Source organism: Flavobacterium branchiicola (assembly GCF_018383905.1).
GTDB lineage: Bacteria > Bacteroidota > Bacteroidia > Flavobacteriales > Flavobacteriaceae > Flavobacterium > Flavobacterium branchiicola.
Map to the genome: position 1 here is coordinate 70,059 of NZ_JAGYWA010000007.1, position 115,343 is coordinate 185,401.

Below are 115,343 nucleotides of genomic sequence, written 5' to 3' on the forward strand. Positions count from 1 at the left end.
GGAGAAAGAGGGATTCGAACCCCCGGACCTGTTACAGTCAACAGTTTTCAAGACTGCCGCATTCGACCGCTCTGCCATTTCTCCAGTATGTCGCTATCGTTTTGTGATTGCGAGTGCAAATATAGTGCGTTTTTTTGATTGTGAAAATTTTTTTTCAATTATTTGCAAAGAAAATAATATGCTATAAAAAAGAAACCCTCAACAAAAGTTGAGGGTTTCACTTTCAGCGGAGAAAGAGGGATTCGAACCCCCGGACCTGTTACAGTCAACAGTTTTCAAGACTGCCGCATTCGACCGCTCTGCCATTTCTCCAGTATGTCGCTATCGTTTTGTGATTGCGAGTGCAAATATAGTGTGCTTTTCCGATTATAAAAACTTTTTTTGGAACTTTTTTAAATTAATTTTCAAGTGTCTAATTATCAGTATTTCCGGAAAAGTTTTTTTTTAATTTTTATTCCAGATTATCTAAAATCGGCATTGGTTTTTTGTTTTCGTCAACAGCAACAAACGAAAAAGTTCCTGAAACTACTGTTTCGCGAAGCTCTGAATACATTTGTTCCATGAAAATATCAACATGAATTTTACAACTTGTTCTTCCAACGCTCACAACTTTTGCTACTAACTCAATTAAAGTTCCGGCAGGAATTGCTTTTTTAAAGTCGATTTGACCTGTAGATATCGTAACCACTTTTTTTCGACTAAAACGTGTTGCGCAAATAAAGGCAACTTCATCCATTAGATGTAATGCAGTTCCTCCAAATAAAGTGTCATAATGATTGGTTGTACTAGGGAAAACGGCTTTAAAAATACGTGTTTCAGATTTCTGAATTCTTTCTTCTAATGTTCCCATAAATTAGTAGCTAACGTATTCAGTGATTTCAAGGCCATATCCAATCATTCCAACACGTTTTGTTTGTTCTGTGTTTGAAACCAATCTAATTTTAGAAATATCAATGTCATGAAGAATTTGAGCTCCAATTCCGTAATCCTTGCTATCAATAATAACTTTTGGGGCTTTTAAAGTTCCATTGGCCTGTAAAGTTTTAAGCTCCGAAATTCTGTTTAAAAGATTTACAGCTGTCATATCCTGATTGATGAAGATAACTGCACCTTTTCCGTTTTCATTTATTACTTTAAACATATCGTCTAATTGCTGTTCGGCATTATTAGTTAATGTGCCTAGCAAATCATTATTTACTTGTGAAGAATGGATTCTGGTTAAAATGGGTTCACCTAAATTCCATGTTCCTTTAGTTAAAGCAATATGAATTTGTTTATTTGTTGTTTGCTCGTAAGCCCTTAGTCTAAAAGTTCCAAAACGAGTTTCGATATCAAAATCTTCTTTTTTTACAATTAAGCTATCGTGCTGCATTCTGTAAGCAACGAGATCCTCAATTGAAACTAATTTTAAGTTGAATTTTTTAGCAACTTTTATAAGTTCCGGTAAACGAGACATTGTTCCGTCTTCGTTTAAGATTTCGCAGATTACACCTGCAGGTTTAAATCCAGCTAATCGGGCAAAATCAATTGCAGCTTCTGTATGTCCAGTTCTTCTTAAAACACCGCCTTGTTTTGCAATCAGTGGAAAAATATGTCCGGGACGAGCTAAATCATGTGGTTTTGTATTAGGATCTACTAAAGCTTCAACTGTTTTAGAACGATCTGCAGCAGATATTCCGGTAGTAACTCCATTACCTTTTAAATCTATAGAAACAGTAAAAGCAGTTTCCATATGATCGGTATTGTTGGTTACCATAGCGCGCAAATCAAGTTCTTTACAACGGCTTTCGGTAAGTGGAGTACAAATTAAACCACGACCGTGAGTGGCCATAAAATTGATCATTTCCGGAGTTACTTTTTCAGCTGCAGCTAAAAAATCGCCTTCATTTTCACGATCTTCATCATCGACTACAATGATTACTTTTCCTTGACGAATATCTTCTATAGCTTCTTCAATGGTATTCAGTTGTATTTTTGTTGTTGACATAATTATTGTTGCTTTTGAGCTGGAAAAAACCGCTCGGAAATTTTTTGAAATAGTTGTGAAATAGGTGTTGTAATGGCATCAAAATTTATTAACCCATTATCATTTGTAGCACGATAGGTTAGTAAAATTGCTAATGGAGACAAAATAAATGAAGACATCCATGATCCCATAAAAGGAGTCATACCGCCTTCCTGTGATAATCTTTTTCCAAAAGTATTGATGAAGTGAAAAGTAATAAAAATTAAAACTGCAAATACAATAGGCAAACCTAGTCCGCCTTTACGGATAATTGCACCAAGAGGAGCGCCAATAAAAAACATTAAAAAGCACGCAAAAGCAATTACAAACTTTTCATACAATGCAGTTAAATGTTTGTTGATTTCTCTTTGTTTATCTTTTAAATCTTTCTGAGTTGTTTCAATCGAATAAACATTGCTGGTAACATTACTGGCTGCCATTCTTAGAATATCAGCTTTTTGCTTGTGGGTGTATAGAGATAAAAGATTAGTCGGTAAAGGTTTTTTCTTTTTATCTGTTTTTAATTCAATTGGAGATCTTTTGATTCCAACGCGCTGATTTATATTTTCTGAAAATGATAAGATTTCATTGTCCAGATTTTTATTTAATGAATCTAAAGTATATCGTAATTCGTTAACATTCAGCATTCCATTTGTACTGCTAATGTTTTCCTTATCTTCGTCAACTTTGTTTAGTTCAGAAAGATCGATATTAATGATTTGCTTTTTGAAGGCTGCTTTTACAAATGGAAGTTTGGCGCGATCTTCATATTTTTTTGGTGTAACATCCTGATAATAATAACCATCATTCAAAACCAGTTTTAAGATGCTGGATTTTTCGTTACTTATTAGTTTACCATCTTTTGCTTTAATAACGGTTTTGTTTTCTCCAACGTTATTTGATTTCTCATGAATAGTAACGCCAGTTAAGATATTTCCGTTTTCTCCAGACTTTTTATTTACTTTAATGTTGTAAAAGCCGACATCATTAAACTGTCCTTCGGCAATTGCCATGGCTGGTTTTGCCTGCGCGATATTCTTTCGAAAGTTAACGAATTTGTATTCTGCATACGGAATTACATTGTTGGCAAACCAAAAGGCCACAATACTCAATACACATATGAAAACGATTAGAATACGCATAGCTCTTTGAAGCGATATTCCTGAAGATTTCATGGCTGCAAATTCATAATTCTCAGCTAAATTTCCAAATGTCATAATCGAAGCCAGTAAGACCGAAAGCGGTAAAACCAGTGGGATTATTCGGGGCATTGAGAATAACAGGAATTTTACAATCAATATCAAATCCAGATCTTTACCTGCAAGTTCTGAGATAAAGAGCCAGACTGTTTGTAGAATGAATATAAAAAAAAGGATTACAAATACCGTAGTAAATGTAATCAGAAATGTTTTTAGTAAGTATTTGTCTAAAATTTTCAACCTTGTAATTAGTCTAGTTTGTTGATGTAATATTTTGGGTATTTGCTAGCAACAAAGGTAAACTGATTTTTTGATAATGGCTGATTGGTTTTAAAAGAATTAACGGTTAAAGTTGTTTTTGTTCCGTTTTTTCCGGTTTCAATCAAATTATAGATGTGTTTAGTCTGAACGTCAATACCTAAAAGAATTTCTTTTCTTTGGTCTTTTCCACTTGTAGGAACTAATTTAATGTACTGAATTTTTCTTCCTTTTACATTCTGAACGATATCCATATTGTATTTATATCCAGAATTAAAGAAAGTAAGCATTTTTGAAGGCGTGATTGCGTTATCATCTTTTTCATTTACTTTAGAAACAGTAACTTCTTCATCTTCCGGTACGATCGTATATGTTTTTTGTCCGTCAAAAATTTTTGTTACGCCCATAAAGTTCAATACATATTGATTTCCTTTCATGGTTACATTTCCTTTACTGTCCTGATTGATGTTTTCTTTGGCGTTATTCAACGAATATTTAAAATCAATTACAATATTGTCATAACTTTTTATTTTGGAAGTAACTTCGTTCAATAAATCTTTGGCTTTTTTATCCTGTGCCTGAATAGAAGTGAAGCTCAAAAGCATTACGATTGCCATTTGAAAACACTTTTTAGTCATGTTAGTGATAGAATTGTTACTGATTTCCTGAATTTTCTTTTTCATGATGGGGTTAATTTTGTTCATTATTAAAAAATTGATCAAGAGCACTTAAGTCTAAAATGTTCACACTTCTTGCTTTACTGCCTTCAAAAGGACCTACAATTCCAGCTGCTTCCAATTGATCAATCAATCGGCCAGCTCTATTGTAACCTAATTTTAATTTTCTTTGCAATAATGAAGCAGAACCTTGCTGTGCATTAACAATTATCTCAGCAGCTTCTCTAAATAAGGTGTCTCTGTCGGAAATATCCATATCAAGATTGATGCCAGTTTCTTCTCCAACAAACTCAGGAAGTAAATAAGCCGTAGCATATGCTTTTTGTCCACCAATAAAATCTGTAATTTTTTCTACTTCCGGTGTGTCAATAAAGGCACATTGAACACGCGTTACATCATTTCCGTTTGTATATAATAAATCCCCTCGTCCAATTAATTGGTCTGCTCCTTGTGTATCAAGAATGGTTCTCGAGTCAATTTTTGAAGTTACTCTAAACGCAATTCTTGCAGGGAAATTGGCTTTAATTAAACCAGTAATAACGTTTACAGAAGGTCTTTGAGTTGCAATAATTAAGTGAATACCAATTGCACGGGCTAATTGAGCCAAACGGGCAATAGGAATTTCTACTTCTTTTCCGGCAGTCATAATCAAATCGGCGAACTCATCGACAACCAGGACGATATAGGGTAGAAATCGGTGGCCTGCTTCGGGATTTAATTTTCTTGCTTTGAATTTATCATTGTACTCTTTAATGTTACGAACCATCGCATCTTTTAATAAAGAATAACGATTATCCATCTCAACACAAAGAGAATTTAAAGTGTTAACCACTTTTGCATTGTCTGTAATAATTGCATCTTCCGTATCTGGAAGTTTTGCTAAATAATGTCTTTCAATTTTATTGAAAAGAGTAAGCTCTACTTTTTTAGGATCCACCAAAACAAATTTTACTTCGGCAGGATGTTTTTTGTATAAAAGTGAAGTTAAAACGGCATTTAATCCAACAGATTTTCCTTGTCCGGTTGCTCCGGCCATCAACAAGTGAGGCATCTTGGCTAAATCGACAACAAAAGTTTCATTGGATATGGTTTTTCCAAGAGCAATTGGTAGTTCCATTTCAGCTTCCTGAAATTTAGCTGATCCAATAACGCTTTTCATAGAAACCATAGTTGGGTTTTTGTTCGGAACCTCAATACCGATAGTTCCTTTTCCAGGAATTGGCGCAATAATACGAATTCCCAGGGCTGATAGAGACAAGGCAATATCATCTTCTAAACTCTTGATTTTAGAAATTCTGATTCCGGCTTCCGGAACGATTTCATACAAGGTTACAGATGGACCAACGGTCGCTTTAATCTGTGCGATTTCAATTTTGTAGTTACGAAGTGTGTCTACAATCTTGTTTTTATTTTCTTCTAATTCTTCCTGATTAATTGTAATTCCTCCTGTCGAGTATTCTTTCAATAAATCGATTGTAGGGAATTTGTAATTGGACAGATCTAATGTCGGATCAAACAATCCAAAATCGGCAACCAGACGTGAAGCTAAATTTTCTTCAATAATATCTTCTTCTTCTGCTTTTTCAATAACAAATTCTTCTGTATGAACAGCAGCGGTTTCTGTAACAGGATTTACATTCATTTGTACAGGTTTTAAAACCGGATTCAAATCAATCTCTGATGAATGTGAAATGGTTGGTTTTAAAGCTTCTTTATTGATTTCAAATTGAGAATCAACCGTCTTTAAATGAATGTTGTCTAATTCAGAATCCTGATCTTCTTCAATGGCAAACTCTTCCAGATTGTATGCACTTTCTGGTTCTTGTGGAGTTGGTTTAATGGAGTTTAATTCTGACTTGAACTCTTTTTTTGTTGAGTCAAAATATGACTGAATTTTTTCAGGAGATAGTTTAATCTTGAAGATGAGATAAATGATTAGCCCAAAAAGAAGGGTTAATAATGTCCCTGTTTTTCCGATATAATCCTGAAGGAAAAGATTTAGCTCGTAACCAATTGTTCCTCCTAATTCTGGTGCTGAAGTAGCAAAAAAGCCAAATAAAACAGAAACAATTATTACAGCAAATAAATCCCAAAACCAGGTGTTTTTTAATTTTTTGGTCGAAAGTTCTAATGCAAGAAATAATCCGGTTAAGAAAAATAAACGAACAAATATAAAAGAAGCAATCCCGAAACCTCTGTAAACAATAAGGTCGGCGAGGAAAGCGCCAAATTTACCAAGCCAGTTTTGTACTACTTCGGTACGATCACCAAGCTGACTTACTGCACTTTGGTCTGTTTGCCATTGCCCGTTAACATAAAACGAAATAAATGCAACTAATAATGCAATCGAAAAGAGTACTAAAAGGCATCCTAGAACAAATTTTTGTTGTTTGGATAATGTGAAGGACCTAACGCTCTCGATTTTTGATTCGGTTTTTTTGTCTACAGTTTCTTTTTTACTTTTTGCCATTCTTGCGTTTCTTGCCTATATAAATTTTGGGAGATAAATAATTAAGCCAATTGCTATTGCAGTCATTGCAGCAAAAAATACCGCTCCGGCAGCAATATCTTTAATAAATCCGATTCGTTTGCTGTAATCAGGATGAATAAAATCAGCAATTTTTTCGACCGCTGTATTTAATCCTTCAACCGCTAAAACTAAACCAATAGCTAATGTTTGGCAAAGCCATTCGGTTTGTGAAATGTGAAAATAAAATCCGGCAATAGTCATTAGGATACCCAATGAAAATTGAACCATGATGCTATGTTCTGTTGTAATCAATTTTACAGCACCGTTAAAAGCATAAGTCATGCTTTTTAAACGGCCTGTAACAAAAGTATTGTCTTTTTGAAATTCCATGTATGGGTATTATAGTGCTGCTAAAGCCGCTTCGTAATTTGGTTCGTTTGCAATTTCTGCAACTTGTTCTGTGTGAAGTACTTTTCCGTTAGCGTCAACCACAATGATTGCTCTTGAGTGTAAACCAGCTAATGGTCCGTCTACGATTTCTAAACCGTTTGCTTTACCGAAAGCACCAGTTTGAAAATCAGATAAGTTTACTACATTTTCTAAACCTTCAGCACCACAAAAACGTTTTTGAGCGAAAGGTAAATCTCTTGAAATACATAAAACAGTTGTGTTTTCTAATCCGCTTGCACTTGCGTTAAAAGTTCTAACAGATGTTGCACAAGTTCCTGTATCTACACTTGGAAAAATGTTTAAAACTAGTTTTTTACCAGCAAAATTACTTAATGAAGCAACTGATAAATCATTTTGAACTAATTTGAAGTCAGCTAATTGTGATCCAACTGCTGGTAATTCGCCTGATGTATGAACTGGATTTCCTCCTAATGTTATTGATGCCATGATTTTTGATTAAATTAATGAGGTTCAAAAGTAAGGATTAATATTTGAATCTAAAAGTATTTGTTGTGCGTTTAAGGATAGATTAAGGAGTACTTTTTGATCGTCACGAATTCACGAATTTGTGATTTATTTTTAATAATAATTTTTGTTTTTGGAGAATATTGTAAGATTAATTTATTCTCAATCTTGTCAGGCTGAGCGAAGTCGAAGCCCGCGCAGGTTGCTCTGTAATCTAGTTTTTCAATTGCCTCCGGCTTTAGCTGGAGGTTTTGTAGATAAGGGAAAGGGCTTTATCCAAAATTACGCATTTGGCTAAAGCCTTTTTTGATGCTTGTTTGAATATCTCCAGCTAAAGCTGGAGGCAATTGATTGTTTTATTTGTTTGAATATTCATGCATTAGCTTTGTCAGAGTTTGATCGTGGAGCTACTTGTGGAGATCCTTCCTTCGTCAGGATGACAAGGTCGTGTGAAAAAACTTTTGTAAATAATTATTATGACTTAAACCGAAAACTTCTTTTGAAAACTTTTACCTGCGAGAGGGATAGGAGCAATCCGCCGCAGCGGAGCGGATAGCCCGACAGCATCCCGATAAAAGGGCGAATAGGCGCAAAGTGAGTTGCCCTTTTATCGGGATGGTGGCTCGCCCAAATAATGTTAGATTTTTAGATTTCGGAGTGATGATTTTAGATTTAGTCTGTCAGGCTGAGCAGAGTCGAAGCCCGGGTAAGTAACCCGAGACTCTAGATACGCAATCTTTGTCGATTTGCTTTGCGTGGGCTTCGACTCCGCTCAGCCTGACAAAGATTGCTTGAAAACTGAGACTAAAAACTGACCACTAAAAAAAGCGTCTCTAATTAGAAACGCTTTTTTTGTCATGTTTTTTTGTTTTTTCTTTGAAAAAGAGGCTCGATTATTTATCGATTGAACCTAAAACACGTTTCATAAACGTATTTAAAGCTTCTTTTTTATCGGTTCCCTGTGCTACCAATTTTTGTACTTCAAGGGCGCCATACATATTTGAAATCAATTCGCCGATTACGTCTAATTCTTCATCTTTAAGAGAAGAAATTTCGGTCATGGCTTCAAGAACTTCGATCGTTTCTATGATATAATCCTGATCGTTTTCTTCGATGAATTGCGTTAAATGCTTAATTACTGGTAATTTCATAATTTAGACTTTCTTAGATTTTTAGACATTCTTAGATTTCTTAGACCTTTTTAAAGATTATAGACAACCTCTGAGAAGTCTAAAAATCTAAGCCAGTCTAACGGATCTAAATTTAAGCAATTGTGTTTACTAGATCGATTAAAACTTCTTGTTTGTTAGTTTGCGTTTCGCCAACTAATTGTCCGTTTACAAAAGTAGCAAAAGTAGGCAGGTTGCTTACGTTAGCTAATTTTCTTGATTCAGGAGAGTTTTCTGCATCAACCAAAACAAAAGTGATAGCTTCATTTTCTGTTGCTAATTTTTTGAATTTTGGTTTCATAATACGGCAATTTCCACACCATGAAGCTGAATATTGTACTACTACTTTTTCGTTTTTAGCAACTAAATCTGCTAACGTATCTTCGTTTAAGTCGATTAACATATCTTTATTTTTTAAGGTGCTAAGTCGCTGAGGTGCTAAGGTTCTAAGTTTTTTTAGCCTCTTAGTCCTTTAAAATGACTTAACGTTAAAATTATTTTTTGAGATCTTAAGTCATCGAGGTTCTAAGATCCTAAGTGCTAATCTTAGAACCTAATGACTGTATTGTAGAATTGTATTTTAAGTTTCAAAAGTTCAGTTAAAAAAGCTTAGCGCCTTAGTAGCTTAGAACCTCAGAACCTTAAAAAAATTAGTTTGCGCTTAAGTATTCAGCAGTACTGATTCTGTCAGCAGACATTGCTTCTTTACCAGCTTCCCAGTTTGCAGGACAAACTTCACCTTTAGTCTGGATGTGCGTGTAAGCGTCAACCATTCTTAAGTATTCGTTTACGTTACGTCCTAATGGCATATCGTTTACACTTTCGTGGAAGATTTTTCCAGTTTCGTCAATAAGGTAAGTAGCTCTGTAAGTTACGTTTGAACCTTCAACGATTACTGAATCAGTTTCTTCGCTATAGCTTGTAGATTCGATATCAAGAATACCTAAAATGTTAGCTAAGTTACGGTTTGTATCTGCTAAGATTGGGTAAGTAACACCTTCGATTCCACCATTGTTTTTTGCAGTATTTAACCACGCAAAGTGAACTTCGTTTGTATCACAAGAAGCACCAATTACGATAGTATTTCTTTTTTCGAATTCTGGTAATGCAGCTTGAAAGGCGTGTAATTCAGTTGGACATACAAAAGTAAAATCTTTTGGGTACCAAAATAAAAGTACTTTTTTATTGTTGTTTACTGCTTCTTCAAAAATGTTGATTTTTAAATTGTCACCCATTTCTGAGATAGCATCTACTGCAATACTTGGGAATTTTTTTCCTACTAAAGACATAATATTCGTTTTACGTTAAAAATTTATTTGATGCAAAAGTAGGGCATAAGTGCAGGTAGTTACAATAAGATGTGATTATAAAAACTTATAAGTTGATAAATTTTGACTATTTAACTTTTTAACTTACTGAATGTCAATATTTACTGGTAAAACACCATTGAAACTATTTTTTTCTAAAAATTGAATTCCTGCAGTTTTTTGAAATTCTTCAAAATCCTGATACGCCTGAATTAGCCCAAAAGCCTTTTTAAGATTCGGAATAATTGGTAAAACGTATGGATTTCCGAAAACGTAAATAATGCATTTTTTGGTTTGAAGTAAGTCTGAAAGTAATTCTAAAACTTCATTATTAACTTCAAAATTATTCATTGGTTTTGCTTTTGGAACAAATAATGAAATAATGAGTGTTTCGAAGTTTTCTAATTCTTTTTTGATAGCAGAAATATCTGAAACTTCTAAATTTTCAAAAGCAAATTCCGGTGAAGGTAATTCGGTATTTAAAGTTTTGAAGAATGTGTTTTCGGTATTTTTATATAAACTTAGTTTTGCTAAAGTGTTGTTTTTATGCGCTTCTTTAGCTAAATCTGAAATTCCGTTATCAATGATTTTTGTGATACAATTTTCAGCGATTTCACGATTTAGTTCAGAAGTTTTTTGGAAATTTAATTCACCTGAGATAAAATCGTCATTTGATAAGATTCCAACTTTTTCTTTCGCTTTTCTAATTCTTTCATAGCTTTCGAAAATACGATCTGGTGAAGCATTTTTATAAATGGCTTCAATTCCTTCGGGAACATTTTCGGTGAAACACAAAACGTCGTTTCCAGCGTTGAAAGCTTCCCATTCCAGTTGACCTTTTGTTTCATATAATTTAGAAACGCTGTGCATATTTAAAGCATCAGAAATAACTAAACCGTCGTAACCTAATTTATCACGTAAAAGATTCTGAATAACCGCTTTTGATAAAGTTGCCGAAGTATCTTTTCCGTCATTTAAATTTGGAACAGCCAAATGTCCAATCATAATCGAATCGACATTATTTTCAATTCCTTTAATGAAAGGATATAATTCGTTTTCCATTAATTCTTCCAGAGTTTCCTTTAAAACAGGTAATCCCAAATGCGAATCAACGTTAGTGTTTCCGTGTCCGGGAAAGTGTTTCAGGCATCCTAGAACGCCAACTTCTGACATTCCGTTTAAATATTCAATCGAAAAATTGGCTACTTTTTCTTTGTTTTCCCCAAAAGAACGATAACCAATTACAGGATTGTTCGGATTGTTGTTGATGTCTGCCAGAGGCGATAAATTATATTGAATTCCGGCCGCTTTTAAATCCAAACCAATTTGTTTTCCAACTTCGTAAACTAAACTTGATTTGTTTTCCGGTAAAGCACCAAGCGTAATGGCATAAGGATATTGCGGTGTTTTTTCGATGCGCATTGCCAAACCCCATTCGGCATCAATACTGATTAAAAGTGGAATAGAAGCGGCTTTTTGATAACGAATAATCAAAGCTTTGATTTTTTCGTAACTGTCATCGTTAAAAACAACTTTTTTCTTGCTTTCATAATTGGTCGCAGCGCTCGCACGACTATGAAAAAAGGTTAGTCCGCCAATATTGTGCTCTCTAATAAGGCGTTCTGTTTCCTGAATGTTTTCTTCGGTATCGTTGATGAAAACAGCTGGGAAGAAAAACTGTCCTATTTTTTGTCTTAATGCTTCGGCTGTGATTTTCATTATTATAAAGTCTTTTTCATGCAAACGCTATTATCCATTTCCTCGTAAGGCGGATAATTTGGAATGATGGTATAATTTAATTTTTGGTATAAGTTGATGGCTTCCGGCTGGTTTTTCCCGGTTTCAAGAATGGTATAAGTATAGCCTACTTCTTTTGCCCAGATTTCAAGTTCCTTTAAAACGGCCGATGCAATTCCTTTTTTTCGATGATCGGGATGAACATACATTCTTTTAATCTCTGTTTTGCCTGGTTCTTTTTCGCGAAAAGCGCCACAGCCAACAGGAATTCCGTTTTCGTAGTAAACAATTGTATGTTTTATTTTATCGGTTTTATTAAACTGATTATAAAACGCATGATCGTCGCCATCTCTAATTGCTAAATCCTTATCTAATAAAACAACTAGATTTATAAAATCAATGTCGTCTGAATTGGTGCGTTTTAAAGTAATCATGTCAATAAAAATTTAGTTATCTTATTTTTTACCATTAAGGCATTAAGTTCATAAAACTATGACTTAAATTGTTTAATCTATTTGTGGCAAAAGAAAATTAAGCTTAGGGGCACAGTTTTACTTTATTTTCTCCTTTTCAACAGAAAGTTCATAAAGCTTGGCTTAAATTACTTAATGTCTTAATGGTGAGAAAATTATTTCAACTTTGCTTTCTTTTGCTTCGCTAATTGTTTTTTGGTTTCGAGTGCTTTTTCTAATCGGTTTTTAAAACGGAAAAGTTTTGGCAAGCCTTCAATTCTGTCTACAAGAGTAATTTCTTCGTAAACAATAATGGCTTTTTCTAAAACGCGAATTTCATTCTCAATATCATTTTGGTTCTTATAGATTGTTGCCAGTCTATCGTAAGGATGATTTCCTTTAAAGCCTTCCTTGACATTTTCCTCATATAATTCAATTGCTTTTTCAGGATTTCCGGTTTTTTCGAACTCAGCTCCTTTCAGATTGCGTTCGGCTTGCAAATTTTCATTGATTTCCATAGGTAAAAGTTTGATTTGGGGTTTAAACTTCTTCTGATTTCTTCCCAAAATCTTTTGGGAAAGTTAAAAAACGTGATAAAATAAGACCTGGAATTGTAGCGATCAAAACCCAAACAAAGAAGTTTTGATAGCCTAAATATTGTTGAATAAAACCGCTCAGCATTCCCGGAAGCATCATTCCCATTGCCATAAAACCGGTTGCAAGAGAATAATGTGCGGTCTTTGATTCTCCTTCGGCAACATGAATTAAATACATCATAAAAGCAGTAAAACCAAAACCGTAACCAAATTGTTCTGCTATAACTACAATAGAAGTATAAAGATTAAGGTTAGAATCGAACTCGAAAAAATATAAGTTTAAATGGAAATGAAAAAATTCTACTGGTTGGAAATGCGCCAATCCCACAAATCCAATAATTGGAAGATGCATTGCTAAAAACATTGGAAACATGCATTTAGTAAGGCCATGTTTTGATATGGTAATTCCGGCTAGAATTCCACCAATAGTTAATGCTGTAATTCCTAATGTTCCATAAATAATCCCTACGTCTTCAGTTTTTAAAGCCATTCCGCCAACACTTTTCGGATCAACTAAAAATGGATTTAACATTTTTAGTAATTGAGATTCTCCTAAGCGAAAGACAAGAATGAAAGCTAAAATTAATCCGATTTGTTTCTTTTTAAAAAAAGTTGCAAAGACTTCAGTAAAACTTTTGTGCTCAATAGTATTTTTGTCTAATATGTTATTTTCTTCTGTTTTTGGAGTAGCAAAAAAATTATATACTGTAATGAAGGTCATTATCAAACCAACGAAAATCATTGTATAAGACCAAGCTTTGGCATTATCATGATATTTGTTCTCTAAATGGCCAGCAAAAAGTACCATAAGACCACTTCCGGTAAGTCCTGCTAGTTTGTAAAATGTACTTCTAATACCTAAGAAAAAAGATTGTTCTTCAGGTTTTAATGTTAATAAATAATATCCATCAGTTGCAACATCATTTGAAGCAGAAGCAAAAGCAGCAATTGTAAATAATGCAAGACTTAAGGTTAGAAAATTATTTAAAGGAATTGTAAATCCAATAACTAAAAAGATGAGAGAAATTATTATCTGCATCGATAAAAACCATTTTCTTTTGGTACCATGCGCATCGATAAATGGACTCCATAAAGGTTTAACTACCCACGGTAGATAAAAAAGACTTGTATAAAAGCCTACAGATTCATTATCAATTCCTAATTTCTTATACATCAAAACCGAAACAGAGATAATTATAGCATACGGTAATCCGGAAGCGAAATTAAGAAGCGGGATCCAAAACCATGGTTTATTATCTATTTTCATTTGGTTGGGCTGGTATATAGTTTTTGAATGGTTTTTTAAGATCTATTGCAGTTGGTGTACTCTCGTTTGCGTAGTAATCGATAAAAGTTACGGCACAGGCTTTAAATAAGTTTAATTTTCCTCCAGCAACTGAGAATGTAATTTTTCCGTCAACTTCTTTTACGGTTACTTTCTCCACAATTTTTGTAGCGTCGTTAATGTCAATTTTCGAAACATGATCACCTCCGTAAATAACCATATAACGAACATTTGTATTTAGCGGACTTTTAATTGTAAAGGTATATTTAATACTGTCTTTAGAGTATTCCAAAACTTGAGGCGTATCAATAATTACATGTTTTAAGTTTGGTACCGCTGCAGGAAGAGCAGGATATTTATATTGATTTTCTTCTAAATGACGAACTACATCTAAGTTTTTACCCATGAACCATTTTGAACTGAAATAAGCACTTCCGGAAACATTTTTAAAACTTCTGGCAAAATCAATCTGAGTTGGAATTTCATTCATAAAATTCCAGCTTTTATCACCATCACCTCTGATTTTGTATGATGCGTGACCAATATAAATAGCGGTGTTATTGGAGTTTTCGGACCACCATTTTACTAATTTTGAATAAGAAGCGCGAGGATTATTCATACTCCAATACAATTGAGGTAGGATATAATCGATCCATTTTTGATCCATCCATAAAACCGGATCAGCATATAAATCGTCATAATTTGATGTTGATTGTGTTTCTGAACCTCTTGGATCTACCGATTTATTACGCCAAACTCCAAAAGGGCTAATTCCGAACTGAACCCAAGGTTTACTGGCTTTAATAGTTGTCGAAATCGTGTGTACAAAATTGCTCACATTAGCGCGACGCCAGTCTGAAAGGCTTAAACCTGCTCCGTATTTTTTGAATGAAGCGGTATCGTTAAAACTTTTCCCGGGAACGGTATAAGGATAGAAATAATCATCAAAATGAATGGCATCGATGTCATATTTATCTACAACTTCTTTTACCACTTTTGTTAAATGTTCCTGAACTTCAGGTAAAGCAGGATCGTAATAATATTTTCCGCCATATTCGATCATCCATTCCGGATGTTTGAAAAGATCGTGTCCGGGACTTAAAATGTTTTTATTCAAATCGAAAGTAGCACGATAAGGATTTAGCCACGCATGAAACTCAAAACCTCTGGCGTGTGCCTGCTCGATCATCCAGGCTAATGCATCGTAATAAGGGTTTGGAGCCAGGCCTTCTTTTCCGGTTAAAAAACGGGACCATGGTGCCAAATCTGAAGGATAAATAGCGTCTCCGACACTTCTAACCTGAACAATTACGGCATTGTAATTTAATTTTTTATAAGCTTCTAAAATTTCCAAATAATCAGCTTTTTCTTTTTCTACATTATCAACACTTGTTTTTGGCCAGTCGATATTGACAACGGTGGCAATCCAGACCCCTCTAAATTCATTTTTTGGGTGCATTGTGTTTTCCTGCGCTTTGGCTAGTACAGGAAAGAAAAGAATATATAGGATTGAGAATATTAGATACTGACTTTTATGCATTTCAATGTTTTTTAACAGAAACCAAAAATAGTTTTTTTAGATGATTATAAGAAATTTAAATTTTACAATAATAATTATGGTTTTCCTTAAGAATTTAGACTTTAAAAATCATTTTCTTTTTATAAAAATACCACAGTACGCAACTCCATAATGCTATATAAATTATAGAATAGGTGAGGGATGAAAGCAGCTGATTTTCAAAAAGCGGACTAATCCAAAAATTGTAAGCATAATCCCTAACGTTGATTGTGTCTGATATATTTTGAGGATCCTGAATTTTAATCATCGTTAATGCACGTGGCAAAATTCCGGAAACAAAGAATACAATCATTGGGTTTACTCCCCAGGTAAGTAAAAAGGTTGTCCATTTTTTGTATCCTAAAACATCAATTATATAATATATTACAGAAAGCAATAATAAAGCCAAACCTGCTGTAAACAAAACATAAGAACTGGTCCAGATGGATTTATTTATAGGGAAAACTAAAGCCCATAATAAACCCAAAAGAATCAATATCAAACTTATGCCGGCCATTATTTTATTGATTTTTATTTTTGGTATTGGCTGAATTAATAGCTGACCAATTAATAAACCTATTAAACCGTTTCCTATTACGGGTAATGTACTTAGTAAACCTTCCGGATCCCAGGTTTTGGTTTCGATGTACATGTGGTTTTCAAGTAAAACACTGTCAAGCCATGATGCAAAATTGGTTCCAACTTCCAAATTTGGATGCCCTATACCAGGAACAGGAATCAGTGTCATTATTGCCCAATATCCCAATAAAATAGAAGCAGCTAAAATGGCCTGCGTTTTTATATTGGTTTTTAAATAGATAATCGAAACAAAAAAGTAAACAATACCAATTCTTTGTAGAACGCCTAACAATCTTATTTTGGCAAAATTTTCATATCCGCTGTAGGCTAAACCAATCAGAATTATAAAAATTGTAACGGCTAAAATGGTTTTTGTTTTGGGTTTAAAATCACCAATTAAGGCATAACCAACTAAAAAAGTGAAAAATAAGCGAATGCATAAAAGGAGAATTCCGGATTGTAAACCCATGAAATGAATCGAATAAAAATAGCTTAGAAATAATCCTAAGCAAAAGATACGCAACGATCGGGTAATAATTTTAGTAACGTTTTCGGCATTGTCTTTTTTAATTGGCATTGCCAAAGGAACGGCAATTCCGACAATGAAAATGAAAAACGGAAACACTAAATCGGCTAAAGTGCAACCATTCCATTTTGCGTGATCTAATATCGGATAGACATAGCTCCAGCTTCCGGGATTGTTTACTAATGTCATTAATAAGACGGTAAGTCCTCTTAATACATCGACTGAAATTATACGATCTTTCATTTTTGGGTTGGTTTTGTAATTAGATTTGGTTTGTTTGTAGTTTGTTTTATCAGTTGTGTGTAATTTCTTTAACACATAGTGACATAGATTTTGTAAGCTAAAATATAGGCGTTTCACTTGTTTAAATAAACATAGTTTAAGCTATGTGAAAGAAATATATTTCTTTTTTAGCACTCTTTTTTAAATAAAAATCTATGTTTCTATGTGTTTGTTTTTTGAGTGCACTAAAATGTAAAATTATATTACTAATCCGGCATGGAAATTTTTCCCATTGTAATGGATGGAATTTTTTGTGATCCGAAATTAAAATCTCCTCCGGCTACTGTTTCATTGGCTAAAATGGCAAATAACACGGCTTCTTTGGCATCACTTGAAATTCCTAAATCATCACTTTTATAAAACTGGTAAGGCAGTAATTCTTTCAGCCAGCTTACGATTAAAGGATTATTTGTGCCTCCGCCGGACATATAGATTTTAAAATCTTCAATTGAGGCTGAGGTATTTTTTACGGCATATTGAATGGCTTCTGCTATGGTTTCAGCTGTAAAACGGGATAATGTGGCTAATAAATCCGGAGCAGAAATGGTTTCAATTTTGCTTTTTTTCAAAGCAGCCTCTACATATTCGGCACCAAAAAGTTCCGGTCCGATTGTTTTTGGAAATTCCTGCTGAAAAAAAGAATTGTCTTTTAGATTGTTTAATAGAATCGGATTTACTGTTCCTTGTTTGGCAATTTCAGCATCTTTATCATAGCTTTTTTCGGGGAAATAATGCTTTACAAAAAGATCAATTAAAGTATTTCCGGTTCCGGTATCGGTTACAAAAGTTTCATCGGCATTTAATGAAGCGGGTAAAAAGGTAAAATTAGCAATCCCCCCCATATTAAGCATAATTCGGTTTTCGCCTTTTTTTCCGAATAAAAAATAATCGCCATAAACAGCCAATGGAGCCCCTTCGCCACCAGCTGCAATATGTTTTTGCCTGAAATCGGATAATGTTATAATTCCGGTTTTAACTGCAATATGATCACCATCGCCAATTTGTAAAGTAGCATTTGGAAATTTTTCCAGCTGATGCAAAAACTTCGGAGCGTGTAAAACCGTTTGTCCGTGTGATGCAATTAAATCGATTGAATCAGAAGTGATATTCCATTTTTTTAAACTCGTATTAATCATTTCGGCATGCAGCAAACCGATCCATTCGTTTAGGACAACCAGATGTTGGAAATCAATTTCTTTTTTGGCGAATACTTTACGAATTTCAGTTTTAATTTCTTCGGAATAATCAATGGTTTCAAACTGAATGATTTTTACTTCGGTATTTTCTCCGGATCCTGAAATTTCGCATAAAGCAATATCAAGTCCATCCAGAGATGTGCCAGACATTAATCCAATAATTCTTCGGGTTTCTTTTTGCGCAATTTGATAAAGTGCGGTGATATTCTTGTTCATGAAAAGTAGATTTATGAATTATTTCTAAATTCAAATACTATTATTTAACCTGTTGGGTGTAATTAAAAAAAACTCTTTTAACACATAGAAACATAGTTTTTTTATCTATAAAAAAGGCGTTTCACTTGCATTAAAAAACATAGCTATGTGTTAGAAACTAGTTTCTTTTTTAAATCTTTTTAGGGATATGAAAAATAATCTATGTTTCTATGTGTTAAAAATAATTACACCCAACGAGTTATTATTTAATAAAATGGGGACATAAAATACGCCCCCATTTTTATTATTTTATATTGCCGGATCTGGCGGAGTGTTTGTATTATTGTTTCTTTCAGAATCCGGATAAGGATACCAGTCACGGTTTCTTTCGGCTGTTGGTGTACTTGCACCCGGGCGCTCAAATCTTCTGCTGTCTTCCAGTTTTAAGCTTGACATGTACATTTCGATACAACGGTTTCTGTAAATTTCAGTCAGAATTGCTGGTTTTGTAATTGCTCCTGCGTAAGGCGCAAGATTAGCTCCAATTCCGTAAGTATCTCCTGCGGCAGTTTTAGTCAGAACTTTGTTTAATTCTATAACTGCTTGTGGTAAATTGTCTTTTCTTGCATATCCTTCCGCTTTAATCAATATCATTTCACCAGGTAAGTATAATGGTATTGGTTTTAAATTCGAATCAAAAAATCCGGTTGCAGTTGTTGGGTTAGAACCTGGTTTGATGTAAAAATTCAATCTTCCGTCAGAACTTATTGGTGCTAAATCTGCTGGTAATCCCAAAGTTAAATCAACAGGCTGAAATACATTGTTTGTTGTAATCGAAATATAAGCAATCGGGTTAGGGCTAATCTGATCAAAAGCAAATACTGATTTAGCAGAAAGATCAACCATTCCGGCATAAGTAATTGCATTATCATAGTCTCCCGCCATTAAATACGTTCTGGCTAAAAGTGCATAAACGGTATTTTTATAATTAATACCGGCTACTAAACCTGAAAACCCGGTCGCTTTATCCAATAAAGGTTCTGTCGCTTTTAGGATTTTAATGGCTTCGGCTAATACATCAGCTCTGGTATCAAAAGTGGCATTTTTTCCTGTTTTTAACGGAACAGACTGAAAATATTGCACAAGAGTTGTGATGGCCATTGCTTTAAAAATAGAGGCATGTACCAGAACACTTGCTTTCTCATTTTCTGTTGTTAAAACATCAACATGATCAATTACTTTTTGAGATTCGGATTTAATCACAAGACATTGTGACCATAAATTATTTACGACGTTATTTTTTGTCGAAAGAACTCCGCCACCAATAGAAAGTTCACCTTCGTCAACGTTTCCAGCGTTTAGCAATCGTAATTCTTTTGTTGTAAAACCGTTTCCGGTAATAGTATTATAAACCGGACTTGTTCTGTCGATCGTCCAAAGTTGTTGTAAGCCGTTTGCCGCACCAATAAGTCCGTCTCTGGTTCCAAAAACTAGCTCCTGAGATGGTTTGGTCGGGTCTAAATAATCTTCATTACAACCGATAAAAAGTAATGAAAGGGCTACTATAGGGATGAATATCTTTTTCATAATATTTTTATTAGATTAAAATTGAACTTTTACAGCTAAAGTATACGAGCTAGGAATTGGCACTGTTCCAAAATTATATTTCGCAACAGATGATTGTCCGCCAGAATTGGTTTCCGGATCGAAACTAGTAAAGTTATCCCATGAAATAAGGTTTCTTCCACTTGCTGTAATCGTTAAATCATCAAAGAAATTATTTAATTTTCCGAAAGAATAGTTTAAAGAAACTTCTCTTAATTTTAAATAGCTTCCGTCAACCACTCTAAATTCTTCTACATTATAAACTGACCAGATGTAACCACGTGGCAATTCTCCGTTAAGCTCTTTTGTAACCAAAGTTCCAGATCCTACACCTTGTCTTGTTCTGTAATCGGCATCAAAAACGTCAACACCTTGTACGCCGTCAAATAACACAGATAAACCGAATTTTTTGTAATTCATATTGGCACCAAATGCGATGATATAGTCCGGATTTGGATTTCCAATTTCTTTGTTCAGAATAGTTCCTGTAGGTTGTCCAGATGCATCTCTTTGTGGAGTTCCTGTGTTTACATCTCCTTTTTCTGTTTGCGGATATCCTGTAGGTGTTAGTAATAAACTTCCGTCAGCATTTCTCGCAAAATAAGTTCCGTAGAAAATTCCAATTGGTTTGTCCATTTCAACAAATACCGGTGCGCCCGCTAAGTTACTGTCCAGTTTAAAACGAGTTTGAGGTAATCCAGTTACTTTATTTCGGTTGCTGCTATAGTTTACAAAAACATCAAGATGCAAATCTTCTTTTTTAATTACATCATATTTAAGATTGATTTCGTACCCTTTGTTGTTCATTTGTCCAACATTTTTGATTGTGTTTGTAGCACCTTCAGAAGCTGCTAATTGAACAGGCAATAATAAATCATCAATATCGGCATTGTAATAACTAAACGATAAGTTTAAACGATCTTTGATAAAACCAAAATCTCCACCAACTTCATACGTAACACTTTGCTCTGGTCTTAAATCTAAGTTTCCTTGTTTAAGTCCTTCCATTGTAAAGGTGCTATTTCCTAAAAGTGTTCCTGTAGAATAATTTGTAAAACGTGCATAAGGTTTAATAGCGGTTAAACTTCCTGATTTTCCCCAAGATCCTCTTAATCTCACAGAACTTACAACCTCATGAATTCCTTGCATGAATTTTTCATCAGAAAGAACATAACTTACACTCGCTTTTGGATAAAACTGAGATCTGTTATCGCTCGAGAAAATAGTCGAAGCATCTTGTCTGATTGCCAAAGTCATGTATAATCGGTCTCTAAATCCAATAGTTTCCTGTAGATAATAACCCCATAAATTATATTTGGACTGACTTGCGCTTGGTGAACCCGGAAGTAAAGTATTAAAAGCATTAATAGTTTCAATAAATGGCTTTAAGTTTCGGCCTTCAATAGCGCCAAAATCGTCACGATAAGTTTGAACGTTGTAACCTCCGTAAGTAGTAGATTTCCATATATCATTGATGTTCCAAAGATATCTTAAGTTCAAATCGTTGTTAAATTGTACGACTCTGTTTGTTGCTTCAGAAACATAACCATCATTGTAATACGCAGGATTTACCGTGTAAGGATATCTTGGAATGTATACATTTCCTCTTTGGTTGTAATTGTCAAGACCAAAAATTAAATCGGCATTAAAGTTTTTAAAAGGAACATAATTCAACTGAAGATCTGAAATAATACGATCTGTATTTTGTTGTATTTTGAATGTTTCTATAATAGAAAGCGGATTGATTCTGTTTGGGTCAACAGGCAATAAGTTACCATTTATGTCTCTTTGATTAATATCATAAGTATTGTTGGTAATATTAATAGAGTTTATCGGACTCCAGAAAACGTTTCCATCCGGTTTTTCGTTTGAACTTGAGTTTACATAATTCAATCCAACGGTTGCAGATAACTTAGAATTGAAATCATGTTTCAATCTTAATTTAGCACCAATTCTCTTGAAATCGGTGTTTTTGATGATTCCTTCATTTGATAAATAACCAAGTGATCCAAAATATTTTGTTTTGTCATCTCCACCTTGTAAAGAGAAATAAGTATCTGTACCAACTCCGGTAGTGAAAATATCATCCTGATAATCGTAACGTTGTACGCCAATAGTTCTTGTCTCAAGGTTTCTTCCTAAGACATTTACTGTAGTTGGACTCGCCGGATTTCCCTGAATTGGGAATAAAGCTGGCGAACTGTTCACGAATTGTTTATCAGACATATTCATGTCTATTTTTTTTCTGATATGGTTTGAAGTGACGCTGGTTGCAAACGTGTATCTTGTTTCGCCGGCAACACCTTTTTTAGTTGTAATTAAAACAACTCCGTTGGCAGCTCTCGATCCGTAAATAGCGGCAGCAGCACCACCGTTTAATACTTCAATGCTTTGAATATCATTAGGATTAATATCCGAAGATCTGTTCTGACCAATCTGCATATTAGAATTTCCTGTCGTTACATTTAAGTTGGTTACGTTAGTTGTAGCATTATTTAAAATTACACCATCAATAACATATAAAGGGTCTGAAGATCCCAAAATAGAAGAAGTTCCTCTAAGTTTGATGCTGAAACCTCCCGCCGGATCACCTGAGTTTTGAGAAACTTGTGCACCAGCAATTTTACCTTGCAAAGCACTGGTAAGACCAACTGGCTGGGCTTTTACTAAATCTTCGGCTTTTAGACTTGTCACTGCATTACCAAGCTCTTTACGAGTGGCACGAACGGTGGATCCTAATACTACAACCTCAGAAAGTGTATTAAGTTCTTCGACCATTCTAAGATTAACAACAGAAGTGCCTGCGGAGAGTTTAACTCTTTTAGTAGCAAATCCAACGAAACTAAAAACAAGCGTTTCATTTTCGTCTGCAGTGATACTAAATTTTCCATCGAAATCGGTTACGGTACTTTTAGAAGTTCCATCGATCAGAACTGATACTCCTGGTAGAGAAAGTCCGTCTGTTTCACTTTTAATTGTTCCGGTTACGGTTTTTGTTTGTGCAAAAATGGGCTGCGCAAATAAAATAATTCCAAATAAAATAAATAACAGTTTTTTCATTTTAAAATATTTGATTGGTTAGAGAATCTAAAAATAGGAATAATTTTTAAATAATGCCAGTTTATGCAATTTATTTGTTTGAATTATAATAAAATGCATAATAACGCATTTATTTATGTTTTTTTTATTTATATTTGATACGCAAGTCGATTTCTGAAAAATATATTTTTGATGTTGATTTGCGTAATGCGTTAATTTTAAATTTATTAAAAAATTAAAATGCTAAAAAAAGAAAGACATCAATTTATACTGGGTAAATTTAATAATGTAGAAAAAATCAATACTATTGATTTGGCTTTAGAACTTAATATTTCTGAAGATACTATACGCAGGGATTTTAATGAATTACACAATAAAGGACTTATTGATAAAGTATACGGAGGTGCTTTTCTTGTAAAAGACAAGTCTAAAAATGTATTTGATATTACGATTATTAATGAAGATAAAAAAATGGCTGTAGGCAAAAAAGCCTTGTCATTTCTTAGTGAAGGTCAGGTCATTATTATGAGTGGTGGTACTACCAATTTGTCTTTTTGCAAACTCATTCCAATAGATTTTACCGCCACAATATATACTTATAGTCTACCAATCGCCATGCAATTGTCTCAACATCCCAATATCGAGTTGATTTTTATTGGCGGAAAACTGCAAAAAAAGGCGATGGTTACTATTGGTATAGATGTAGTTCAGGTTTTGTCTAAAATTAAGGCCGATGTTTGCTTTCTTGGCGTGAGTAGTCTGGATGTAAATCAAGGATTAACAGAAATGGGTTATGAAGTTTCGGTGATTAAAAAAGAAATGATAAACGCTTCAAATAAAATAATTGTTTTAGCAACTTCAGATAAAATAAATGGTACCATGCCGCATAAAGTCTGTGGTCTTGATAAAATTGATGCCATTGTTACGGAATTAAATCCTAAAAGCCCTAAAATCAAAAAGTTTGTTGATAGCGGTGCGAAAATGTTTTAACACATAGAAACATAGTTTTTTGTTTGAAAAAACAGGGACAGATTATTATAAAAATCCAGAGTTTTACACATAGCTATGTTTGTTAATGCGAGTGAAACGCCTTATTCTGAGTTTAAATAATCTATGTCTCTATGTGTTAGAATATTTGCTTAGCAACCATTATTTAATGATAGACTCATAAATAATCTTCTGAATATCCTCGCGAATTTTTTCTTTCGCCAGTTTATTTCCTTCTTCACCAACTTCCGGATAGGTTCTGTTAGATAAAAACACGTAAACCGTTTCATTTGCCGGATCAACCCAGGCCATATCTCCCGTAAAACCCGTATGCCCAAAACTCGAAGCCGAAGTACATTGGCAAGTCGGACCATCTTTTCCTAATCTTTTGTCAAAACCTAAACCGCGTTCAACTCCTTGTGCACAATAAAAACAAGTGTTGAAGGTGTCAAATGTAGCCTCAGAAAAATAACGTTCGCCTCCATAACTTCCTTTTTGCAGAAAAAGCTGCATCATTTTAGCGACATCCAGAGCGTTCGAGAAAATTCCGGCGTGACCTGCAACTCCGCCCTCCATAGCCGCAGCCATATCATGTACGTAACCCTGAATAAGCTGATGTCTGAAATACGTATCAATTTCAGTAGGAGCAATAACATTTCGATCAAATTTCAATAACGGATTGTAGGTTGTATAATTCATTCCGATAGAATTGAAAAAGTTTTCCTGACTTAAATCTTCCAATTTTTGATGCGTCATTCTTTCCAGATATTCCTTCAAAATAATAAAAGTAAAATCGCTGTATTTGTATTCTTTTTTGGTTGCAACAGGCGAGTCAGCAATAAATTTCATGATGGTATCATGATAATCATTTCGAATAAAAAGACTGTCGGTAACTTTGGTAGTAAAATTTTTCTCCTGAATTTTTCGGTAATATTTTTCAAGCGGAAAACCTTTGGCATCTATAGTCGATTTATAAAACGGACTCCACGCAATTAAGCCCGCATAATGATTTAGTAACTCCTTAAACGAAATGTCTTTTTTGTTTGATTTTGCAAACAACGGCAGCATCGTTCCCAGTTTTGTATCTAGCGTAACTTTGTTTTTATCGTACAATTGCATCACGTTTGGAAGCGTAGAAATCATTTTAGAAATCGAAGCCACATCATACAAATCGGTATTTGAAACTTTTACATCATTAGTATAAGTATGATATCCGTATGATTTCTGAAAAACAACATTTCCTTTTCGGGCAACCAGAACCTGCATTCCCGGAGCCATTTTTCCATCGATTGCTTTTTGGGCAATGGCATCTATTTTAGAAAGAATGGCTGAATTCATTCCAACATTTTCAGGTGTTTCAAAACCTAAACGATCTATTTTTTCAGTAATTAAACCGTCGTTTACTTTAAAACTATCATTAATCGAAACCGGCAATTTTCCTTTGGCATCTTTTGCTCCAAATAAAATCTCGGCAGAAACAATCTGAGAAATAGGAGCGTTTTGATATGAAACAACTAATCCTTCTATAGCATCAAAATTTTGAATAGAAAGCAATGAATACGGCTTTGCAAAAACATCCAGAATTACTTTGTTGTTTTCGGCTATTTTGTTGAGGCAAAACAATTCATTGGAATTAAAATCCTGTTTTTCCCAAGCTTTATTTACTTTATGATAACTCACAATTACCAAATCGTATTTCTTTAATTCTGCGTTTAAAGAATCAATATTGGTATTCGAAACTTCTGTAATGTTGGTATACTTTTTTAAAGTGGAAACAAAATCACTGTTTACATCTTCTCCCAGTTTTACATACGCGATTTTCTGATTCAGATTTTTGATCGGAAGAATGTCTTTTTCATTTTTTAAAACCGTAACCGCATTTTCATACAAAGTATATTGTAGTGCATCTTTCTCCGGGCTGTTTAAATCTTGTTTTAAATTTTGAAGATCAATTGGTTTGTATTTATTTAAACCAGCTTTAAATTTATAATGAAGAATTTTTTTAACCGAATGCGCCAGACGTTCTTCTGTAATTTCTCCATTGGTATAAAAAGTTTTTAGTTTTTCCAGAGCAAGCGGAACGTCATCCGGACAAAGGAAAATATCATTTCCAGCTTGTAAAACCGCCAGTTCAAGATCGCCAACGCCTTTAAAATTACTTGCGCCTTTCATTCCTAAACCATCCGTAAAAATCAATCCGTCAAAGCCCAATTGTTTTTGAAGCAATTCTGTTACAATCGCATAAGAAGCAGAAGACGGTATATTTTCGCGGGATTCTAAACTCGGAATATTCAAATGCGCGACCATGACAGAAGCTAAACCTTCATCAAAAAGTTGTTTGTAAGGATATAATTCCACTTCATCAATATGTTCTTTGGTCGAAGAAACCGTAGGAAGTGTTTTGTGTGAATCTGCTGAGGTTTCACCATGTCCTGGAAAATGTTTTCCGGTACATAAAACGCCCTGACTCTGAATTCCTTTCATGATTGCCGCCGCTCTGTTGGCAACATTTGTTTTGCTTTCGCCAAAAGAACGATTGCCAATAATAGGATTTAGCGGATTGGTATTAATGTCGAGAACAGGAGCAAAGTTAAAATGGATTCCCATTCTTTTGCATTCGCTTCCCATATTTCGTCCTACTTTTTCAATTAAATCTAAATTCTGAATTGCGCCCAAAGTCATATTCCATGGATAAGCGTAAGTAGAATCTAAACGCATGCTTAATCCCCATTCGGCATCAAGACCAATAAACAACGGAACTTTTGCTTTTGCCTGATATTCGTTGGTTAATTTCGCCTGACGAACCGGTCCGCCTTGAAAGAATATTACGCCGCCCACTTTATAATTGGACACTAAATCTTTTATTTTATTTACATGAACAGAATCTTTATTAGAATAGGCCGAAACAAAAAACAACTGTCCTAATTTTTCATCCAGTGTCATTTTGCTGTAAATGCTATCTGTCCAGCGGTTTTCGGCATCACAATCTTTAACAAAAGGTTTCTTTTCTAATTTGTTTTTTGGTGTGTAAACTTCTTTGTTTTGAGTAGAAACAGGCTGGTTTTTTACCACAACAGTTTTGTTTTTTTTAGAAACACCACAATTGATGATAAAAAAAAGCATAACTGCAAACAATCCTGTTTTTATAAGGGCATTTTTCATGAAATAGCTTTTGAGCAATTAAAAAGAGATTCGTTCGCTGGAACGTTTGCTTGTAAAATAAATTCCGATATAAGTAAATAATCCGTTGATGATGATTAATTCATTATCAAAAGTATAACCGAATAATTGTGCCGAATATTCACTTAAAAAATAAGTCAGAATTGGAGAAATGATGCAGATTAACGGAATCAGATTGTCGTTTACTAGTCGCGATTTTTGTAATAATCCAAATGCATATAATCCTAATAATGGACCATAAGTATACGATGCTGCCCTGAAAATTAAAGCTACTACCGAGGCATCATTAAATGAATTCAGAATAATAATCACTACGAAAAGTAATATTGAAAACCCAAAATGAACCCAGTGTCTTTTGGTTACATTGCTTTTGTTGTCTTGGTTTTCAGATTTATCCATTCCGAGAAAATCGACGCAAAAAGAGGTTGTTAAAGCCGTTAAGGCTGAATCTGTAGTGGCAAAAGTAGCGGCGATAATTCCTAAAAGGAAAACAAATGCCGGAACAATAGACAAATGATTTAAGGCAATTTCAGGAAAAAGTAAATCGGTTCTTGGTTTATTTGTCGCTGTATCTAAAGGAATTGAAACCCCATTTTTTTCGGCATAGATGTATAATAAAGCACCCAAGCTTAAAAAGATAATGTTGATTACAACAAAAATCCCCGTAAAAGTGAACATATTTTTTTGTGCTTCGCCGATGTTTTTGCAGCTCAGGTTTTTTTGCATTAAATCCTGATCCAGTCCAACCATTGCAATGGTAACAAACATTCCTCCTAAAATTTGTTTTACAAAATGATATTTGCTGGTGAAGAAATCATCAAAGAAAAAGATTTTAGAATATTGGCTTTTCTGAATGGTTGAAACCGACTCAAGAACAGTTAAATTTAAACTGTCACAAACAAAATAAATAGTGATAAATACAGAACTTACTAAAAAGAAGGTTTGTAAAGTGTCTGTTATAATTATAGTTTTTAAACCGCTTCTAAACGTGTATAAGAAAATCAGCATCAGAGCCAAAAGTACTGTAACGGGAAACGGAATGTGAAAATCGTTGAAAACGTAACGCTGTAAAACAATCACAACCAAATACAATCTAAATGCCGAACTCACCGTTCTGCTTACTAAAAATATAGAAGCGGCAGTTTTATAACTTTTAACTCCCATTCGTTGTTCGATATAACTGTAAATCGAGGTCAGATTCATTCTGTAATAGAGTGGAAGCAGGACTTTTGCAATGATGATAAAGCCTATTGCATTTCCTAAAACAAACTGAAAATACTTGAATTGTTCTCCGTTTGGCGAACCTACTTCACCCGGAACCGAAATAAAAGTTACTCCGGAAAGCGCAGTTCCAATCATACCAAAAGCAACTAAATACCATTTAGAATTTTTATTTGCTTTAAAGAAAGAATCATTGTCTTGTCCTTTTTTACTAATTACATTAGAAATTAAAAGTAGAAGACCAAAATATACAAATATGAAAATTAGAATTGTGGTTGATGACATTTGGCTGAGATTTAAAAATTTAGTTTATTTTTTGCTGTTGTGATCTAATAATACGGCGCGTACACTTTTATGTTTTTGCAGTAATTCTTCGGCGATTTCATATTCAATTCCAAGTTCCTCCATAATCATTTTGATGCCGCGTTTTACCAGTTTTTCGTTAGACAATTGCATGTCTACCATTTTGTTTCCTTTTACTTTTCCGAGTTTAATCATTACAGAAGTCGAAATCATGTTCAAAGTCAGTTTTTGAGCAGTTCCGGCTTTCATTCTCGTACTTCCGGTTAGGAATTCCGGACCAACAATTAGCTCAATCGGATGATCTGCTTCCTGCGCTATAAGTCCGTTGCTAATGCAGGAAATACTTCCTGTTTTTATGTTGTGTTCTTTCGCTTTTTTCAAAGCGCCCAAAACATAAGGCGTATTTCCTGAAGCTGCAATTCCGATAATAAAATCCAGACTTGAAATCTCAAATTTAGCTAAATCTTTCCAGGCTTGTTCCGTGTCGTCTTCAGCATTTTCAACTGCTTTTCTAATCGCTGTGTCACCGCCGGCAATAATCCCGATAATCATATCATGCGGAACACCAAAAGTTGGCGGACATTCTGATGCATCCAAAATCCCAATACGTCCCGAAGTTCCGGCTCCAATATAAAATAATCTTCCGCCCAGTTGCATTTTTTTTACGATTGCTTTTACCAGTTTTTCAATTTTCGGAATCTGTTGTTCGATAATATCCGGTACTTTTTTATCTTCTGTATTAATGTTGGTGAGGAGTTCTTTCACACTCATTTGATCCAAGTCTTTGTATAAAGACTCTTGTTCAGTTTCAGGATTTTTATTATTCATTTTTCTTTTTTTTGTGGATTTTTAAAACCGATATTTTTTTGATTAAATGCTGTTGATCTTTTTTATGGGGTAATCTTTAACCCGTTGGGTGCAATTAAAAAAAAACTTTTTTAACACATAGTAACATAGTTTTTTTGTCTATAAAAAGGCGTTTCACTTGCATTAACAAACATAGCTATGTGTTAAAAATAATTGCACCCAACATATTTTATTTAATAAATCAGATACGCTTTTCGCATACTATTAAAAGCGTCTAAATCTTTTTTCCAGCTATCGCGAATGGCTTTTTCTGAAACTCCCGATTCTATTTGCTGCTGTAGTTTTTTTGTTCCTGCCAGTTTGGTAAAAAAGGGAATGAAAAATTTAGATTTATCACTCGTATTTTGATACGCTTTTAATAACCAATGCAATTCAAACTGCGTTACTTTTGAAGCCGCAGAAAGATCTTCTCCATAACATTCCTGTCCGTTATAAACAGGATCTTTTGCACCAAAATTTGGTTTCGGCGTAAAAGAAAAACTTCCTTTAGTTAAAAAAGGAGAACCATAAATTTGAAATTGTTTTTCAGTTCCACGTCCAACGCTCACATTTGTTCCTTCAAACAAACATAAACTTGCATATAGATTAATTGCCTGATCGTTCGGGAGATTGGGTGAAGGTTTTACAGGGAGACTGTACGGCATGTCTCTTTTGTAATTAGAACAAGGAATTACAGTCAATTTGCATTGTATACCGTTTTTAAGCCATTTTTGACCATTAATCATTTGACCATATTCACCAATTGTCATTCCGTGTAAAATTGGAATTGGGTGCATGCCCACAAAACTTGTAAACTCTTTTTCCAGCAAAGGCCCGTCAACAATACTTCCGTTTGGATTTGGACGATCTAAAATAATGAGTGGAATATTATTTTCTGCGCAAGCTTCCATCACATAATGCAAAGACGAAATATAGGTATAGAATCTCGCGCCAACATCCTGCAAATCGAAAACCATAATATCAATTCCGGTTAATTGTTCTTTTTTAGGCTTTCTGTTGTCTCCATAAAGCGAAACAATTGAAAGTCCGGTTTTGGCATCTTTTCCATCTACGACATGTTCGCCCGCATCGGCAGTTCCTCTAAATCCGTGTTCCGGTGCAAAAATGGTATGAATGCTAATTTTTTTCTCCAGTAAAAAATCTACCAAATGTGTTTTATTAGATAGAATGCTCGTTTGATTGGTGACAACACCTACTTTTTTGCCTTTTAATAAAGGAATATATTTCTCGAAATTATCAGCTCCTGTTTTGATTTCGCTACTGATACTGTTGGTTTTATTTTCGCTGATTTTTACAGAACAACCCGCATTGGACAGATTGCAAATAGTCAAAAATAAAATAAAAGCGATTTTTTTAAAGGATTGAAACATAAGACAAAAGTTTAAATTACAATTAAAATTACATTTTATAATGTAGTAATAGAATAATTAGAAAGACTAATGTATAAAATGTTTTTTAAAAACTGCAATATTATGTCGTTTTTTTGTAAAAATTAGTTAATAATGCATAATAATGCATTTTTTGATAATTTGAAATGAAATTGAAAAAATGCGTTAGCGAGAGCTTTTTGGCAGTAATTAAATAAAAAACCTCGACTTTTTTAAAATCGAGGTTTCTCTTTAAAATTCTTACTCCAAATCCAAATAAGGATTTAAAGTTTCTGCTAATTCATTGAGCCAGTATAAACTGTCTTTCAATTTGGAGATTTCACTATGAAGTGTTTCATCTTCGCTCATAACGCCTAGTGCAAGTGAAAGATTTACTTGTCTAAGAGTTTTAGCCATTTCAACAGGTCCGATTCTGTCGTTGAAAAAATTCAAAAGTCTGATTTCGGTTTCTTTTGAGATTGTGTTGGTACTCATAATCTTTGTGTTTAGGAAAAGAACCCGCACAGCTAAGGTGTCCTACGCCACAAAGTGCGTTGCAGTTGTTTCCAATACCGCCACCATACCGCACGGGCAAAAGTTTTTTTGATATCATTTTTCTTTGTGTTTAGGATTGTAAAGATATCAAAAAAATATTTTAAGTAAGAAAAATATTATATTTATATTGTTTGGAAAACAATAGTATTTATTGCAGCGAATAAATCTGCATGGTAAATATAAAACGTTATTTTGAGAAAAGACAAATTCAGCCAGATTTCCATATAGTTTGTCATTTCGACGAAGGAGAAATCTTCGCAAGAAACTCTAGAACAGTGCGTGCTCAGCGTGTGGAGATTTCTCCTTCGTCGAAATGACAAGATTGGGGGGAATGTCTTTGCAAATAAAATTTTTAGATTTAGCAAACCCCAGTAAATTTCAATGTAGTATGTCATTTCGACGAAGGAGAAATCGCACTAGAAACTCGACAAAGATTGGTGATTCTCTTTGCGTAATCCCGCGTGTGATTTGCTTCGCCTGTTCGCTATCGCTCGGGTCTCCTTCGTCGAAATGACAAGATTGAGAGGAATGTCTTTGCAAATAAAATTTTTAGATTTAATAAACCCCAGTAAATTTCCATATAGTTTGTCCTTTCGACGAAGGAGAAATCGCACTAGAAACTCGACAAAGATTGGTGATTCTCTTTGCGTAATCCCGCGTGTGATTTCTCCTTCGTCGAAATGACAAGATTGAGAGGAATGTCTTTGCAAATAAAATTTTTAGATTTAATAAACCCCAGTAAATTTCCATATAGTTTGTCCTTTCGACGAAGGAGAAATCACACTAGAAACTCGACAAAGATTGGCGATTCTCTGTGCGTAATCCCGCGTGTGGAGATTTGCTTCGCCTGTTCGCTATCGCTCGGGTCTCCTTCGTCGAAATGACAAGATTGAGAGGAATGTCTTTGCAAATAAAATTTTTAGATTTAATAAACCCCAGTAAATTTCCATATAGTTTGTCCTTTCGACGAAGGAGAAATCACACTAGAAACTCGACAAAGATTGGCGATTCTCTGTGCGTAATCCCGCGTGTGATTTCTCCTTCGTCGAAATGACAAGATTGGAGAAGTCTCTTTGGAAAATAAAATTTTTAGATATAGATTTGAGCTACAAATTATGATAGAAAAAATCTTAAAGGACTACATTACATTTATCAGAAGCTTTGAGGCTTTATTGAAAGATAAATACCAACAAGACATAAATCCATGTTCGTTTTCTCGAACCTTTTTTGAACGAATAGGTTCAATTGACGGAATTGAATATTATTTTCACGGAAGCGGATGCACTGCCAAAAAAGACAGTGTTAGTTATGAGTATGATATTACAGTAGATGAAATTAAATTTTCACAATGGAAATTTTCTGAATTTATAAGAACTCATCCCGAATATCAAAAATTAAATTACACTGAAGATTATATAGAATATGAATTGTATAAGCTTATAAATAAAGGAATTTTAGATTGGCTAACTATTGAGGGAATAGAGGGAACTTCTTTTGGTTGTGTTTTTAAATGTTATAGAATTGTTGAGGAATCGTTTTTTGTTTGAGAATTAATCTAATTGAAATTTAGAAACCATATCTTGATAATAATTATCTCCGACAGTTTTCCAATTGTCAAGTAAATTTCCATATAGTTTGTCCTTTCGACGTAAGGAGAAATCACACTAGAAACTCGACCAAGATTGACGATTCTCTTTGCGTAATCCCGCGTGTGATTTGCTTCGCCTGTTCGCTATCGCTCGGGTCTCCTTACGTCGAAATGACAAGATTGAAGTGATATCTGTGGAAAATTTTATGTTTTGATTTAATAAACCCGACAGGTTTTAAAAACCTGTCGGGTTTGTATTGTAGGCGCGAAAGGACAAGGTTGCAGATTTTTGTTGTGTAAATGTTTGCCAATTTCTTCTTTTGAAACCGAATGCCCTAGCCCTGATGGGAGGGAAAATCCTTTTGTGTCTCGTTTTTCGAACGAGACACAAAAGATTTGGAAGGACAGCAGGAAATAGCTCCTAAAAAATTTCAACTTCCAATAAAGCAAATTCCAAATTCAAAAACCGAGAAGTTGATGGTTTCACAAGCCTTCGACTTCGCTCAGGGTGACAATTGGTTTTGTAATGTTGGTAAAATCTTGAAATTAGAGATTTTAAAAGTGGAATGCTTTACAGGATTCTCTTAGAATTTTGTAAGATCTTCTGCTAAGTTTGGATAAAATCACAATTTATATCAATTTACACTGCTATATTTTTATATTTGCTGTTCGAGTATTTTCAGAATATATTATACAAAAGCACCACTTCCATGTTGACCCAATCTCATTTAGAGCAATTAGCAGGTACTCTCGAGGGTACACTTTTATACGACGAGCTTAACAAAACACTTTATTCTACTGATGCATCGGTGTACCGAATAAGGCCAAATGCAGTGGCGGTGCCTAAAACGACCGAAGATATTGCGAAATTAATTCGGTTTGCGGCAGAACATAATATTTCGATTACGCCAAGAACTGCCGGAACATCATTGGCAGGGCAGGCGGTAGGAGACGGACTGGTGATTGATGTGTCGAAGCATTTTACTAAAATCATTTCGTTTGATGCAGAAAAGAAAACCGTTACGGTTCAGCCTGGTGTAATTCGCGATGAGCTGAATTTATTCTTAAAACCTCATGGTGTATTTTTTGCACCCATTACCTCTACATCAAACCGCGCGATGATTGGTGGAATGGTGGGAAATAATTCTTCGGGAACAACTTCGATTCGATATGGTGTAACGCGTGATAAAATTGCTGAGGTAAAAGCAATTTTGAGCGACGGTTCTGAAGTGGTTTTTAAAGATCTGACTGCTGAAGAATTTATAGAAAAAACAAAAGGGGATACTTTAGAAAATAAAATATATAAAACGATTTACGATGAGCTTTCTGTAAAAGAAGCGCAGGACGAAATTGTAAAAGAGTTTCCGAAACCGGAAATTCACCGCAGAAATACAGGTTATGCGGTTGATATTCTGCTAAAATCAGATTTATTTGGCGGAACTGAACCTACTATCAACTTAGGAAAACTGCTTTGCGGAAGTGAAGGAACTTTGGCTTTTACGACAGAAGTTACGCTAAAAGTAGACGATTTACCTCCGGTTCATAATATTATGGTGGTAGGACATTATCATACTATTCAGGAATCGCTGGAATCTGTAGTTGTGGCAATGAAACATCATTTGTATACCTGCGAAATGATCGACGATACGATTTTGGATTGTACGAAAACAAATCGTGAACACATTAAAAACCGTTTCTTTTTAGTAGGCGAACCTAAAGCAATTATGTTGTTTGAAGTAGCAGCACATACGCTGGAAGATGCCGAAAAACAAGCCAATGATTTAATTGCTGATCTGGATAAACATAATTTTGGTTATGCCAAAGTAAAAATTTATGGTCCCGATATTGACAAAGCCAACGAACTTAGAAAAGCAGGTCTTGGACTTTTAGGAAGTATTGTAGGCGATAACAAAGCAGCAGATTCTATTGAAGATACAGCGGTTGAGTTGAGCGATTTACCAGCCTATATTGCAGAGTTTTCGGCAATGATGTTGAGTCACGGTCAGGAAGCGATTTATTATGCGCATGCGGGTGCGGGAGAACTACACTTGCGTCCGGTTTTGAATTTGAAGAAAACTTCTGACTTAAAGTTATTCAGAACCATTGCGACCGATGTGGCGCATTTAGTGAAAAAATACAGAGGCTCATTGAGCGGGGAACACGGCGACGGAATTGTGCGCGGTGAGTTTATTCCGTTTATGATTGGCGATAAAAATTATGAGTTGCTGAAAAGGTTGAAACTGGCATTCGATCCAAATTCGGTTTTGAACATCGGGAAGATTGTAAATGCGTTGAAAATGGACGAAAACCATCGTGTCGTTTCAGGTAGAGTAGAACCGGATATTAAAACGTTTCAGGATTTCTCAGACAGTATGGGTGTTTTGCGTGCTGCCGAAAAATGCAACGGTTCGGGAGATTGCCGAAAATTGCCATCGGCAGGAGGAGCAATGTGTCCGAGTTATCGGGCGACGAAAAATGAAAAGGAAACAACGCGTGCGAGAGCCAATGCGTTGCGTGAATATTTGACGTATTCTGAGAAAGAAAATAAATTTGACCAGAAAGAATTATACGAAGTTTTTGAGTTGTGTGTAAGCTGTAAAGCCTGTGCAAGCGAATGTCCGAGTAACGTGGACGTAGCAACTTTGAAGGCGGAATTTTTATATCAATATCAAAAAGCAAACGGATTTTCGACCCGAAATAAAATTTTTGCCAACAACGCCAAACTGAATAAAATGGGAAGTAAATTCCCGGCGATTACGAATTTTATTTCGAATCAGGCTTTGGTGAAGAAAACAATGGGAATTGCGCCTGAAAGACAAGTTCCGTTACTGGCTAAAAAGACGTTTAGAAAATGGTACGCCAATAATAAACCTAAAACGGCTGATTTCCCGAACGGAAGATTGTATTTGTTTGTGGATGAATTCACGAATTATTATGATGTAAATATCGGAATTGATGCTTTTGAATTATTGACGAAACTTGGTTATCAGGTTTTGGTTATAGATCATGAAGAAAGCGGAAGAACGTATCTTTCTAAAGGTTTTCTGGAAGAAGCAAAAGAAATTGCCAATCATAATGTTAGGGTTTTTAAAGATTTGGTTGCGGGTAATGCACCTTTAATTGGGATTGAACCTTCGGCAATTTTGACTTTTAGAGATGAATACCTGCGTTTGGCGGATGATAAAGAAGCGGCGGAGAAATTAGCAGGAAATGCTTTTACGATTGAGGAATTCTTTAAAAAAGAAATCGTTGACGGAAAAATCAAAGCGGATTCTTTTTCGGAAGAAACGAAAGAAATTAAAATTCACGGACATTGTCATCAAAAGTCATTAAGTTCTGTTGAAGCGACTTTCGCGATGCTGAATCTGCCTAAAAATAATACGGTTACGATTTACAATTCAGGTTGCTGCGGAATGGCGGGTTCTTTTGGTTATGAAAAAGAACATTATAAAGTAAGTATGCAAATGGGAGAAGATACGCTATTCCCAAAAGTGCGTGCCACAGCCGAAAACGTAAAAATCGCTGCAGCAGGAACAAGTTGTCGCCATCAAATTTATGATGGTACAAGTCGCGAGGCTCAGCATCCGGTTAGTATTTTAAGAAGTTGTTTGTTATAAATTTCTTTAAAGCATATTTGTAATCTTTTAATCAAACTAAAAAAATGAAGTTTTATTTCTATGTAATGCTCTTAGTTGCTTTTTCAGTTAGTGCACAAAGTAAACTAGATTGTTCCAAATGTTCTTCTGAAATTATTGATGAAAGTAAACTGAAAAATGAAGATATTTTTTCTTTAAAATTATTAAAGAATGAGATTTATGCCAGAAAAGGATATGTGTTTTCTAGTCCAGAATATGCAGAAGTTTTTAAAAAGTACAATTGGTATAAACCTATAAATAATAATAACAACATTGTATTTTCTGATATAGAGATTAAAAATATTGCTATTATTGGTCAGAGAATTAGTGAGTTATCAGAATATCTTATAAACGAAAAGAATAGCAAGTATAAAACATTATCTGAGGAAAAAGTTAATCAAATTTTTACAAAAGATATAAGAAGACAGCTTGGAATTAATTTCGTTATTTGGAAGGTTTATGATTATAAAGACAAAACAGGCAGCTATTATTTAGTTTTGACAGAAGATAAATATAAGGAAACAGTTAATGGTAATAACTTTAACAATGCTGTCAAGGCATTCAATTTTAAAATTGAAAACGACCGTTGGATCAAAACTTTCGAAACAAACGATTTTAAGGATAAACATGAAGACAGTATATGGTTTTGGTCTAAATATATTTATGTAGAAGACTTTGATTCTGATGGAATCATTGATCCGATTTTAATTTATGGTACTAGCGGACCTAATTTATATGACGATGGAAGAATTAAAATTCTATTGTACTATAAGGGGAAAAAAATCGGAATTCGAATTCAGAACGGAGTTCTGGACGATGAAAGAAATTTTAGTGTAGACGCTGAATTTTATACTTTGCCAAAGAAAATACAAGAAAAAATTATAGAACAAATGTCAATGATGGTCGAAAATAACCATTCGATTTTACCTTACGGATGGCAAAAAAAGATGGCAAAAAAAATGACTTTCATTTCTGAATAAATAATGAAAGAAAGTGTAGCGCATTTCAGTTTCACGGAGATTTTGATGGTTTGAACAGATTCAATTTTAAAGATCTGCACAAATCTTTTCGAAGTAAAAAAAATCTGCATTATCTGCCAAATCTGCGAGAGAAAAAAATATAGCCACAGATTATAAGGATTAAAAAGATTTAAAAAAATATGCTCCCGCAGATTTGGCAGATTGCTTCGCCAGTTCACTATCGCTCGGGTGAGCAGATTAATTTTAAAATTATTAAAATCTGCAGTATCTGCAGTATCTGCGTGAAAATAATTAAAGACAAAGATTAAAAAAGAAAATAATTCGTGAATTCGTGGCGAAAAAAAACAAGAGAAAAACAAAATCGTTTTATATATTTGAAATCAGGATAATTTTTGCATTATTTGCAAAATAAAACCATCACAACTGAAATATATTAATTTATAATAGCAAAACATCATATGGCATTTTCAAGTTTATTCCGAAAGAAAACGGTACAGGATATTCTGAAACAGGTTGCAAAAAACGAAGCAGACGGTCATAATGCATTAGGAAAGCATTTAACAACCAGAGATTTAACTGCTTTTGGAATTGCAGCAATCGTTGGAGCCGGTATTTTTAGTACTATCGGAAAAGCTAGTGCAGATGGTGGTCCGGCGGTAATTTTCTTGTTTTTATTTACTGCATTGGCATGTAGTTTTGCTGCTTTTGCTTACGCAGAATTTGCCTCAATGGTTCCGGTTTCAGGAAGTGCTTATACGTATTCTTATGTTGCTTTTGGAGAATTAATTGCCTGGATTATTGGTTGGGCATTAATTATGGAATATGCCGTTGGAAACATAACGGTCGCAATATCCTGGAGTGATTATTTTACCACGCTGCTCCAGAGTGGCGGAATCCATTTACCGCAATGGATTCAGATGGATTACCTAACTGCTTCAAACGGATTTAATGATGCTACTGCTTTAATGCATGGCGGAAAAGCATTCGAAAATTTAAGTGCGCCATTACAGGCTTCTTATACGGCTTGGACTACAGCGCCAACAATTGGTTCTTTTCATTTTGTAGCCGATTTGCCAGCCTTGTTTATCATTATTTTAATTACAGCTTTGGTTTACAGAGGAATGAAAGAATCCCGTAATGCCAGTAATGCAATGGTGGTTGTAAAACTTTGTATTGTACTTTTGGTTATAGCAGTTGGTGTATTTTATGTAGATACAACAAACTGGGATCCGTTTGCACCAAATGGAGTTAGCGGAGTTTTAAAAGGAGTTTCGGCAGTTTTCTTTGCTTATATTGGTTTTGATGCTATTTCGACTACAGCAGAAGAATGTAAAAATCCGCAACGTGATTTACCACGCGGAATGATGTGGGCAATTATTATCTGTACGATTTTATATATTGCCATTGCTCTGGTTTTAACCGGAATGGTGAAGTATAATGAACTAAATGTGGGAGATCCTCTTGCTTTTGTTTTTGATAAATTACATTTAAAATGGATGTCGGGAATTATTGCCGTAAGTGCGGTAATTGCAATGGCGAGTGTTTTGTTGGTTTTCCAGATGGGACAGCCTCGTATCTGGATGAGTATGAGCCGTGACGGTTTATTACCAAAGAAATTTTCTACGGTGCACCCAAAATTCAAAACACCATCTTTTGCAACTATTGTAACTGGTTTTGTGGTGGCGGTTCCCGCTTTATTTTTAAACCTGACAATGGTTACGGATTTATGTAGTATCGGAACTTTGTTTGCCTTTGTATTGGTTTGTGCAGGAGTTTTGGTTTTACAAAACAAACCGGATATTCCAAGAGGAAAATTCAAAACACCTTATGTAAACTCAAAATATATTCTTCCGGCTTTACTTATTGTTGGATTGTATTATGCTTTTTCATTCAACAATAAAGCTACAATGGCTTTTATTAATAATGAAGCACAAACTTTTGATGCTACAACAATTGTAACATCATTGAATAAAGAAGATTCTGAAAAAGTTTTCAATTATTTAAAAAGCATCGACGTAAATAATAAAACTTCTCAGACTTCAGATTTAGAACATTTATTAAGCCAATATCAGGATGATGAGGTAAAATATGCTGAAGTTGTAAAAGGATTACCAATTAGTGATTCTGCAAAATACGAATCAGGATTTAGTTTATTTAAACACAAAATTCCAATGTGGATTTTCTTATTGGTTTTAGCCGGATTAACGGTTTGGGCTTTCAGAAAAAACCTTTCATTAATTCCGCTTTTAGGATTAATCTGCTGTCTTTACATGATGGCTGAATTAAGTGTCTGGAACTGGATTTATTTCACTATTTGGTTATTAATCGGATTATTGATTTACTTCACGTATAGCAGAAAAAATAGTAAACTGAATACGCTTGAAGGTTAAGAGTTCTTAGTTCTTAGTGTCATTAGTAAGAAGTAAAAAAGTTATATATAAAAGCCGTTCTGGAGTTTCAGAACGGCTTTTTTTGTAGTCCCGATATAAGAGTGTTGTTGAAAAATCTCCCGCAGATTTTGCAGATTTATTTTAAAAATCTGTGTGAATCTTTTTGACGCAATAAAAATCTGCTAAATCTGCCAAATCTGCGTGAAAAATAATATAGCTGCAAACAAAAAAAAGAACCATTCTGGAGTTTCAGAACGGCTTTTTTGTACTCCCGATATAAGAGTGTTGGTGAAAAATCTCCCGCAGATTGAGCAGATTTATTTTAAAAAATCTGTGTGAATCTTTTTAGCACAATAAAAATCTGCTTTATCTGCAAAATCTGCGGGAGAAATAATATAGCTGCAAACAAAAAAAAGAACCATTCTGAAATATTCAGAACGGCTCTTTTTAGCTTAAATAAAGATTTAAAACTTTATTTTTTGATAATCTTTTGCATCGTTTCTACACCATTTTCCAATCGGATAGTGATAAAGTAAAGTCCGTTGCTTAAACGGCTTACATCAATAGTACTTGTATTCGATTTTCCTTCCTGAACAATACTTCCTTGTGCCGAAACAATACTGTACTCACTTATTGCAATAGTAGAATTTATTTGCAACGTTTGCTCTACAGGATTTGGAAACAAACGAACAGCATACGTTTGGGTTTCTTCAGTCTCAGTATTTACAGTCATTTTAGCAGTAGTTGAGCCCCAGGTATAAGAGTAACCATCTGTTTTATTCAGTAAATCGGCAGTTTGATTCGCAGAACCGCTTGAACCATTATTAAAAATTACATTTACAGAAGTTGGTCCCGTAATCGTGTATTTATAAAAACCATTTGTATCAGCCGTCATTGCAACACCAGGCCAGGTTGTATTTGCCACACTTCCTGAAGGAACAGCATTCCAGTAATGTACTTTTGGAACACCAGTCCAGCTTGTTGGTGGTTTAAAATAAACCGTAAGTGTTGGAACTGCAGCAAAAGTATACACTTCTGTTTTTACTGCCGATGAAACTCCGGCTGTATTCACTACAAAGGCTTTTAGAGTTGTGTTGGCGGTAAAAGCAAATGATTTTGTACCAATAGCTGACGCTGAACTTATAGTAGGGGTAGTACCGTCTAAAGTGTAATAAATTGTTGAAGTTGTAGCATTTGCTGTTAAAACAACATTCACGGTTGTTCCCGTTGTAAAAGTACCACCAACTTTAGAATTTGTAAAATCAGGCGCGATAACAGGACATCTGTTTGCAGGCTCGGCGCTTAACCAACCCGAATCATAATATTTAATTCCCGCAGTAGTGCTTAAATCCCCTGTTTTTAGATTACCATCATTAAACAACAAATTCGAAGCACTTACTGTCGATGGGAAAGTATATTTATACCAATCTCCGCAATCCTGAGTCATTGCAACTCCCGGATAAGTTACAGCAGGGGCAGTTCCTGTTGGTGACCAATAATAAATTTTTACAGCAGAACTCCAGTTAGTTGGTTTTTTAAAATATACCGTAAAAGTGCTTGGTGTACTAAAAGTATAGGTTTCTGTTTTTACAGCAGAAACAGTTCCTGCAGCATTTTTTACAAAAGCTTTAAGTGTAGTTGTACTTGTTATTGCGATCGTTTTTGAACCAACGGCAGAAGTAGAAGCAGTTGTTGGAACTGTTCCGTCTAAAGTATAATAAATAGTTGAAGTACTTTCGTTTGCAGTTAAAGTAAGATTTACAGTTGTTCCCGTTGTGAAAGTTCCTCCTGCTTGCGAAAAAGTAAAATCAGGAGCTACAGAAGCACATCTGTTTGCAGGTTCAGCGCTTAACCAGCCTGAATCATAATACTTGATTCCGCCTGTAGTATTCAAATCACCCGTTTTTAAAGTACCATCGTTAAATAGTAAATTAGAAGCCGTTACAGTAGACGGGAAAGTATATTTATACCAGTCTCCACAATCCTGAGTCATAGCCACTCCAGGATACGTCAGTGCAGGAGCCGTTCCTGTTGGAAGCCAGTAATATACTTTTACAGCGGAATTCCAATTGGCAGGTTTTTTAAAATATACTGTAAATTCAGGAATCGCTCCAATCGTATAGGTTTTAGTCACTATATCAGATTGATTTCCATCTTTGTCAACTGCAAATGCTTTTATCGTAGTTGTTTGCGTAACGTTGATTGTTTTTGTAGACTCGGCAACAGCTGAAGTAAGAGTCGGAGTAGAACCATCAGTAGTATAATACAATTTTGGTTTTGGATCCGTACTGTCAGTAGCGGTAATCGTTATATCGATAGCTGTGGTTGAATTTCCGGCATCTGGCGTAAAAGCGATTTTTGGCGCAACATCCAGGTTTTTCCCCACCCAAACATGCTGAATTTTCGATTTGGTTACGTTTCCTTTTTTATCCGTTACTTCAACATAATAGTCCAACAGCTTTTCTGATATTCCTGCAATTTCTGCCGAATATTGATTAGCGATAACATCCGGAAGCATGTATAAATCAGCCTGCGTACTATTAGTCACATTTCCTTTAGGGAAAACTCTTTCTGCCATTGACAAAGAAATCCAGTTTCCTACTTCGCTGCCGCCCGCATAAGTTTCATTTTGGTTAGAGCTTAGTGTGTTTTTTCCATCAACATCAACTCTGTATTTTAATTCTGCTTTTTCAATTCCGCTTACATCATACGCAAAAGTATAGACTGTGAAATCTGCCGAATTCAGGAAATCTTTGTACGCATAAGGCGCTCCGTATCCTTTTTCTCCCGGATTATAAGGCCATCGTTGCGGAATAAAAACAGAAGGTTTTGTAGCATCGACACCCGGATGTGCATCCAGAGTTGGTTTTGCATATTGCACACATCTGTTAACGGCTAGTGTAGTTTTGATTTCAAGATCTTCCGCCAGACCATAATACGCATTTCCGCTATCATAACCTGCCATCAAAAAATGCCATGCTTTTTCAGCCGGACTTACTACCGATGTTGGATTTACAATTTCGCTCATTCTCAAATTGCTCCCTTCCAGTTGTTCAGCCATGATAGCGTGATTTTCTCCGGCAGTAGTAATCGCCTGATTCATCATGTCTTCTGTCCAGCCATTTGGATTAAATTTTTTAGAAACCGGATCAAAAAATGGCCATAACCAATTCGTAAATTGCGGATGACCAAAATCACCATCTGCATTTACCCATGCACCATCTTCAACGTGTACCACTGCCGATTCAGGAACAGGATTGTCACTCAGATACTGTGGAATTGTAGTTGGAATATTTCCATTTGCCGCCGAGGCATGAGAAAATCCCGTAACCGATTCGTTGTAATATGATGAGCCGCCGCCCCAGGCATTATCGCCATCATGAGCAAACAAAACCAAAGGAGGTCTTGGCGAAGTAGAAGCTTTTGCAACAATTGGTGCAATTAGCGAAGTGCCAATAGTAGCATATCCATCTTCATAACTTTCGTAATCAGCCATTGGAACAACAGTAATTTTGTATTCCTGAGCCGTTTCCGGATCCACATATTTTGCTTTGTAAGGAAGATAAGAGTAGGGAACAGCAAACTGTCCGCCACGCGCATCTTTTTGTGCAGAAAACCAAGTACCGCCTACAGTTTCTACCTGATCTGCTTTGTTAGGAACATCGCACATCGTTCCGCCCGAGCCATATTTTACAGGATAATCAGCCAGCGTTCTCGATAAATGGCTGTTGGCAATTACAGACCATTCGATTCCGCATTCTGTGAGGGTTTTTATAATTCGCTCAGAAAAGGCACATTCTGCTGGCCAGTATCCTTTAGAATCATGCGATCCAAATAACTGAGCACTGTAATATTGATGCGCTTTAATTTCTTTCTTCAATGCCTCGTCGCTCAATAATGGCGAAAGAGCATGATGCATGGTAAAAGAAACGACTTCCATGCGGGAGAATCCGCCGGAAGTTTTCCATGACTTTGCATCTTTAATGTTTTGAGTCCACGAATTAGAATATCCCCATTGATTAGCTTGTGCAAGTTCATTCACATTTTCCATCAAAGATCCTCCGTAGGTAATTTGCGCTCCGGCTTTTGCTAAATCGCGAATAGAGTTAATAGCATTTTTTGGCGCAAACTGATAAGCAGCCACACGATCGCCAGTCCCGAAAATTTCTTCAAGATTATTTGTAGGATGAGCCAGTCCGTTTTTATCATTATTGGCTCCAGAAACTTTAAGGTCTTGCGACTCTTTTACGATTTGGTATCGGTTGGGATTTTTTTTACTCACATCGCCCCAATAAGTAGGCTGATGCAAATGCCATAGGTAAGAAGTATTCACTTGTGCCTGCAAAAAAGCAAAGGGAATTACCAGGGCATACAACAAAAGTAGGTTTTTCTTCATAATTTCATTTTAGTTAGTTAAGTGGTTATTTTTTTGATAAAAGTATATTTAATTAACATTGAAATTATGTAATAATCTAAAAGTCAGTAACTACAACGTTTGAGTGTTTGAAACTTTTTTTAAATTATAGAGTAAAAAAACTTTATTCGCATAATTTGTTATTTTTTTTGCGAATAATTTAAGACTGCTTTTTAATTTGTTGTAAATGAATATCTAAAGGTTTTTAGGAAACAAAAAAAATCCGCTTAGAGAAAAAGATCTCCAGCGGATTTCAAACAAACTAATAAAAAATCGTGCAAATTTATTTATAAAGAACTGTTTTGCTTTTGTAAGAAGCTATAAACTTTTCTTCGCGCAGATCCTGCAGATTTTTCAGACTCTTTCTAGAGATTTTCTCTAATAAATCCGTGTAATATGCCCAATCTGCGTGAAAAAAATCTTTAAAGCATCTTTATGGAATAAGTTATAAAATTCCAAGTTCGACCATGCAGGCCTTCATCATTTCATAAGTGCGTTGGATATCGTTATCCAGACCTATAGAAAAACGAATTAAACCATCCGTTAATCCCATTTCGTGTTGTTCTTCTAACGGAATTTCACTTGATGTTGAAGTTCCCGGTGCACTAAACAATGTTTTGTAAAATCCTAAACTTACAGCCAGATAACCCAAATTGCGATCCTGCATCAGTTCCATTAATTGATTCGCTTTTTCTAAAGAACCTACATCAATCGTCATCATTCCTCCAAAACCATATTCCGGATTAATCATCGTTTTGTATAATTCATGACTTGGGTGACTTTTCAATCCCGGATAAACGGTTTTTAAACCATCTTTCTCAAACTGATCCGCCAGATAATGTGCATTATGACTGTGTTGTTTAATACGAATATGTAGAGTTCTCAGGTTTTTCATCACACTTGCAGAACGCAAACTGTCCATAGTTGGTCCCAAAAGCATGCTTGCTCCGCTGTTTACATTCTTTAGTGAATTAATGAAATCTTTCGATGCACAAGTCACACCTCCAACAGTATCACTACTTCCGTTAATGTACTTCGTTAAACTATGAATCACGATATCAGCACCTAGTTTTGCCGGAGAAACTGATAAAGGCGAAAATGTATTATCGACAACTAATTTTAAATTGTGCTTTTTAGCAATTTTAGCCAATCCGGAAATATCTGCCACTTCCAATAACGGATTACTAACGGTCTCGCAATACAAAACCTTAGTTTTTGGAGTTATTGCAGCTTCTACAACATCTAGTTTTGTAATGTCTACAAAGCTTGTTTCAATACCAAAACGCGGAGTGAAGTTCTTTAAAAAAGCATAGGTTCCACCATAAATCGTTCTGCTTGAAACAATATGGTCACCAGCACCACACAATTGCAATAGAGTAGGTGTAATGGCGCCCATTCCCGAAGCCGAAACATTTGCCGTTTCTGTTCCTTCCATCGCCGCCAAGGCCTGATCTAAATACAAATTACTTGGAGAAGAATGACGCGAATATAAATAACAGCCTTCCATGTTTCCTTCAAAAGTGTCAAACATGGTTTTTGCCGAAAGAAAAGTATAAGTAGAAGAATCCGAAATCGATGGGTTTACACCACCAAATTCGCCAAAATATTGTAAGTCCTGAATTTTATCAGCTGGATTAAAGTCTTTCATATGTTTTTTGTTTTTAGTTTGTTTTGTTTCAGGTTTCAGGTTGTTGAACTTGAAACCTGAAACTAATTTTGTTAGGAGCTATTCCAGCTTTCCGTTTCAAGTCCTCATAAAAAAGTCAAAGTTTCTAATGTTCTAAAAAGAGCTTCCGCTGGTCGCTTTTTTAGAACAAGAAACTTATGCCTTTTTTACTCCGGGCTTTACTCTTCAATCTGGGCTAGGGCAATCGTTTTCAAAATAAATTCTAGTCAAAGAAAAGTTTAATTGGAAAAATTGTCAATAACAAACTATTTTTATAGAATTTAAAACTGTAAATATTTAATTACTTAGAATTTTAATCTAAATTTGGTAGATATAAGATGATTCTATAGATTTTATTTCATTTCAAGAAAACAATAAACCATCAACCACAAACTATAAACAAAATGAATCTTGACGCCACAGATAAAAAACTTCTCGTTTTACTTCAAACCGACAGTAAGAAGACCAATAAAGAATTATCGCTAAAACTTAATTTGTCTGTAACCGCAGTTTATGAACGAATCAAAAAACTAGAGCGGGAAGGAATTATTAAAAATTACGTTGCTTTGGTCGATAAATCCAAAATCGAAAAAGGCTTTGTTGTGTTTTGCCATTTAAAGTTAATTCAGCACACAAAAGAATTCCTGACCAAATTCGAAAGCGAAGTCATCAAACTGAATGAAGTTTTAGAATGTCATCACGTTAGCGGCGATTACGATTATATTTTGAAAGTATTGGTAAAAGATATGGAAGCCTACAGAGAATTTTTAGTCACAAAACTAACTTCGTTGCAACATATTGGAAGTACCCAAAGTATGTTTATGATTAGTGAAGTGAAGAATTCTACGGTGATTTCGTTCTAAGGCGCTAAGGTTTTTTTAATCTCGCAAAGGCGCAGAGGCGCAAAGAAAAAACTAAATTTAGGTTTAATAAAAACGAAGTGGAATTAACTATGGAAAATTGGGAACCAATAGCACTAAATGAGCTTTACGGAGAAATTAGAAAGAATGAAAATGATTTGACAAAAAAGGAAAAAAACTTTTGGAACTTGATTAAAATAAACCCAATTAAATGGCAAGAAAAGAAATATGGTGAAATGGGTGGTGGTTTTTGGGTTGTTGCTATTTGTGGTACTAAGATAATTTGGTACAATGATATCGAAGAAGGTTTTAATATTTGTGATTATACAGTTTTTGGAGAAATTGAAGAATACAGTTGCGATCAGGATGAACTTATCTGGTCTGTTAAAAGATTGTTTGGACTAATTAAAAAAGTCGAAGGCTAAATTGGTTGAGTTGGTTTAAAGTTTTAAAATGAATTGCGTCCAGCTTTAGCTGGATGTAAATATAGTTTCAGGAAAAAGGCTTCAGCCAAAACTATCAAAGTTTGGCTAAAGCCTTTTTTGCTTTCAATCTGAAATCTCCAGCTAAAGCTAGAGGCAATTCAAAATACTTGGCAATCTTGCACCTTTGCGAGACTACAAGAAAGAACCTTTGGGCTTTTGAAGCAAAAAAAACTAAGATCAAAAAACTTTGCAACTTTGCGTCTTTGCGAGCAAATTCTCAACACAACAAAATAAAAATCAAGAACTCTTGTAGAATCTTAACAGCCTTTACGCTTAAAAGAGGCTAATATTTCACACAAAAAACATTGAAATTTAAACTTTAAACAAAACTTTATTCCTTAATTTTGTATCGCTAAATTAAAATAGACAAAACTATGAGTTCATTTGACGTAGTCATTATAGGTTCAGGTCCTGGCGGATATGTATCAGCAATTCGTTGCGCACAATTAGGTTTCAAAACTGCAATTGTAGAAAAATATAATTCATTAGGCGGAACTTGCCTTAACGTAGGTTGTATTCCTTCAAAAGCATTATTATCTTCTTCTCATCATTATGCTGAAATTGCTCATTTTGCAGATCACGGAATCGAGGTTTCTGGTGATGTAAAAATCAATTTAGAGAAAATGATTGCTCGTAAACAAGCAGTTGTAGATCAAACCGTAGGTGGAATCAACTACTTAATGGATAAAAACAAAATTACTGTTTTCAATGGTTTAGGTTCATTCGTAGACGCAACTCACATTGCTGTTGCAAAAGTAGACGGCACATCTGAAACTATCGAAGCAAAATATACTGTAATTGCTACAGGATCAAAACCATCTTCTTTACCATTCATAAAAATTGATAAAGAAAGAATCATTACTTCTACTGAAGCTTTGGCTTTAAAAGAAGTTCCAAAACACTTAGTTATTATTGGTGGAGGAGTTATCGGAATCGAGCTTGGACAAGTTTACCTTCGTTTAGGAGCTCAGGTTTCTGTAGTTGAATTCATGGACAGAATTATTCCGGGAATGGATAGTTCTCTTTCTAAAGAGTTAACTAAAGTATTGAAAAAACAAGGAATGAAATTCTACGTTTCTCACAAAGTAAAATCAGTAGAAAGAAACGGTGATGCTGTTACTGTTCAGGCTGAAAACGCAAAAGGAGAAACAATCACTCTTGAAGGAGATTATTCATTAGTTTCTGTTGGTCGTCGTCCTTACACAGACGGATTAAACGCTGACAAAGCCGGAGTTAAAATTTCAGACAGAGGACAAGTAGAAGTAAACGATCATTTACAAACTAGCGTTCCAAATATCTACGCAATTGGTGATGTTGTTCGTGGAGCAATGTTAGCGCACAAAGCGGAAGAAGAAGGAGTAATGGTTGCTGAAATCTTAGCGGGTCAAAAACCACATATCGATTATAACTTAATTCCTGGTGTAGTTTACACTTGGCCGGAAGTTGCTGCAGTTGGACAAACGGAAGAGCAATTGAAAGCGGCTGGAGTTAAATATAAATCCGGAAGTTTCCCATTTAAAGCTTTAGGACGTGCAAGAGCAAGTGCTGATTTAGACGGATTCGTTAAAATCCTTGCTGATGAGAAAACAGATGAGGTTTTAGGAGTTCACATGATTGGAGCACGTACAGCAGATTTAATTGCGGAAGCGGTTACTGCAATGGAATTTAAAGCTTCTGCTGAAGATATTTCAAGAATGAGCCACGCGCACCCGACTTTCGCGGAAGCGGTAAAAGAAGCAGCATTGGCAGCTACCGAAAACAGAGCATTACACGTATAACATATACGTCAATTATATTTAAAAACCGTTAGTTCTGAAGCATCAGTACTGACGGTTTTTTTATACCATTTAGATTTATCTTTTAATCCAATGTTTTCTGGTATAATGCCGATGTAATATGAAAATAGTACAATGCAATTGGACTATATTGAATATACAATCGGTATTATTTGTGCTTTGTTCCTGTTTTAAATGTTTGAAAAAATATAAAGTTTCAGAAAAATTTTGTAAATTAGATGTGTAATTCAGATGCTATCTTTGTGATTATTAAAAAGATAGCGTTATGAAAAATAAGTATATAGCTCCAATTCTTCTTGGAGCAGGAATTGCAGCAGTACTTTATTCCTGCGGTTCAACGATTCCTGAAAAAGCAGTTGCCGTCACCAACTTTGACAAGGCAAAATATTTAGGAAAATGGTTTGAAATTGCAAGATTAGATTACAAATGGGAAAAAGATTTAAATAATGTAACTGCCGAATATTCTCTGAATGATAACGGTACCATAAAAGTCGATAATAAGGGCTATGATGTCAAAAAAGACAAATGGGAGGAAAGCATCGGGAAAGCCAAGTTTGTCAAAAAGGACAATGTTGGTATGCTTAAGGTCTCGTTTTTTGGTCCTTTTTATGCCGGGTACAATGTTATCGCGGTAGACCAGGATTATAAATATGCTCTGGTTGCAGGCGAAAGTTTAAAATACATGTGGATACTTTCGAGAGAAAAAACAATCCCGGAAAGTATTAAAGCAGATTTTCTTATCAAAGCGCGGGAAATTGGATATAATGTGTCTGATTTGATCTGGGTGAAACATGATAAGATGAATTAACAAAAAGAAACCCGATAGTTTTTGAAGCTGTCGGGTTTTTATTTTAGGTTGAAAAAAATTAAGCAGTGAAAACACTTTTGTAATTATCCCAATATCTGTAAATTAAGAAGATGTTGCCAAGGAATAATAATCCAGCAAGTGGTAATCCGTCTGGCGTCAGGAAATAATTAATAAACAAGATATTTACCGTAATAGGCAAGATCAAAATATTTGCTAATGTGACATAGCGTCCTGTTACAAATGCAATTCCGCAAAGCAACTCAATTGATTTGGCCAAAGGCATTAAGTAGGTAGAAGCCATTAAACCTGTATTGAAAGCTTTAAAATCATCATTAGTGGCCGGCTCAGCAGGCATTAAATGAAAAAAGAAACTGATGGAGGCAAAAAGGAATAAAAGACCAATTAAAACACGGACAATAATAGTAGCAATTTTCATAATACTTAGGATTTTTTAAAAAAGGTTAAAAAAAATATGCGCTTGGAAATCGTCTAATCTAATTCTCTAATGTACCATAAAAAGGGGTTTTTTGGTCACTTTTAATGAGAACTTTACAATCAAAACAGCCTTGTTTTAGGATTAATTGAATAGCATATCAAATATAACGATTTTTTTGTTATGATATTGCTATTTTATTAACACTTTTCTTATTTCTTGCTATATTTTTTGTAAAGTAAAAATCCGCCAATGCTGATCAAAATAAATGGCCAAAGATTAATCAGGAAAACTAAAATTGCCTGCAATATATACCAGCCACTTTTTAAAGAGTCTATAGCCTGAATTCCTAAATTAGGTTTATAAGCGGCACTGTCTTTTTCGCTTGCCATTACTTCTTGTTTTATAGTTTCATTTTGATAAAGCTGAAGTGTAATAGTGCTAAAGTTAATTTGATCTTGTAAAGACAAGTTTTCTATTGTGCGATTGTCATTTTCTTCTTTTTTGTTATCCAGTGTATTTTCGGCTTCCACAATATCATTTATCTTTTTTCCTTTAGAATCAATTGCTTGTGCAACTCTTTTTTCGGTAACAGAACTTCTTTTTTGCGAAAGCTGATTGGCTAAAACTTTTAAAGAAACATCCTCAGCTTTAATAACCCTGAAATCCAGAAAATCAATTTGTCTGGCAATCGTTTTAATCACAGTGTCTAATTGTGTATTTGGAACGCGGATCGTAATATCATTTACAACAGAATATTTAGTGGTTTCTAAAGTGCTGTCCTGACTGATTTTAGTTTTAATCTGATCGTGAATATTACTTTGTAAATTGGTGTACGTTATAAATCCGCCAAACTTTTGAGTAGCATTTTCAATTGCATAAGTAGACTTGACGACGTTTTTAACCTTAAATTTAATATCAGCAGTTCGAATGAACTTTTGTTTACTATCTTTCCTTTCTACGGCTGCAGATGAAGAAACTGCTGTAGAATCGGTTGTTGCTTTTAATTCAGCTTCTTCCGAAGCATAATCTGCTTTTTTACAGGAAAGTAATACTACAGTAAGAGTCAAGGTTGTCAAACCTAATTTTGCAATTGTTTTCATAAAGTTTTTAAAATTTGATTAATGATTAAAAAGTTTGTTTGTTAAAAAAATGATCTATTGATTAAATTATTCTGGAATAGGTATAAAATCGATATACTAAAAAGTGTGCCAAATAATTTTAAGAGATTCTTTCTATCGAAGGATTTTTTTTATCGTAATTTTGAAGTCTTAAATCCATTCATTTTTGAGAGTTTCAATTCATAAAAAGATTTCAAATCCAGCACACTTTAAACAGCAGTTATTAAGCTGGTCGCAACAATTTAGAGAAGTTGTTTTTCTGGACAGTAATTCCTATCCGCAGGAATATTCAAATTTCGATTGTTTGTTGGCTGTTGATGCTTTTACGTCTCTGAAAACAGATTTTCAAAACGCTTTTGATGATTTAAAACAATATCAGCAAATGACCAAAGATTGGCTTTTGGGCTATCTTTCGTATGATTTAAAAAATGATATTGAGGAATTAAAATCAACTAATTTTGACGGACTGAATTTTCCTGATTTATTTTTCTTTCAGCCAAAAAAAATATTTCTGTTAAAAGGAGATCAGCTTGAAATTCAATATTTGCGATTGTGCGATGATGAACTCGAAGATGATTTTAATGAGATAGTTGAAAGTCAATCCCGAAGCCTCGGGACGGAAGTCGAAAGTCAGGAAAAGATAGAAGTGCAACAACGAATTTCGAAGGAATTATATGTTGAAAAAGTAAACAAAATTCTCGAACATATTCATAAAGGTGATATGTACGAAGCGAATTTCTGTATGGAGTTTTTTGCAGAAAATGCCAATATAAATCCATTAGAAAAGTTTCAGAAACTGAATGCCATTTCGCAGGCACCATTGTCTGTTTTCTTCAAAAATAATAAGCAATATTTATTATCAGCTTCACCGGAACGCTATCTGAAAAAAGAAGGAGAAACAATTATTTCTCAGCCTATAAAAGGAACTTCAAAGCGTTTTTCAGATCCTGTAGAAGACGAAAAATCAAAGCACTTTTTAGAATCGGATTCAAAAGAACGTGCTGAAAATATCATGATTACCGACTTAGTTCGTAATGACTTATCTCATACTGCTCAAAAAGGTTCGGTTGAGGTTACAGAGCTCTGCAAAATCTATTCTTTTTTGCAGGTTCATCAAATGATTTCGACCATAACGTCTAAGTTAGATCCACAATATTCTCCTGTGGATGTTTTAAAAACAACATTCCCAATGGGAAGTATGACCGGTGCGCCAAAAATTTCGGTGATGAAAATCATTGAAAATCTGGAAGAAACTAAAAGAGGTTTATACAGCGGTGCTATTGGTTATTTTACGCCAGAAGGTGATTTTGATTTTAATGTTGTAATCAGAAGTATTTTGTACAACCAGGAAAAACAATACGTTTCGTTTTCTGTTGGAAGTGCTATTACTTCATTATCGATACCGGAAAAAGAATACGAAGAATGTTTGCTGAAAGCCAAAGCAATGCACGAAGTTTTAAGGTAAAATGGTTTGCCCCGAATTACACAAATTACACTAATTTTATTATGCTTTTTAATTAAAATTCGTGCTAATTAGTGTAATTCGTGGCGAAAAAAAATATCACGCTTAACATTTCATTTAAAAATAGATCGCATTTAATTTTTTACTTTTATCAAATGTTTTCAAACTTTCAAAATCATATCGTTTCCCGTTTTTCTTTTTTAGCAGAAAAAAAGCTGTTTCTTGCCGTTAGTGGCGGATTAGATAGTATGGCTTTGCTACATTTATTAAAGCAGTTGCCTTATGAAATTGCGGTTTTGCACTGCAATTTTCAACTTCGCGGTTTGGAGAGTTTTGGCGATCAGGAGTTTGTTCAAAATTATTGTAGCCAAAATAATATCCCTTTTTTTACCACTCAATTTGATACTAAAGCTTTTGCCGAAGATTATAAATTATCTACACAAGTTGCAGCAAGAGAACTTCGTTACAGTTGGTTTTATGAGCTTTTAGAAGAAGAAAATTTCGATTATATTCTAACGGCACATCATGCCGATGATAATCTGGAAACCTTTATTATCAATTTAACCCGCGGAACCGGTTTAGATGGATTAACCGGAATTCCAGAGCAAAATGATAAAATTATTCGTCCGCTTTTGCCTTTTTCAAGGGAAGAAATTCTGAAATATGCTGAAGAAAATGCTATCGAATGGCGAGAAGACAGCAGTAATGCATCCAATAAATACCTGCGAAATAAAATTCGTCATGATTTGGTTCCCATTTTAAAGGAAATCAATCCTAATTTTCTGGATGCTTTTCAAAAAACACAATCCTATTTGCAGGAATCACAGGAAATGGTTGAAGACGCCTCTATAATGATTTACCAGCAAGTGGCGAAAGAAGAAGGAGATGATATTCATTTTGACTTGAATCAGCTCAGAAAACTTCCAAATTATAAATCGTATTTGTACCAATGGCTGAATGAATTTGGTTTTACTGCCTGGAATGATATTTACGATTTGGTAAACGGACAATCGGGTAAACAAGTATTATCGGAAGAGTTTAGATTACTGAAAAACAGAGAAACTCTGATTTTGAGTCCGCTTTCTGAAATATCCCAAATAGAAGAGTTTGAAATAAACGAAAACGAAACAGACGTTAATTTTCCCTTAAATTTAAGACTTTGTAACGTAGGTCACATAACTATAGAATCAAATAAGGCTATATTTGTGGATGCTGAAAAAATCCGCTTTCCCTTGATTTTACGTAAATGGAATGAGGGAGATGTTTTTCATCCTTTTGGAATGCAGGGAAAATCAAAAAAAGTGAGCAAGCTTTTTAAAGACGAAAAATTATCCCTGATCGAAAAAGAAAAAACATGGATTTTATGTTCAGATAATCAAATCGTCTGGGTTGTAGGACTTAGACAAGATGAACGCTTCAAAATCGATAATACTACTAATAGAATACTTAAAATAGAACTGCAATAATGAATTTTAATCAATACCGTCAAACGATAATGCCAAAAAGTGCCTGGAGTCGATCCATTTTATTTATACTGTTTTTCTTCTTTGCATTTGCAAAAGGTAATGCACAGGTTTTAGAACCAGTTAAATGGACTGCCAAAATTGAAAAAAAAGCCGGAAATAATGCTGTTTTAATTTTTGATGGAACGATCGAAAAAGACTGGCACATGTATTCGCAATTTACTCCTGAAGGCGGACCTCTTGCATTGGAAATTGCATTTAAAAATCAAAAAGGAAATTACGAATTAGTTGGTAAAGCTAAAGAAGGAAAAACCAGAACGGCTTTTAATGACGTTTTTGGTGTAAATGAAACTTTCTTTGAGGGAAAAGCACATATTACGCAGGAAATCAAGATTGTTAATCCAAATTTAAAAACGGTTGATGTTGAATTTGATTTTCAGGTTTGTAAAGAAGTTTGTATCAATTCTAATAAAAAATTCTCAATTGCAATTCCATCTACTTTCAATATGGAAGCTGTTCCAGCTATTACAGAAGTAAAAGCGGATGAAACAAAAGTAACAGGAATTGCTGTTGATACAGCAAAAAAAGCAACTGACAGCGCAAAAACACAAGTTGTAAAATCAAATATTGAAGAACCGGTTTCTAAAGCTGATATGCCTGCACCGGCTCCGGCAAGAAGTTTATGGTCGATCTTTTTTCTTGCTTTTTTAGGCGGTTTTGCTGCTTTGTTTACGCCTTGTGTGTTTCCAATGATTCCAATGACGGTAAGTTTCTTTACGAAACAAAGTAAAAGCAGAGCAAAAGGAATTAGAAATGCGATTATTTATGGACTTTCTATTATTGCAATTTATGTAATTTTAGGTCTTGCGGTAACCAAAATATTTGGTGCAGATGCCTTAAATGCTTTATCTACAGATGTTTGGTTTAACCTGGTTTTCTTTGTGATTTTGGTTGTTTTTGCAACTTCATTTTTAGGTGCATTCGAAATTATGCTGCCAAATTCGTGGGCTAACAAAGCAGATCAACAAGCAGATAAAGGCGGATTGATTGGAATATTATTTATGGCTTTGGCTTTGGCAATTGTATCTTTTTCTTGTACTGGGCCAATTGTCGGGACGTTATTGGTTGATGCAGCTTCAAACGGAGGAATTGCTCCTGTGGTTGGAATGTTAGGATTCTCCTTGGCTTTGGCGCTTCCGTTTATGTTATTTGCTATGTTCCCGGGTTGGTTAAATTCATTGCCAAAATCGGGCGGATGGTTGAATACAGTAAAAGTGGTTTTAGGATTTTTAGAATTAGCTTTAGCGTTCAAATTCTTATCAAATGCTGATTTGGTTTTACAATTGCATTTCTTAGAAAGAGAAGTTTTCATAGCGATCTGGATTGCAATTTTTGGAGCTTTAGCGTTTTATTTATTCGGAAAAATTACATTGCCGCACGATAGCCCAACCAATCATATATCAGTAGGAAGATTGTATTTAGGATTACTTACTTTAGTATTTACAGTATATTTAATTCCGGGACTTTGGGGAGCGCCGTTAAAATTAATTAGTGCTTTCCCGCCACCACCGCAGTATAGCGAAAGTCCGTTTGGAGTTGGAGGTTCAGGACATTCAAATGTAAGCGCCGATACAAAAGGACTTCCGGTTGGTGCAGAATTAGGTCCACACGGAATAATGGTTTTTCACGATTATGAAGATGGATTAGCTTATGCAAAAGAAATCAAGAAACCAATTATGCTTGATTTTACAGGATATGCTTGTGTAAATTGTAGAAAAATGGAAAACAATGTTTGGTCAGATCCGGCAGTTTTACCGATCTTAAAAAATGAAGTTGTTTTGATTTCTCTATATGTAGATGATAAAAGAGAATTGCCAAAAGAAGAACAATTTGTTACCAAAGCTGGAGATGAAATTATCACAGTAGGAGATAAGTGGACTGATTTTATGATTTCAAAATACAAAACCAATACACAGCCTTTATACGTTATTACAGATTTAGAAGGTAATAATTTGCATGATTCAAAGCCTACAATTAGTTATGTTGGTGTAGAAGAATATCTTAAATGGTTAAAAGAAGGAATTGCGAATTTTAAATAGTTTCTTTTTTAGAGAATAGAAGAAAGAGAATAGAAGAAAGAAATGCTGCAATTTTCTTTTAATCTAAAATCTGCAATCTAAAATATATAAATAAGGTTTGATTTTAATTCAAATGAAAATCCCTCTAAGTTGTAGCTTAGAGGGATTTTTTTGTAAAGGCAAAAAGTTGAAAATTAATTTTTTTATAAATATTCTCCGTGTTGAGAGATGTCTAATCCTAATTCTTCTTTTTCTTCTGTAACTCTTAGAGGAGTAATTTTATTTACAATGAAGAATAAAATATAAGAGCTTACAAAAGCAAAAACTGAAACTAATACTAATGCTTTTAATTGTGTTAAGAATAAAGTAGCATCACCAAAAATTAAACCTTGGTTATCGCCAACTACAGCATTTACACTTTTAGAAGCAAAAACTCCTGTTAATAGCATTCCTACCATTCCGCCAACTCCGTGACAAGCGAAAACGTCAAGAGCATCGTCAATTTTTCCTTTAGGGAATTTGCTTACTACAAGATTACTAATTACAGCAGCAATAATACCAATGGCAAGAGCGTGAGGGATACTTACGAAACCTGCAGCCGGTGTAATGGCAACTAGACCTACAACAGCTCCAATACAAGCGCCCATTGCTGATAATTTATGTCCTAATATTTTATCAAGGAAAACCCATGCCATAGCAGCAGAAGCAGCAGCAATTGTAGTTGTTCCTAAAGCCTGAGCAGCAAGACTGCTTGCTCCAACTGCCGAACCTGCATTAAAACCGAACCATCCAAACCATAATAAACCTGTACCTAATAATACATAAGTAATTCTTGCAGGATTTACTTTTTGAACTTTACGTTTTCCTAAGAAAATTGCTCCGGCCAAAGCAGCCCAACCTGCACTCATGTGTACTACAGTACCACCAGCGAAGTCAAGAACTCCCCATTTAAAGAACTTTCCGTCAGGATGCCAGGTCATGTGACATAATGGAGCGTATATGAATAAAATAAATAAAACCATGAATAATAAATAAGCCCAGAAACGTACACGTTCTGCAAAAGCACCTGTAATTAATGCAGGAGTAATGATGGCAAATTTTGCCTGAAATAAAGCAAAAAGAATCATAGGGATTGTTGGTGCCAATTCCCATGCAGTGTTTGCGCTAACTCCGTTGAAAAATATATTTGATGACGGATCTCCGATAAAACCTCCTATAGATGGTCCAAAGCAAAGTCCAAATCCAATTACGATCCAAAGCACGGTAACAATTACCATTGCCATAAAACTTTGAAGCATTGTACTAATTACATTTTTCTTGCCTACCATTCCTCCATAGAAAAAACCTAATCCTGGAGTCATTAATAAAACAAATGCTGTAGCAACAACCATCCATGCTGTATCACCCGTGTCCAGTTTTAATTCGACAACATGAGCGCCTAATGTTTTTGATTCAGTAACAAATGAAAGAGAAAAAATAGAGAGTAATAAAATCGTGATGAGGATCACACTTAAAATAATTTTTCGCATAGTTATTTAGTTTTAAATTTTTGTTAAAAGTATAAAATCATTCAACACCCCTATAAAAAATAGAGTGCAATGCTTAATTTTTGTTAATTTTTAAATTTACCCCCTGTCAAATTTAGATGTAGTTGTTAAAACAACCTTAAAATTTACAATTTGACAACATTTTTTTTGCTCGTTTTATGAAAAGCTTATTTTTCTTAAATTTTTTATGTGATTTTTTGAGTTAAAATCGGTTTTAATTGATCAAAAGCAGTTAAAAGTTTTGATTGATGCGTTATATTTGATGTTTTTAACATTTTTTACGATTAAAGCTTAACCATGAAAAATCAGAAGATAAAATGGGGAATTACTGGTCCCGGAAATATTGCAGCTCAGTTTGCAGCAGATTTAGTATTGATAGAAAATGCAGAATTAACTGCGGTTGCATCTAGAGATATTTCTAAAGCGGAAGATTTTGCGCAAAAATTTAATGCCGCAAAATCATATGATTCTTATGATTTACTTTTTAAAGATAAAGAAGTTGATATTATCTATATTGCAACACCTCATAATTCGCATGCGGAATTAACTATTAAAGCATTAGAAAATGGAAAGCATGTATTGTGCGAAAAACCAATGGCACTCTCTTATAATGATGCGTTACGAATGATTGAAGCTTCGAAAAAGTATAATAAGTTCTTTATGGAAGCTTTTTGGACACGTTTTATTCCGTCAGTTAAAGATGTTACAGAGAAAATAAACAACGGAGTAATAGGTAATGTTAATTATATAAAAGCTGATTTTGCTTTTCACGGAAGTGAAAGAGAACATAAAAGACTTTTTGATAAAGAACTTGGAGGAGGAGCGTTATTTGATATTGGCGTTTATCCTTTATTCTTGTCTTATTTATTACTTGGAAACCCTAAAGAGATAATAGCTAAAGCAATCAAACATAAAAATGATATAGATTTACAAACTTCTATGATTTTGCAATATGAATCGGCACAGGTTGTTTTGCACGCTTCTATAGTTTCAGAATCTGATATGAAAGCAATTATTTCGGGTACAAATGGTCGAATAGAATTAAATGCGCCATGGTTTGTTGCAGATGGATATTCTTTATTTCAAAATGAAGAAAAAGAAGCTGTGTTTAGTTTACCAGCTTTCGGAAAAGGATATACACATGAAATTATAGAATGCCAAAATTGTATTTTAAACAATCAGATTGAAAGTGAGCTGTGGTCGCATCAGAATAGTTTAGATTTGAGTAAGATTGTGGAAGAAGTTAAGCTTCAGATTAAATTACCGTTCTGACCTAATTTATTTTGTAATAAAATATTTACATTTAATTAATTTTCATTAGCTTTAAAAATATTTAATGAAAGAATTATATGTTAATAAAAGTTTACGGAAGTGCCGTTTTTGGAGTAGAAGCGACCACAATTACGATTGAGGTACATATGGATAAAGGAATTGGATATCATTTGGTTGGACTTCCTGATAATGCCATTAAAGAAAGTAGTTTCAGAATTGCGGCTGCTTTGAAAAATAACGGATTAAGTCTTCCCGGAAAAAGAATCACCATCAATATGGCGCCAGCCGATCTTCGGAAAGAAGGTTCGGCTTACGATTTACCTTTAGCAATGGGAATTCTTGTTGGTTCGGATCAGATAAAAGCTCCGGAAATTGAACAATATATTATTATGGGTGAACTTTCTTTGGATGGAAGTTTACAACCTATTCGCGGAGCATTACCTATTGCCATAAAAGCCAAAGAAGAGGGGTATAAAGGCTTTTTTCTTCCCGTACAAAATGTAAAAGAAGCTGCAATTGTAGCAGGATTAGATGTTTATGGAGTTACTAATTTACAGCAGGTAATTGACTTTTTTGCGGGAAAAGGAACTCTTGAACCAACTGTCATTGATACAAGGGCCGAATTTTATAAAACACTTGATTTTCCAGAACATGATTTTTCAGATGTTCGCGGACAGGAAAGTATAAAACGCTGTATGGAAATTGCCGCTGCGGGAGGTCATAATATTATTTTGATTGGTCCGCCAGGTGCAGGAAAAACAATGCTGGCAAAACGAGTTCCGAGTATATTGCCGCCGATGACTTTGCGGGAAGCGTTGGAAACGACGAAAATTCATAGCGTTGCAGGAAAATTAAAAGAAGTAGGCTTAATGAATCAGCGTCCGTTTCGTTCACCTCATCATACAATTTCAAATGTGGCGCTGGTTGGCGGAGGAAGTTATCCGCAGCCTGGTGAGATTTCGATGGCACATAATGGTGTTTTGTTTTTGGACGAATTGCCCGAATTTAAACGTGATGTTCTCGAAGTAATGCGTCAGCCACTTGAAGATCGTGAAGTAACCATTTCCAGAGCAAAATTTACGGTGACTTATCCATCCTCTTTTATGTTGGTGGCAAGTATGAATCCGAGTCCGAGTGGCTTTTTTAATGATCCAAGTATGCCAAATACTTCTTCTCCACACGAAATGCAGCGCTATATGAGCAAGATTTCCGGACCACTTTTAGACCGAATCGACATTCATATTGAAGTTACTCCGGTGCCTTTTGAAAAATTAGCCGATGATCGAAAAGCCGAAAGCAGTGCAGAAATCCGTAAGCGTGTAACTGCTGCGCGCGAAATTCAAACCAAACGTTTTGAAACGGTAGAAAATATTCATTACAATGCGCAAATGAGTAGTAAGCTGATTCGTGAATATTGTGCACTCGACGAACAGTCTAAGGAACTACTTAAAAATGCGATGGAACGTTTAAATCTTTCGGCAAGAGCTTACGACAGAATCTTAAAAGTAGCCAGAACAATAGCCGACTTAGACAATGCACCAAATGTAATCTCATTACATATTGCCGAAGCTATTCAGTACAGAAGTTTAGATCGCGAAGGCTGGCTGGGATAGTTTAATTTTAGATTTTTGATTGCTGATTTTAGATTTTAGATTTTGAACTTATAGGGTTTTCTATGTAAACATGAAGTTTTGTCCTTTCGATCCCGAAGTTTCGGGATCGAAAGGACAAAAAACTCAACTTAATTCAATAAAATTCTCCACTTTTATTTCCTCCAAAAACAAATTATCATGCGAAACTACAATCAAAGTTCCCTGAAACTCATTGATTGCGGCAGTGAGAATTTCAATATTCTGAATGTCCAGATTGTTTGTCGGTTCATCAAGAAGTATGATATCGGGAGCTTGTTTATTGATCGTTAAACAACAAAGTAGTAAGCGCATTTTTTCTCCACCGCTCAAAGCACCGCAAGGTTTATTCCAGTCGTTTTGAAAAAACAGGAACTTGTTCAGTTTCATTTTTAATGTATGTTCCTCTAAACCGGAATCATTAAATTGTTGTATCTGTTCGTAAACCGATAATTGATTTTTGATTAACGAATAATCCTGATCGATGTAGATTATTTTTGCATCGGCTTTGTAAATTGTTCCGGTTTTGGGTTCAATTTCTCCGGTTATTATTTTGATTAAAGTAGTTTTTCCGGAACCGTTATGACCTTTTATAGCAATTCTTTCTCCGCTTAAAATTTGAAGATTGAGCGGTTCTTTCCACAACAATCTACCTTCAAAATTGTGATTAATTTGGGTTGCAGTAAAAAGGATTTTACCTTTATGAAGCTCTGTTTTATCAAAACCAAATTTCATTTTATCAATTTCAGGTAAACCGGAACGTAAATCTTGTAAGTCCTTCGAGATTCCGCCAATTTTTTCAGCATGAACCCCTTTTGTTTTTGCAGTACTGTTTTCGGCACTGTTACGCAATGTGTTCATCATGATTCGGGATACTCCGGCTTTTTTTTGTTTTTTTTCTCCGCGGGAATCCAGTTTATTTTGACGCTCCATTGTATCGCGTTCTTTTTCTTTTGCCTTGCGCAAAGCTTTTTCTTTACTTTGAATATCCTGATTTAAGGCATTATTTTCAATTTGCTTTTGTTGCATATAAAAATCATAATTTCCGCCATAAATGGTAATTCCGTGTTTGCTCAGTTCGTAAACAGTATTCAGTAAATTCAATAATTTTCGATCGTGGCTTACAATGATTAAAGTCGTCGAAGTATTTTTTATAAAATTATATAACAGTTCTCTAGCTGCAATATCTAAATGATTACTCGGCTCATCCAACAGAATAAGTTCGGGTTCATGAATCGAAATTCCGGCCAGAAATACTTTTGTTTTTTGTCCGCCACTAAGCGTTTCCAGTTTCTGATTTAGATCGAAATCATTCAGTTCCCAATAGTGCAAAGCTTCATTGCAACGCTCTTCTATGGTCCAGTCGTCGTTTAAAAGATGCAGATTTTCTTCGGATACATTTCCGTTTAAAATTTCCTGAAAGGCTTTCAGTTTATCGTCAATCTGTAAAGCCTGAGCAATAGTAAGATGATTAAACTGCCCGAAAATCTGAGGAATGTAAAAAGGCCTGGAATTGGTTTTTAATATTCCTTCTGAAGGTTTTAATTCCCCTGAAATAAGTTTTAATAACGTTGATTTTCCAACACCATTATTCCCAATTAAGGCAATTTTTTCGTGATTGTTAACTGTAAAAGTGATTTTATCGAACAGCAGTTCCCTGTTCCCATGTATATAGGAGATGTTTTGTAAATTAAGCATAATTTCTTTTTTGAAAGTGTATAATAATAGCCAACCACATTGGGTTTACTATCTATTTTTCCTGAAAGAAATTATTTTTCACATAAAATGATCCGCTTGATTTTTACTCCTGCAAATATACAAAAGTTTTTGAAACGCCTGTAAAAGGCAATTTTCTGTTTTATTCTTTATTCTGAGGATAGAAAAATCGGAAAGAATTTGAAACTGCCGGATGCAAAATAGTTCCGTGATTTTCTGTTGGTAAATAATCAAAGTAGACTTTTATATTTTTGCTTTTTGATGCTTTTATTTTTTCTGCTAATAAATTAGCGTCAACTTCCATAACTCTCGGGATTTCTGTAGGCGTAAGTCCTTCTTTTCCCACTGCAATGTAAATATCTGTTTGCCGATTGAAATTTTCCTGTAGCATTTCAGAATCTGCATTTAGCAATGAACCGTTATTCCACCATAAACTAGGGCTTACAATTACATATTTATTAAAAAGAAATGGTTTTTTGAGTAAGATTTCGGTTTCTAATAATCCTCCTAAAGACTGACCAATGATGGTTTTAGAAGCTGTTGTTTTGTACTTTTTATTTATAAAAGGCTGTAATTCTTTTTCGATAAAAGCGATAAATTTATCAGAATGTCCAGTAGTAGGAAAACGAGTTTTATCTTTTTCAAGAGTAGTTGGAAATGTAAAATCACGTCTACGATCTACTGTTGCTATACCAACAACAATAGATTTAGGAACCTGATTGATCCATTCAAAACTATTAAATTGTACTAATCCGGAAATATGAATAAAATCTTCATCGGCAGAGCCATCCAGGAGATAAATAACAGGGTATTTTACATCGTCTTTTGGATTATAGCCTTCAGGTAAATATATATTTAGAATTCTGTTTTCTCCTAATTCTTTAGATTGTAATTCCTCGATAACTCCAAGTACAAATGGTTTGGTAGTTTCGGTTGCTTTTGTTTTATTATTTTGACTGAAAATAGAAATTGAAGAAAATAACAGGAAGGTAATGGTAATAATTCGGTTCATTATAGGGTATTTAATAATCCACAAAGGCTTGTGGTATGTTGTGCTTAAAATGTTTTCTTTAAGTGAAATTACGAATTAAAATTATAATATAACACTATTGTTTTTTTGATTTTGGATTGAAAAATGGATTGAAACCAAAACTAAATGTGGAAATAAAAAAGAAATCCCATTTCAAACTGAAACGGGATTATATTGATAAGATTTTTTTTACTTTTCTTCAAAAACTTTATCCAAACCTTCCATTGCAATGGTGAAGCCTTCTTTGAAGCCCATTTCGATAATCATTTCCAGATCAGAAAGTTTTTCGTGTTTGATTACTATATCAACAAAAGTAGTATTGCCTTGTTCTGAAAAAGTAACATTCCAGTCTGAACGTGGAAAATCTTTATTCAGGTTTCCTTCGCTGTCTGAAAATGCATCCAGATACTTAAAGTTTGTTTTTGGACTTATTGAAGTAAAATCTGCAATTGCCCAGTGTTCCTCACCCTGAGGACCAATCATGGCATATAATCTTCGTCCGCCCACTTTAAAATCCATGCTTTTAGTTTTGGATTTCCATGGTGCGGGTGCCCACCATTTATCCAGAATTTCAGCTTCTGTCCATGCCGACCAAACGCTGGACAATGGTGCGTTAAATTCACGTTTTACATTAACGGTACTATTTTCTTTATCTACTGTAAAATTCATTAAAAGATTCGATTTCATTTTTTTTATTTTTTAGTTAGTAAGACTTAATTCGGTTTATAAAAATGGTTTTATTTTTTAGCTTCAAAGATTTTATCCAAACTATTTAGTGCAGATGTAAATCCTTCTTTAAAGCCCATTTCGATTATTTTTTGCAGTTCCTCAAAACTGTCACGTGTTATCACAATATCTACAACTGTCAAACCGCCTTCTTCAGAGAAGGTAATATCCCAATATGAACTTCCAAATTCTGAATTCGGATTTCCTTGTTCATCAGAAAAAGTGGTAGTATGTTTAAAATTTGTTTTTGGGGAAATCGAAGTATAATCAAAAGTACTCCATCTTGAATCGCCTTCAGGTCCTACCATTGCATAAAGTCTTCGTCCGCCTTCTTTAAATTCCATGCTTTTGGTTTTGGATTTAAATGGGGCAGGAGCCCACCATTGGTCCAGAAGATCAGCCTCTGTCCAGGCTGCCCAAACGTGTGATAATGACGCATCAAATTCGCGTTTTACATTTACCATTTTATTTTCCTTATCTACGGAAAAATTCATTAAAAGATTAGATTTCATTTTCTTTAGATTTTAAATTCATTAATACCTGATCTAATTGATCAAAGCGATTTTCCCAAATGGCTTTGAATTGTTCCAGCCAATGATCAATTTCCTTCATTTTGTCAATTTTAAGTTGATAATAAATTTCTCTGCCCATTTTTTTCTCTTCCAGCAAATCACATTCATTCAAAATTTTAATGTGTTTAGATACAGCTTGTCGTGTAGTTTTAAATTGTTCTGCAAGTGCATTTGGAGTTAATGCAGTTGAGGAAATTAAAACTAAAATCGCTCTTCGGGTCGGATCGGCAATGGCCTGAAAAATATCTCGTTTCATTTTTATATATAATTACGCAACTAATCAGTTGCAAATATAAGCAACTTTTTGGTTGCGCAATAAAAAAAATGATATTTTTTTGATTTTGAAGTAGATAAAATAAAAAAAGGCACATTTTATGTGCCTTGTAAGGATATTTGAGTATAAACTTAATTTTCGAAAATAGCTGCTGCAAAAGGATTATCAACAAGCCAAAGCCAGATTCCTTTATCATTTTTTTTCATCATGCAACTTGTTGCACCGTTCATTTCTATAGGATTTCCATCTGGTGTTTTTGCCTTCATAGACCATTTGTCGACCCAGATTGCAAGATCATCTACAATGGTTTCTCTGTAATTACTTCCTGTTATTTCAGGTTTCCAATTACAAAGATGCTGCATTTCTTTTTCGATATTTTCAAGACCTTTTATTTCTTGTCCCTCTCTATTAATGTAGGTGGCGTTTTTATCAAAACAGCCTAATACGCCCTGCAGGTCACCATTGGCAATACAATTTCGAAAATAATTTACGGCACTTTTTGGAGTTGTTCTGCTAAAATCCTGTATCATTATCTAAATTTATTTTTTACAATTATATCTTTAAGTCTGGCCTTTAAATCTTCGCCTGTATCATAAACCATTTGTTCGTTGTTTGGGAAAGGTACAGCACGTTTATCAAAATAGGATAAATAATTATTGTCGCAGGCTTCTCTGTTTCCTTTGTAAGTAGAATAAATATTTTCAAAGATAAATTCACTTGTTAAAGGAAACGTCTGAACCAACTGATTTGATCTCAAATCGATATAATCTACTTTTGCCGTAACCTGACACGATTTAAATTGTCTGAACTCGTATACCGTTGCGCGAAGTGTTTTGTAATTATCCACTTTAATTTCTCTTCCCAAAGTATCTTTAACGGGTCTTCCGCGACTGTCCAAAAGTGTTTTTACGCCATCTTTAACCTGTCTTTCTTTGGTAAATTCTTTCTCTTTTATTTGTTCCGGCGAGATAAGAATTGCTCTAAAATTGATGATTAAGCTATAATCGTAGTTTACATTTTTTTGTCTTGCATTATGGTAAACGGTCCATTTATCATTTAATCCGTAGGTTTTAAAATCCAGTAAATCATCCTGAAGCATTTTCGGGATTACCATATTGGTTTCATTACGGGCATAAACATCAACAAAATCAGTTCCTTTAAACTGAGCGTCATCCATTAACTTTTTTGCATTTTTATATCCGGGATTAATGCTTTCCAGATAGAAGAAATCATCGTAAGCCTTTCTGAAATCCATTTTATTGTTTGATTTCAATAGGGCAGAAGCGTTTTCGTATAAATATTTTGAAAGTGCATTTTTACTGTTTACAATTGCATCCGAATAATTATCAAACTGAAAAGTTGCATTTTTTCCTAGCTTCAATAAAGGTAAAGGCAACAAAGGACGAATTTTTTCCTGACGGTTATTTAATTGTAAATAAGTATTGTAAATGCGTTCAGCGTTTGACGGATTTGCTTCTTTAGACATCATTTCCAGATTGCGCAAATCGCGGTCTTTGGCTTTTGCAAAAGCTTCTTCCAGCAAATACACATAATCTTGTTTTCCTTTAGAATCTTTTTTGGTTCTTAAAGCTTCAACAGCACGATCTATGGCAGCATCATAATTACCATCGCTAAGAAGTGATTGTGTTGTTTTTACGCCACAAGACGAAAGGGTTAAAAATAAGATAGTAAAGAGTATAGTAATTTTTTGCATAGGTATTCCTTTTGAGGGTGTAAATATATCTCTTTTAAGTTTCAACAACTATGCCTTTTTTAAGATTTTTCAGGAACAGATTAAAGGGATTTTATAAGAACTAATCGCCCCTGTTTTTTCTAAATTCCTTCTCCCGATTACTTGTTAGTAGTGTTTCGCAATAGTATTTTAAATTTTTCAAGTTGCCTTCTATGACGTAAAATATGCACAATGGCATGTTCCATTATTTGTTCAATATCATAAAGTTGCCCCCATGAAGTCATGATTTTTTTCTGGTTGTCATTTTCTTCCAGTTGTTGGTCTGTGATGTTCTTAAAACTATTTTCTGTGAAAATCAAAAAATCAGTCATATCCTTTTGAAATTCAGAAATTGTGTTTCTAAATACCATTTCGCGAAAATCACCCTGCTCACCAGATATTTGGCGAACATACGATGCATAAGAATATCCGGCACGTACTACATGTGCAAGCGTAGCCTGAACGGATTCGCAACGTGCGTCCTGACCATCAATTATCGTAATAAGTTCAACATCACTAAAATCTGAAATGGTTTGGCTTAAATCTAAAATTGCTCTTTCGTATTCGTCAATTAGAGCTCCAATAGCGCCTTTTCTGTATGTTTTATTTATGTTTTCCATATAATTATTTTAATAGTCTTCTTTTACTCTTGAATATTCAGTTGTAAAAACATCAGTTATTTGTGCACTATACTTGTCTACCCATTCTTTATAATAATACTGAACATGTAAAACGTTGTCTTTAAGTGTAATCTTTGAAAATGGTTTTCCAATTTTAGGAACATTTTTTAATCCGAAAGTGTTATCTGTGCCATTGTCAAATTTGCAATCCATTTCTCTGGACCAGATCATTTCAAATTCTGTATCGCTTATTTTACGAACCGGGTAAAAGTAAACACATTGTCCGTGATATTCAAACGCTAAAGAACTATCTCCAATATTTAACGAAACCATACCATTTTGCCATTTTCCGGTATAATCATTGTTTTTTGCAAACGTGCCCAGATAGCCTTCGTAATCAAAACCTTCGAGATAAGAGATTTTCCAGACCTTGTTTTCTTTTACGGCTTTTACATTATATACCACACCATCGCCCCAGCTCCAGTTATAGCTTGCTGTATTGTTTTTAATATTAAGATGCATGATCCAGATTTTCTCCAAAAAATTATTGGGTAAATCCTGACAGCCACACCACGGACTAGAATCCGGACCAAACGGAGGGAGTTCGCCAACATTCCAAACCAAAGTGCCATTTTTAAATTCGGTTTCAAGTTTTAGTGCTATTTTATTGTAGTTTGCAATAAAATCCTTTGAAAATAAATTGGTGCTTTCCAGTTCTTTAAGCCTTGCTTTGTGCAGCGACAAATCCATACCAGAATATATGCTGTCTGTTTCTTTATTTTTCCTGGGGCTAAAATCTTCTCCTGTACTTTTTTCCTCTTCCCATTTATAAAGTTTTCTCGTTAGCTCTAATAAAGCGATACTGTCATTTTGCGTATCGGTTGTATTTGCGGTATCTTCAACAGCAATATTGTTTGCTTTTTTAGGTAATTGTTTGTCTTTTTTGCAGCTAAAAAACAAAATCAAAAAGGGTAAAAGTAAAATTAGTTTCTTCATTAAGGATTTTTTATCAGGTACAAATTGCTGTGTTTTGAATCTTTACAATTTTTAAAAAGAGGTTTTTTAATTGGTCAATAATTTTTTGATGAGCACAATTTGCCCTAAATGGTAATAACTGTGTTCGATCATGGCTTCGATATTTCTTTTGTAGGTACCGTATTTTTCTTCAACAAAACCTTCGTCTAGTTTTTCGTCAGACATTTGTTCGATTAAGGAAGCAAATTCTTCTGTATCTTTCCAAAATGAGATTAGAAAAGTTTCCCATTGTTGTTGTGATTCAATAGGTGGAAAATCAAAGCTGAATTTGTCTTTTATATCGAGTGGACCGCCTTTAAAAACGGTGTTTATTCCTTTTATATAATAATGAATATGCTGCGCCAGAAGTGCAATTGTATTTGCGTTTTGCAATGGTGAAACTGCAATTTTCCAATCCAGATTTTCGAGTTGATCTTTGTAATTGGTATTTGCAATCCAGGTTCCGTTCAGGATTACTTCTTTAAAACGATTGGCAATTTCTAATGTGTTTTTCATATTCAGAATTGTTAAAAGTTAAAAGTGAATGTGTTTTGCTATTCCTGCTGAATCCATTCATATTCGCCATTTTTGAGGTAAATAATTCCTCCGCCACAGCTTTCTTCGGCATGAATAAAGATTCCGTCGTTTGGTAATTTTATTTTGTCTTCTTCTTTTATTTCGTCATCGCCCATGATTTCACCTTCATCACTTACATTGTTCCAGTAAATTCCGTTTTTTGGCGCTTTTTCAAATACGCCAACCCAGTCAATTTCGTCAAAACCTTGTTGCAGAACAGTGTTTCCAAAACCAAAATAATCGGTCTTTTTTCCGTTTCCGTATGTAATTTTCAGACCGCTTTTTTTGTTTTTGGTACTTCTTACGATTTCTACGGTTTCGTCTAATTGATCTCCATCAAGATCACATAAAATTTTATTTGTTTTGTGTTTGGTCGAAATTACAATAGTATCTGATTTTACATCTTCGGACGTCTCATTAATTGCAACCTTTTCCGTTTTTTTCTGAACAACCAGAGGCTCTTCGTTTTCTGTTTTTGCCTCTTTTTTGCAGGAAACAGCCAGTAAGGAGGTTAGGATTAAAATTTTAATTTTCATGTAAATTTGTTTTGGCTTGGAAAATTCAAGATGCTAATATAGAAAAATACGTACGAAAATGAAGAAATTTAATTCAGTTTATTAAGAGGGAATATAATACTTTCAGAAGCATTTGTTTTTTTTTGAAAATCCTTAATGTGGACAAAAAATGAATTGCCTTCAGCTTTAGCTGAAGGTAGAAATGTTAGGAAAAAGAAAAGGGCTTTAGCCAAAAACATGTAATTTTTGGCTAAAGCCCCATTGAGACTCTATAAATTAACCTCCAGTTAAAGCCAGGGGCAATTGAATATTTTTATCTTTTTCTACTTTTTACCTGATACACAATTTCCCAAAAAATAATAGAAAAAACAGCATTGGAGAATATGGCAGTTTTAACCTGATAGGGATCGTATTTAAAAAACAGATGTAAATTTGTAAACTTCAAGGCCAGAAATAGTGCCAAAACGGCAATGGCAACAGCGTAAATTACATTAAGTAAAGGTGTCCATTTTAAACCTACAAAAGCATAAATAAGATTTAAAACTGCAAAACCACAGCCCAAGGTTATATATGGATCCGTTTTTAAGTATTCACCCAACGAAAGCAATAAGTGCGTTGAAGTTAGATATAAAAAAAAGAGCATAGAGTAAAACAGGATTCGTATTTGTGGTTTCATTTTGTATTATTTTTTATCGATCAAAATTACTGATTTAAAATGAAGCTTTGATTAGGTTTTTATTGTAAAAGTGCTTCTATTTTAGTTTCTGATTTTTCTTTAAGATCACTGTCAGGATGAAAACTCCAAATGATCAGGAATTTTCCTTTTGCAAGATATTCTTCCGGATGCGCATCTGTGGGCTGACCGTCTTTTCCCCACAATAATCCTTGCAGAAATCGGTCGCCTTTAAATCTGTTATCAAATTCAAAATACATGATAGAACCGCTGTCTGTCGGACTTTTGAAACTCTGAATACTTTTGCTTTTTACCGTTCCAACAATATTGCTGTAGGTTTCAATATCGGTATAAAAAGTACAAGCCTGATCGGTAATACAATATTTACCATCGCGCAAAGTGTAGCTTTTAGGAATTTCTTTCGGTTTCAGTTTTAAATCAGCAATGGTTTGGCTGAATAAATTGGTTGTAAATAGTAGGAGTAGGGTTGATAGGGGGATTGTAATTTTCATTGTTTTTGGGGATTGATTTGGTACTAAAAATAATATTTTAACTTGATCTTGAAAGACAAAAAGATTGTTTGACAAGAGTTATGCTTTTAATGTATTTTAATTTGTTTTCTTTTTATTATAATGTAGCAAATAAAGGCAGGCGTAACCATAAATATAAATAATGAGCCAATCCAATAATTTCGCATTTCATAGGAGAAAGCACTATTAATTGTATTGTTTTGTCTTCTGTAAAGAATTACGTTTTTAGCAATTTTGATTCTCCAGATTGAAATTTTATTTTCACCAAAATATCCTCTTTCCTCTACAATATTTTTTGGTATAGAAATTCCTGTTTTTAATTTATCTGATTTGCAAAGTCCTTGAAATATCCAAGAAGTCTTATTGCTGCTAATAGAAGAAGGGGATATTTTGTTATTTATATATAAAATATCCTTATAGTAATATTTATGAGGATTTAGTGAGGCATAAAATGTTTTAGTTTTTTCAAAATCATTTATAATTTCAATTCCAGTTATTGCCAATCCCAGAAATATTAGTATTAAGCAAAGTGTTTTCATGAATTTTTTTCTTTATTAAAAGTGCGCGCTATTGTAGTTGATTATTTTTGATTTGGTTTTACAAAAAAAACACAAAATCATAAGATATTTGTGTTTTTACAGAATTTTTATTGCTGAGAAATTATTTTCCTTTTAGTAATTTTTCTAAATATCCGTTTTTGTTTCAAAATCATCATTAGTTGTGATAATGATTTTATTTTGAAGTTGTTCAATAGTTACGAAGCTTCCGTGTTTAAAGCCGAGATCCTGAAGCCATTTTCCACAAAGACGAATTTCGGGGAATATAACATAACTATATGATCGTGAAACATGTTTTGGGTGAATTTTTAATCGTCTTATAGCTAATTTTTTCATCTCGTTATTTTTTTATGAAACAAAAATAGTAAAAATTATACTACAAATAATATTTTTAGAGAACTAAATTGCGCTTTTAGAGCAATTATGAGTGTTTGAACTATTCTTTTTCTTATATTTAAATTATAAGATATTTGCATAAAATATCAATAAATCAACATTGTGTCAAAACTTAAGTTAAATAGAATAAAAGTTGTTTTAGTTGAAAACAATAGAACTAGTAAGGAATTAGCCAATCATTTAGGTAAAACGGTGTCAACTGTTTCGCGTTGGTGTACTAATGAAGCTCAGCCTTCTATTGAAACGCTTTATGAAATTTCTAAATATTTGAAAGTGGATGTTCGAGAGTTGTTGGTTTCCACGAAGTAAAAAACATTTTCTGTTTTAAAAAAAGTATTTCAAATACTTTTTTGAATCATTATTTTTTGCAATTAATCTGTGTTCAGTGTCTACAAAGTCAATGAAGAAGAATTATGCTCATCGTTGCGGGCACGGATTACAAATCCGCGCTAACGAGTCTTACTTTACTTTACGTAAAACTTCTTTATCTAAAAAGAAGTGAGTATTCCAATATTCAGGAGAAAGATTTAAATTGTTTACTTCGTTTCTAAAAACTTTTTTCTCCTTAATAATATCATAAACCCTGTAGGATTTTTTAAATTCACCATCTATATATTTGAAAACATAGTAAGTTATGGTGGTGTTTTTTCTTGTTGTTGAATGGATTACAAAATTATAATAGTCATGTGGGGATTTGATTTTATATTTTTTTGTAGGGATTTCAATATTCATTCCAGCATTAATGTCTGTTTCCAATAATTGTGAAACGTTTTTGGTATAGCATGCATCATCAAATATAATTTTATTGTCAGTTTTTTCTAATATATCACAATTAATAATTTCGTTATAATTTTCAATTAAGATTTTAGCTTTTAAAGCAGGTAAATCATCGTTGTTTTTTATTGTAAAGTGATATTCAGTTTGGCTACATGGAATTATATTAAATTCAAGATTGTTTTCTCCAATTATACTTTTGTTAAGATGTAAAGAAGTTTCAGTTAATTGATGAGATAAATTTAAATTATCGGATTGAAGCTGAGATATTCGACTTATTAAATTTGAATTGCTTTCGTTTAAATTATCAATTTTTGACTGTAATTCATGCTCTTTTTTATTAGCCTCTGCTTCTTTTTTATTGTTTTCACAATATTGCATGATTGCTAAAGCAGCAGGAAAAAAGCCTGATAGAATAATCATTATTAGCATAATTTTTTTCATTATTAGGTTAGAATTACGAATTTACGAAGCTAAAAGTAGATCTTTTTTATTTGAAATCTTTAAGTTTAATTTTTATTTTCAATACATTAAGGGTTGGTTGCAAAGATATTCTTTTGTGAATTAAAGTTAAGTAAAAATATAGTCGAAAACCATGGATTGAAAGAGACCCGCCGACGTAAGGTTTTCGCTTGTGGACTCATTGTAAAGCTATTTTAGGATTAAGTTTAAATTTGTTAACCTTTTTCAGGATGAGATAAGAAACTTGTGGTTACTTTGCATCGGGTTCTCTTGAAGGCGCGGGATTTGTATATTGCAAAAGATAATTTTAGGAGAATTTACTTTCATTGTTTTTTATTGTATGTTTGAAAAAAATATAGGTAGAAAAATTCAATGAATTCTAAAGAAAATAAAGCTAAGCAAGAGATTGAAAAAATTATAGAAGATTCGAAGATTATAAGTCAGGAATTAGAAGATCACATTTTAAGAAACGATCGGAAGCAATTAGAGCTTGAAAAAGATATAAAGTCAGTAAAATACTTTGTCATTATAACGCTAACGATGGCTTTTTTGACTATAGTGTATGTACTTTTTTCTAAAAGTTATGGTAGATATATTCAGTATGTTTTAATTGCTTTCTACTCTTTAACGCTGGGTATTTACTTCTGGTTATTACGAGAAAGATTTAGACTTATTTATGCTTTAATTGAACTTTCGGTAGGTTTGGCAACTATATTAATTGTACTTTCCACAAATGATTTCAATTTTGAATTTGGCAATTGGAAATTTCAAAATTATATGGGTATTGTTGGAGGATTATATATACTTGTAAGAGGGATTGATAATTTCACTAAAACCAATTTTGGCAGTTTTCTTTTAGATTTTTTCTACTTAAAAAAATAATGTATGAACAAGTATCTTACAAGATTATATAACAATATAAAAGATAATTTATCAATGATTGCGCTTATACCGACATTATTTGGTGGGATCTGGCAAATTATTAAACTTGGTAATTTGTCAAGCAACATGATTCGGTTCTTTTCTATATCGCAATTATTATCCGACGGGATATTATTTTTACTAATAGTTGTATTACCACTGATTTTTACAGTTCCAATTATTCTTGTTGAAGATGAAAATCAAATTAAATCAAATGATGATGTTTTAGAGGAAAAAATGGACAAAGATTTCCTTAGTATCATAATTTATATAGCAGGTTTTATTTTAATCTTATTTAGTTTATTTCAAGTTCCAAAATATATTACGATCGACAACATATCTTCTTTGGTTGAATGTATATCTTATATGTATATGCTATTGGGTATTTTATTTTTTATAATGTATAAATTTATTACAAAAGATGTTTTTATACATAAATTATTCTTTTCCAGCTATGCCATCATAATTTGCTGTGTAACATTTATTTCCTACAGTAACATATCTAAAAACTTTAATAACATTTCTAATTTTGATCATATGATTAATAAGCTTGAAAAAAAAGAGCGTTATTCGGAGAAACCTAAAATTTTATATTTCAATGATAAATATATTTTTATTGAACTGGTTATAAAAAAAAACAAAAAAAGTATTCTGATTAAAAAAATAGATGATCTTTTTGAGGAATAGCGTATTAAAAAAAAAAAGAAATTCATGGAAATATCTATTAAGATGTATTCAATAGTATCCTGTTCTGAGTATTTTTGCCGATTTTCTTGTGGAGATTTCTCATTCTTCGAAATGACAAACGTTGTGGTTACTTTGCGTAGGCTTCGACTTCGCTCAGCCTGACAATGGATAGCAAAAAGTCTAAAATATATAATAAAAAGAGCCGTTTTAATCCGTGTTTTCGCAAGGCGAATCTGTGTCATCCGCGTTCTATATTGACAATTTAGTTTGCAGAGATTTGCTTCGCCAGTTCGCTATCGCTCGGTTCTCCTTCGTCGAAATGACAAACGTTGTGGTTCCTTTGCATGGGCTTCGACTTCGCTCAGCCTGACAAAAAATGGAAATAATAAATCTGCTCAATCTGCCAAATCTGCGTGAAACAAAAAAATCAAAAACAAAAAAAATCCCGCCTCAATTAAGAAACGGGACTAATTAGATATTCTTTTTTTTTATTTTAAACTGTTGCAGCAACTTCTTGTGGCAACGGAATTTGATTTTTAAGTAAATCTTCAAATGTTTCAGCTTGACGAATCAAGATTCCCTGACCGTTCATCCACAGTACTTCGGCTGGTTTGTATCTTGAATTGTAGTTCGAAGACATGGAGAAACAATAAGCTCCAGCATTTCTGAAAGATAAAATATCTCCTTCAGTAATTTCTTGAATTCTGCGGTTGTTTGCAAAAGTATCTGTTTCGCAAATGTATCCTACAACAGAGTAAAAACGCTCTTTTCCTTTTGGGTTTGAGATGTTTTCGATATGGTGTGAAGATCCGTATAACATAGGACGAATTAAGTGGTTGAAACCACTGTCAACTCCAGCGAAAACGGTAGAAGTTGTTTGTTTTACTACGTTTACTTTTACTAAGAAATGACCTGCTTCACTCACCAGGAATTTTCCTGGTTCGAAAATCAACGTTAAATCTCTTCCATATTCTGTGCAGAAAGCGTTGAATCTTTTAGATAGTTTTTTACCTAATTCTTCAATATCTGTTTCGATATCGTCTTTTTTGTAAGGAACTTTAAATCCGCTTCCGAAATCTAAGAATTGTAAATCTTTGAAATGTTTAGCCGTATCAAACAAGATTTCAGCAGCGTACAAGAATACTTCGATATCTAAAATATCAGATCCTGTGTGCATGTGGATTCCAACAATGCTCATTTTTGTGTTTTCGACAATTCTTAAGATGTGAGGAATCTGGTGAACAGAAATTCCGAATTTACTATCAATGTGTCCAACAGAAATATTAGCATTTCCTCCCGCCATTACGTGCGGATTGATACGAATACAAACTGGGATATGAGGATGTTTTGTTCCGAATTGCTCCAGAATCGATAAATTGTCAATATTGATTTGTACACCCATTGCGGCAACTTCTTCGATTTCTTCAAGAGAAACTCCGTTTGGTGTAAAGAAAATTTTCTCAGGATCGTAACCAGCGTGAAGTCCTAATAAAACTTCCTGAATAGATACAGTGTCTAAGCCTGACCCCATGTTCTTTAATAACTGAAGAATCGCAACGTTTGACAATGCCTTCATGGCGTAATTAACTCTTAAGTTTTCTACCTTAGAGAAAGCTTTAGTTAACCTGTTATACTGAGATTGGATTTTTTCGGCATCGTAAACATACAATGGACTTCCAAATTGGTCTGCTAACTGCAGTAAATCTTTTGCTTGCATTTTTCAAATTATTTTGAGCAAAGTTATTACTCTTTTGAGTAACTGCAAATTAAATGCAGAAAAATAACAAATTATAACAAATTGTTTGTTTTTGAACAAAAAGTTGTTGTTTTTGAAATTTTATAACCTTTTTGTAAGCTACTAAGGTTCTGAGATGCTAAGGTACTAAGTTTTTTTGCCACGAATTCACGAATTTTTCTAATTTATATTGGAACGTATAAATAATTTTTAAACAATTTTTTCGAAATTATTGTTGAGCATAGCCCACGGTTTCAATCGTGGGAAACATATTGTTGCATATCGCTGATTATCTTTGAGGATTTGGATTGCGTCCCCACGGTTGAAACCGTGGGCTATGTTTTATATAAAGCGAGAAAAAAATTAGAGAAATTCGTGAATTCGTGGCGAAAAAAAATGCGAAAAAAAAAACAAAACCCCTGAATGAAAATTCAAGGGTTTGTAAATAGTATGTGTTGTGTTTTTATAGTTTTAATTTTTAGTTCTATAGATGCAGTATGAAAGGAAAACCTTAGTCCCTTAGAATCTTAGCATCTCAGAACCTTAAAAATTACAAGCTAGGAAGATCTCCTTTTCCTTTTGTTGGCAAGTTAGTAGAACCCATAAGGAATAAATCTACTTCTCTTGCTGCTTCGCGACCTTCTGAAATAGCCCATACAATTAATGATTGTCCTCTTCTCATATCACCAGCAGTGAAAATGTGAGGAACGTTTGTCTGATAGTTATGCGCTTTGTAATTGCTTCTCATATCAGTTTCTATGCCTAATTGCTCGCTTAACGTTTTCTCGGGACCTGTAAATCCAAGAGCTAATAAAGCTAAGTCGCAAGGCCAGATTTTTTCAGAACCTTCTTTTTCGATTAGTTCTGGTCTTTGTCCCGGAGTCATTTTCCATTGTACTTCAACGGTTTTTAATCCAGTTAATTCGCCTTTATCATTCGAGATGAATTCTTTAGTATTGATTAACCAGTTTCTGTCGCAACCTTCTTCGTGAGAAGAAGATGTTTTTAACTGCAACGGCCAGAAAGGCCAAGGAGTTGTTTCGCTTCTTCCAACCGGAGGTTTTGGTAAAATCTCAAAGTTAGTTACCGATTTCGCTCCGTGTCTGTTAGAAGTTCCAATACAGTCAGAACCAGTATCTCCACCACCAATAACGATTACATCTTTACCAGTTGCTTTAACCTGATCCGGAATTGACTCTCCGAATAAAACTTTAGTTTGCTGAGTTAAGAAATCCATTGCCTGAACAACGCCTTTACTTTCGATTCCTTTAGTTGGCAAGCTTCTTCTTTCAGTTGCTCCTCCGCATAAAACGATAGAATCAAATGCGTTTAATTCTTCAACACTAAAATTAACCCCAACATTTACGTTAGTTTTAAAAGTGATTCCTTCTGCTTCAAGAATCGCTACACGACGGTCGATAATTCCTTTTTCTAATTTGAAATTCGGAATTCCGTAACGTAATAAACCTCCAATTGCATTGTCTCTTTCAAAAACAGTAACCGTGTGACCGGCTCTGTTTAATTGTTGAGCAGCTGCAAGTCCCGCAGGACCTGAACCAATAACAGCAACAGTTTTTCCAGTTCTCTTTTTAGGAGCTTGTGGCTTGATCCATCCTTCGGCAAAACCTCTTTCAACGATGTTTTTCTCGATGTTTTCGATGGCTACAGGATCTTTGATAATTCCTAATACACATGATTTCTCACATGGAGCAGGGCATAAGCGACCTGTGAATTCCGGGAAGTTGTTTGTAGATTGTAAAATCTTCAAAGCGCTTTCCCATTCTTCCTGATGTACCATGTCGTTGAAGTCAGGAATTAAATTTCCTAACGGACAACTACTGTGGCAAAAAGGAATACCACAATCCATACATCTTGAACCTTGTTCTTTTATTTTATCTTTTGCTAACGGAATAGTAAATTCATTGTAGTTGGAAACACGTTCTGCAACTGCTAAATTACTTTCGTCGGCTCTGTTATATTCTTTAAATCCGCCTATTTTACCCATGACTTTTTAAATTAAATTCCAATTTCTTTAAATTCCAAATTCCAATCCTTCTCCCGAAATTTCGGGATCGCTCAATAAGACATTTTCATTGCCATTGGAATTTGGAATTTTATTTTTTGAAATTGATTTTTATCCCGCTATTAATTCTTCTATTTTTTTCTCTTCTGCAATTCTTTGTAATGCTTTTTTGTAATCTGTCGGCATTACTTTTACGAAGTGCTGTTGTTCATTTTCCCAGTCTGCTAAAATTCTTTTTGCTAATGGACTGCTGGTGTACAATGAATGGTTTTTGATCAGTTTTCTTAGTTTCGTAACATCTTCTTCTTCCATTGGGTCAAATGCAACCATTTCCATGTTACATACCGTTGAATCGAATTTGTTATTCGGATCGTAAACATAAGCAACACCACCGCTCATTCCAGCTGCGAAGTTTCTTCCTGTTTTTCCTAAAACTACAACTGTACCACCTGTCATGTACTCGCATCCGTGATCTCCAATTCCTTCTACAACTGCTGTTGCTCCAGAATTTCTCACACAGAAACGCTCTCCTGCGATACCATTAATATAAGCCTCTCCGGTAATAGCTCCGTAAAGGGCAACGTTTCCGATAATGATGTTGTCTTCAGGTTTGAAAGTTGCAGTAGGAGGTACTTTTACAATTAATTTTCCTCCAGACAGCCCTTTTCCTAAATAATCATTACAGTTTCCGTGAATTTTAAATGACAATCCGTTTGTTGCAAAAGCACCAAAACTTTGTCCGGCAGAACCTTCAAAATCAACTAAAATAGTGTCATCAGGTAATCCTTGTGCGCCATAAATTTTTGAGATTTCGTTACTCAAAATAGCACCTACAGAACGGTCTGTATTTTTAATTTTAAAGGTTACTCTTGTTTTTTCTTTTCTATAAATAGACGGAATCGCTTCTTTGATGATATCAAAATCCAATACATTTTCAAGTTGGTGATCTTGTTCTGTTGTATTGTGAATTGGCACATGTTTCGCTTTTTCCGGTTTGTATAGAATTGTAGACAAGTCTAAACCATTTGCTTTATAGTGTTTGATCGCTTTGTTCACATTTAATTTTTGTGATTGACCAACCATTTCTTTTAAAGTTCTGAAACCTAACTGAGCCATGATTTCTCTTAACTCCTCAGCAATAAAATACATGAAGTTGATTACGTGCTCAGGCGTTCCTTTGAAATTTTTTCTTAATTCAGGATCCTGAGTTGCAATACCAACCGGGCAAGTATTCAAGTGACAAGCTCTCATCATGATACATCCGGAAGCTACAAGCGGAGCCGTTGCGAAACCGAATTCTTCTGCACCTAATAAAGCTGCGATAGCTACGTCACGACCCGTTTTTAATTGTCCGTCACATTCTAATACTACACGGCTTCTTAAGTCGTTCAAAATAAGCGTTTGTTGCGCTTCAGCTAAACCAAGTTCCCACGGAATACCTGTATGTTGTAATGAAGTTAATGGTGCAGCACCCGTTCCTCCGTCATAACCTGAAATTAAGATAACGTCAGCTTTTGCTTTAGCAACACCGGCAGCGATGGTTCCAACTCCAACTTCAGAAACTAATTTTACGTTTACACGAGCTTCACGGTTCGCATTTTTCAAATCATAAATCAACTGAGATAAATCCTCAATAGAGTAAATATCGTGGTGAGGCGGAGGTGAAATCAAACCTACATAAGGCGTAGAGTTTCTAGTTTCAGCAATCCATGGCACTACTTTTTCTCCAGGTAATTGTCCGCCTTCTCCAGGTTTTGCACCCTGAGCCATTTTGATTTGGATTTCTTTAGCGTTTGTCAAATAGTTGATCGAAACACCAAAACGTCCTGACGCTACTTGTTTGATTGCAGAGTTTCTGGAATCTCCGTTAATTTCTTTCTGGAAACGTTTAGGATCTTCTCCACCTTCTCCAGAGTTACTTTTTCCGCCAATTCTGTTCATTGCAATCGCTAAGTTCTCATGCGCTTCTCTAGAGATAGACCCGTAAGACATTGCTCCAGTTTTGAATTTCTTTACAATTTCTGTCCAAGGCTCTACTTCATCAATAGAAATTGGATCAAGATTGTTGAATTCAAATAAACCTCTAATCGTCATTAAGTTTGAGCTTTGCTCATTTACAGCATTAGAGTATTCTTTATAACTTTCAGGGCTGTTTAAACGAACCGCTTGTTGTAATTTAGAAATTGTTGTCGGGTTAAACATGTGTTTTTCGCCGCCACGTCTCCATCTGTAAATACCTCCAATTTCAAGAGAAAGCAAGTTTGCAATTTTTGAATTTGGGAAAGCTTTTTGGAAACGTTTCTTCACTTCTTTTTCTACTTCCATTAAACCAATTCCTTCGATTCTTGAAGGCGTGTAAGGGAAATATTTAGATGTAAATGTTTTGTTTAATCCTAAAATCTCGAAAATCTGAGCAGCTCTGTATGAATGTAAAGTAGAGATACCAATTTTGTTCATGATTTTTACGATTCCTTTTGCAATCGCTTTGTTGTAATTTACAACTGCATAATCTGCTTTTACTCCGGTAATGAAACCTTGCTCAACCTGATCGTAAATAATTTCATTTACCATATAAGGATTGATTGCACTTGCACCGTATCCGAATAATAAAGCAAAATGATGAGGTTCTCTTGGTTCTGCAGATTCGATAATAATTCCGAATTTAGAACGAACCTGTAAAATGTTCAAAGAGTGGTGAATGTAAGAACAAGCCAATAACATCGGGATTGGAGCTAATTCTTCGCTAACACCTCTATCAGATAAGATGATGATGTTGCATCCTTCTTCAACTGCTTTAAAAGTTGCCTGAACACATTTTTCAAGCGCTCTTTCTAAACCATTAACTCCTTTTTCTATTTTGTATAAAGTAGAAATTGTAGCCGATTTGAAATCTGCGTGATCAATATTTCTAATCTTATCCAAATCCTCATTAGAAATAACCGGATTTTGGATTTTTAATTTTTTACATTGTTTCGATTCAATTTCGAAAATATTGAAATCTCCTCCAATTGCTAAACTAATATCAGTGATGATTTCCTCACGAATACCATCCAAAGGCGGGTTGGTAACCTGAGCAAATAATTGTTTGAAATAGTTGTACAACAATTGTGGTTGATCTGATAACACAGCCAAAGGTGTATCGTTACCCATAGAACTGATTGCTTCAGCTCCCTGACCTCCCATCGGGTTGATGATTGTTTTTAAATCTTCAATCGTGTAACCAAACAATTTTTGTCTTGTTAAGAAATCTAATTTTTCAACAGGAGTAGGGTTGTTGGTGTAAGGAACTTTAGATAACGGCAATAAGTTCTCGTCTATCCATTCCTGGTACGGACGTTTTGTAACTATCGTTTTCTTAACTTCTTCGTCTTCAATAATACGACCTTCGTTCATGTCAACCAGGAACATTTTTCCTGGCTCTAAACGACCGTGCTGAATTACATCTTCCGGATCGATGTCTAATACACCAATTTCAGATGACATAATTACAAATCCACTATGCGTTAATGTATAACGAGAAGGACGTAAACCATTTCTATCTAGTAAAGCACCAATTACGTTTCCATCTGTAAACGGAATAGAAGCTGGACCATCCCAAGGTTCCATGATACAAGCGTTGAACTCGTAGAAAGCTCTTTTCTCCGGAGACATCGTTTGGTGTTTTTCCCAAGCTTCAGGAACTACCATCATCATTGCCTCTGGAAGCGAGCGACCTGTCATTAATAAAAGTTCAACCACCATATCCATAGAAGCCGAATCTGATTTTCCTTCTAAGATAATTGGGAATAATTTTTTAATATCATCGCCAAAAACTTTGCTTTGCATAAGCTCTTCACGAGCACGCATACGGCTTACGTTTCCACGAAGTGTGTTGATCTCACCATTGTGACACATGTATCTAAATGGTTGAGCTAAGTCCCAAGACGGGAATGTATTGGTAGAGAAACGCTGGTGTACAAGTGCAAGACGTGTAACCAGGTCCGGATCTTTCAAATCTATATAATAACGGCTGATGTCTTCCGGCATCAATAAACCTTTATATATTATAGTAGTGGTCGATAAACTAGAGAAATAAAACATGTGACTTTCAGAGGTTTTAGATCCTCTTATGGCATGTTCTGCAATTTTTCTAGCTGCAAAAAGTTTTGCATTAAATTCATTTTCAGTTAAATCCTGACCGTTTTTAGAAACGAAAACTTGTTTAACTGTTGGTTCTTTTTCTGCGGCGATTTGTCCTAAATTTTCAACGTCAACAGGTACATCTCTCCAACCTAAGATCTTTAAGTTCTGATCTTTAATAGTTGATTCAAATGCATTAATACAAAAGGAAACCTGGTTTTTGCTTTTTGGTAAAAAAACCATTCCTACTGCATACTCACGCGTTTCAGGGATTTCAAAGTCACATACTTTCTTAAAAAAATCATGAGGAATGTCGAATAAAATTCCGGCTCCATCACCAGTTCTTCCATCAGAACTAACGGCACCACGATGTTCTAATTTAATTAAGATGTCTAATGCTTTGTGAATAATATCATTTGACTTAATACCATTCAAATTACAAATAAATCCTGCACCACAATTGTCGTGTTCAAATTCAGGCAAATAAAGCCCTTGTTCTTTAACTCTCATTCTTGATATTTTTTCTACAAAAATAAAGATTTCGTTAAACATAATGTATTGAAAATGTAATTTGGCTTTCATTTTTGCTGTAATATTAGAAAAAGACTTCTTAATTAATAAAATCGTTATTTAAGGCATAGCGAAATGATAAAATGACAATATGTTTTAAAATATATTAGGAAAAATCGCTGTTTAGGTATTGAATTCGTTGGTATTTTTGTTAAATCTCAAACGATATAGTGTTTTTTAGTTAACAATTAAACATCGATTGCTTAACGATTTGTTTTCTTTGAAAATGAATTCTTCGTTAATATTAATTTGACTCATTTTTAATTGGAAAAAGATTTTACTATTAAGTTGAATTTTGCTACTTTTGTCGCACTTTTATTCTGAACTAAATTCAGAACCAGACAAATTCTATATTATGAACATACACGAATATCAAGGAAAAGAAATTTTAGCAAGTTACGGAGTACGCATTCAACGCGGAATTGTAGCTAATAATGCGGTTGAAGCTGTAGCTGCTGCAAAACAATTAACTGCCGAAACTGGTACAGGATGGCATGTAATAAAAGCACAGATTCACGCAGGTGGTCGTGGAAAAGGTGGTGGAGTTAAGTTGGCTAAGAACTTACAACAAGTTGAAGAGCTGGCAGAACAAATCATCGGAATGCAATTGATTACTCCTCAAACTTCTGCTGAGGGTAAAAAAGTAAACAAAGTTTTAGTAGCTGAGGATGTTTATTATCCAGGTGAAAGCGAAACTTCTGAGTTTTATGTTTCTGTTTTATTGAATAGAGGTACAGGACGCAACATGATTATGTATTCTACTGAAGGTGGAATGGATATTGAAGAAGTTGCTGAGCACACTCCACACTTAATCTTTACTGAAGAAATTGATCCTAATGTTGGATTACAAGGTTTCCAGGCTAGAAGAATTGCTTTCAATTTAGGCCTTTCTGGAAATGCTTTCAAAGAAATGGTGAAATTCATCGATTCATTATACAACGCATATGTTGGTTCTGATGCTTCTATGTTTGAAATCAACCCGGTTTTGAAAACTTCAGACAACAAAATTATGGCTGTTGATGCAAAAGTAAATATCGATGATAACGCTTTATACAGACAACCTAAATATGCTGAAATGAGAGATATCCGTGAGGAGAATCCAATCGAAGTTGAAGCTAAAGAAGTTGGTCTGAACTATGTTGATCTTGACGGTACTGTAGGATGTATGGTAAACGGTGCAGGTCTTGCAATGGCAACTATGGATTTAATTAAATATGCTGGTTTTGAGCCTGCTAACTTCCTTGACGTTGGTGGAACTGCTGATGCTAAACGTGTTGAAACAGCTTTTAGAATTATCTTAAAAGATCCAAACGTAAAAGCTATTTTAATTAACATCTTCGGAGGAATCGTTCGTTGTGACCGTGTTGCTCAAGGTGTTGTTGATGCTTACAAAAACATGGGTGATGCTATCAATGTGCCAATTATCGTTCGTTTGCAAGGAACAAATGCTGAAATTGCAAAAGAATTAATTGACAACTCTGGTATGCCAATTTTATCAGCTACTCAATTCCAAGAGGCTGCTGACCAAGTTAAAGCTGCTCTTTCTTAATTAAAATAAGAAATCAATTTATATATAAAAACCATTCCGAAAGGAATGGTTTTTTTGTTTTATAAAGCAGTAGAGACACACTGCAGTGCGTCTACGCAAAGTTAATCGGTGTGGTTACATGACGTGAGATGCACTGCAGTGCATCTCTACAGTGAAAAATTTTAAAAAAAGTTGGTATATATTTTCTCTCGCAGATTGAGCAGATTTTTAAAGATAAAGCATAAAAATAATCTGCTCAATCTGCAAAATCTGCGAGAGATAAAATCTTAGAATAAAGTCAAAAATATAGCCACAGATTAAAATGATTAACACAGATTTTAAAAATCCTTTTAATCCTTCTATCCCGATAGCTATCGGGAGTGGCTAAAAAAATTGTGAACTTTGAGGTCTTTTTTTTTTAGCCGCAAAGTTCACAAAGCTTTATCTACACAGCTTTGCGAACTTTGTACTTATATCCACAATCCTAGGCAAAAAAAACCTTGCGTGCTTTGCGGTAAAATAACTAGAGGCTACTTCAAGACAGTTGATAGTTCCACTATTTCAAATGTCGGATCGTGTTCTATAAACTCTCGTATCAGTGCAGCGTGACCAGCACCGACTAGAACCATTATTTTATTATCTGTGCTTTCAGTTAATTTCTGAATTAAAGAATACATATATAAGTTTCTTTTGTACCAATTTGAAACTAAAGACGGTCCTGTGAAATCATCTGGATTTCCAGCTCTGTTTGCTATTTCTAAATACCATTGAATATTTCTACTTTCAGTTTGTTTTTTATTGTAGTGTAGCATCAATTCTTGTAATGAGCTTTTTGTTATCCTTTCATTATGCTCTTTTTCATTCCTTTTTTTCGATTCATCATTTCTTTTTAATAAATCCTTTTGGTTTGCTTTTTCCATTGACATCATTAAACTGTCATATGGAAAAGAAGTGTAAAGATTCATTCCGTATAATTTTTTATGATTTAGTTTTTTAGCCGTGCGAAGTGCCAGTTGTGTTATTTCGTTTTTGTTAGTTTTAAAAAGACTGTCGGCGTTTTTATTATAAAACTTATCTAAATCGGCTTGTTCGTTAAATTCCCATTCTACAAATATTTTATCGGGACCAAATATTTTAATTTTGTCACTCATTACTTCGAGTTCCTTTTGGCTCTTCTCAGACATGATATTGAAACTATTTAGTTGAGCAACATCAAGACCTGGATTGGCGTAATGAAAAGTACCAACCAATAGAATCTGCTTTTTCTTAGTTTGAGCAGTTACCATGTTAAATGTAATAAGGGTTAAGAGTAAAATGATTTTTTGCATGATTTTTTATTTTTTATGGATATAATGTATATGGTTCTTTTATGTCAAAAAACGCTTGTGTGCTTTGCGGTTAAAATGCTACTATTTCAAAACAGTTGATAATTCTACAATTTCGAATGCTGGATCATGCGCTAAAAAGTCTCTAATAATTGAAGCATGTCCGCCACCAACTAAAACCATGATTTTATTATCGGTGCTTTCCGTTAATTTCTGAATTATAGAGTACATATATAAATTTCTTTTGTACCAATTTGAAACCAGAGAAGCTCCTGTAAAATCGTCTGCATTTCCAACTCTATTGGCTACTTCCAAATACCATTGAATATTTTTATCAAGAGTTTCTTTTTCATTATTGTAAAGCATAAGATTGATTAGAGAATTTTTACTGATTTGTTCATTATCATCTTTCTGGAATCCTTTTGTGGTCTCAGTATTTCTTTTCATTAAGTCCTTCTGATTCGCTTTTTCCATTGACATCATTAAACTGTCATAAGGAAAACGGGTACGATAATCAATTCCATACATTTTTTTATGATTCAGTTTTTTAGCTGTACGTAATGCTAACTGAGTAATTTCATTCGGATCTTTTTTAAGTAAACTGTCGGTATTTTTATTGTAGAATTTATCTAACTCAGCTTGTTTGCTAAATTTCCACTCTACAAATATTTTATCTGGACCAAATTTTTTGATTTTGTCACTCATTATTTCCAGTTCTTTTTGGCTTTTTTCAGACATTACATTAAATGTATTTATTTTAGCAATATCAGTTCCTGGATTAGCGTAATGAAAAGTTCCAATTAATAAAATTTGTTTTTTCTTAGCTTGTTGAGCAAAAGTGATGTTAAATGTAATAAAGGCTAATAGTAAAATGATTTTTTGCATGATTGTTTGTTTTTAAATTCATGGCAAATGTATTCCGTCTTTTGGCCTCTATTTTTTGTTTTTGATGAACATAGAATTTCATTTTATAAACACATGAAATTTGGAGTGTAATAATTACGTGTAACGTTTTTGATAGTTCATCCCTAAAAAAGCATGTTTTAAATAAATGTCATTTTCTATTAAAGGCTTAATTGTATTTTTGAGCTAATTATCAAAAACTATGAAATCAAGAATCCCTTTTTATTATCACATTGTCTTTTTCTTTTTGTTGTTTCTAACGTACATTTTCTGGGATATTGGACTTAATGATGAAAAAATAGAAACTGTAATCAAAGCAATATCTTATGGAATTACGCCAACTCATATGTTAGCCATATTTTGTATTTACATTCTCAACTTTTACTACTTCTGTGAATGGTTTTTAAACAAGAAGAAATTAGTTTTTTATATTCTGACAATTCCGGTTTCGTTATTGCTTTTTGCGGCTGTTCGTTACTTTTTGCAAGAAATTGTAATGTTTAATATTACCGGAATGCATAACTACTATGAAGAAGCTAGAGAAATAGGGTATTACATAAAAGATAATTTTTTCTTCGGATTGCCGGCTGTCATTTTAAGTGCCTTAACTTTTTTGTTTTGGCAGTTTCATACTGCCCAACATCAAAATCAAGAATTATTATTAGAGAATAAAAAAGCCGAATTTCAAATGTTGAAAGCGCAAGTTAGCCCGCATTTTTTGTTTAATACTTTGAATTCTTTTTACAGTCAATTGATTCTGAAAGAGGATAAAATGGCTGATGATATTTTGGTACTTTCTGATTTACTTCGATATGTAATTACCGAAACAGATAAAGATGAAGCAATACTTTCAAAAGAGATTCAATTTATTCAGAACTATATTCATTTGCAAAAGAAAAGGTTTGAAGATCAGCTCTTTTTAGATTTTACGGTTGATGGAAATTATTCTAATGAAAAGATCATTTCTTCGGCTTTGGTTCATTTTGTTGAAAATGTTTTTAAACATGGAAAGTTTAATAATGAAGAAGAGAAAGCGGTTATTTCAATTCGAATAAAAGACGGTTTTCTAGAAATTTCAACATTCAATTATTTCATCGAAGGAGAAAATTACTCATCAACCGGAATTGGTTTTGATAACTTGACAAAAAGGTTAGAATATACCTATAAAGACCAATTTATTCTTGAAAAAACAGAAGAAAATAATACCTTTAAAACGTACTTAAAAATACCACTAAAGAAATAATTTATGACTTTTAAATGTATAATTGTCGATGACGAACCGCCTGCAACTCGAATTTTAGAAAACTATATTGGAAAAGTAAATTTTCTAGAGAAAGTCGGTATTTTTAATGATTCGCTAAAAGCATTAGAATTCTTAAATAAAGAATCTGTTGATGTTATCTTTCTGGATATTCAAATGCCTCAATTAACAGGTCTGCAGATTTCAAGAATTATTTCAAAAGATATAAAAATTATCTTTACGACGGCTTATCCTGATTTTGCTTTAGAAGGTTTTGAATTAAATGCAGTTGATTATTTGTTAAAGCCAATTGCATTCGAACGATTTTATCAGGCTGTTTCTAAGCTTAATTCTGAGCCTAAAACAGTTATTTCACAGCAGAATACTATTTCTGATTTTCTATTTGTTAAAACGGATGGAAAGAATAAGTTTCAGAAAATCTTCCTGAGTGATATTCTGTATGTAGAAAGTTTGCAAAATTATGTTTGTATACATACTTCAAAGCAACAAGTTATTACGCATTCTTCTTTAAAGAATATAGCAGAATCATTACCTGAAAATGATTTCATCCAGATACACAAATCGCATATTGTCTCTTTACAACATATTGAGTCAACAGATAATTTTTCAGTTTTTGTAAATGGAAAAGAACTCGCAATTGGTGCTACTTTTAAAGATGCTTTTTTTGAAAAAATAGAAGAGAATAAAATATAAAAAAAGATAGCCACAAATTCACGAATTATTTTTTCATAATCTTTGAAAATAAAAATTCGTGAATTTGTGGCTAAAAACCTTTTATTTAATTATTTCTTATTCTTGCCGTTTTTGAAAACTACTTTTTCTACAACAGATGGTTTTCCATTTCCTTTTGGGAATGCTTTCTTTTTAGGTTTTCCAGCTGATGAACCCGACTTTGATGAACTTTGATCACCTCTGTATTTTTCAGAATCTTTTGGTGCAGCTTTAAATTCAGGTCTGTCTTTAGATGTTTCTTTCTTCGGAATTTCAGCTTTATGTTTTGCTAAAACATCATTTGGATTTTTAGGATTTTCTTTCGTTCCTCTCAAATGAATAACCAACCCGTTTAAGAAGTTTCTCAAAATTTGATCACCGCATTCCATATAATTAGGATGATCTTCAGCTCTAAAAAATGCGCCCAATTCTGATTTTGAAATTTTGAAATCTACTAATTCTAAAATTTCAACTATTTGATCGTCACGGAGCATCAAAGCCACGCGAAGTTTTTTAAGTATATCGTTATTTGTCATAATTTTTGTTTCAAGTTTTTTTGTTTCAAGTTTCAGGTTTTTTCAAACTTTACTTGAAGTTAAAACTTCATTACTTATTTTCTACAAAGGTACATTTTAAAAACAATTAGGAAGATTTATTTTTTACCACAAATTCCACAAATTAGATGGTTTTAAATGAAGAAAGAATTTGCGAAAATTTGCGTAGTTTGTGGTTAATCGCTGTAATCATTTAAAACGCCAACCAATTTATCCAAATCTTCTTTGAGATGATTTGCCGTTATCACAATTCTATTTAATGATTCAGAATCTTTGGTGTATTTAAAACTGGCAATAATTATATTTTCTTCTTCTAATTTATGGACCAATTCTTTTGATAATAAATAAATTAAAGGATAGTTTTTATCAAATTTGATGTTATTATTTTTAATTAAAATAGAATCAATGTAACTTAAATTATCCTTGAGTTTTTGATGTTGGATTTTATAAATTTCTGAAGCATCAGAAAGTGTTTGTACAAAAGCAGGATTCATTCCGGCTGCGCTTGTAAAAGTTTCTAGTTCCTGTATTTCTTTAATAAATTCAGAATCTCCGGCAATAACACCGCCTGTTAATCCGAAAGCCTTTCCTAAAGAAGAAACCATAATTTTTCTTTTTATAGGAAATTGAATTGAAGAATAAATTCCACAACCATTTTGTCCTGCAATTCCAAAAGAATGAGATTCGTCAATAACTAATGTAATTTCTTTGGAGTCTGAAATTTGTTTTAAGAATAATAAATCAGTTGGTTTTGTTTGAAATGACGGAACGCCATCTGTCAGGATCGTTATTTTTTCCGGTTTGGAATCTAATAAGCGATCGTTTAGTTTTTCATTTATAAAAATGGGCAAACTATTATCCGTTTTAATAGCAGAATGAGTGTCATTTAAATGGAAAAAACAATCGGTTTCCTTTTTTAGTTTTTCCAAAACTAATTTCCCGGCCAGCATTCCCGAAGAAACCGTAACAGCAGCTTCTGAACCTATATGCGAAGCTAAAAAATGTTCGCCATGAAGATAAGCGCTTAATTTAATATTCGCCGTTCGGGAACTTCCATATGTCGTTCCCCATTTTAGAATGTTCTGAATGACTAAATTCTGAAATTCTTTGTGCGTGGGAAGTCCTAAATAGGCAGTTCCGCCAAAATACAAATATTGTTTTTGGTCAATTTCGATAAGGCGATCTGGAAATTCTTCGACTATCATTTTATAGAAGTGTAACTCCTGTTCCGTTAAGATCAGAATAGCTCACAACGCCATCTTTAATCGTTACGCCGGTTGCAATATCTTCTGCCAGTAACAAAGCGCCATCCATGTCTACATAATCAAGCTGAGGCAATAGATGCGCAATGGCAGATATTCCAACGGTAGATTCAGTCATACAACCAACCATTGTTTTTAGGCCTAATTTTTTTGCCTCTTCGATCATGCGTTTTCCTGGTGTAAGTCCGCCGCATTTTACTAATTTGACATTTACACCATGAAAATGATTGAAACATTTTGCGACATCTTCTTCTATTATACAACTTTCATCTGCAATTATGGGAAGCACAGAATGTTTAAAAACTTCTTTGTGACCTTCCCAATTGTCAGCTTTCATTGGTTGTTCAAGGAACTCAACGCCAAGTTTCTTTAGCTCAATTGCATTATTTATAGTTTCTTCAACGCCCCAGCCACAGTTGGCATCAATTCTAAAAACGGCATTGGTGTGTTTTCTAAGTTCTTTTACAATGGCAATATCTTCTTTGGTTCCTAATTTAATTTTGTAAATAGGCCAGGGAAGTTCCTGCATTTTTTCGACCATTTTTTCGATAGAAGCAATCCCGATTGTATAATCGGTCATCGGATTTTTCTCTGGAGTATAATTCCATAGTTCGAGGAGTTTTTTACCTTTTTTTCGGGCATACAAATCATTGTAAGCTAAATCTAATGCACATAAGGCAAACATATCCTCTTTTAAATAAGGATGTATTTTGGCCCAAAAAGCATCTGGAGTTTCTGTTCCTGACGCTTCAATGATTGTTCGGATTTTTTCTAAATCTGCTATCATCATTGAAACCGTTGTTTTGTAATACGGATTTGAAGTTGCTTCTCCAAAACCCGAAAAACCATCACTTTGCAGCTCTACAATAAGCGAAGGCTGAAAATCAATTGATTCTCTGGAAATTGTAAAAGTGTGCTTAAGTTTTAAATTGTATTCTCTTAAAATTAATTTCATAGCGAGTTCTGTTGTTTTTTGATATTAAAAGCCCAGCCATAAAACAGCTTTTACAAAGCCATCTCTCCATAATTTTTCATTATGTTCGCCGCCTTTTACAATTTTTGTTTTAGTAAGATGAAGGCAATAACAACGGTTTTTCTCCAATAAGCGTTCCATTTTATTTAAATCAGAAACCATATTTTCGTCTTCTTTGTCACCACATAAAAAGTAAAATCGGGTTTTGATTTTTGGTGATTGTTCTGTGAAGGTATAAATGTCATTTGAGAACCAAAAGGAAGGGGAAAAAACACCAGCATTTCCAAAAACATCAGGATATTTCACCGCAGCATAATATGAAACTAAACCACCTAATGAACTCCCCATGATAGTCGTGTTTTTAGCTTTTGGTTTGGTTCTGTAATTTTTATCGATGTATGGTTTTACTGTATTTACAATAAAATCGACGTAATCATCTGCTTTTCCACCGCCGTATTTTTCATTTTTATAAGGCGTTAATTCGTCGATTCGTTTATCATTTCCATGTTCGATTCCAACCACAATTACGGGAGCTTTTAAACTGTCCAGTTTTTCATCTACATTCCACTCGCCAACAAAAGAAGTTTTAGCGTCAAATAAATTTTGCGCATCCTGCATATAAATTACACTGTATCTTTTTTTGATTGATGTGGAATAACCTTCAGGGAGATACAACCATATTTTTTTGGTTGTTTTTAGTTGAGGAGATTCAATAGTAAAAGTGGATACATTTTTTGAAGCCGTACTTTCCTGTGCATTTCCAACAAATGTAAATAATACTAAAATGGCTAAGAAAATCCTCTTCATCATTCGTTTTGTATTTTATATTTAAAAGCAATAATTTAGCTAAAAATAATAAATTGATGAATACAGAAGTCGAAAAAAGAAGTTTACTTTTAGAAATGATTACGTTCGCTACAATTGATGGGCATTTGCACAAACGTGAGTTGGATTTTTTGCGAATTGTAGCTGAAGAATTGAATATCAGTGATGAAGATTTTCAGGATTTATTTCATCAGGAGCATTCTATTCAGGTAATTCGATCCGAATTTCAGCGTATTCAGCAATTTTACAGACTAGCTTTGATTATGCATTGTGATGGTATTTTGCATGTAAGAGAAGCAACTGCAATTCAACAAATCGCACTCGGAATGGGACTGAATCCAAGTGCGGTTAAAAGAGTTTTAGATTTGATGAAAAAAGCACCAAATGCGATTATTGACCCAAAAGTCTTATTGAAAGTTTTTCAGGAACAACACAATTAAACAGTATTATTTTGCGTCCTGCATTATTACGGTTTTAGTTTTTTTGGAGTTTGAAATTTTGGATGTCCGGTATTCGCGTAAGCAAAACTAATCAGATTGCTTGATTTTTCGATTGATTTGGTTGCGCTGTCTCCCATTCCATGACCAGCTTCAAAGTCAGTATAGAAGAGAATCGGTTTATCAGAAGTATTTGCATTTTGAAGTAAAGCGGCAAATTTAGACGGTTCCCAGGCAATGACACGCGGATCATTCATACCAGCTGTGATTAATGTTGCAGGATAAGCTGTTCCTTTTTTAATATGATGATAAGAATCCATCTCCAACAAGGCTTTAAATTCTGTTGGGTCTTTTACAGTTCCAAATTCCGGGACATTTCCGGGACCATTAGGCGAAATTTCAGAACGAATAGTATTGAATGAACCCACTTCTGGAATTGCAGCTGCAAATAAATCAGGTCGTTCTGTAATGGCTCGTCCAATTAATATACCTCCGGCACTTGCACTCCAGATCGCCAGTCTTTTTGGAGAGGTGTATTTTTCTTTAATAAGGTATTCTGCAGTTGCAATAAGGTCTTTCCAGGTATTCGGTTTTGTGGTTTTAAAACCTGCTTTGTGCCAGGATTCTCCCAATTCGCCGCCACCTCTTACATGAGTAATAACATAAATACCTCCATAAGTACAATAAGGCAATGTAAAACTGGTGCTAAAACGTGGTTCCATAGAAATTCCGTACGCACCATATCCCATCATAAGAACTGGGTTGTCTCCATTAAGTTTTGTGTTTTTATTGTAAATAATAGATACAGGAACCAGAGTTCCATCATAGGATGGAATCATGACTTCTTTAGAGACTATATCTTTAAATTCAGGATATTCAATAGCTTTTGTTAAAGGCTGAAAGGTAAATGTATTCGAAGTTGGATTGTATAAATAACGTTTAGTGGGAGAGGTCCAGCCTGAAATGGTTACCCAGATTTCACTTTTATCTTCACTAATATTTAAAAAAGAAGCCGAACCAGCCTGAAATGGTAATTGTAATTCAACCGGATCTTTTTTTCCTTTGGCCAGATAGTACACTTTGGCTGCTACACCATTTTCTGTAAGGGAGTAATACAATCCATCTTTGGTAATCTTAAAGTCAGTAATATTTCCATTTTTTGGTTCATCTATAACCGTTTCGGCATTTTTAATGTCAGGATTTGAAATTGGAACTTTAATAATCTTATAGTTGGAAGCATTTTTATAAGTGAGATAATAAATATATTCTTTATCAATATTAAAGTTTGTTACTTCGTCTGATTTATCGACCAAAGTTTTCCATTTTACAGGACTAAAATTTGTTGGTAAATCGGTTGTATATAGTTTAATTCTATTATCGACGGTGACAACTAATCCGTAGTTTTTATTTGAATTTTTGTCATAATAATTTAGAGGAAATTCTTCTGCTCCAATTTTAAGTTCCGGATTGGTAGTATCCGAAAAATATTCAATGTCTTTGTTGGGATCTTCGCCTAATTTATGATAATAAACTTTAGAATGTAACAGTCTGTTTGGATCAGTAACATCGGCAGAATTTAATCTTCCGTAGGTAAAAGAATTTCCGTCAGGCATCCAGGACGGACTACTAAACCAACATTTATCGTATACTTCGGGATATATTTTTCCGTCAATATTTACAATAAGTAATTCAGCACTTTCAGAACCGCTTGGTGCTATTTCCAGAGCAACTTTGTCTCCTTTTTCATTTGGGGTTATAGAACTTATATTGTAATTTAGTTTAGCCGATTTTTTGTAGTTGGCGGGATCAAAAAGTAATTTCTCAGCTCCTTTATATCCAACTCTATAATACAATTTGCCATTTTCTTCGTTTGCATTTCGTTTCAGATAAAAGTACTTATCGTTCTCGGTAATCCCAAGTTTAGTAATAGTACTTTCTTTTCTGGCATCCAGTTCTTTGAGTTTTTTTACCAGATTTTGGCGTTCAGGAACTTCATTGAGTTTTGCTTTTGCATAATCAGCATTTGATTTCATCCAGCTAACTACGTTTGGGTCATTTAGATTTTCAAGATACCGATAAGGATCTTCTACTTTTTGACCAAAATATTCATCTGTAACAATTTTTTCTGTAGCGGGCTGTGGTTTAATTTGCCCAAAATCATACGCTATTGCACTCAGAAGAGCGACAATAGTCAAAGTAAATCTAGTGTTCATAATTTATCTAGTTTGAAGTAAGACTGATTACTAGTAGATTATGGACGTGTAAATTTATAAATTTATTTTAAACAATTGATAGTTAGTTTGTTATATTTTTTCATTTAAGATAATTGCTCTTGAAGCTTTTTGATATCATCACGCAATTTGGCTGCTTGTAAAAAGTCTAATTCTTTGGCTGCTTTTTCCATTGATTTACGTTTCTCGCGAATCATTTTTTCCAATTCAGATTTTGATAAATAAGCCGTTTCAGGTTCGGCAGCAACAGGCAAAGTATGACCCAATTCGTATTCTACCAAAGGGTTTTTTGTAAAGGCACTTTCGATTTTTTTATTTAAAGCCTGAGGTGTAATATTATTCGCTGTGTTGAAATTAATCTGTTTTGTTCTTCGATATTCGGTTTCGTCAATTGTTCGCTGCATACTGGCGGTAATTTTATCAGCATACATAATTGCTTTACCATTTAAGTTTCTTGCTGCACGACCAATGGTTTGCGTTAAAGATCGATGATTTCTTAAGAAACCTTCTTTATCAGCATCTAAAATAGCTACAAGAGAAACCTCTGGTAAATCCAGACCTTCACGAAGTAAGTTTACACCAATAAGAACATCAAAAATACCTTTTCTTAAATCCTGCATGATTTCGATACGTTCCAAAGTATCAACTTCAGAATGGATATAACGACAACGAATATTGACTTTTGTTAAATATTTGGCTAATTCTTCAGCCATTCTTTTGGTCAGAGTCGTTACTAAAACTCTTTCGTCTAATTCGCAACGCACCTGAATTTCCTCAATCAAATCATCAATCTGATTTAAACTTGGGCGAACTTCAATTATTGGATCTAATAATCCCGTTGGACGAATAATTTGTTCCACATAAATTCCGTCTGATTTTTGTAATTCATAATCAGCAGGAGTCGCAGAAACATAAATAACCTGATTTTGTAATGCTTCAAATTCCTCGAACTTCAACGGACGGTTATCCATCGCAGCCGGAAGTCTGAATCCATATTCAACTAAATTTTCTTTACGGCTGCGGTCGCCTCCATACATGGCATGAACCTGCGAAACCGTAACGTGACTTTCATCAACAACCATCAAATAATCGCTTGGGAAGTAGTCTAATAAACAGAAAGGTCTTGTTCCTGCCTCTCTTCCGTCCAGATAACGGGAATAATTTTCAATTCCGGAGCAGTAACCCAATTCACGAATCATTTCTAAGTCGAAATTGGTTCTTTCTTCCAGACGTTTGGCTTCTAAATGTTTGCCTATTTCTTTAAAATAATCAACTTGTTTCACCAAATCCTGCTGAATTTCCCAGATTGCTCCTTGTAAAACTTCAGGTGAAGTCACAAACATATTGGCAGGATAAATAGTTAGTCTTTTGAATTTTTCTATTACTTGTGAGGTTGTAGCGTCAAAGGATTCTATTTCTTCAATTTCGTCTCCAAAAAAGTGAATTCTGTAGGCGTCATCAGCGTAACTTGGATATACTTCGACTGTATCGCCTTTGATTCTAAAAGTTCCCGGATTAAAATCTGCTTCTGTTCTGGCGTACAAACTTTGAACCAGACTGTGTAATAATTTGGTTCGTGAAATAACCTGATCACGATGTATTTCGATTACATTTTTTTGAAATTCAACCGGATTTCCAATACCGTATAAACAAGAAACCGATGCTACGACCAAAACGTCACGTCTGCCTGAAAGCAGGGAAGAAGTGGTGCTTAAACGCATCTTTTCAAGCTCTTCATTGATAGATAAATCTTTCTCGATAAACACACCCGTTACAGGCATAAAAGCTTCAGGCTGATAATAGTCGTAATAAGAAACAAAATATTCAACTGCATTATTTGGAAAGAATTGTTTGAATTCTGAATACAATTGCGCTGCCAACGTTTTATTGTGTGCCAAAACGATCGTAGGGCGTTGTACTTCCTGAATTACATTTGCTACGGTAAACGTTTTACCGGATCCTGTAACTCCTAATAAAGTTTGATATTTTTCGCCATCAACAACACCTTGTGCTAATTTTTGTATGGCTTGTGGCTGATCTCCTTTTGGACTATATTCTGAGGCTACTTGAAAATTCATTTTTTACTGATGAAAAATTAGTTTTGTAAAGATACAAAGTTTGAAGGCTATTCGAGAAAATTAATCATGGCATCGTTTGTAAATTTTGACTGATCAATACTTAAAAAATGGCCAGCATCTGTTACGGTAATGGTTTTACAGTTTGGAACATATTTTTTTGCGCGCTCTAAACTTTCATCGGAATTAATGACATCGTGATCACCAATTAAAACTAAAACAGAGCTGGAAATCGATCGTAATTCATCGTCTGAAAAGGGTGTCATTTTAAGCATACTCGAATTTGATTTTGCGTATTTATTAGCCAGATAAAATTGTTTTTTATAAACGGGGCTTATCTTTTCGGGATGTGTAGAGAAGGTCTCTAATGTTTTCTCAAATTTTTTCTCACTTGGGAAAAGTTTGAGTATTAATGCTTTAGTTGTTTTTCTTACTTTGTCAATAAATTTAAAGGTTTGTGCAGGACTCAATAAAACCATTTTATCAATAGAATTTGTTTTTTGAGTAGCTAATAAAGTCGCAATCCAACCTCCGCGGGAAGCTGCTACAATATCAAATTGCTTTAATTTATAATGTGTAAAGATTTCATTGTACCATATTACAATTTCTTCTTTTGAAAGTGGTTTAGCGGTTAAGTTCGATTTTCCGGGTTCCATTAAAAAATCAATGGCATAAATGCGATGATTTTTGGCTAGAACTTTGATGTTTGGGTACCACATAGTAGAACTGGCATCCATTCCGTGAAGTAAAACCAAATCTTTGCCATTTTTTGGACCGGCAATTATAACATGAGCAGTTCCAAAACTTGTTTTTACATTTTCTTCGGTATAGGGAATATCCCAAAGTTTCAAAGCTTTGTTGTATGCTGCTGTATAATCTTGTTTGTCATTTTTGGTTTCAAAAACGTAATCTTCAAATTTTGCTTTTTTAGAAGAAGCGCAACTTGCAAATAAAAGAATAAGGAATAATCTAACGAATATTTTTGATGTACGCATAAAATTCAATTTACTATAAAGGTACAATAAACTGATTCTGATAAGTTTCAGAATTTTTTCTCAAAATATCATAATTGTAATCTTTAACCCGTTGGCGTGAAATTAATTTCACGCCATTTTACTCAACATATTAGATAAAATCTGCGTATATCTGCTTTAATCTTTTTGAATCTGCGTGAAAAAATCTATACGCAAAAAGTATTTCACGCAGATCTAAGAAGATTTCAGCAGATTTAATTAAATCTTATTTAGGGAATCAAATCACTTTATTTAATTTCATCCAACGGGTTAATTTTTAATCTTTTTTTACTGTTAAATGATAAATCTGTACAAAAGCTAAAATTGCATTAGGAATAATTACCGGTAAAAGCCATTGATTAATATCTCTGAAGTCTTTCAGGAAGATGCCGTAAATCACAAAACAAATACAGCCAAACATATTAATAAAACGAATTGTTCTGAGATCCTTCAGTAAAAATCCTCCAACAATAAAAACGGATGCGAGATAACCAATATACTCTGCCATAGTCTTGATATTAAAATATTTAGACTAAATATAGCAAAAGCAAATTATAAAATCAAGATTTGGTGTTGTAAATCAGTGATTTAAATAAACCATTTCTTTTGTTCCGCTTCACTCAAAAATGTCCAGGCAACAATACGGCTGTTTTTTTGCCCTTGTGCCATATCGATTGTTTTAACAGAAACGGCATTGACTTTTTTCAGCGTTTTATAGATGGAAGAAAGATTTTCTCTTTTTGAAACTAAAGTCGTAAACCATAAACATTGCGAAGTATATTTGGCGCTTTCGTAAATCATTTGAGTTACAAAACCAATTTCTCCACCGTTGCACCACAGTTCAGCATTTTGCCCTCCGAAGTTTAAAACGGGATTTGTATTTCTTTTTTCCTTTGGATTTAAATTGGAAACTTTTCTCGAGGTGCTTTTATTTGCCTCTTCTGCCGATGCATGAAAAGGAGGATTACACATCGTAAAAGTGAAACGATCTTCGGGAATAATGATATTTTTGAAAATAAATCGAGGTTCAGTTTGTTGTTGTAAACTGATGGCATCGATTAATTTTGGATTTGCTTCGATGATTTTACTGCAATTTTCAATAGCTTTTTTCTCAATATCGGTCGCAACAAAACTCCAGTTGTAAATAGAATTTCCTAATATCGGATAGATTAAATTTGACCCCGTTCCGATATCTAATCCTAAAACAGCATTTCCTTCCGGAATTTGTCCGTTATTGGTTTCGGCTAATAAATCGGCGATGTAATGTATATAATCGGCACGGCCTGGAATGGGCGGGCAAAGATAATTTTTAGGAATATCCCAGTTTTGAATATCGTAATAAGTCTGTAGCAAAGCTTTGTTCAGCGTTTTTACAGCAAGCGGATTACTGAAATCAATGGTTTCAATTTGATGTTTGTTTACGGAAACATAGACTTTTAGTTCAGGGCAATTTGAAATCAGTTTTTCAAAATCGTAGCGCGCGCGATGAAGATTTCTTGGGTGTAGAATGCTTTTTTCAGAATTGTTGTTTGTTTCCATTTTCATTAATTTCCCTGCAAAGATAGGTATTCCTTTTGGTAATTCATCTTATGAAAACGATTGCCCTAGCCCTGATCGCAGCGGTATCCTTTTTCCTTCTTCTTTAAAAGGGAAAAGATATAGCGAAGAGCAGGAATAGCTCCTTAATCAAAACACTCCATTATAAGCAAATCACCTTCCTGATGTGTTATGGTTACAAGTCCGTCTTTTTCAACAGAATTACTGCTTCCGGTTCTATAACCCATTGTCAGTGTGTCGTTTTGTAATTCGTATTTTAAATTATGGGAAGTTATGCCGTTTACAACGCCAATTGGAATAAGCGAAATTGGTGTTTTTGCGGTGTACCACTTTTCAAATTTTCGTGGCAACAGGAATATTTTTGAATGATCATCGAGTATTACAATTTTTAAGGAATCGCGATGACGAACAATATTGGTAAGGTTGGTGATGGTGTGGTCGGCTCGTTTTCCGGTTGCCCAGACTACATTTACGGCAGGGATTTTTCTTTCGACAAGATAGTCGCATGCTTTTTCGAGATCGGTTTTTTCCTGATCTTCGGTATGTACAATTTCGATAGGATATTGTGAGGTTCTGTAAATTTCGGGATCGAAACCACGATCGAAATCTCCTAAAAGTACATCGACTTTTATGCCTAATTCAATAACTCTTTCAATGGCTGAATCTAAAACGATAACAAGCGGAGACCATTCAAGTAATTGTCCTAATAATTCGGGATCACAGGCAGCGCCATTTGCAATTATTAAAGCGGGTTCCTGATCGTCGCGAACTATATGGTGTGATGACATGTGCGTTGTATTGAATGTGGAGCAAAGGTACGGCTACAATTTTAGATTTCTAAATTTAGATTTTAGATTTTTTACCAGTTAATTAGAAATCAAGTAATCTTCTGTGGTAATTTATCTGACCTAAATGATAGGCTAAATGTGTAGAAAGATGTGTTAAGAAGAAACCCGTTGTCATTTCTTTTTCGAAAACGATTTGTGGATAAATGGCTTTTAAATCTTCTTCGGTTAAAGTATCGAGTACATTATTTATCATTAGAATTGTGCTTTCAATTTTTGAAATTAATTCTGATTTCGGAATGTCTTTTAATGAAAATTCTAAAGGCCGATCTCTCACATAACCTGTTTTTCCAAGTTCGGTGCCGATATAAGTGTTGAGGTTTCCAATTAAATGAAGACAAAGATTCCCTGCCGAATTGGATATGCTTTTATCAATAATCCAAAGAGAACTTTCGGTTTGATACGATTCAATTTCCAGCTTCAGTTTGCTTAAATCTCTGTTGTAAAGTGATTTTAGTGTTTCGATCATGATATTAGTTTTTACTTTTTATCGGAATCCAGATTTCTTCTTCAGAAGTTGGATCGTCTTTTTTGTATCTTTCATCCATTACCGCAAAATGAGGTCTGTCGTCTACCGTATAATCAGAATTAGGCAGCCATTGCGTAAAAATATTATGGTAGGTTGTGTGTGCTTCTGTTTGCGATCCTTTATGAAGAAATACGGCATATATTCCCGTTGGGATTGTTAACGTTTCCATTTCCTGTGGTACATCGTCAAAATTTTTAACTTCGATCGCAGCCCATTTTTGAAAGTTTTCACTTGGGTCAAAGTTCTCAAAATGATTGGGAGAAAATACTTCTAATGAATATAAGATGTTGTCTACAGAATTTTCGATTTCCTTACGTCTGGGCATAAAATTGCTCCATAACTGAAAGGTTTTATTTTCCATAAATGACATTATTATGTATTTACCGATTAATTTTTTCTCGGTTAATATTTTGATATGCGCTTCCATTTTAGCAAGTTTATTGAATTGTATATTTTTTTGTGTCGATTTCACTAAGTGAAAAATAACCTAACGGATAATTTTCTTTATTAGTTACATTAACAATGTTTCCTTTTACGGTTGCAGGAGGAGACTGAAAAGGTCCTCCAACATTGTTTCCGGCAATACTAACTAAGATATTCATATAATTATAGTATTGTTTTGAGATTCCGAAATGTGTTATTTCGATTTCATTTCCAACTATTAAATCTTCATCATCTGAAAGACTGAAAAATTCATTCCCGTTAAAAAACTTATCCTCATCTACATAAAATGTTGATTTGATTTTATTGGAGTAGATGTATTTGTATAAATAAAAATTATCTGCATCGCCGGGATCATTGTAAAAGGCTTTTATTTCAATGTCTTTTCCTGTAAAGCCGCCTTCATTATTTTGCTCTATTCGCGAAATTGGAGCTACCGATTTTAAAGTTTCGGTTGCGATGTACCTATTTCCTCGGCTAATTACGGTTAATGTATATTCCTCATCGATAACGGGTTCGAAATTAGTGCAGACGTATACGCCGGTTTTTTTAACTTCTATAAAATTAAAGTGTTCATCACGACTGTTTTTTATAGAGATGGTGGCACCGGAAACAGTTGGAATTACGTTTTCAAAATAACCGGTTGTTGTAGTTAGTTTTATAGTCTGGTCATTTCCTGTTGTACCTTTTTTCCAATTGATAGCGGCTTCGATTACTAATTTTGGAGGTGCAGTATCTAAATCAACATTAACCACTTCCTCACAACTTGTGAAGAAAAGCGATATAAAAAATACGATTATTAGGATTGCTTTTTTCATGGTATATTTTTTATTTTCCTTTTACAGAATGAATTTTTAAAATTTAAAATTATAACTCACCGCAGGTACAATTCCGAAAATGGAGGTTTGAACTGCTTCATTAACACCTGTATCAGAATTTTGTCTGAAGTTGATTGATGCTGCATTCTGGCGGTTGTATAAGTTGTAAATACTAAAAACCCATTCGCCTTTCCAGTTTCTGTCTTTGTTTTTTCGAGGAGTTAAGGTTGCCGAAACATCTAAGTGATGATAAGCAGGAAGCCTGTTCTCGTTTCGTAATCCGTAACTAGGAACTGTAATTCCGAGATAAACATATTGCCCGTTTGGATACGTAACCGGCTGTCCCGACTGTAAAGCAAAGTTAGCACCAAAAGACCATTTTTCGTTTAAATTATAGGCCGATGTGATGGCTAAATTATGTCGCTTGTCATAAGCAGAACTGTACCATTGTCCGTTATTAATCCCTGTTTCTTCGGGAGTTCTTCCCGGTGTTTGTTGTTCTGATTTTGATAAAGTATACGAAATCCATCCGTTGAATTTACCTTCGTTTTTCTTCAGCATAATTTCTAAACCGTAAGCTCGCATTTGTCCGTTTAAAATGACCTGTTCTATGGCGTCATTGGCAATTAAATTAGCACCGTCTATATAATCCAATCTGTTTTTAATTTCCTTATAATAAGTCTCAACTTCAAGTGAATAAGCTCCGTTTTTTATATTTCTAAAATAACCCAAAGCCACCTGATCTGCAATTTGTGGTTTGATGTAATTGTCACTTGGCATCCAGACATCCAGCGGAGTAGGAGATGAGGTGTTTGAAATTAATTGAAGATATTGCGCCATGCGATTATAACTCGCTTTTATGGACTGATCGTCATTTAACTGATAAGAAACGGCAAGTCTTGGCTCTAGATTATTGTAATCCTGAATGACTTTGTTTTGGCTAAAATATTGAGTAGAAGTGGGAGTTCCCTTTTCATAAATCTGCATGGCGGAGTTAAAAACTACCGGATTATTATTTTCGTAATAGTTTATGGTAGATGCGCCCAAACGGTAAAATAGACTGTAACGTAAACCGTAAGCAATTGTAATTCTTTTAGAAAGCTGATTTTCGGCATCTAAATAAATAGAAGGTTCAAAAGCATATTTTTTATCTAACTGATCGGGATTAATACCGGAATCGTCTGTTGTTGGTTTGATTGTTCCCGGATTAAAATCATAATAGATTCCGTTTAAGCCGTAACTCAATTTGAATTTATCTGAAATATAATGTTTGAAATCGTATTTGATATTGTAGTTTTTAATTCCCGAATCCCAGTTAAAACCAACAAAATCCAAATCAAGTCCGTAATAATAATCGCTGTAGATTAGCGATAAATTAGAAAACAGTTTGTTAGAATATAAATGATTCCAGCGCAGGTTTAAAGTTGAATTTCCGTAAGTATTGCTAAAACTTTTATTTAAGCTGAAAACATCCCGACCAAAATATCCAGATAAATACAAACTGTTGTTGTCGTTTAATTTATAACTGAATTTAGCATTTAAATCATAAAAATAAGCGGAGTTATCTTTGTTTTCTTCTGATAGTTTTAAAAATAAATGTGCGTACGAAGCTCTTCCGCCAATTAAAAATGAACCTTTGTCTTTTACTATCGGACCTTCAGCAAGAAGTCGGCTTGAGATTAAACCGATTCCTCCGTTCATATGAAAATCTTTACTGCTTCCGTCTTTTTGATAAATTTCTAAAACAGAAGAAGCTCTTCCGCCAAATCTTGCGGGGATTCCGCCTTTGTATAATTTTAAGTCTTTAATGGCATCCGGATTAAAAACCGAGAAAAAACCAAAAACGTGAGAGGAATTGAAAATAGTAGCCTCATCTAATAAAATTAAATTTTGATCTGCACCGCCGCCCCTAACATTAAATCCTGAGGCGCCTTCTCCGGCATTGGTAACTCCGGGCAGTAATAAAATAGATTTTAAAACATCGACTTCGCCCATCACAACAGGCATTTTTTTAATAGTTGAAATCGAGAGTTTATTAACGCTCATTTCGGGCGATTTGATGTTGATTTTGCCCTTATTATCTTTAATAACAACTTCTTGAAGTTCTTCGCCGCCTTCAGTTAGCGAAAAGTTATTTTTAGTGTTTTGATTTAAAACAATCGTTTGCTGAATCGTTTGATACCCGATGTAAGTAATCTCGATTTCCTGTTCTCCTTTCGGGATTGTGAGCGAATAGAATCCGTATTCATTTGTTGTAGTTCCTATTTTTAAAGCAGGAACATAAATATTTACACCAATTAAGGTCTCATTATTTTTTGAATCTTTTATGGTACCGCTTAACGTAAATTTTTCCTGAGAAAAGGAAACAAACGTAGTAAATATGATTAGTAGAAGAAAACTTATTTTTTTTGTAATCATTGTTCTGGTTTTGATTTACATAGATAATAATTCTTACTAAATATTAAGGCGTAACTATTGTTAAAGATTAGTTAAGTTCAAAAAAAAGGCAGCTGATAAGGCTGCCTTTAATAGTATAAATATAATGTTATTATTAGATTTTAGCAATAATAGCATTAAATGTTTCGCTAGGACGCATTGCTTTGCTTACTAACTCAGGAGTTGGCTGGTAATATCCGCCCAATGTCTGAGGTTTTCCTTGTGCAGCAATTAATTCAGCATCAATTTTAGCTTCGTTAGCTTCAAATTCAGCAGCGATTGGAGTAAAGATAGCTTTTAATTCTGCATCTTTATTTTGAGCAGCCAAAGCCTGAGCCCAGTAGAATGCTAAATAAAAGTGAGATCCTCTGTTATCAATTTGTCCAACTTTACGAGCCGGAGATTTATCGTTTGCTAAGAATTTATCATTTGCCTGATCTAAAGTCTCAGATAAAACAATCGCTTTAGAATTGTCTAAAGTTTGTCCTAAATGCTCTAAAGAAGCACCAAGTGCTAAAAATTCTCCTAATGAATCCCAACGTAAATATCCTTCTTCTGTAAATTGCTCAACGTGTTTAGGAGCAGAACCTCCGGCACCAGTTTCAAACAATCCACCACCGTTCATTAAAGGAACGATAGAAAGCATTTTAGCAGAAGTTCCTAATTCTAAAATTGGGAATAAATCTGTTAAGTAATCACGTAAAACGTTTCCTGTTACAGAAATAGTGTCTAAACCTTTGATGATTCTGTCTAAAGTAAATTCTGTAGCAGCAACCGGGTTTAAAATACGAATATCTAAGTTTGTAGTATCGTAGTCTTTAAGGTATTTTTGAACTTTTAAGATCAATTCTCTATCGTGTGCTCTGTTTTCGTCTAACCAGAAAACAGCCGGAGTACTAGATAAACGAGCTCTGTTTACAGCCAATTTAACCCAGTCCTGAATTGGAGCGTCTTTTGCCTGACACATTCTGAAAATGTCATTTGCTTCAACGTTTTGTTCCATTAAAACAGTTCCGTTTGCATCTACAACACGTACAACTCCTTCTGCTTGCAGTTGGAAAGTTTTGTCATGAGATCCGTATTCTTCTGCTTTTTGAGCCATTAAACCTACGTTAGGAACACTTCCCATTGTTTTAGGATCAAAAGCACCGTGTTTTTTACAGAAATCAATAGTTGCAGTGTAAATTCCAGCGTAAGAACGATCCGGGATAACTGCAATTGTATCTTGCGCTTTTCCTTCTTTGTTCCACATTTGTCCAGAAGTACGAATCATAGCCGGCATAGAAGCATCTACAATTACATCAGATGGAACGTGTAAGTTTGTAATTCCTTTATCAGAATTTACCATTGCAAGAGCTGGTCCGTTTTCGATCGCTTTTGTAATATCAGCTTCAACTTCTGCTTGTTCAGGTCTTCCTGCAATTTTTGCGTAGATGTCACCTAAACCGTTTCTTGTATCAACATTTAATTCTGCGAATAAAGAAGCGTATTTTTTGAAAAGATCAGCAAAATATACTTCAACGATAGCGCCAAAGATAATTGGATCTGAAACTTTCATCATTGTAGCTTTTAAATGCACAGAAAGTAAAACACCTTCTTTTTTTGCATCTGCAATTGCATCAGCAGCAAAAGCTTTTAATTTACTTACACTTAAAACAGAACTGTCGATGATTTCGCCAGCTTTAAGCGGAGTACTTGCTTTAAGAACAGTTGTTGTACCATCTTTAGCAACAAATTCGATTTTTACATCATTAGCATCTGCAACAGTAAGTGATTTTTCGCTTCCGTAGAAATCACCGTTTGGCATTGAAGCTACTTTTGTTTTTGAGTCCGCAGACCAAGCACCCATAGAGTGCGGGTTTGCTTTTGCAAAGTTTTTAACTGCTCTTGGCGCTCTACGATCAGAGTTTCCTTCACGTAAAACCGGATTAACAGCAGAACCTAAAACTTTAGCGTATTTTGCCTTAATTTCCTTTTCAGCATCGTTTTGAGGATCTTCAGGATAATTAGGGATATTGTATCCGTGAGATTGTAATTCAGCAATAGCTGCTTTTAATTGTGGTACAGATGCAGAAACGTTTGGTAATTTGATGATGTTAGCTTCTGGTTTAGTTGCTAACTGACCCAATTCTGCCAAAGCATCTACCGTTTTTTGAGCATCTGTTAAAGACTCAGGAAAATTAGATAAAATTCTTCCTGCCAACGAAATGTCTCTAGTTTCAATAGCAATACCAGCAGTAGCTGTAAATGCCTGTACAATTGGTAACAAAGAATAAGTCGCTAATAAAGGCGCCTCATCAGTTAAGGTGTAAAAAATTTTTGAATTCTGTGTCATTTTTTTTTTTTTTTTTATAATCGTATCGTTAGGAAATAACGATTGGTATGATATTGTCGGCTCAAAATGAGCGGAGCAAATATAATAAAAACAGTCCGAAATCGGTGTAGTTTTAATCAGAAAAACAGGAATTATGAGATTGTTATTTCGGACTCTTTAAATTGTCAAATCGATGATTTAGATATTAAAAAATTACAGTTTTGATGAATCAGAGTTAAAAGTCGAAGATTCCGAAAAAGTAAAACGCCAGAAGTTGCAGAAATACATTTTGGCTTTACTGCTTTTTGTCTGAAAAGTTGTATTTTTGACTAAAATGCAATAGACATATAACAAATGTAAGATACATTGTTTAATATGTTTTTTTGTTCCACCGGAACATCTCATCGGTAGTAGTAGTAAATACAGCATTTTTTTTTACGTTCCGTAGGAACGTTTGATTTTATAAATAATGACATCAAAAACACATATAGATTAGGTACAAAATTTGTCAAACGTCCCTACAGGACGATATTTTTCGCAATCTATTTTTTTTTCTACCAATGAGATGTTCCGATGGAACAAATTGTTGTTTACGACTCAATCTTGTTATTTTGACCGAAGGGAGAAATGACATAAATGCTTAAAACATTACATAGAGATGATGTCGCAAAATCTCAAAAACCCGACAGGTTTTTAAAACCTGTCGGGTTTGGCGATATTTAATAAATTTTAAAAATTAAGCACAAAAAAAACTCGTTTCAAATTACTTGAAACGAGTCTTTTATAACAGATCGATAAATGATTATCTTCTTTTATCTCTAATCTTAGCTTTTTTACCAGTAAGTTGTCTGAAGTAGAAAATTCTAGCTCTACGAACAGCTCCTTTTTTGTTGATTTCAATTTTTTGTAAAGCTGGTAAGTTTACTGGGAAGATACGCTCAACTCCAATAGCTCCTGACATTTTACGAATAGTAAAAGTTTCTGTGTTACCAGAACCTCTTCTTTGAATAACAACTCCTTTAAAAAACTGAGTTCTTGTTTTTTCACCCTCTTTAATTTCGTAGAAAACTGTGATAGTATCTCCAGCTCCAAAAACAGGGAAATCTTTTTTAGCAACTAATTCGTTTTGAACGAATTTCATTAAATCTGCCATGATATCTTATAATTATGGTTTTTTATAGAGTAACATTCACGGATCTCGCCAGAGGTTAGTCTAATTCGGGTGCAAATGTAATTAAAATAAATTAAATTCCAATAAAAGAAAATACCAAATTCCAATTTTTTAAATCACTGATAGATTGGTATTTGGGTTTTTAAAATTTGTTTCAGGTTTCAGGTTTCATGTTCTTTTTGTTTCAGGTTATAGCCTCAAAGCATAACAACATGAAACATGAAACCTGAAACCTGAAACAAAAAAACTATTTCGGTTGCTGTTGCGTAACGCAATGAATCATTCCGCCGTTGGCGTATAAATTACGAACATCAATTCCGATAACTTTTCTGCCCGGATATAAACTTTGAATAAGCTTATTGGCAACAGTATCATTAGGATCATTGTAATTAGGAACCAGAACAACCGTATTCCCAATATAATAATTTACATAAGAACCTTTGTAACCTAGTTTTTTGCCATACGTTGTTACTACATTATTTTTAGACAATGGCAATTTTAAGAAACTATATGCTTTACCGTTTTTATCTTTTGAATTGTATAAGGTAGTAATATCTTTTTGAGGTACTTCCCAGTACAATAAATCATCTTCATTCATCGTAACGATTGTATTTCCGTTACCAAAACGGGCAAAACCGTCAATATGCATATCGGTAATTTCTCTTCCTGCTTTACCATCCAGCCAAATAAAATGGGTTACGCCAAGATATTTTTTAAAATTAGCTTCCGCCTGAGCTTGTGTCATTCCCGGATTACGATTCGAATTTAATATCGCACTTTTTGTGGCTAATAAAGTTCCGTTTCCGTTAATTTCAACCGCTCCGCCTTCATTAATCATAATGGAGTTTAAATCTACAACTGTTGTTTTTTGATCTGCTCCAATTTGTGCAGGTACTGTATTGCAATTCGCAAAAGCAGCTTTTTCCCCCCAGCCGTTAAAACCCCAATCCTGAATTACCAATTGATTGTTTTTGTCCTTCACATAAATAGGGCCATTGTCTCTTACCCAAACATCATCGGTTTTGTATATTTTAAATTCGATAGCAGACAAAGAAACTCCTGCTGTATTTAATAATGCTGTAATTCTGCTTTTTTCGGTAGCATCATAAGCGATAATGTGTACTTTTTCACTTCCGCTTAACGATTTAGCCATAGCCACCCAGGTTGCATCCAGATCATCTCTGTAATCCATACCATATTGATATTGGTGCGGCCATTGCAGCCAGGTTCCTTCGTGCGGAGCCGATTCTTCGGGCATCGTATACATAATATCTGTTCTTAAAGATTCATCTGGTTTTGTTATTAATTCCTCTTCCTGACATGAAGTGAATAATGGGAATAATAATAGTGTTATAAAAAGTTTTTCCATCTTAGTAGTTATAAAATTAAATGTTAGCGCCATTTGATACCGGTATTTTGACAGGACAAATGTATTTCTAAACAACAATTAAGAAGTTGTCCAAAAAGGACAAATTAAGTTAGTGGAATAAAAATCGCAGTTAAGTAATCTGACTTGCTATTACAATTTGCTTCATGCATTATGTATTGCTCAATAACTGGTAAATGAGAAAACTCAATATCATTACTCAGAAACCAGCCACCAAAAATTTGCTGATACGTATCTTCTAAGGTTTCGTAACTTCCTTTGTGGAAGAACTTAGCATATTTACCTCCAAAAATCTTTTTTGAAGGAAGATTTCTAATAATGCCTTCAGTAACAATGCAGGCATCATAAGTACATTTAGATTTTTCGGTAATTAAAATATCATCTGTAATTATGCCGAAGAAATCTGTAATAGGTTCAGGGTATTCGGTCTCTAATAAAGCGCCCCAAAGATCTTCGATTTCAGGATTAATATAAGAGGTTTTACAACTCGAATAATAAACGGTAATCTCTGGAATAAAAACGATTTGTGACTCTAAATTGCAAGAGATGTTTTGCTGCGGATGAATATCATTTAATAAAAGCTCTTTTTGATTTCTTGCAAATGAAGGAGAACAGTTAAAATGTTTTTTGAATGTTTTCGAAAAAGACTGAACATCCGCAAATCCGACTTCGAGGGCAATGTCAGAAATTTGATTGTTAGAATATAAAAGTTTTTTATATCCGTTTTCTATTTTCAGTCGGGTTTGATAAGCGCCAATTGTTTCTTTAAATAAAGAATAAAAAACGCGCTGTAAATTTCGATAAGAATAACTCGAAATAGCTTCAAGAGAATCTACTGAGATCACCTTATTATAATGGGTCTCGATATGATTCCGGGTATTATAAATGCGTTTTAGATTAAAATCAGTCATTTTTTTGTTTCAAGTTTCAGGTTATTTTTGTTTCACGTTTTAATCTCAAAGCAGAACAACTTGAAACCTGAAACTTGAAACAAATTTAATGTCCTTCCAACAAATCAGGTCTCCTGTTTTTGGTATGCTCGTAAGCCATATCTTCACGCCATTTGTCAATTTTAGCAAAGTGACCGCTAGTCAAAACCTCAGGAACTTTCCATCCTTTGTAATCTGCAGGTCTTGTATATATAGGTCCGGAAAGTAAATTATCCTGAAAACTATCTGTCAAAGCCGATGTTTCATCACTTAAAACTCCCGGAATTAAACGAATCAAGGCATCAGATAAAACCAAAGCGCCTAATTCTCCGCCAGATAAAACATAATCTCCTATCGAAATTTCTTTAGTAATAAAATGATCACGAACACGTTGATCTACACCTTTATAATGTCCGCATAAAATCATGATGTTTTCATACATCGACATGGTATTCGCCATTTTCTGATTTAGCGTTTCTCCGTCAGGCGACATATAAATGATTTCGTCATATTCACGCTGACTTTTTAAATGTGTAATACAATCGTCGATTGGCTGAACGGTCATTACCATTCCGGCACCTCCGCCAAACGGATAATCATCTACACTTTTTTGTTTGTTAGTCGTATAGTCACGTAAATTATGAAAATGTACTTCGACTAAACCTTTGTCAATGGCACGTTTCATAATCGAAGCTTCAAACGGGCTTCTTAATAACTCTGGTAAAATCGTTATAATGTCAATTCGCATTTTTTCTTTTCAAAAGTTTTGAACGGCAAAGATACAAAGTAAATATTTGAGAAATTTAAAAACAGGAATTCAAAAGTGTGTTTTGAAGTATGATCTTTTTTTTCTTCTAAAATATTCGAAATCTTTTCTGATGCAAAAAGTGTTTTTCTGACCAATTAAATAATAATTATATAACATTTAGAAGTTTTTGTGTAAAGGATGAATGCTTAATTTTCAATAGTATTACATAGTTTTTTACTTACAAATAATTCAGTCTCAAATTAATTTAATTTTATGAAAAATTTTATCTGCTGCTTTGCTGTATTGCTATTATGTGCCTGTTCAAGTTCAAAAAATACTGCTGATAAATGGGTTGGTATGACCAAACAAAATCTTATAAAAAGCTGGGGTTCACCAATAAGAACATTTGATAATTCTGAAAACGGAGAAATACTAGTTTATGCAGATCAGGTTTTTGATGGTCAGGAACGGGATAAAGATTCCAGAATGGCCGGTTCAAATTATTGGAATTACACGTATATGTATGTAGATAAAACAGGAAAAATCGCTTCTTTTAGAAACGAAAAGCAAAATTTTGCTCCCCAATCTATCGATTCTCAAAAATTGACAGACATGAAATTATTGACCGTAAAGTAAATTGGTCATTTCATTTGTATCAAAAACATTTTAATTCGTTTGTAAATAAATAGTATTTTTAATTTAGAAATACTTTAAAGCAATCGAATGTCTTTTGTAAAAATAAAAATACTTGCTATATCTGGTAGTACCAGACAAAACTCCAGCAATTTTAAATTCCTGAAATATATTTCAGAATATATAAAACCTCAATTTGAAGTAGAGATATTCGAGGGTTTAACCAATATTCCACATTTTAATCCCGATTTAGATACAGAGCATCCGCCCGAAGATGTAGTTTCATTCAGAAACAAAATAGCCCATGCAGACGGCGTTTTAATTTGTACTCCCGAGTATGTTTTCAGTCTGCCGGGAAGTTTAAAAAACGCATTAGAATGGTGTGTTTCTACAACTCTTTTTTCACATAAAAAAACAGGATTAATTACAGCATCTGCATCCGGAGAAATGGGGCATGAGCAATTATTATTAATAATGAAAACTCTAGAAGCTAATTTTAATGCTACTACTCAGCTTTTAATTCAGGGTGTACGAGGTAAAATTAATGAAGAAGGTAAAATTACAAATGAAGAAACAGTTGTTGCTCTTCAAAACTTTGTAAATAACTTTGAGAATCAATTTTTATCTTAGATTTACATTATTAATTTGCTGCCTAAATGATTACACGAAGAAATTTTATCATTAATACAAGTTTGGCTGCGACTGCGGTTCTGGCTTCTCCATCATTTGCTTTTGCTATGACTAAAAAAGAAATAGGTTTACAATTGTATACGTTGCGCGATCAACTTCCTGCGAATGTTAAAACGACTTTACAAAAAGTAGCTTCATCGGGTTATACCAATGTTGAAACATACGGATTTTCGATTAAAGATCAATTTTGGGGTTTGTCACCAAAAGATTTAAAGAAGGTTTTGGATGAAAATAATTTAAAAGCAGTAAGCGGTCATTATAATTTAGGCAGTTTTTTAATAGACGGAAATACTACAGAACTTGTAGCTGCAATTGAAGCAGCTAAGATTCTGAAAAGTGAATTCCTGACGATTCCGTGGGTGGACGAACCTTACAGAAAAGAAATAAACGATTATAAAAAGATTGCTTTACGATTAAATGAGGCTGGAAAAATGTGCAAAAATGCAGGTTTAAAACTGGCTTATCATAATCATGCATTTGAATTTGAAAAACATAATGGAGTTACCGGTTATGAAATTTTGCTAAACGAAACAGATCAAAATTTAGTTTGTTTTGAATTAGATTTATACTGGGTAGTACGTTCCGGAAATGATCCAATCCAATTATTTAAAGACAATCCCGGGCGTTTTAAAATGTGGCATGTAAAAGATATGGACAAAGCAAATCACGATTTAAACACCGAAATTGGTTCTGGTTCTATAGATTTTATAACTATTTTTAAAGAAGCCAAACTTGCAGGAATGAAGCATTTTTTTGTAGAACAGGAAAATAATTTTGCAACTAGTGCATTTGATTCTATAAAAACCAGTAGCGAATTTATTTCAAAAAAGATTATCTAAACGGAATATTTTATGAGAAGACTTTTTTTGCTCGTGTTTGTAATTCTATTTTCCTGTAATTCGAATCAAAAAGAAAATCAGAATAAAAAAGAAATCCTGAAAAGTTATCCGGCTCCAGCGCCTTATTTTACAGCTATTAAGGCTAATGATGTAAAATTAGGGAAGCCCGATTTTGGAGATTGGTTAGAATCTCACAAAGAAAAAGGACAGAGTTTTGAGCAATTTATGAATTCAAAACATGTGGTTCCAACAAAAGAGAATAACATTATTTATTTGCAGCCAATTGGTGAGTTTAATTTAGCTCAAACAGAACAAATTGAATTGGTTCGTGAGTATTTAGAACTATTTTTTCAGTTAGAAACCAAAGTTTTAAATAAGGTTTCAAATGATATAATTCCAAAAAAGGCCAGACGAATTGGTGATGTAGGTCAGGAACAATTTCTGGCAGGATTTATTTTAAATGATATTTTAAAGGAAGAAAAACCTAAAAACGGAATCGCCTTAATGGCTTTGACTGAAAAAGATTTGTATCCAAAACCAGAATGGAATTATGTTTTTGGTTTAGCCTCTTACAGGGATAAAATTGCAGTAAGCTCAATGTACAGAATGAAGGATGAAACAAATCCTGTTTTAAGTTTGTCAAGATTACTTAAAATAGGTTCGCACGAAATTGGTCATATGTTTGGTCTTCATCATTGTATTGAAGCCAATTGCGTTATGAATGGTACAAACAGCATGTCTGAAACAGATAAACATTCTATTCGATTATGTTCTCTTTGCCAAAGAAAACTAAATTCAGGATTTAAATACGATGACGTAAAAAGGCTTGGTGAACTTGCAGATTTTTTTAAGCGCAATAATTTGACAGACGAATTTCAATTAATGGAAAAAGATATTTCGAGCAACCAATAATAAAAAAATAACTCAACTCATTGGGTGTAATTATTTTTTAACACATAGAAACAATAGATTTTAGTTTTTAAAAAAAAAGGCAAAAGAAAAAACTAGTTTTCACACATAGCTATGTTTATTTGAAAGAGTGAAACGTCTTTTAGGCAAGAAAAGCTATGTTACTATGTGTTAAAATTAAATTTTGTTCAATTTCACCCAACGGGTTAACTCAATAATAAAATGAAATCAGACGCAAAAAAAGACCTTGAAAAAGCAATTGGAGGATTGTTTTTTATGATTATCAATACGGCAATATGGACATTGATTGCAGAATATTATTTAGAAAACCGCGACAATAGAATCGTCGGTTTACTTATTGGCTTTATTATTTTAGGTTTTCTGTTTTTCTACGTTCGATTTTCAAAATTTCATAAAGCACTTCCAAATGTTGAAGTTGAGGTTAAAACTCGGGAAGAAGAGAAAAAAGACAAACGATTTTTATGGATTTTTGGTCTGGAAGGACTTGGAATCTTTTTAGCAAAAAATATATTAGTGAACATCAATCACAACGAATTGTTTATTCCGTTTTTTGCATTAATGGTCGGATTGCACTTTTTTCCTTTAGGAAAATTATTCAAA

At 34.0% G+C, this 115,343-nt stretch carries 95 protein-coding genes and 2 tRNA genes (1 of these 97 only partly in view); 26 read left to right on the top strand and 71 right to left on the bottom strand.

Annotated elements, in window-relative coordinates; genetic code table 11:
• The 21 genes from KHA98_RS17640 to KHA98_RS17740 form a co-directional block, all read right to left on the bottom strand.
• Positions 1-84 (bottom strand) — tRNA-Ser (locus KHA98_RS17640).
• 143 nt (positions 85-227) lie between these two features.
• Positions 228-312 (bottom strand) — tRNA-Ser (locus KHA98_RS17645).
• Positions 313-451: 139 nt separating this feature from the next.
• The gene (locus tag KHA98_RS17650) at positions 452-850 is read right to left on the bottom strand and encodes an acyl-CoA thioesterase (protein WP_213259214.1); all 399 of its coding nucleotides are present in this window, start codon (positions 848-850) and stop codon (positions 452-454) included.
• Positions 851-853: 3 nt separating this feature from the next.
• The gene (gene ribB, locus KHA98_RS17655) at positions 854-1,987 is read right to left on the bottom strand and encodes a 3,4-dihydroxy-2-butanone-4-phosphate synthase (protein WP_213259215.1); all 1,134 of its coding nucleotides are present in this window, start codon (positions 1,985-1,987) and stop codon (positions 854-856) included.
• A gap of 2 nt (positions 1,988-1,989) precedes the next feature.
• Positions 1,990-3,444, bottom strand: a complete 1,455-nt coding sequence (locus KHA98_RS17660) for an LptF/LptG family permease (protein WP_213259216.1) — start codon at positions 3,442-3,444, stop codon at positions 1,990-1,992.
• Between the two features lie 8 nt (positions 3,445-3,452).
• On the bottom strand, positions 3,453-4,145 hold the full coding sequence (locus KHA98_RS17665; RefSeq protein ID WP_246522409.1) for a LolA family protein: 693 nt from the start codon (positions 4,143-4,145) through the stop codon (positions 3,453-3,455).
• 7 nt (positions 4,146-4,152) lie between these two features.
• Positions 4,153-6,609 (bottom strand): DNA translocase FtsK, encoded by a 2,457-nt coding sequence (locus KHA98_RS17670; RefSeq protein WP_213259217.1) that lies wholly within the window; start codon positions 6,607-6,609, stop codon positions 4,153-4,155.
• 15 nt (positions 6,610-6,624) lie between these two features.
• Complete coding sequence (locus KHA98_RS17675; protein ID WP_213259218.1) at positions 6,625-6,999, bottom strand: diacylglycerol kinase family protein; 375 nt, start codon at positions 6,997-6,999, stop codon at positions 6,625-6,627.
• 9 nt (positions 7,000-7,008) lie between these two features.
• The gene (tpx, locus tag KHA98_RS17680) at positions 7,009-7,506 is read right to left on the bottom strand and encodes a thiol peroxidase (RefSeq protein ID WP_213259219.1); all 498 of its coding nucleotides are present in this window, start codon (positions 7,504-7,506) and stop codon (positions 7,009-7,011) included.
• Between the two features lie 911 nt (positions 7,507-8,417).
• Positions 8,418-8,675 (bottom strand): DUF6952 family protein, encoded by a 258-nt coding sequence (locus KHA98_RS17685; RefSeq protein WP_035684509.1) that lies wholly within the window; start codon positions 8,673-8,675, stop codon positions 8,418-8,420.
• A 112-nt stretch (positions 8,676-8,787) separates the two neighbouring features.
• Positions 8,788-9,096 carry a thioredoxin family protein gene (locus KHA98_RS17690; RefSeq protein WP_213259220.1) on the bottom strand — a complete coding sequence of 103 codons (309 nt, stop codon included), beginning with the start codon at positions 9,094-9,096 and terminating at the stop codon, positions 8,788-8,790.
• A 247-nt stretch (positions 9,097-9,343) separates the two neighbouring features.
• Positions 9,344-9,982: a peroxiredoxin gene (locus KHA98_RS17695; RefSeq protein WP_213259221.1), complete on the bottom strand. Its 639-nt coding sequence runs from the start codon at positions 9,980-9,982 to the stop codon at positions 9,344-9,346.
• 123 nt (positions 9,983-10,105) lie between these two features.
• A complete protein-coding gene (locus KHA98_RS17700; protein WP_213259222.1) occupies positions 10,106-11,719 on the bottom strand; it encodes a glycoside hydrolase family 3 protein in 1,614 nt (537 codons plus the stop codon).
• A 2-nt stretch (positions 11,720-11,721) separates the two neighbouring features.
• The gene (locus KHA98_RS17705; RefSeq protein ID WP_213259223.1) at positions 11,722-12,171 is read right to left on the bottom strand and encodes a GNAT family N-acetyltransferase; all 450 of its coding nucleotides are present in this window, start codon (positions 12,169-12,171) and stop codon (positions 11,722-11,724) included.
• A gap of 194 nt (positions 12,172-12,365) precedes the next feature.
• Positions 12,366-12,707, bottom strand: coding sequence for a tetratricopeptide repeat protein (locus tag KHA98_RS17710; RefSeq protein ID WP_213259224.1), 342 nt, complete (start codon positions 12,705-12,707; stop codon positions 12,366-12,368).
• A 22-nt stretch (positions 12,708-12,729) separates the two neighbouring features.
• Entirely contained in the window at positions 12,730-14,052 is a 1,323-nt protein-coding gene (locus KHA98_RS17715; protein ID WP_213259225.1) for an MFS transporter, read from the bottom strand.
• Entirely contained in the window at positions 14,039-15,610 is a 1,572-nt protein-coding gene (locus KHA98_RS17720; RefSeq protein WP_213259226.1) for a glycoside hydrolase family 10 protein, read from the bottom strand. The genes KHA98_RS17715 and KHA98_RS17720 overlap by 14 nt, the downstream gene beginning before the upstream one ends.
• 94 nt (positions 15,611-15,704) lie before the next feature.
• Positions 15,705-16,976, bottom strand: coding sequence for an acyltransferase family protein (locus tag KHA98_RS17725; RefSeq protein WP_213259227.1), 1,272 nt, complete (start codon positions 16,974-16,976; stop codon positions 15,705-15,707).
• Positions 16,977-17,221: 245 nt separating this feature from the next.
• Positions 17,222-18,427, bottom strand: a complete 1,206-nt coding sequence (locus KHA98_RS17730; RefSeq protein ID WP_213259228.1) for an anhydro-N-acetylmuramic acid kinase — start codon at positions 18,425-18,427, stop codon at positions 17,222-17,224.
• 288 nt (positions 18,428-18,715) lie between these two features.
• A complete protein-coding gene (locus tag KHA98_RS17735) occupies positions 18,716-19,993 on the bottom strand; it encodes a RagB/SusD family nutrient uptake outer membrane protein (protein ID WP_213259229.1) in 1,278 nt (425 codons plus the stop codon).
• 15 nt (positions 19,994-20,008) lie between these two features.
• Positions 20,009-23,071, bottom strand: a complete 3,063-nt coding sequence (locus tag KHA98_RS17740) for a SusC/RagA family TonB-linked outer membrane protein (RefSeq protein ID WP_213259230.1) — start codon at positions 23,069-23,071, stop codon at positions 20,009-20,011.
• Positions 23,072-23,290: 219 nt separating this feature from the next.
• Here KHA98_RS17740 and KHA98_RS17745 point away from each other — a divergent pair, with 219 nt between their 5' ends.
• Complete coding sequence (locus tag KHA98_RS17745) at positions 23,291-24,040, top strand: DeoR/GlpR family DNA-binding transcription regulator (protein WP_213259231.1); 750 nt, start codon at positions 23,291-23,293, stop codon at positions 24,038-24,040.
• A 159-nt stretch (positions 24,041-24,199) separates the two neighbouring features.
• Here KHA98_RS17745 and KHA98_RS17750 read toward each other — a convergent pair whose 3' ends face one another.
• The 5 genes from KHA98_RS17750 to KHA98_RS17770 all read right to left on the bottom strand — a co-directional run bounded on the left by KHA98_RS17750 (position 24,200) and on the right by KHA98_RS17770 (position 31,470).
• Positions 24,200-27,199, bottom strand: a complete 3,000-nt coding sequence (locus KHA98_RS17750; RefSeq protein WP_213259232.1) for a glycoside hydrolase family 3 N-terminal domain-containing protein — start codon at positions 27,197-27,199, stop codon at positions 24,200-24,202.
• An 18-nt stretch (positions 27,200-27,217) separates the two neighbouring features.
• The gene (locus KHA98_RS17755) at positions 27,218-28,723 is read right to left on the bottom strand and encodes a sodium:solute symporter (RefSeq protein ID WP_213259233.1); all 1,506 of its coding nucleotides are present in this window, start codon (positions 28,721-28,723) and stop codon (positions 27,218-27,220) included.
• A gap of 24 nt (positions 28,724-28,747) precedes the next feature.
• Positions 28,748-29,569 (bottom strand): N-acetylmuramic acid 6-phosphate etherase, encoded by an 822-nt coding sequence (gene murQ / locus KHA98_RS17760; protein WP_213259234.1) that lies wholly within the window; start codon positions 29,567-29,569, stop codon positions 28,748-28,750.
• 212 nt (positions 29,570-29,781) lie between these two features.
• The gene (locus KHA98_RS17765; RefSeq protein WP_213259235.1) at positions 29,782-30,978 is read right to left on the bottom strand and encodes an exo-beta-N-acetylmuramidase NamZ family protein; all 1,197 of its coding nucleotides are present in this window, start codon (positions 30,976-30,978) and stop codon (positions 29,782-29,784) included.
• A gap of 258 nt (positions 30,979-31,236) precedes the next feature.
• Positions 31,237-31,470 (bottom strand): hypothetical protein, encoded by a 234-nt coding sequence (locus KHA98_RS17770; protein WP_213259236.1) that lies wholly within the window; start codon positions 31,468-31,470, stop codon positions 31,237-31,239.
• A 1,175-nt stretch (positions 31,471-32,645) separates the two neighbouring features.
• Here KHA98_RS17770 and KHA98_RS17775 point away from each other — a divergent pair.
• The 4 genes from KHA98_RS17775 (at position 32,646) to KHA98_RS17790 (ending at position 40,123) form a co-directional block, all read left to right on the top strand.
• Complete coding sequence (locus KHA98_RS17775; RefSeq protein ID WP_213259237.1) at positions 32,646-33,077, top strand: DUF6896 domain-containing protein; 432 nt, start codon at positions 32,646-32,648, stop codon at positions 33,075-33,077.
• Positions 33,078-33,828: 751 nt separating this feature from the next.
• Complete coding sequence (locus tag KHA98_RS17780) at positions 33,829-36,735, top strand: FAD-binding and (Fe-S)-binding domain-containing protein (protein ID WP_213259238.1); 2,907 nt, start codon at positions 33,829-33,831, stop codon at positions 36,733-36,735.
• A gap of 44 nt (positions 36,736-36,779) precedes the next feature.
• The gene (locus KHA98_RS17785) at positions 36,780-37,733 is read left to right on the top strand and encodes a YARHG domain-containing protein (protein WP_213259239.1); all 954 of its coding nucleotides are present in this window, start codon (positions 36,780-36,782) and stop codon (positions 37,731-37,733) included.
• Positions 37,734-38,191: 458 nt separating this feature from the next.
• Positions 38,192-40,123 carry an amino acid permease gene (locus tag KHA98_RS17790; protein ID WP_213259240.1) on the top strand — a complete coding sequence of 644 codons (1,932 nt, stop codon included), beginning with the start codon at positions 38,192-38,194 and terminating at the stop codon, positions 40,121-40,123.
• A 472-nt stretch (positions 40,124-40,595) separates the two neighbouring features.
• Here the strand turns inward: KHA98_RS17790 and KHA98_RS17795 are convergent, their stop codons facing one another.
• Together KHA98_RS17795 and KHA98_RS17800 are read right to left on the bottom strand one after the other, a co-directional pair.
• Complete coding sequence (locus KHA98_RS17795) at positions 40,596-44,519, bottom strand: starch-binding protein (protein ID WP_213259241.1); 3,924 nt, start codon at positions 44,517-44,519, stop codon at positions 40,596-40,598.
• A gap of 463 nt (positions 44,520-44,982) precedes the next feature.
• On the bottom strand, positions 44,983-46,185 hold the full coding sequence (locus KHA98_RS17800) for an aminotransferase class I/II-fold pyridoxal phosphate-dependent enzyme (RefSeq protein WP_213259242.1): 1,203 nt from the start codon (positions 46,183-46,185) through the stop codon (positions 44,983-44,985).
• Between the two features lie 422 nt (positions 46,186-46,607).
• On the opposite strand from KHA98_RS17800, the gene KHA98_RS17805 reads away from it, so the two are divergent.
• The 4 genes from KHA98_RS17805 (at position 46,608) to KHA98_RS17820 (ending at position 50,152) form a co-directional block, all read left to right on the top strand.
• Complete coding sequence (locus KHA98_RS17805) at positions 46,608-47,066, top strand: Lrp/AsnC family transcriptional regulator (protein WP_213259243.1); 459 nt, start codon at positions 46,608-46,610, stop codon at positions 47,064-47,066.
• Positions 47,067-47,155: 89 nt separating this feature from the next.
• On the top strand, positions 47,156-47,488 hold the full coding sequence (locus KHA98_RS17810) for a hypothetical protein (protein ID WP_213259244.1): 333 nt from the start codon (positions 47,156-47,158) through the stop codon (positions 47,486-47,488).
• A gap of 434 nt (positions 47,489-47,922) precedes the next feature.
• A complete protein-coding gene (gene lpdA, locus KHA98_RS17815) occupies positions 47,923-49,326 on the top strand; it encodes a dihydrolipoyl dehydrogenase (protein ID WP_213259245.1) in 1,404 nt (467 codons plus the stop codon).
• A gap of 283 nt (positions 49,327-49,609) precedes the next feature.
• Positions 49,610-50,152 (top strand): lipocalin family protein, encoded by a 543-nt coding sequence (locus KHA98_RS17820; protein WP_213259246.1) that lies wholly within the window; start codon positions 49,610-49,612, stop codon positions 50,150-50,152.
• Between the two features lie 58 nt (positions 50,153-50,210).
• Here the strand turns inward: KHA98_RS17820 and KHA98_RS17825 are convergent, their stop codons facing one another.
• Both KHA98_RS17825 and KHA98_RS17830 read right to left on the bottom strand, forming a co-directional pair.
• Positions 50,211-50,588, bottom strand: a complete 378-nt coding sequence (locus KHA98_RS17825; RefSeq protein WP_213259247.1) for a DoxX family membrane protein — start codon at positions 50,586-50,588, stop codon at positions 50,211-50,213.
• 209 nt (positions 50,589-50,797) lie between these two features.
• Complete coding sequence (locus KHA98_RS17830; RefSeq protein WP_213259248.1) at positions 50,798-51,688, bottom strand: DUF4349 domain-containing protein; 891 nt, start codon at positions 51,686-51,688, stop codon at positions 50,798-50,800.
• A 184-nt stretch (positions 51,689-51,872) separates the two neighbouring features.
• On the opposite strand from KHA98_RS17830, the gene KHA98_RS17835 reads away from it, so the two are divergent.
• The 3 genes from KHA98_RS17835 (at position 51,873) to KHA98_RS17845 (ending at position 56,730) form a co-directional block, all read left to right on the top strand.
• Positions 51,873-53,171 carry an anthranilate synthase component I family protein gene (locus KHA98_RS17835; RefSeq protein ID WP_213259249.1) on the top strand — a complete coding sequence of 433 codons (1,299 nt, stop codon included), beginning with the start codon at positions 51,873-51,875 and terminating at the stop codon, positions 53,169-53,171.
• Between the two features lie 152 nt (positions 53,172-53,323).
• The gene (gene tilS, locus KHA98_RS17840) at positions 53,324-54,634 is read left to right on the top strand and encodes a tRNA lysidine(34) synthetase TilS (protein WP_213259250.1); all 1,311 of its coding nucleotides are present in this window, start codon (positions 53,324-53,326) and stop codon (positions 54,632-54,634) included.
• Positions 54,634-56,730: a protein-disulfide reductase DsbD family protein gene (locus KHA98_RS17845; protein WP_213259251.1), complete on the top strand. Its 2,097-nt coding sequence runs from the start codon at positions 54,634-54,636 to the stop codon at positions 56,728-56,730. The genes tilS and KHA98_RS17845 overlap by 1 nt, the downstream gene beginning before the upstream one ends.
• Before the next feature lie 182 nt (positions 56,731-56,912).
• Here KHA98_RS17845 and KHA98_RS17850 read toward each other — a convergent pair whose 3' ends face one another.
• Positions 56,913-58,238: an ammonium transporter gene (locus tag KHA98_RS17850; protein ID WP_213259252.1), complete on the bottom strand. Its 1,326-nt coding sequence runs from the start codon at positions 58,236-58,238 to the stop codon at positions 56,913-56,915.
• Between the two features lie 315 nt (positions 58,239-58,553).
• Between KHA98_RS17850 and KHA98_RS17855 the strand changes: the two genes are divergently transcribed.
• Both KHA98_RS17855 and KHA98_RS17860 read left to right on the top strand, forming a co-directional pair.
• A complete protein-coding gene (locus tag KHA98_RS17855) occupies positions 58,554-59,528 on the top strand; it encodes a Gfo/Idh/MocA family protein (protein ID WP_213259253.1) in 975 nt (324 codons plus the stop codon).
• Between the two features lie 77 nt (positions 59,529-59,605).
• Complete coding sequence (locus KHA98_RS17860) at positions 59,606-61,141, top strand: YifB family Mg chelatase-like AAA ATPase (protein WP_213259254.1); 1,536 nt, start codon at positions 59,606-59,608, stop codon at positions 61,139-61,141.
• A gap of 123 nt (positions 61,142-61,264) precedes the next feature.
• Here KHA98_RS17860 and abc-f read toward each other — a convergent pair whose 3' ends face one another.
• The 15 genes from abc-f to KHA98_RS17935 form a co-directional block, all read right to left on the bottom strand.
• Positions 61,265-62,854 carry a ribosomal protection-like ABC-F family protein gene (abc-f, locus tag KHA98_RS17865; protein WP_213259255.1) on the bottom strand — a complete coding sequence of 530 codons (1,590 nt, stop codon included), beginning with the start codon at positions 62,852-62,854 and terminating at the stop codon, positions 61,265-61,267.
• A gap of 160 nt (positions 62,855-63,014) precedes the next feature.
• Complete coding sequence (locus tag KHA98_RS17870) at positions 63,015-63,884, bottom strand: alpha/beta hydrolase (protein WP_213259256.1); 870 nt, start codon at positions 63,882-63,884, stop codon at positions 63,015-63,017.
• 207 nt (positions 63,885-64,091) lie between these two features.
• Positions 64,092-64,589 (bottom strand): SRPBCC family protein, encoded by a 498-nt coding sequence (locus KHA98_RS17875; protein WP_213259257.1) that lies wholly within the window; start codon positions 64,587-64,589, stop codon positions 64,092-64,094.
• A 50-nt stretch (positions 64,590-64,639) separates the two neighbouring features.
• Positions 64,640-65,140, bottom strand: coding sequence for an SRPBCC family protein (locus KHA98_RS17880; protein ID WP_213259258.1), 501 nt, complete (start codon positions 65,138-65,140; stop codon positions 64,640-64,642).
• A complete protein-coding gene (locus tag KHA98_RS17885; RefSeq protein WP_213259259.1) occupies positions 65,130-65,456 on the bottom strand; it encodes an ArsR/SmtB family transcription factor in 327 nt (108 codons plus the stop codon). Before KHA98_RS17885 ends, KHA98_RS17880 begins: the two co-directional genes overlap by 11 nt.
• Positions 65,457-65,605: 149 nt before the next feature.
• Positions 65,606-66,004 carry a YybH family protein gene (locus KHA98_RS17890; protein WP_213259260.1) on the bottom strand — a complete coding sequence of 133 codons (399 nt, stop codon included), beginning with the start codon at positions 66,002-66,004 and terminating at the stop codon, positions 65,606-65,608.
• Entirely contained in the window at positions 66,004-67,188 is a 1,185-nt protein-coding gene (locus KHA98_RS17895) for a hypothetical protein (protein ID WP_213259261.1), read from the bottom strand. Before KHA98_RS17895 ends, KHA98_RS17890 begins: the two co-directional genes overlap by 1 nt.
• Before the next feature lie 137 nt (positions 67,189-67,325).
• Positions 67,326-67,826 (bottom strand): DinB family protein, encoded by a 501-nt coding sequence (locus KHA98_RS17900; protein WP_213259262.1) that lies wholly within the window; start codon positions 67,824-67,826, stop codon positions 67,326-67,328.
• A gap of 9 nt (positions 67,827-67,835) precedes the next feature.
• Positions 67,836-68,822, bottom strand: a complete 987-nt coding sequence (locus tag KHA98_RS17905) for a hypothetical protein (protein ID WP_213259263.1) — start codon at positions 68,820-68,822, stop codon at positions 67,836-67,838.
• A gap of 66 nt (positions 68,823-68,888) precedes the next feature.
• Positions 68,889-69,356, bottom strand: coding sequence for a DUF1572 family protein (locus KHA98_RS17910; protein WP_213259264.1), 468 nt, complete (start codon positions 69,354-69,356; stop codon positions 68,889-68,891).
• Positions 69,357-69,394: 38 nt separating this feature from the next.
• Positions 69,395-69,952 carry a hypothetical protein gene (locus KHA98_RS17915; RefSeq protein ID WP_213259265.1) on the bottom strand — a complete coding sequence of 186 codons (558 nt, stop codon included), beginning with the start codon at positions 69,950-69,952 and terminating at the stop codon, positions 69,395-69,397.
• A gap of 292 nt (positions 69,953-70,244) precedes the next feature.
• The gene (locus KHA98_RS17920; protein WP_213259266.1) at positions 70,245-70,607 is read right to left on the bottom strand and encodes a hypothetical protein; all 363 of its coding nucleotides are present in this window, start codon (positions 70,605-70,607) and stop codon (positions 70,245-70,247) included.
• A 59-nt stretch (positions 70,608-70,666) separates the two neighbouring features.
• Positions 70,667-71,116 carry a hypothetical protein gene (locus KHA98_RS17925; protein ID WP_213259267.1) on the bottom strand — a complete coding sequence of 150 codons (450 nt, stop codon included), beginning with the start codon at positions 71,114-71,116 and terminating at the stop codon, positions 70,667-70,669.
• An 86-nt stretch (positions 71,117-71,202) separates the two neighbouring features.
• Complete coding sequence (locus KHA98_RS17930) at positions 71,203-71,673, bottom strand: hypothetical protein (RefSeq protein ID WP_213259268.1); 471 nt, start codon at positions 71,671-71,673, stop codon at positions 71,203-71,205.
• 144 nt (positions 71,674-71,817) lie between these two features.
• Positions 71,818-72,027 carry a SymE family type I addiction module toxin gene (locus KHA98_RS17935; RefSeq protein WP_213259269.1) on the bottom strand — a complete coding sequence of 70 codons (210 nt, stop codon included), beginning with the start codon at positions 72,025-72,027 and terminating at the stop codon, positions 71,818-71,820.
• Positions 72,028-72,189: 162 nt separating this feature from the next.
• Between KHA98_RS17935 and KHA98_RS17940 the strand changes: the two genes are divergently transcribed.
• Positions 72,190-72,396 carry a helix-turn-helix transcriptional regulator gene (locus KHA98_RS17940; RefSeq protein ID WP_213259270.1) on the top strand — a complete coding sequence of 69 codons (207 nt, stop codon included), beginning with the start codon at positions 72,190-72,192 and terminating at the stop codon, positions 72,394-72,396.
• A gap of 150 nt (positions 72,397-72,546) precedes the next feature.
• Here KHA98_RS17940 and KHA98_RS17945 read toward each other — a convergent pair whose 3' ends face one another.
• The gene (locus KHA98_RS17945; RefSeq protein ID WP_213259271.1) at positions 72,547-73,284 is read right to left on the bottom strand and encodes a hypothetical protein; all 738 of its coding nucleotides are present in this window, start codon (positions 73,282-73,284) and stop codon (positions 72,547-72,549) included.
• Positions 73,285-73,695: 411 nt separating this feature from the next.
• Here KHA98_RS17945 and KHA98_RS17950 point away from each other — a divergent pair, with 411 nt between their 5' ends.
• Both KHA98_RS17950 and KHA98_RS17955 read left to right on the top strand, forming a co-directional pair.
• On the top strand, positions 73,696-74,205 hold the full coding sequence (locus tag KHA98_RS17950; protein ID WP_213259272.1) for a hypothetical protein: 510 nt from the start codon (positions 73,696-73,698) through the stop codon (positions 74,203-74,205).
• Positions 74,206-74,208: 3 nt separating this feature from the next.
• Complete coding sequence (locus KHA98_RS17955) at positions 74,209-74,931, top strand: hypothetical protein (RefSeq protein ID WP_213259273.1); 723 nt, start codon at positions 74,209-74,211, stop codon at positions 74,929-74,931.
• A 493-nt stretch (positions 74,932-75,424) separates the two neighbouring features.
• Here KHA98_RS17955 and lysA read toward each other — a convergent pair whose 3' ends face one another.
• From lysA to gltB, 3 genes are all read right to left on the bottom strand, one after another.
• Positions 75,425-76,648, bottom strand: a complete 1,224-nt coding sequence (gene lysA, locus KHA98_RS17960) for a diaminopimelate decarboxylase (protein WP_213259274.1) — start codon at positions 76,646-76,648, stop codon at positions 75,425-75,427.
• 568 nt (positions 76,649-77,216) lie between these two features.
• On the bottom strand, positions 77,217-78,671 hold the full coding sequence (locus tag KHA98_RS17965) for a glutamate synthase subunit beta (protein WP_213259275.1): 1,455 nt from the start codon (positions 78,669-78,671) through the stop codon (positions 77,217-77,219).
• 129 nt (positions 78,672-78,800) lie between these two features.
• Complete coding sequence (gene gltB, locus KHA98_RS17970; RefSeq protein WP_213259519.1) at positions 78,801-83,318, bottom strand: glutamate synthase large subunit; 4,518 nt, start codon at positions 83,316-83,318, stop codon at positions 78,801-78,803.
• Between the two features lie 415 nt (positions 83,319-83,733).
• Here gltB and sucC point away from each other — a divergent pair, with 415 nt between their 5' ends.
• Positions 83,734-84,927, top strand: a complete 1,194-nt coding sequence (sucC, locus tag KHA98_RS17975; protein ID WP_213259276.1) for an ADP-forming succinate--CoA ligase subunit beta — start codon at positions 83,734-83,736, stop codon at positions 84,925-84,927.
• A gap of 509 nt (positions 84,928-85,436) precedes the next feature.
• On the opposite strand, the gene KHA98_RS17980 is transcribed toward sucC, so the two are convergent.
• Positions 85,437-86,234 carry a DUF5694 domain-containing protein gene (locus KHA98_RS17980; protein ID WP_213259277.1) on the bottom strand — a complete coding sequence of 266 codons (798 nt, stop codon included), beginning with the start codon at positions 86,232-86,234 and terminating at the stop codon, positions 85,437-85,439.
• Between the two features lie 81 nt (positions 86,235-86,315).
• Positions 86,316-87,116: a DUF5694 domain-containing protein gene (locus tag KHA98_RS17985; RefSeq protein WP_213259278.1), complete on the bottom strand. Its 801-nt coding sequence runs from the start codon at positions 87,114-87,116 to the stop codon at positions 86,316-86,318.
• Between the two features lie 220 nt (positions 87,117-87,336).
• Between KHA98_RS17985 and KHA98_RS17990 the strand changes: the two genes are divergently transcribed.
• Together KHA98_RS17990 and KHA98_RS17995 are read left to right on the top strand one after the other, a co-directional pair.
• Positions 87,337-88,377 carry a sensor histidine kinase gene (locus KHA98_RS17990; protein ID WP_213259279.1) on the top strand — a complete coding sequence of 347 codons (1,041 nt, stop codon included), beginning with the start codon at positions 87,337-87,339 and terminating at the stop codon, positions 88,375-88,377.
• Between the two features lie 3 nt (positions 88,378-88,380).
• Positions 88,381-89,088: a LytR/AlgR family response regulator transcription factor gene (locus KHA98_RS17995; protein ID WP_213259280.1), complete on the top strand. Its 708-nt coding sequence runs from the start codon at positions 88,381-88,383 to the stop codon at positions 89,086-89,088.
• Between the two features lie 89 nt (positions 89,089-89,177).
• On the opposite strand, the gene KHA98_RS18000 is transcribed toward KHA98_RS17995, so the two are convergent.
• The 4 genes from KHA98_RS18000 to KHA98_RS18015 all read right to left on the bottom strand — a co-directional run bounded on the left by KHA98_RS18000 (position 89,178) and on the right by KHA98_RS18015 (position 92,702).
• Positions 89,178-89,642 carry a DUF1456 family protein gene (locus tag KHA98_RS18000; protein WP_213259281.1) on the bottom strand — a complete coding sequence of 155 codons (465 nt, stop codon included), beginning with the start codon at positions 89,640-89,642 and terminating at the stop codon, positions 89,178-89,180.
• A 194-nt stretch (positions 89,643-89,836) separates the two neighbouring features.
• Positions 89,837-90,865: an aminotransferase class I/II-fold pyridoxal phosphate-dependent enzyme gene (locus tag KHA98_RS18005; RefSeq protein WP_213259282.1), complete on the bottom strand. Its 1,029-nt coding sequence runs from the start codon at positions 90,863-90,865 to the stop codon at positions 89,837-89,839.
• A gap of 1 nt (position 90,866) precedes the next feature.
• A complete protein-coding gene (locus KHA98_RS18010; RefSeq protein WP_213259283.1) occupies positions 90,867-91,877 on the bottom strand; it encodes a dipeptide epimerase in 1,011 nt (336 codons plus the stop codon).
• A 24-nt stretch (positions 91,878-91,901) separates the two neighbouring features.
• The gene (locus tag KHA98_RS18015; protein ID WP_213259520.1) at positions 91,902-92,702 is read right to left on the bottom strand and encodes an alpha/beta hydrolase; all 801 of its coding nucleotides are present in this window, start codon (positions 92,700-92,702) and stop codon (positions 91,902-91,904) included.
• A 56-nt stretch (positions 92,703-92,758) separates the two neighbouring features.
• Here KHA98_RS18015 and KHA98_RS18020 point away from each other — a divergent pair, with 56 nt between their 5' ends.
• Positions 92,759-93,160 (top strand): TerB family tellurite resistance protein, encoded by a 402-nt coding sequence (locus KHA98_RS18020; protein ID WP_213259284.1) that lies wholly within the window; start codon positions 92,759-92,761, stop codon positions 93,158-93,160.
• A 26-nt stretch (positions 93,161-93,186) separates the two neighbouring features.
• Here the strand turns inward: KHA98_RS18020 and KHA98_RS18025 are convergent, their stop codons facing one another.
• The 15 genes from KHA98_RS18025 to trmD all read right to left on the bottom strand — a co-directional run bounded on the left by KHA98_RS18025 (position 93,187) and on the right by trmD (position 111,651).
• Entirely contained in the window at positions 93,187-95,370 is a 2,184-nt protein-coding gene (locus KHA98_RS18025; RefSeq protein WP_213259285.1) for a prolyl oligopeptidase family serine peptidase, read from the bottom strand.
• 104 nt (positions 95,371-95,474) lie between these two features.
• Complete coding sequence (uvrB, locus tag KHA98_RS18030) at positions 95,475-97,466, bottom strand: excinuclease ABC subunit UvrB (RefSeq protein ID WP_213259286.1); 1,992 nt, start codon at positions 97,464-97,466, stop codon at positions 95,475-95,477.
• A 47-nt stretch (positions 97,467-97,513) separates the two neighbouring features.
• Positions 97,514-98,458: an alpha/beta fold hydrolase gene (locus tag KHA98_RS18035; RefSeq protein ID WP_213259287.1), complete on the bottom strand. Its 945-nt coding sequence runs from the start codon at positions 98,456-98,458 to the stop codon at positions 97,514-97,516.
• A gap of 295 nt (positions 98,459-98,753) precedes the next feature.
• Complete coding sequence (locus KHA98_RS18040; RefSeq protein ID WP_213259288.1) at positions 98,754-98,984, bottom strand: uroporphyrinogen decarboxylase; 231 nt, start codon at positions 98,982-98,984, stop codon at positions 98,754-98,756.
• Positions 98,985-99,064: 80 nt separating this feature from the next.
• Positions 99,065-100,015 (bottom strand): 23S rRNA (adenine(1618)-N(6))-methyltransferase RlmF, encoded by a 951-nt coding sequence (gene rlmF / locus KHA98_RS18045; protein ID WP_213259289.1) that lies wholly within the window; start codon positions 100,013-100,015, stop codon positions 99,065-99,067.
• Positions 100,016-100,158: 143 nt separating this feature from the next.
• On the bottom strand, positions 100,159-100,821 hold the full coding sequence (locus KHA98_RS18050; RefSeq protein ID WP_213259290.1) for a thiamine diphosphokinase: 663 nt from the start codon (positions 100,819-100,821) through the stop codon (positions 100,159-100,161).
• Between the two features lie 82 nt (positions 100,822-100,903).
• Entirely contained in the window at positions 100,904-101,350 is a 447-nt protein-coding gene (locus KHA98_RS18055) for a DinB family protein (RefSeq protein ID WP_213259521.1), read from the bottom strand.
• A gap of 1 nt (position 101,351) precedes the next feature.
• Positions 101,352-101,834 (bottom strand): GyrI-like domain-containing protein, encoded by a 483-nt coding sequence (locus tag KHA98_RS18060; protein WP_213259291.1) that lies wholly within the window; start codon positions 101,832-101,834, stop codon positions 101,352-101,354.
• Between the two features lie 10 nt (positions 101,835-101,844).
• On the bottom strand, positions 101,845-102,666 hold the full coding sequence (locus KHA98_RS18065; RefSeq protein WP_213259292.1) for a DUF4249 domain-containing protein: 822 nt from the start codon (positions 102,664-102,666) through the stop codon (positions 101,845-101,847).
• Between the two features lie 36 nt (positions 102,667-102,702).
• Positions 102,703-105,084 (bottom strand): TonB-dependent receptor, encoded by a 2,382-nt coding sequence (locus KHA98_RS18070; RefSeq protein WP_213259293.1) that lies wholly within the window; start codon positions 105,082-105,084, stop codon positions 102,703-102,705.
• A gap of 133 nt (positions 105,085-105,217) precedes the next feature.
• On the bottom strand, positions 105,218-107,437 hold the full coding sequence (locus tag KHA98_RS18075) for an NADP-dependent isocitrate dehydrogenase (RefSeq protein WP_213259294.1): 2,220 nt from the start codon (positions 107,435-107,437) through the stop codon (positions 105,218-105,220).
• A gap of 781 nt (positions 107,438-108,218) precedes the next feature.
• On the bottom strand, positions 108,219-108,569 hold the full coding sequence (gene rplS, locus KHA98_RS18080) for a 50S ribosomal protein L19 (protein WP_213259295.1): 351 nt from the start codon (positions 108,567-108,569) through the stop codon (positions 108,219-108,221).
• Between the two features lie 265 nt (positions 108,570-108,834).
• Entirely contained in the window at positions 108,835-109,956 is a 1,122-nt protein-coding gene (locus tag KHA98_RS18085) for an agmatine deiminase family protein (protein WP_213259296.1), read from the bottom strand.
• A gap of 104 nt (positions 109,957-110,060) precedes the next feature.
• The gene (locus KHA98_RS18090) at positions 110,061-110,885 is read right to left on the bottom strand and encodes an AraC family transcriptional regulator (RefSeq protein WP_213259297.1); all 825 of its coding nucleotides are present in this window, start codon (positions 110,883-110,885) and stop codon (positions 110,061-110,063) included.
• An 85-nt stretch (positions 110,886-110,970) separates the two neighbouring features.
• A complete protein-coding gene (gene trmD, locus KHA98_RS18095) occupies positions 110,971-111,651 on the bottom strand; it encodes a tRNA (guanosine(37)-N1)-methyltransferase TrmD (RefSeq protein ID WP_213259298.1) in 681 nt (226 codons plus the stop codon).
• A gap of 273 nt (positions 111,652-111,924) precedes the next feature.
• On the opposite strand from trmD, the gene KHA98_RS18100 reads away from it, so the two are divergent.
• The 5 genes from KHA98_RS18100 to KHA98_RS18120 form a co-directional block, all read left to right on the top strand.
• Entirely contained in the window at positions 111,925-112,287 is a 363-nt protein-coding gene (locus tag KHA98_RS18100) for a hypothetical protein (RefSeq protein ID WP_213259299.1), read from the top strand.
• Positions 112,288-112,374: 87 nt separating this feature from the next.
• A complete protein-coding gene (locus KHA98_RS18105) occupies positions 112,375-112,914 on the top strand; it encodes an NADPH-dependent FMN reductase (RefSeq protein WP_213259300.1) in 540 nt (179 codons plus the stop codon).
• A gap of 26 nt (positions 112,915-112,940) precedes the next feature.
• Positions 112,941-113,813: a sugar phosphate isomerase/epimerase family protein gene (locus KHA98_RS18110; RefSeq protein ID WP_213259301.1), complete on the top strand. Its 873-nt coding sequence runs from the start codon at positions 112,941-112,943 to the stop codon at positions 113,811-113,813.
• 12 nt (positions 113,814-113,825) lie between these two features.
• Complete coding sequence (locus tag KHA98_RS18115) at positions 113,826-114,725, top strand: archaemetzincin (RefSeq protein WP_213259302.1); 900 nt, start codon at positions 113,826-113,828, stop codon at positions 114,723-114,725.
• Positions 114,726-114,944: 219 nt separating this feature from the next.
• On the top strand, positions 114,945-115,343 hold the 5' portion of the coding sequence (locus KHA98_RS18120; RefSeq protein ID WP_213259303.1) for a hypothetical protein. The gene runs 195 nt beyond the window's last position; 399 of the gene's 594 nt are visible here — the first part of the coding sequence; the start codon lies at positions 114,945-114,947; its stop codon lies off the right edge, out of view.

Coding starts and splice junctions, on each gene's coding strand:
- KHA98_RS18115 (WP_213259302.1), top strand. CDS start 113,826: ATGAGAAGACTTTTTTTGCTCGTGTTTGTAATTCTATTTTCCTGTAAT.
- KHA98_RS17695 (WP_213259221.1), bottom strand. CDS start 9,982: ATGTCTTTAGTAGGAAAAAAATTCCCAAGTATTGCAGTAGATGCTATC.
- rplS (WP_213259295.1), bottom strand. CDS start 108,569: ATGGCAGATTTAATGAAATTCGTTCAAAACGAATTAGTTGCTAAAAAA.
- lysA (WP_213259274.1), bottom strand. CDS start 76,648: ATGCAAGCAAAAGATTTACTGCAGTTAGCAGACCAATTTGGAAGTCCA.
- KHA98_RS18085 (WP_213259296.1), bottom strand. CDS start 109,956: ATGGAAAAACTTTTTATAACACTATTATTATTCCCATTATTCACTTCA.
- KHA98_RS17930 (WP_213259268.1), bottom strand. CDS start 71,673: ATGAAAACACTTTGCTTAATACTAATATTTCTGGGATTGGCAATAACT.
- KHA98_RS17650 (WP_213259214.1), bottom strand. CDS start 850: ATGGGAACATTAGAAGAAAGAATTCAGAAATCTGAAACACGTATTTTT.
- KHA98_RS17805 (WP_213259243.1), top strand. CDS start 46,608: ATGAATCTTGACGCCACAGATAAAAAACTTCTCGTTTTACTTCAAACC.
- KHA98_RS17935 (WP_213259269.1), bottom strand. CDS start 72,027: ATGAAAAAATTAGCTATAAGACGATTAAAAATTCACCCAAAACATGTT.
- KHA98_RS17745 (WP_213259231.1), top strand. CDS start 23,291: ATGCTAAAAAAAGAAAGACATCAATTTATACTGGGTAAATTTAATAAT.
- KHA98_RS17810 (WP_213259244.1), top strand. CDS start 47,156: ATGGAAAATTGGGAACCAATAGCACTAAATGAGCTTTACGGAGAAATT.
- rlmF (WP_213259289.1), bottom strand. CDS start 100,015: ATGGAAACAAACAACAATTCTGAAAAAAGCATTCTACACCCAAGAAAT.
- KHA98_RS17785 (WP_213259239.1), top strand. CDS start 36,780: ATGAAGTTTTATTTCTATGTAATGCTCTTAGTTGCTTTTTCAGTTAGT.
- KHA98_RS17850 (WP_213259252.1), bottom strand. CDS start 58,238: ATGCGAAAAATTATTTTAAGTGTGATCCTCATCACGATTTTATTACTC.
- KHA98_RS17765 (WP_213259235.1), bottom strand. CDS start 30,978: ATGTTTCAATCCTTTAAAAAAATCGCTTTTATTTTATTTTTGACTATT.
- KHA98_RS18065 (WP_213259292.1), bottom strand. CDS start 102,666: ATGAAAAAAGCAATCCTAATAATCGTATTTTTTATATCGCTTTTCTTC.
- KHA98_RS18005 (WP_213259282.1), bottom strand. CDS start 90,865: ATGATAGTCGAAGAATTTCCAGATCGCCTTATCGAAATTGACCAAAAA.
- KHA98_RS17740 (WP_213259230.1), bottom strand. CDS start 23,071: ATGAAAAAACTGTTATTTATTTTATTTGGAATTATTTTATTTGCGCAG.
- KHA98_RS18070 (WP_213259293.1), bottom strand. CDS start 105,084: ATGATTACAAAAAAAATAAGTTTTCTTCTACTAATCATATTTACTACG.
- KHA98_RS17775 (WP_213259237.1), top strand. CDS start 32,646: ATGATAGAAAAAATCTTAAAGGACTACATTACATTTATCAGAAGCTTT.
- KHA98_RS17855 (WP_213259253.1), top strand. CDS start 58,554: ATGAAAAATCAGAAGATAAAATGGGGAATTACTGGTCCCGGAAATATT.
- KHA98_RS17945 (WP_213259271.1), bottom strand. CDS start 73,284: ATGATTATTCTATCAGGCTTTTTTCCTGCTGCTTTAGCAATCATGCAA.
- KHA98_RS17755 (WP_213259233.1), bottom strand. CDS start 28,723: ATGTCATCAACCACAATTCTAATTTTCATATTTGTATATTTTGGTCTT.
- trmD (WP_213259298.1), bottom strand. CDS start 111,651: ATGCGAATTGACATTATAACGATTTTACCAGAGTTATTAAGAAGCCCG.
- KHA98_RS18075 (WP_213259294.1), bottom strand. CDS start 107,437: ATGACACAGAATTCAAAAATTTTTTACACCTTAACTGATGAGGCGCCT.
- KHA98_RS17700 (WP_213259222.1), bottom strand. CDS start 11,719: ATGAAAATCACAGCCGAAGCATTAAGACAAAAAATAGGACAGTTTTTC.
- murQ (WP_213259234.1), bottom strand. CDS start 29,569: ATGAATAATAAAAATCCTGAAACTGAACAAGAGTCTTTATACAAAGAC.
- KHA98_RS17735 (WP_213259229.1), bottom strand. CDS start 19,993: ATGAAAAAGATATTCATCCCTATAGTAGCCCTTTCATTACTTTTTATC.
- uvrB (WP_213259286.1), bottom strand. CDS start 97,466: ATGAATTTTCAAGTAGCCTCAGAATATAGTCCAAAAGGAGATCAGCCA.
- KHA98_RS17985 (WP_213259278.1), bottom strand. CDS start 87,116: ATGCAAAAAATCATTTTACTATTAGCCTTTATTACATTTAACATCACT.
- KHA98_RS17980 (WP_213259277.1), bottom strand. CDS start 86,234: ATGCAAAAAATCATTTTACTCTTAACCCTTATTACATTTAACATGGTA.
- KHA98_RS18015 (WP_213259520.1), bottom strand. CDS start 92,702: ATGAAGAGGATTTTCTTAGCCATTTTAGTATTATTTACATTTGTTGGA.
- KHA98_RS17690 (WP_213259220.1), bottom strand. CDS start 9,096: ATGTTAATCGACTTAAACGAAGATACGTTAGCAGATTTAGTTGCTAAA.
- sucC (WP_213259276.1), top strand. CDS start 83,734: ATGAACATACACGAATATCAAGGAAAAGAAATTTTAGCAAGTTACGGA.
- KHA98_RS18050 (WP_213259290.1), bottom strand. CDS start 100,821: ATGTCATCACACCATATAGTTCGCGACGATCAGGAACCCGCTTTAATA.
- KHA98_RS17995 (WP_213259280.1), top strand. CDS start 88,381: ATGACTTTTAAATGTATAATTGTCGATGACGAACCGCCTGCAACTCGA.
- KHA98_RS17965 (WP_213259275.1), bottom strand. CDS start 78,671: ATGGGTAAAATAGGCGGATTTAAAGAATATAACAGAGCCGACGAAAGT.
- KHA98_RS18025 (WP_213259285.1), bottom strand. CDS start 95,370: ATGAACACTAGATTTACTTTGACTATTGTCGCTCTTCTGAGTGCAATA.
- KHA98_RS17925 (WP_213259267.1), bottom strand. CDS start 71,116: ATGAAAATTACAATCCCCCTATCAACCCTACTCCTACTATTTACAACC.
- KHA98_RS18040 (WP_213259288.1), bottom strand. CDS start 98,984: ATGGCAGAGTATATTGGTTATCTCGCATCCGTTTTTATTGTTGGAGGA.
- KHA98_RS17915 (WP_213259265.1), bottom strand. CDS start 69,952: ATGAAAATTAAAATTTTAATCCTAACCTCCTTACTGGCTGTTTCCTGC.
- gltB (WP_213259519.1), bottom strand. CDS start 83,318: ATGAGAGTTAAAGAACAAGGGCTTTATTTGCCTGAATTTGAACACGAC.
- KHA98_RS17685 (WP_035684509.1), bottom strand. CDS start 8,675: ATGAAATTACCAGTAATTAAGCATTTAACGCAATTCATCGAAGAAAAC.
- KHA98_RS17730 (WP_213259228.1), bottom strand. CDS start 18,427: ATGAACAAGAATATCACCGCACTTTATCAAATTGCGCAAAAAGAAACC.
- KHA98_RS17920 (WP_213259266.1), bottom strand. CDS start 70,607: ATGAAACCACAAATACGAATCCTGTTTTACTCTATGCTCTTTTTTTTA.
- KHA98_RS18100 (WP_213259299.1), top strand. CDS start 111,925: ATGAAAAATTTTATCTGCTGCTTTGCTGTATTGCTATTATGTGCCTGT.
- KHA98_RS17710 (WP_213259224.1), bottom strand. CDS start 12,707: ATGGAAATCAATGAAAATTTGCAAGCCGAACGCAATCTGAAAGGAGCT.
- KHA98_RS17820 (WP_213259246.1), top strand. CDS start 49,610: ATGAAAAATAAGTATATAGCTCCAATTCTTCTTGGAGCAGGAATTGCA.
- KHA98_RS17890 (WP_213259260.1), bottom strand. CDS start 66,004: ATGATACAGGATTTTAGCAGAACAACTCCAAAAAGTGCCGTAAATTAT.
- KHA98_RS17665 (WP_246522409.1), bottom strand. CDS start 4,145: ATGAAAAAGAAAATTCAGGAAATCAGTAACAATTCTATCACTAACATG.
- KHA98_RS17905 (WP_213259263.1), bottom strand. CDS start 68,822: ATGAAGAAACTAATTTTACTTTTACCCTTTTTGATTTTGTTTTTTAGC.
- tilS (WP_213259250.1), top strand. CDS start 53,324: ATGTTTTCAAACTTTCAAAATCATATCGTTTCCCGTTTTTCTTTTTTA.
- KHA98_RS17910 (WP_213259264.1), bottom strand. CDS start 69,356: ATGAAAAACACATTAGAAATTGCCAATCGTTTTAAAGAAGTAATCCTG.
- KHA98_RS17750 (WP_213259232.1), bottom strand. CDS start 27,199: ATGAAAAATGCCCTTATAAAAACAGGATTGTTTGCAGTTATGCTTTTT.
- KHA98_RS17675 (WP_213259218.1), bottom strand. CDS start 6,999: ATGGAATTTCAAAAAGACAATACTTTTGTTACAGGCCGTTTAAAAAGC.
- lpdA (WP_213259245.1), top strand. CDS start 47,923: ATGAGTTCATTTGACGTAGTCATTATAGGTTCAGGTCCTGGCGGATAT.
- KHA98_RS18000 (WP_213259281.1), bottom strand. CDS start 89,642: ATGACAAATAACGATATACTTAAAAAACTTCGCGTGGCTTTGATGCTC.
- KHA98_RS17670 (WP_213259217.1), bottom strand. CDS start 6,609: ATGGCAAAAAGTAAAAAAGAAACTGTAGACAAAAAAACCGAATCAAAA.
- KHA98_RS18105 (WP_213259300.1), top strand. CDS start 112,375: ATGTCTTTTGTAAAAATAAAAATACTTGCTATATCTGGTAGTACCAGA.
- KHA98_RS17720 (WP_213259226.1), bottom strand. CDS start 15,610: ATGCATAAAAGTCAGTATCTAATATTCTCAATCCTATATATTCTTTTC.
- KHA98_RS17870 (WP_213259256.1), bottom strand. CDS start 63,884: ATGAACCGAATTATTACCATTACCTTCCTGTTATTTTCTTCAATTTCT.
- KHA98_RS17895 (WP_213259261.1), bottom strand. CDS start 67,188: ATGCAAAAAATTACTATACTCTTTACTATCTTATTTTTAACCCTTTCG.
- abc-f (WP_213259255.1), bottom strand. CDS start 62,854: ATGCTTAATTTACAAAACATCTCCTATATACATGGGAACAGGGAACTG.
- KHA98_RS17795 (WP_213259241.1), bottom strand. CDS start 44,519: ATGAAGAAAAACCTACTTTTGTTGTATGCCCTGGTAATTCCCTTTGCT.
- KHA98_RS17950 (WP_213259272.1), top strand. CDS start 73,696: ATGAATTCTAAAGAAAATAAAGCTAAGCAAGAGATTGAAAAAATTATA.
- KHA98_RS18020 (WP_213259284.1), top strand. CDS start 92,759: ATGAATACAGAAGTCGAAAAAAGAAGTTTACTTTTAGAAATGATTACG.
- KHA98_RS17770 (WP_213259236.1), bottom strand. CDS start 31,470: ATGAGTACCAACACAATCTCAAAAGAAACCGAAATCAGACTTTTGAAT.
- KHA98_RS18110 (WP_213259301.1), top strand. CDS start 112,941: ATGATTACACGAAGAAATTTTATCATTAATACAAGTTTGGCTGCGACT.
- KHA98_RS17885 (WP_213259259.1), bottom strand. CDS start 65,456: ATGAAACGAGATATTTTTCAGGCCATTGCCGATCCGACCCGAAGAGCG.
- KHA98_RS17825 (WP_213259247.1), bottom strand. CDS start 50,588: ATGAAAATTGCTACTATTATTGTCCGTGTTTTAATTGGTCTTTTATTC.
- ribB (WP_213259215.1), bottom strand. CDS start 1,987: ATGTCAACAACAAAAATACAACTGAATACCATTGAAGAAGCTATAGAA.
- KHA98_RS17725 (WP_213259227.1), bottom strand. CDS start 16,976: ATGAAAGATCGTATAATTTCAGTCGATGTATTAAGAGGACTTACCGTC.
- KHA98_RS17830 (WP_213259248.1), bottom strand. CDS start 51,688: ATGAAAACAATTGCAAAATTAGGTTTGACAACCTTGACTCTTACTGTA.
- KHA98_RS17900 (WP_213259262.1), bottom strand. CDS start 67,826: ATGGAAAACATAAATAAAACATACAGAAAAGGCGCTATTGGAGCTCTA.
- KHA98_RS18090 (WP_213259297.1), bottom strand. CDS start 110,885: ATGACTGATTTTAATCTAAAACGCATTTATAATACCCGGAATCATATC.
- KHA98_RS18060 (WP_213259291.1), bottom strand. CDS start 101,834: ATGGAAGCGCATATCAAAATATTAACCGAGAAAAAATTAATCGGTAAA.
- tpx (WP_213259219.1), bottom strand. CDS start 7,506: ATGGCATCAATAACATTAGGAGGAAATCCAGTTCATACATCAGGCGAA.
- KHA98_RS17790 (WP_213259240.1), top strand. CDS start 38,192: ATGGCATTTTCAAGTTTATTCCGAAAGAAAACGGTACAGGATATTCTG.
- KHA98_RS17800 (WP_213259242.1), bottom strand. CDS start 46,185: ATGAAAGACTTTAATCCAGCTGATAAAATTCAGGACTTACAATATTTT.
- KHA98_RS17715 (WP_213259225.1), bottom strand. CDS start 14,052: ATGAAAATAGATAATAAACCATGGTTTTGGATCCCGCTTCTTAATTTC.
- KHA98_RS17875 (WP_213259257.1), bottom strand. CDS start 64,589: ATGAAATCGAATCTTTTAATGAATTTTACAGTAGATAAAGAAAATAGT.
- KHA98_RS17845 (WP_213259251.1), top strand. CDS start 54,634: ATGAATTTTAATCAATACCGTCAAACGATAATGCCAAAAAGTGCCTGG.
- KHA98_RS18035 (WP_213259287.1), bottom strand. CDS start 98,458: ATGCGTACATCAAAAATATTCGTTAGATTATTCCTTATTCTTTTATTT.
- KHA98_RS17780 (WP_213259238.1), top strand. CDS start 33,829: ATGTTGACCCAATCTCATTTAGAGCAATTAGCAGGTACTCTCGAGGGT.
- KHA98_RS17705 (WP_213259223.1), bottom strand. CDS start 12,171: ATGATTACTTTAAAACGCACCAATTCAGACGACATTGATTTTATAAAT.
- KHA98_RS17990 (WP_213259279.1), top strand. CDS start 87,337: ATGAAATCAAGAATCCCTTTTTATTATCACATTGTCTTTTTCTTTTTG.
- KHA98_RS18010 (WP_213259283.1), bottom strand. CDS start 91,877: ATGAAATTAATTTTAAGAGAATACAATTTAAAACTTAAGCACACTTTT.
- KHA98_RS17880 (WP_213259258.1), bottom strand. CDS start 65,140: ATGAAATCTAATCTTTTAATGAATTTTTCCGTAGATAAGGAAAATAAA.
- KHA98_RS17955 (WP_213259273.1), top strand. CDS start 74,209: ATGAACAAGTATCTTACAAGATTATATAACAATATAAAAGATAATTTA.
- KHA98_RS17860 (WP_213259254.1), top strand. CDS start 59,606: ATGTTAATAAAAGTTTACGGAAGTGCCGTTTTTGGAGTAGAAGCGACC.